Annotated in this window: 104 protein-coding genes, 1 pseudogene and 1 riboswitch (2 of these 106 cut by a window edge); of the genes and pseudogenes, 20 read left to right on the top strand and 85 right to left on the bottom strand. The window is 41.9% G+C overall.

Going from position 1 to position 115,343, the window contains the following annotated elements; translation table 11 throughout:
* The 15 genes from RHS_RS08680 to RHS_RS08745 form a co-directional block, all read right to left on the bottom strand.
* Positions 1 to 426, bottom strand: partial view of a cobyrinate a,c-diamide synthase gene (locus RHS_RS08680; protein WP_027296926.1) — the 5' portion only. 951 nt of this gene lie to the left of the window's left edge; the window shows 426 of its 1,377 coding nt (coding positions 1–426); it begins with the start codon at positions 424 to 426; its stop codon lies beyond the left edge, outside the window.
* Positions 427 to 509: 83 nt separating this feature from the next.
* Positions 510 to 2,537: a bifunctional cobalt-precorrin-7 (C(5))-methyltransferase/cobalt-precorrin-6B (C(15))-methyltransferase gene (locus RHS_RS08685; protein WP_047832961.1), complete on the bottom strand. Its 2,028-nt coding sequence runs from the start codon at positions 2,535 to 2,537 to the stop codon at positions 510 to 512.
* The gene (gene cobJ / locus RHS_RS08690; RefSeq protein WP_047832962.1) at positions 2,530 to 3,261 is read right to left on the bottom strand and encodes a precorrin-3B C(17)-methyltransferase; all 732 of its coding nucleotides are present in this window, start codon (positions 3,259 to 3,261) and stop codon (positions 2,530 to 2,532) included. Before cobJ ends, RHS_RS08685 begins: the two co-directional genes overlap by 8 nt.
* Positions 3,254 to 4,309: a cobalt-precorrin 5A hydrolase gene (locus RHS_RS08695; protein WP_047832963.1), complete on the bottom strand. Its 1,056-nt coding sequence runs from the start codon at positions 4,307 to 4,309 to the stop codon at positions 3,254 to 3,256. The genes cobJ and RHS_RS08695 overlap by 8 nt, the downstream gene beginning before the upstream one ends.
* Positions 4,306 to 5,070 (bottom strand): precorrin-4 C(11)-methyltransferase, encoded by a 765-nt coding sequence (gene cobM / locus RHS_RS08700; protein WP_027296922.1) that lies wholly within the window; start codon positions 5,068 to 5,070, stop codon positions 4,306 to 4,308. Before cobM ends, RHS_RS08695 begins: the two co-directional genes overlap by 4 nt.
* Before the next feature lies 1 nt (position 5,071).
* Positions 5,072 to 5,755 (bottom strand): precorrin-2 C(20)-methyltransferase, encoded by a 684-nt coding sequence (gene cobI, locus RHS_RS08705; protein WP_027296921.1) that lies wholly within the window; start codon positions 5,753 to 5,755, stop codon positions 5,072 to 5,074.
* Positions 5,756 to 5,817: 62 nt separating this feature from the next.
* Positions 5,818 to 6,336 carry a GNAT family N-acetyltransferase gene (locus RHS_RS08710; RefSeq protein ID WP_044296604.1) on the bottom strand — a complete coding sequence of 173 codons (519 nt, stop codon included), beginning with the start codon at positions 6,334 to 6,336 and terminating at the stop codon, positions 5,818 to 5,820.
* Between the two features lie 33 nt (positions 6,337 to 6,369).
* Positions 6,370 to 7,032, bottom strand: a complete 663-nt coding sequence (cbiD, locus tag RHS_RS30645; RefSeq protein ID WP_395021847.1) for a cobalt-precorrin-5B (C(1))-methyltransferase CbiD — start codon at positions 7,030 to 7,032, stop codon at positions 6,370 to 6,372.
* Complete coding sequence (locus RHS_RS30650) at positions 7,013 to 7,531, bottom strand: cobalt-precorrin-5B (C(1))-methyltransferase (RefSeq protein WP_395021849.1); 519 nt, start codon at positions 7,529 to 7,531, stop codon at positions 7,013 to 7,015. The genes cbiD and RHS_RS30650 overlap by 20 nt, the downstream gene beginning before the upstream one ends.
* Before the next feature lie 131 nt (positions 7,532 to 7,662).
* Positions 7,663 to 7,778: riboswitch (cobalamin riboswitch) on the bottom strand.
* Positions 7,779 to 7,956: 178 nt separating this feature from the next.
* Positions 7,957 to 8,472, bottom strand: a complete 516-nt coding sequence (locus RHS_RS08720; protein ID WP_027296918.1) for a EutP/PduV family microcompartment system protein — start codon at positions 8,470 to 8,472, stop codon at positions 7,957 to 7,959.
* Between the two features lie 87 nt (positions 8,473 to 8,559).
* A complete protein-coding gene (locus RHS_RS08725; RefSeq protein ID WP_044296606.1) occupies positions 8,560 to 8,940 on the bottom strand; it encodes a BMC domain-containing protein in 381 nt (126 codons plus the stop codon).
* Between the two features lie 114 nt (positions 8,941 to 9,054).
* Complete coding sequence (locus RHS_RS08730; protein WP_027296916.1) at positions 9,055 to 9,414, bottom strand: DUF1667 domain-containing protein; 360 nt, start codon at positions 9,412 to 9,414, stop codon at positions 9,055 to 9,057.
* 3 nt (positions 9,415 to 9,417) lie between these two features.
* On the bottom strand, positions 9,418 to 10,674 hold the full coding sequence (locus RHS_RS08735; RefSeq protein WP_047832964.1) for an NAD(P)/FAD-dependent oxidoreductase: 1,257 nt from the start codon (positions 10,672 to 10,674) through the stop codon (positions 9,418 to 9,420).
* 1 nt (position 10,675) lies between these two features.
* Complete coding sequence (locus RHS_RS08740; RefSeq protein WP_047832965.1) at positions 10,676 to 12,109, bottom strand: NAD(P)/FAD-dependent oxidoreductase; 1,434 nt, start codon at positions 12,107 to 12,109, stop codon at positions 10,676 to 10,678.
* A gap of 187 nt (positions 12,110 to 12,296) precedes the next feature.
* Positions 12,297 to 13,469, bottom strand: coding sequence for an alanyl-tRNA editing protein (locus RHS_RS08745; protein ID WP_027296913.1), 1,173 nt, complete (start codon positions 13,467 to 13,469; stop codon positions 12,297 to 12,299).
* 199 nt (positions 13,470 to 13,668) lie between these two features.
* Between RHS_RS08745 and RHS_RS08750 the strand changes: the two genes are divergently transcribed.
* Together RHS_RS08750 and RHS_RS08755 are read left to right on the top strand one after the other, a co-directional pair.
* Positions 13,669 to 14,061 carry a BlaI/MecI/CopY family transcriptional regulator gene (locus RHS_RS08750; RefSeq protein WP_027296912.1) on the top strand — a complete coding sequence of 131 codons (393 nt, stop codon included), beginning with the start codon at positions 13,669 to 13,671 and terminating at the stop codon, positions 14,059 to 14,061.
* Complete coding sequence (locus RHS_RS08755) at positions 14,054 to 15,853, top strand: BlaR1 family beta-lactam sensor/signal transducer (protein WP_047832966.1); 1,800 nt, start codon at positions 14,054 to 14,056, stop codon at positions 15,851 to 15,853. The genes RHS_RS08750 and RHS_RS08755 overlap by 8 nt, the downstream gene beginning before the upstream one ends.
* A 108-nt stretch (positions 15,854 to 15,961) precedes the next feature.
* On the opposite strand, the gene RHS_RS08760 is transcribed toward RHS_RS08755, so the two are convergent.
* From RHS_RS08760 to RHS_RS08780, 5 genes are all read right to left on the bottom strand, one after another.
* On the bottom strand, positions 15,962 to 16,795 hold the full coding sequence (locus RHS_RS08760) for a DNA-formamidopyrimidine glycosylase family protein (protein WP_027296910.1): 834 nt from the start codon (positions 16,793 to 16,795) through the stop codon (positions 15,962 to 15,964).
* Positions 16,796 to 16,971: 176 nt separating this feature from the next.
* The gene (locus tag RHS_RS08765) at positions 16,972 to 17,589 is read right to left on the bottom strand and encodes an ABC transporter permease (protein ID WP_027296909.1); all 618 of its coding nucleotides are present in this window, start codon (positions 17,587 to 17,589) and stop codon (positions 16,972 to 16,974) included.
* On the bottom strand, positions 17,586 to 18,353 hold the full coding sequence (locus RHS_RS08770) for an ABC transporter ATP-binding protein (RefSeq protein WP_027296908.1): 768 nt from the start codon (positions 18,351 to 18,353) through the stop codon (positions 17,586 to 17,588). The genes RHS_RS08765 and RHS_RS08770 overlap by 4 nt, the downstream gene beginning before the upstream one ends.
* Positions 18,354 to 18,375: 22 nt before the next feature.
* The gene (locus tag RHS_RS08775) at positions 18,376 to 19,278 is read right to left on the bottom strand and encodes a glycine betaine ABC transporter substrate-binding protein (RefSeq protein WP_047832967.1); all 903 of its coding nucleotides are present in this window, start codon (positions 19,276 to 19,278) and stop codon (positions 18,376 to 18,378) included.
* A gap of 112 nt (positions 19,279 to 19,390) precedes the next feature.
* Positions 19,391 to 20,023: an ABC transporter permease subunit gene (locus RHS_RS08780; protein ID WP_047832968.1), complete on the bottom strand. Its 633-nt coding sequence runs from the start codon at positions 20,021 to 20,023 to the stop codon at positions 19,391 to 19,393.
* Positions 20,024 to 20,401: 378 nt separating this feature from the next.
* Between RHS_RS08780 and RHS_RS08785 the strand changes: the two genes are divergently transcribed.
* Both RHS_RS08785 and RHS_RS08790 read left to right on the top strand, forming a co-directional pair.
* Positions 20,402 to 20,887, top strand: a complete 486-nt coding sequence (locus RHS_RS08785; protein WP_047832969.1) for a GNAT family N-acetyltransferase — start codon at positions 20,402 to 20,404, stop codon at positions 20,885 to 20,887.
* 17 nt (positions 20,888 to 20,904) lie between these two features.
* The gene (locus tag RHS_RS08790; protein ID WP_027296904.1) at positions 20,905 to 21,582 is read left to right on the top strand and encodes a Crp/Fnr family transcriptional regulator; all 678 of its coding nucleotides are present in this window, start codon (positions 20,905 to 20,907) and stop codon (positions 21,580 to 21,582) included.
* 54 nt (positions 21,583 to 21,636) lie between these two features.
* Here RHS_RS08790 and RHS_RS08795 read toward each other — a convergent pair whose 3' ends face one another.
* The 3 genes from RHS_RS08795 to RHS_RS08805 form a co-directional block, all read right to left on the bottom strand.
* Entirely contained in the window at positions 21,637 to 22,068 is a 432-nt protein-coding gene (locus RHS_RS08795; protein WP_027296903.1) for a DUF6465 family protein, read from the bottom strand.
* A gap of 129 nt (positions 22,069 to 22,197) precedes the next feature.
* Positions 22,198 to 24,699 (bottom strand): CoA-disulfide reductase, encoded by a 2,502-nt coding sequence (locus RHS_RS08800; protein ID WP_047832970.1) that lies wholly within the window; start codon positions 24,697 to 24,699, stop codon positions 22,198 to 22,200.
* 170 nt (positions 24,700 to 24,869) lie between these two features.
* Positions 24,870 to 25,235, bottom strand: a complete 366-nt coding sequence (locus RHS_RS08805) for an ACT domain-containing protein (protein ID WP_047832971.1) — start codon at positions 25,233 to 25,235, stop codon at positions 24,870 to 24,872.
* A 173-nt stretch (positions 25,236 to 25,408) separates the two neighbouring features.
* Between RHS_RS08805 and RHS_RS08810 the strand changes: the two genes are divergently transcribed.
* Positions 25,409 to 26,830, top strand: a complete 1,422-nt coding sequence (locus RHS_RS08810; RefSeq protein WP_395021857.1) for a catalase — start codon at positions 25,409 to 25,411, stop codon at positions 26,828 to 26,830.
* Positions 26,831 to 26,858: 28 nt separating this feature from the next.
* Positions 26,859 to 27,206 carry a DUF4491 family protein gene (locus RHS_RS08815; protein ID WP_044289784.1) on the top strand — a complete coding sequence of 116 codons (348 nt, stop codon included), beginning with the start codon at positions 26,859 to 26,861 and terminating at the stop codon, positions 27,204 to 27,206.
* A 114-nt stretch (positions 27,207 to 27,320) separates the two neighbouring features.
* Here the strand turns inward: RHS_RS08815 and RHS_RS08820 are convergent, their stop codons facing one another.
* The gene (locus RHS_RS08820; RefSeq protein WP_047832972.1) at positions 27,321 to 28,721 is read right to left on the bottom strand and encodes a glucosidase; all 1,401 of its coding nucleotides are present in this window, start codon (positions 28,719 to 28,721) and stop codon (positions 27,321 to 27,323) included.
* 176 nt (positions 28,722 to 28,897) lie between these two features.
* Here RHS_RS08820 and RHS_RS08825 point away from each other — a divergent pair, with 176 nt between their 5' ends.
* Positions 28,898 to 29,806, top strand: a complete 909-nt coding sequence (locus RHS_RS08825) for an AraC family transcriptional regulator (RefSeq protein ID WP_047832973.1) — start codon at positions 28,898 to 28,900, stop codon at positions 29,804 to 29,806.
* Positions 29,807 to 29,845: 39 nt separating this feature from the next.
* On the opposite strand, the gene RHS_RS08830 is transcribed toward RHS_RS08825, so the two are convergent.
* From RHS_RS08830 to RHS_RS08845, 4 genes are read right to left on the bottom strand one after another with little or no spacing between them, the layout of a single operon-like run.
* Positions 29,846 to 31,912 carry a hypothetical protein gene (locus RHS_RS08830; protein WP_047832974.1) on the bottom strand — a complete coding sequence of 689 codons (2,067 nt, stop codon included), beginning with the start codon at positions 31,910 to 31,912 and terminating at the stop codon, positions 29,846 to 29,848.
* Positions 31,913 to 31,918: 6 nt separating this feature from the next.
* Positions 31,919 to 32,767: a carbohydrate ABC transporter permease gene (locus tag RHS_RS08835; protein ID WP_330373838.1), complete on the bottom strand. Its 849-nt coding sequence runs from the start codon at positions 32,765 to 32,767 to the stop codon at positions 31,919 to 31,921.
* Positions 32,768 to 32,788: 21 nt separating this feature from the next.
* Positions 32,789 to 33,697: a carbohydrate ABC transporter permease gene (locus tag RHS_RS08840; RefSeq protein WP_027296896.1), complete on the bottom strand. Its 909-nt coding sequence runs from the start codon at positions 33,695 to 33,697 to the stop codon at positions 32,789 to 32,791.
* Between the two features lie 36 nt (positions 33,698 to 33,733).
* The gene (locus RHS_RS08845) at positions 33,734 to 35,080 is read right to left on the bottom strand and encodes an ABC transporter substrate-binding protein (RefSeq protein WP_052430971.1); all 1,347 of its coding nucleotides are present in this window, start codon (positions 35,078 to 35,080) and stop codon (positions 33,734 to 33,736) included.
* Positions 35,081 to 35,406: 326 nt separating this feature from the next.
* On the opposite strand from RHS_RS08845, the gene RHS_RS08850 reads away from it, so the two are divergent.
* Complete coding sequence (locus RHS_RS08850; protein ID WP_044296622.1) at positions 35,407 to 36,033, top strand: class I SAM-dependent methyltransferase; 627 nt, start codon at positions 35,407 to 35,409, stop codon at positions 36,031 to 36,033.
* Between the two features lie 41 nt (positions 36,034 to 36,074).
* Here RHS_RS08850 and RHS_RS30655 read toward each other — a convergent pair whose 3' ends face one another.
* Both RHS_RS30655 and RHS_RS08855 read right to left on the bottom strand, forming a co-directional pair.
* Complete coding sequence (locus tag RHS_RS30655; protein ID WP_377139686.1) at positions 36,075 to 36,185, bottom strand: NUDIX domain-containing protein; 111 nt, start codon at positions 36,183 to 36,185, stop codon at positions 36,075 to 36,077.
* Positions 36,164 to 37,087, bottom strand: a complete 924-nt coding sequence (locus RHS_RS08855; protein WP_044296623.1) for a LysR family transcriptional regulator — start codon at positions 37,085 to 37,087, stop codon at positions 36,164 to 36,166. The genes RHS_RS30655 and RHS_RS08855 overlap by 22 nt, the downstream gene beginning before the upstream one ends.
* Positions 37,088 to 37,203: 116 nt before the next feature.
* Here RHS_RS08855 and RHS_RS08860 point away from each other — a divergent pair, with 116 nt between their 5' ends.
* A complete protein-coding gene (locus RHS_RS08860) occupies positions 37,204 to 38,226 on the top strand; it encodes a putative sulfate exporter family transporter (RefSeq protein WP_047832975.1) in 1,023 nt (340 codons plus the stop codon).
* Between the two features lie 120 nt (positions 38,227 to 38,346).
* Here RHS_RS08860 and RHS_RS08865 read toward each other — a convergent pair whose 3' ends face one another.
* The 4 genes from RHS_RS08865 to RHS_RS08880 form a co-directional block, all read right to left on the bottom strand.
* Entirely contained in the window at positions 38,347 to 39,150 is an 804-nt protein-coding gene (locus tag RHS_RS08865) for a GyrI-like domain-containing protein (RefSeq protein WP_047832976.1), read from the bottom strand.
* Between the two features lie 59 nt (positions 39,151 to 39,209).
* On the bottom strand, positions 39,210 to 39,878 hold the full coding sequence (locus RHS_RS08870; protein WP_027296891.1) for a TrkA family potassium uptake protein: 669 nt from the start codon (positions 39,876 to 39,878) through the stop codon (positions 39,210 to 39,212).
* A gap of 26 nt (positions 39,879 to 39,904) precedes the next feature.
* A complete protein-coding gene (locus tag RHS_RS08875; protein ID WP_027296890.1) occupies positions 39,905 to 41,197 on the bottom strand; it encodes a TrkH family potassium uptake protein in 1,293 nt (430 codons plus the stop codon).
* 262 nt (positions 41,198 to 41,459) lie between these two features.
* On the bottom strand, positions 41,460 to 42,845 hold the full coding sequence (locus RHS_RS08880) for a L,D-transpeptidase family protein (protein ID WP_044296626.1): 1,386 nt from the start codon (positions 42,843 to 42,845) through the stop codon (positions 41,460 to 41,462).
* Between the two features lie 259 nt (positions 42,846 to 43,104).
* Between RHS_RS08880 and RHS_RS08885 the strand changes: the two genes are divergently transcribed.
* Together RHS_RS08885 and RHS_RS08890 are read left to right on the top strand one after the other, a co-directional pair.
* Positions 43,105 to 44,211 carry an Ig-like domain-containing protein gene (locus RHS_RS08885; protein ID WP_047832977.1) on the top strand — a complete coding sequence of 369 codons (1,107 nt, stop codon included), beginning with the start codon at positions 43,105 to 43,107 and terminating at the stop codon, positions 44,209 to 44,211.
* An 88-nt stretch (positions 44,212 to 44,299) separates the two neighbouring features.
* Positions 44,300 to 46,456: a glycogen debranching protein gene (locus RHS_RS08890; protein WP_395021863.1), complete on the top strand. Its 2,157-nt coding sequence runs from the start codon at positions 44,300 to 44,302 to the stop codon at positions 46,454 to 46,456.
* Between the two features lie 120 nt (positions 46,457 to 46,576).
* On the opposite strand, the gene RHS_RS08895 is transcribed toward RHS_RS08890, so the two are convergent.
* From RHS_RS08895 to RHS_RS08950, 12 genes are all read right to left on the bottom strand, one after another.
* Complete coding sequence (locus tag RHS_RS08895) at positions 46,577 to 49,831, bottom strand: DEAD/DEAH box helicase (RefSeq protein WP_047832978.1); 3,255 nt, start codon at positions 49,829 to 49,831, stop codon at positions 46,577 to 46,579.
* 7 nt (positions 49,832 to 49,838) lie between these two features.
* Entirely contained in the window at positions 49,839 to 50,672 is an 834-nt protein-coding gene (locus RHS_RS08900) for a tyrosine-protein phosphatase (RefSeq protein WP_395021866.1), read from the bottom strand.
* Positions 50,673 to 50,690: 18 nt separating this feature from the next.
* Positions 50,691 to 52,202, bottom strand: a complete 1,512-nt coding sequence (locus RHS_RS08905; protein ID WP_027296885.1) for a 4Fe-4S dicluster domain-containing protein — start codon at positions 52,200 to 52,202, stop codon at positions 50,691 to 50,693.
* A gap of 144 nt (positions 52,203 to 52,346) precedes the next feature.
* The gene (locus RHS_RS08910; RefSeq protein ID WP_027296884.1) at positions 52,347 to 52,709 is read right to left on the bottom strand and encodes a metal-dependent transcriptional regulator; all 363 of its coding nucleotides are present in this window, start codon (positions 52,707 to 52,709) and stop codon (positions 52,347 to 52,349) included.
* Between the two features lie 82 nt (positions 52,710 to 52,791).
* Complete coding sequence (locus RHS_RS08915) at positions 52,792 to 53,229, bottom strand: transcriptional repressor (RefSeq protein ID WP_047832979.1); 438 nt, start codon at positions 53,227 to 53,229, stop codon at positions 52,792 to 52,794.
* A 171-nt stretch (positions 53,230 to 53,400) separates the two neighbouring features.
* Entirely contained in the window at positions 53,401 to 53,613 is a 213-nt protein-coding gene (locus RHS_RS08920) for a ferrous iron transport protein A (RefSeq protein WP_027296882.1), read from the bottom strand.
* Positions 53,614 to 53,869: 256 nt separating this feature from the next.
* Complete coding sequence (locus tag RHS_RS08925; RefSeq protein WP_047832980.1) at positions 53,870 to 54,865, bottom strand: aldose 1-epimerase family protein; 996 nt, start codon at positions 54,863 to 54,865, stop codon at positions 53,870 to 53,872.
* A 148-nt stretch (positions 54,866 to 55,013) separates the two neighbouring features.
* A complete protein-coding gene (locus RHS_RS08930; RefSeq protein WP_044296631.1) occupies positions 55,014 to 55,385 on the bottom strand; it encodes a heavy-metal-associated domain-containing protein in 372 nt (123 codons plus the stop codon).
* A 114-nt stretch (positions 55,386 to 55,499) separates the two neighbouring features.
* The gene (locus RHS_RS08935) at positions 55,500 to 55,682 is read right to left on the bottom strand and encodes a FeoB-associated Cys-rich membrane protein (RefSeq protein WP_044289774.1); all 183 of its coding nucleotides are present in this window, start codon (positions 55,680 to 55,682) and stop codon (positions 55,500 to 55,502) included.
* Between the two features lie 105 nt (positions 55,683 to 55,787).
* Positions 55,788 to 57,944 (bottom strand): ferrous iron transport protein B, encoded by a 2,157-nt coding sequence (gene feoB, locus RHS_RS08940; RefSeq protein ID WP_044296632.1) that lies wholly within the window; start codon positions 57,942 to 57,944, stop codon positions 55,788 to 55,790.
* 99 nt (positions 57,945 to 58,043) lie between these two features.
* Positions 58,044 to 58,265, bottom strand: coding sequence for a ferrous iron transport protein A (locus RHS_RS08945; RefSeq protein WP_027296880.1), 222 nt, complete (start codon positions 58,263 to 58,265; stop codon positions 58,044 to 58,046).
* Between the two features lie 15 nt (positions 58,266 to 58,280).
* On the bottom strand, positions 58,281 to 58,490 hold the full coding sequence (locus RHS_RS08950; protein WP_044289772.1) for a FeoA family protein: 210 nt from the start codon (positions 58,488 to 58,490) through the stop codon (positions 58,281 to 58,283).
* A gap of 274 nt (positions 58,491 to 58,764) precedes the next feature.
* Here RHS_RS08950 and RHS_RS08955 point away from each other — a divergent pair, with 274 nt between their 5' ends.
* On the top strand, positions 58,765 to 59,211 hold the full coding sequence (locus RHS_RS08955) for a GatB/YqeY domain-containing protein (protein ID WP_027296878.1): 447 nt from the start codon (positions 58,765 to 58,767) through the stop codon (positions 59,209 to 59,211).
* A 114-nt stretch (positions 59,212 to 59,325) separates the two neighbouring features.
* Here the strand turns inward: RHS_RS08955 and RHS_RS08960 are convergent, their stop codons facing one another.
* The 7 genes from RHS_RS08960 to RHS_RS08990 form a co-directional block, all read right to left on the bottom strand.
* Complete coding sequence (locus tag RHS_RS08960) at positions 59,326 to 62,469, bottom strand: glycoside hydrolase family 38 C-terminal domain-containing protein (protein ID WP_047832981.1); 3,144 nt, start codon at positions 62,467 to 62,469, stop codon at positions 59,326 to 59,328.
* Positions 62,470 to 62,582: 113 nt separating this feature from the next.
* Entirely contained in the window at positions 62,583 to 63,404 is an 822-nt protein-coding gene (locus RHS_RS08965) for a carbohydrate ABC transporter permease (RefSeq protein WP_027296876.1), read from the bottom strand.
* A 13-nt stretch (positions 63,405 to 63,417) separates the two neighbouring features.
* Entirely contained in the window at positions 63,418 to 64,305 is an 888-nt protein-coding gene (locus tag RHS_RS08970; RefSeq protein ID WP_027296875.1) for a carbohydrate ABC transporter permease, read from the bottom strand.
* A 110-nt stretch (positions 64,306 to 64,415) separates the two neighbouring features.
* Entirely contained in the window at positions 64,416 to 65,876 is a 1,461-nt protein-coding gene (locus tag RHS_RS08975; protein ID WP_047832982.1) for an extracellular solute-binding protein, read from the bottom strand.
* A gap of 228 nt (positions 65,877 to 66,104) precedes the next feature.
* Positions 66,105 to 67,355, bottom strand: a complete 1,251-nt coding sequence (locus RHS_RS08980) for an ABC transporter substrate-binding protein (protein WP_047832983.1) — start codon at positions 67,353 to 67,355, stop codon at positions 66,105 to 66,107.
* Positions 67,352 to 68,875, bottom strand: a complete 1,524-nt coding sequence (locus tag RHS_RS08985; RefSeq protein ID WP_047832984.1) for a response regulator — start codon at positions 68,873 to 68,875, stop codon at positions 67,352 to 67,354. Before RHS_RS08985 ends, RHS_RS08980 begins: the two co-directional genes overlap by 4 nt.
* A gap of 13 nt (positions 68,876 to 68,888) precedes the next feature.
* Positions 68,889 to 70,703: a sensor histidine kinase gene (locus tag RHS_RS08990; protein ID WP_027296871.1), complete on the bottom strand. Its 1,815-nt coding sequence runs from the start codon at positions 70,701 to 70,703 to the stop codon at positions 68,889 to 68,891.
* 304 nt (positions 70,704 to 71,007) lie between these two features.
* On the opposite strand from RHS_RS08990, the gene RHS_RS08995 reads away from it, so the two are divergent.
* A complete protein-coding gene (locus RHS_RS08995) occupies positions 71,008 to 72,795 on the top strand; it encodes a glycosyltransferase (RefSeq protein ID WP_395021872.1) in 1,788 nt (595 codons plus the stop codon).
* Between the two features lie 21 nt (positions 72,796 to 72,816).
* Here RHS_RS08995 and RHS_RS09000 read toward each other — a convergent pair.
* Together RHS_RS09000 and RHS_RS09005 are read right to left on the bottom strand one after the other, a co-directional pair.
* Positions 72,817 to 73,145: pseudogene (locus RHS_RS09000) on the bottom strand (MATE family efflux transporter); the annotation flags it as partial.
* A 37-nt stretch (positions 73,146 to 73,182) separates the two neighbouring features.
* Entirely contained in the window at positions 73,183 to 73,761 is a 579-nt protein-coding gene (locus RHS_RS09005) for an HD domain-containing protein (RefSeq protein ID WP_044296637.1), read from the bottom strand.
* Between the two features lie 200 nt (positions 73,762 to 73,961).
* Between RHS_RS09005 and RHS_RS09010 the strand changes: the two genes are divergently transcribed.
* Positions 73,962 to 75,785, top strand: coding sequence for a sensor histidine kinase (locus RHS_RS09010; RefSeq protein ID WP_044296638.1), 1,824 nt, complete (start codon positions 73,962 to 73,964; stop codon positions 75,783 to 75,785).
* Complete coding sequence (locus RHS_RS09015; RefSeq protein ID WP_044296639.1) at positions 75,742 to 77,274, top strand: response regulator; 1,533 nt, start codon at positions 75,742 to 75,744, stop codon at positions 77,272 to 77,274. The genes RHS_RS09010 and RHS_RS09015 overlap by 44 nt, the downstream gene beginning before the upstream one ends.
* On the opposite strand, the gene RHS_RS09020 is transcribed toward RHS_RS09015, so the two are convergent.
* From RHS_RS09020 to kduI, 4 genes are all read right to left on the bottom strand, one after another.
* Complete coding sequence (locus RHS_RS09020; RefSeq protein ID WP_027296866.1) at positions 77,269 to 78,054, bottom strand: carbohydrate-binding protein; 786 nt, start codon at positions 78,052 to 78,054, stop codon at positions 77,269 to 77,271. The two genes, RHS_RS09015 and RHS_RS09020, sit on opposite strands and share 6 nt — an antisense overlap.
* Positions 78,055 to 78,070: 16 nt before the next feature.
* The gene (locus RHS_RS09025; RefSeq protein WP_027296865.1) at positions 78,071 to 78,709 is read right to left on the bottom strand and encodes an RpiB/LacA/LacB family sugar-phosphate isomerase; all 639 of its coding nucleotides are present in this window, start codon (positions 78,707 to 78,709) and stop codon (positions 78,071 to 78,073) included.
* Positions 78,710 to 78,732: 23 nt separating this feature from the next.
* Entirely contained in the window at positions 78,733 to 79,536 is an 804-nt protein-coding gene (locus tag RHS_RS09030) for a gluconate 5-dehydrogenase (protein ID WP_047832986.1), read from the bottom strand.
* 76 nt (positions 79,537 to 79,612) lie between these two features.
* Entirely contained in the window at positions 79,613 to 80,473 is an 861-nt protein-coding gene (kduI, locus tag RHS_RS09035) for a 5-dehydro-4-deoxy-D-glucuronate isomerase (protein WP_047832987.1), read from the bottom strand.
* Between the two features lie 172 nt (positions 80,474 to 80,645).
* Here kduI and RHS_RS09040 point away from each other — a divergent pair, with 172 nt between their 5' ends.
* Positions 80,646 to 81,503 carry an AraC family transcriptional regulator gene (locus RHS_RS09040; RefSeq protein ID WP_027296862.1) on the top strand — a complete coding sequence of 286 codons (858 nt, stop codon included), beginning with the start codon at positions 80,646 to 80,648 and terminating at the stop codon, positions 81,501 to 81,503.
* Here RHS_RS09040 and RHS_RS09045 read toward each other — a convergent pair whose 3' ends face one another.
* The 13 genes from RHS_RS09045 to aspS form a co-directional block, all read right to left on the bottom strand.
* Entirely contained in the window at positions 81,504 to 81,935 is a 432-nt protein-coding gene (locus tag RHS_RS09045) for a flavodoxin (RefSeq protein ID WP_027296861.1), read from the bottom strand.
* Positions 81,936 to 81,981: 46 nt separating this feature from the next.
* Positions 81,982 to 82,569 carry a DUF3793 family protein gene (locus tag RHS_RS09050; RefSeq protein WP_044296641.1) on the bottom strand — a complete coding sequence of 196 codons (588 nt, stop codon included), beginning with the start codon at positions 82,567 to 82,569 and terminating at the stop codon, positions 81,982 to 81,984.
* Positions 82,554 to 82,844 (bottom strand): DUF2325 domain-containing protein, encoded by a 291-nt coding sequence (locus RHS_RS09055; protein WP_027296859.1) that lies wholly within the window; start codon positions 82,842 to 82,844, stop codon positions 82,554 to 82,556. The genes RHS_RS09050 and RHS_RS09055 overlap by 16 nt, the downstream gene beginning before the upstream one ends.
* 206 nt (positions 82,845 to 83,050) lie before the next feature.
* Positions 83,051 to 83,923: an amidohydrolase family protein gene (locus tag RHS_RS09060; RefSeq protein WP_047832988.1), complete on the bottom strand. Its 873-nt coding sequence runs from the start codon at positions 83,921 to 83,923 to the stop codon at positions 83,051 to 83,053.
* A gap of 15 nt (positions 83,924 to 83,938) precedes the next feature.
* Positions 83,939 to 84,667, bottom strand: coding sequence for a ThiF family adenylyltransferase (locus RHS_RS09065; protein WP_027296857.1), 729 nt, complete (start codon positions 84,665 to 84,667; stop codon positions 83,939 to 83,941).
* Positions 84,668 to 84,677: 10 nt separating this feature from the next.
* Complete coding sequence (locus tag RHS_RS09070; RefSeq protein ID WP_027296856.1) at positions 84,678 to 85,085, bottom strand: C-GCAxxG-C-C family protein; 408 nt, start codon at positions 85,083 to 85,085, stop codon at positions 84,678 to 84,680.
* Between the two features lie 18 nt (positions 85,086 to 85,103).
* A complete protein-coding gene (nrdD, locus tag RHS_RS09075; RefSeq protein ID WP_027296855.1) occupies positions 85,104 to 87,239 on the bottom strand; it encodes an anaerobic ribonucleoside-triphosphate reductase in 2,136 nt (711 codons plus the stop codon).
* 162 nt (positions 87,240 to 87,401) lie between these two features.
* Positions 87,402 to 89,843 carry a TIM-barrel domain-containing protein gene (locus tag RHS_RS09080; protein WP_047832989.1) on the bottom strand — a complete coding sequence of 814 codons (2,442 nt, stop codon included), beginning with the start codon at positions 89,841 to 89,843 and terminating at the stop codon, positions 87,402 to 87,404.
* Between the two features lie 289 nt (positions 89,844 to 90,132).
* Positions 90,133 to 91,494, bottom strand: coding sequence for an MATE family efflux transporter (locus tag RHS_RS09085; RefSeq protein ID WP_044296644.1), 1,362 nt, complete (start codon positions 91,492 to 91,494; stop codon positions 90,133 to 90,135).
* Positions 91,495 to 91,578: 84 nt separating this feature from the next.
* Positions 91,579 to 93,024 carry an Asp-tRNA(Asn)/Glu-tRNA(Gln) amidotransferase subunit GatB gene (gene gatB / locus RHS_RS09090; protein WP_047832990.1) on the bottom strand — a complete coding sequence of 482 codons (1,446 nt, stop codon included), beginning with the start codon at positions 93,022 to 93,024 and terminating at the stop codon, positions 91,579 to 91,581.
* On the bottom strand, positions 93,017 to 94,501 hold the full coding sequence (gatA, locus tag RHS_RS09095) for an Asp-tRNA(Asn)/Glu-tRNA(Gln) amidotransferase subunit GatA (protein ID WP_047832991.1): 1,485 nt from the start codon (positions 94,499 to 94,501) through the stop codon (positions 93,017 to 93,019). Before gatA ends, gatB begins: the two co-directional genes overlap by 8 nt.
* A 46-nt stretch (positions 94,502 to 94,547) precedes the next feature.
* Positions 94,548 to 94,841, bottom strand: a complete 294-nt coding sequence (gene gatC / locus RHS_RS09100; protein WP_047832992.1) for an Asp-tRNA(Asn)/Glu-tRNA(Gln) amidotransferase subunit GatC — start codon at positions 94,839 to 94,841, stop codon at positions 94,548 to 94,550.
* Between the two features lie 63 nt (positions 94,842 to 94,904).
* Entirely contained in the window at positions 94,905 to 96,236 is a 1,332-nt protein-coding gene (gene aspS, locus RHS_RS09105) for an aspartate--tRNA(Asn) ligase (protein ID WP_047833033.1), read from the bottom strand.
* A 763-nt stretch (positions 96,237 to 96,999) separates the two neighbouring features.
* On the opposite strand from aspS, the gene asnA reads away from it, so the two are divergent.
* A complete protein-coding gene (gene asnA, locus RHS_RS09110; RefSeq protein ID WP_027296848.1) occupies positions 97,000 to 98,010 on the top strand; it encodes an aspartate--ammonia ligase in 1,011 nt (336 codons plus the stop codon).
* Positions 98,011 to 98,109: 99 nt separating this feature from the next.
* On the opposite strand, the gene RHS_RS09115 is transcribed toward asnA, so the two are convergent.
* The 4 genes from RHS_RS09115 to RHS_RS09130 form a co-directional block, all read right to left on the bottom strand.
* Positions 98,110 to 99,555 carry an aminoacyl-histidine dipeptidase gene (locus RHS_RS09115; RefSeq protein WP_047832993.1) on the bottom strand — a complete coding sequence of 482 codons (1,446 nt, stop codon included), beginning with the start codon at positions 99,553 to 99,555 and terminating at the stop codon, positions 98,110 to 98,112.
* Positions 99,556 to 100,012: 457 nt separating this feature from the next.
* Positions 100,013 to 101,449: a M20/M25/M40 family metallo-hydrolase gene (locus RHS_RS09120; RefSeq protein WP_047832994.1), complete on the bottom strand. Its 1,437-nt coding sequence runs from the start codon at positions 101,447 to 101,449 to the stop codon at positions 100,013 to 100,015.
* Between the two features lie 50 nt (positions 101,450 to 101,499).
* Positions 101,500 to 102,180 carry a hypothetical protein gene (locus RHS_RS09125; protein ID WP_044289769.1) on the bottom strand — a complete coding sequence of 227 codons (681 nt, stop codon included), beginning with the start codon at positions 102,178 to 102,180 and terminating at the stop codon, positions 101,500 to 101,502.
* A gap of 12 nt (positions 102,181 to 102,192) precedes the next feature.
* On the bottom strand, positions 102,193 to 102,930 hold the full coding sequence (locus RHS_RS09130) for a DUF5058 family protein (protein ID WP_027296844.1): 738 nt from the start codon (positions 102,928 to 102,930) through the stop codon (positions 102,193 to 102,195).
* A gap of 401 nt (positions 102,931 to 103,331) precedes the next feature.
* Between RHS_RS09130 and RHS_RS09135 the strand changes: the two genes are divergently transcribed.
* Positions 103,332 to 103,985: a DsbA family protein gene (locus RHS_RS09135; RefSeq protein ID WP_047832995.1), complete on the top strand. Its 654-nt coding sequence runs from the start codon at positions 103,332 to 103,334 to the stop codon at positions 103,983 to 103,985.
* 107 nt (positions 103,986 to 104,092) lie between these two features.
* Here RHS_RS09135 and RHS_RS09140 read toward each other — a convergent pair whose 3' ends face one another.
* The 5 genes from RHS_RS09140 to RHS_RS09160 form a co-directional block, all read right to left on the bottom strand.
* On the bottom strand, positions 104,093 to 105,307 hold the full coding sequence (locus tag RHS_RS09140) for an LL-diaminopimelate aminotransferase (RefSeq protein ID WP_047832996.1): 1,215 nt from the start codon (positions 105,305 to 105,307) through the stop codon (positions 104,093 to 104,095).
* 99 nt (positions 105,308 to 105,406) lie between these two features.
* Positions 105,407 to 106,264 (bottom strand): diaminopimelate epimerase, encoded by an 858-nt coding sequence (dapF, locus tag RHS_RS09145; protein ID WP_047832997.1) that lies wholly within the window; start codon positions 106,262 to 106,264, stop codon positions 105,407 to 105,409.
* Between the two features lie 224 nt (positions 106,265 to 106,488).
* The gene (locus RHS_RS09150) at positions 106,489 to 107,361 is read right to left on the bottom strand and encodes a polysaccharide deacetylase family protein (protein ID WP_081820433.1); all 873 of its coding nucleotides are present in this window, start codon (positions 107,359 to 107,361) and stop codon (positions 106,489 to 106,491) included.
* 134 nt (positions 107,362 to 107,495) lie between these two features.
* Positions 107,496 to 108,239 (bottom strand): ABC transporter permease, encoded by a 744-nt coding sequence (locus RHS_RS09155; protein ID WP_047832998.1) that lies wholly within the window; start codon positions 108,237 to 108,239, stop codon positions 107,496 to 107,498.
* The gene (locus RHS_RS09160; RefSeq protein ID WP_047832999.1) at positions 108,236 to 108,958 is read right to left on the bottom strand and encodes an ABC transporter ATP-binding protein; all 723 of its coding nucleotides are present in this window, start codon (positions 108,956 to 108,958) and stop codon (positions 108,236 to 108,238) included. The genes RHS_RS09155 and RHS_RS09160 overlap by 4 nt, the downstream gene beginning before the upstream one ends.
* Positions 108,959 to 109,182: 224 nt before the next feature.
* On the opposite strand from RHS_RS09160, the gene RHS_RS09165 reads away from it, so the two are divergent.
* Positions 109,183 to 110,076 (top strand): RNA polymerase sigma factor, encoded by an 894-nt coding sequence (locus tag RHS_RS09165; RefSeq protein ID WP_081820432.1) that lies wholly within the window; start codon positions 109,183 to 109,185, stop codon positions 110,074 to 110,076.
* 267 nt (positions 110,077 to 110,343) lie between these two features.
* Here the strand turns inward: RHS_RS09165 and RHS_RS09170 are convergent, their stop codons facing one another.
* Positions 110,344 to 111,435 (bottom strand): serine hydrolase, encoded by a 1,092-nt coding sequence (locus tag RHS_RS09170; RefSeq protein ID WP_047833000.1) that lies wholly within the window; start codon positions 111,433 to 111,435, stop codon positions 110,344 to 110,346.
* 207 nt (positions 111,436 to 111,642) lie between these two features.
* Between RHS_RS09170 and RHS_RS09175 the strand changes: the two genes are divergently transcribed.
* Positions 111,643 to 112,407 (top strand): SDR family NAD(P)-dependent oxidoreductase, encoded by a 765-nt coding sequence (locus RHS_RS09175; RefSeq protein WP_047833001.1) that lies wholly within the window; start codon positions 111,643 to 111,645, stop codon positions 112,405 to 112,407.
* A gap of 147 nt (positions 112,408 to 112,554) precedes the next feature.
* On the opposite strand, the gene nadC is transcribed toward RHS_RS09175, so the two are convergent.
* The 3 genes in view from nadC to nadA are tightly spaced (at most 18 nt apart) and all read right to left on the bottom strand, a layout consistent with a single transcriptional unit that may run on beyond the window.
* Positions 112,555 to 113,406, bottom strand: a complete 852-nt coding sequence (gene nadC, locus RHS_RS09180) for a carboxylating nicotinate-nucleotide diphosphorylase (protein ID WP_047833002.1) — start codon at positions 113,404 to 113,406, stop codon at positions 112,555 to 112,557.
* Positions 113,403 to 114,587, bottom strand: coding sequence for an L-aspartate oxidase (locus RHS_RS09185; protein ID WP_047833003.1), 1,185 nt, complete (start codon positions 114,585 to 114,587; stop codon positions 113,403 to 113,405). Before RHS_RS09185 ends, nadC begins: the two co-directional genes overlap by 4 nt.
* 18 nt (positions 114,588 to 114,605) lie before the next feature.
* A protein-coding gene (gene nadA, locus RHS_RS09190; protein ID WP_047833004.1) for a quinolinate synthase NadA crosses the window boundary here: on the bottom strand, positions 114,606 to 115,343 show its 3' portion. Its footprint extends 171 nt past the window's final position; the window shows 738 of its 909 coding nt (coding positions 172–909); the start codon falls outside the window, past its right edge; its stop codon occupies positions 114,606 to 114,608.

The raw sequence follows: 115,343 nt of genomic DNA on the forward strand, positions 1-115,343 counted from the left end.
CGGTTTGTATTCCACAAATCCTTTTATCTGTGCAAGAACCGATATACTCATTCCGCGGCAATTTACAACCATTACCGATGGAGTATCCGTCGCCACTGCAAGTTCATAAGTACTGGCGGTCACAGAAGTTCCTCCCAGTCCGTCATAGAACCCCATTACTCCTTCCATCACAGAAATATCGGTATCTTTTGCTGTTCTGGTAAACAGATATCTGGTCACCTCCGGATTGGTAAAGAACAGATCCAGATTCGCAGATTTTGCTTTAATTACTTTGCTATGAAACATGGGATCTATATAATCAGGACCGCTTTTAAAGGAAGAAACTTCCATTCCCCGCTCACGCAGTGCCTGCAGAATGCCGCAGGTAATCAGAGTTTTTCCACTGCCGCTTGCACCTGCGGTGATTAAAATTCTCGGTTGATGCATATTGCCTCCTTTCGAAGCAGGCTCCAGCGCATTTGAAAATTCATTCCCTCTCTAGTGCCTCCGGCATAAATTACCGGAAGGCACTAGTGATTCCCTGTACAGGAAATAATATAAACCGGATTCTGCCCCATCATCATATGATAATGTCCTACTTCTTTTGATTTCCCTACTGACACTGCAGCAATATCCGTTTCTTTAACCGGAAGTTCTTTCAGGCAGTGCAGCGCTTCTGCCACCGTCTCCAGGGCAATGGCATTGATTACAATTCTTGCTGCAGGATTCTTAGCCAGAATCAATTCCATAATCTGTTTCAGATTTCCTGAGGAACCTCCAATAAACGCATGGGTCGGTGCTGGGAGATCTTCTAATGCCTCCGGTGCCAGCCCTTCTATCACTTTCAGATTTGGAACAGCAAATTTTTTCCTGTTTTCACCAATCAGATTTACTGCTTCTTTCTTCTTTTCAATCGCATAAACAAAGCCATTATATGACTGCAGCGCCATTTCAACAGAAACAGAACCTGTCCCTGCACCTACGTCATAGATCACGGAATCCTCTTTTAAACGAAGTTTTGATAATGAAATACTGCGCACTTCACTCTTTGTCATCGGCACCTTATCTCTTAAAAATGCTTCATCTTCGATACCATGAGTGACCACCATGGAAGCATCCTGATTTTCTATCAATACCACGGAAAGTTTTTCAAAGGATTCTTGTGCCATAGACTTCGCCGTACCACTTAGAATACGTTCATTGGAATAGGATAGGTTTTCTCCGGCATACACCATCACATCAGGGAACCCATAACTGCACAGGTTCCTGCACAGCTGATTTACACCATCCTGCTGCCCGATTAGTGCAAATACCTTTTTATAACGCTTCACTGCTGCAATTGCATTTGCCTCTCTGCCGTGAAGACTTATCAGATGAACATCCTCCCAGGCCGTATGCAGTTTACCGCAGAAATAGACAACGGAAGATATTCCGGAATAAACCTCCGTCCTGAAATCCTCAAATATATCCAGCATTTTTTTTGCCCCGCTGTAGAATCCAATATCGCCCGACAACAAGACTGCGATCTTTTTATATTCCGGATGCTGTTCCACAAAGTCTTTGATTTCATTATCCCTGTAGGCTGCAAAAACGGGTTTGCCAAGCTCTGCCACTGTATCCAGGATTCTCTTTGCCCCAATCAGAACATCTGCTTCCACACAGGCGCCAAATGCTTCTCTTGTCATATTTTCCGGCGTACCCATACCAATACCAATCAGAGATACCAGACGTTGTTCCTTCTTTTCTTTCTGATTTAATATACCGAATCTCCGGTTTAACAGTTCCAGTATTTCTCCCATGGAATATCCGGTTTCCTCTACCGGTCTGCCAATCAGAATAACTTGTGCTCCCGCTCGTCTGGCAGCCGTTATTTTTTCTTCAAATCCCCCTGATTTTCCGGAATCCTTTGTAACCAGATAAGAAGCTTTTATCTGCTTTAACATGGCAATATTTAATTCTTCTGAAAATGGACCCTGCATACAGATCAGGTTTTTACCCTGAAAACCTAACTTTGCACATGCTGCTGCAACTTCTGGTGTAGACAGCACCCTGGCAAAAATGCGGTTCTGGTAATCCGGGATTGCCGTATATTTTGCAAGTTCCTTACTTCCGGTTGTAACAAGCACATTCCCCTCTGTATTTTTCAGAAATTCCACTGCCTCATCTATGGAAGAAACGACAGTAATATCTTTATTCTCCCGGATATTGCTATTTCCTCTTAAAAGGCGTAAATACTCAGTGCCGCACTGTTTACAGGCATTTTGGATATTTTCGGAAACAGCTACTGCATAAGGATGGGTGGCATCGATTACCAGAGTAATCTGTTCCTCTTTCATCAAATCTTCCATCTGTCCTGTGGTTAACCGCCCGGTATGCACTTTCATTCCGGGAGCTGCTTCTTTATCTGCATCGGACATAACATTTGAAGAAATCAGCTGCCCGCCATACTCTGTGGCTGTACATACATGAATTTCCACCTTATCCACTGTCCCGGTGCACAAATACCCTGCAAGTTCACGGCCTTCTGTTGTCCCTGCAAATATAAGGATCTTATCCATGTCTGTATCCTCTCGGCGTAACCATTTTCCCATCTATTTCCTTTGTCTGGGAATTACCGATAAATACGGTGGTAAACATATCGACTTTTGTATCACGCAGTTCTTTTAAAGTCATTACCTGCATGGTTTCTCCTTCTCTGCCAATATTCATTACAATACCGCAGACTGTTTCCGCTGCCTTTGCCTGCATCATAAGATCACAGGCCTTTTGCAGATAATCATGACGTTTTTTACTGGACGGATTATACAAACAAATAACAAAATCGGCTTCCGAAGCAAGGATAAGCCTTTTTTCAATTTTTTCCCAGGGTGTTAAAAGATCACTTAAGCTGATTAATGCAAAATCGTGGATCAAAGGTGCGCCAAGTACAGCCGCTCCGCCGGTAGCAGCAGTGACACCCGGGATTACTTCTACCTCAATCTCAGGATACCCGGAACCGATCTCCAGCATCAGACCGGACATACCATATACGCCGGCATCTCCGCTGCAGATCATCGCTACATTTTTTCCTTTTTTTGCTTCCTCAAATGCGAGTACACAGCGATCCACCTCTTTGGTCATAGGTGTGGTCAGGAATTCTTTTCCTGCAAAATGTTCTTTAACCAGGTCTACATAAACAGTATATCCGATAATGGTATCGCAGCTGTTCAGTGCATTAGCCGCACGCATAGTCATTTGTTCATATTCTCCCGGTCCAATTCCAACTACATATATTTTATTCAAATTCAACACTCCATTCTCTTAGGGCAATGGCTGTTGTAATGCCATGTGCCGCTTTCTTTTTTTGTATTAATCTGCCGCCTAAACTGCCAAGTTGTGCACTTCTTTCGCAGACATTAGATACCCCTGTGATTTCTTTCACAAATTCGGATTCCGTAAAAACTCCTTCTGCCTTTAAAAGTTCATCTTTGCTGTAAGTAATAAAGGGGATATTATATTTTTCGCAGAAACCCAGGATCCCCGGTTCCTCAGCCTTCAGATCGATACTTGCAATCTGTTCAATTCCATGTATGGACACCCCTGCTTCGCTAAGGGAGTCAAGCACGGCTTTCTCAATCTCTGATTCATCCGTTCCTCTCCTGCAGCCGATTCCAATGGTTACAATTTGGGGTATCAGATGCAGGGTCTGTTTAAATGGCTGGTTTTCGGTATGCAGAGACACTGATATCCCATTGGTCCCTTCGAATACCTGCTCTTTGGTTACCGGAATGATTTCATCCGGTATCTGATCCAGCACCGGGAAATCACTGTAAAATCCCACTGGCTTTTCATCCAGCACATCTGCAGAAATTTCCTTTGCATATGTCATATTTTCAATATACAATCTGTTTTTCTTCGCAAATACATCTACGGCAAACCTGCCATTTACATCCGTAGCAGTTGTAATAACAGGAATAGCACCTGTCAGATTGGCAAGCACTCCCACCAGATCATTAGCACCGCCCAGATGCCCTGATAACAGAGAAATTGCAAAAATGCCTTTCTCATCCATGACAACTACGGCAGGGTCTTTTGTCTTATCCCTTACAAAAGGAGCAATGCTGCGAACTGCTATCCCCGACGCCCCAATAAAGCAAATGGCATCACAACTGGCAAACATCTCTCCCGTCCATTCCTGAAGCGGTTTTGTCAAAGGCATTAACTGATGCGCCCCGGCGTATTTTTTAATTGCAAACGCTTCACAGCAGTACCCCTGCATTGCCAAAGCTTCCGACAGATTGCGGCAGAGCCTGCTCCCCCGTTGGGTAAAGCTTATCATTGCTAATTTCATATTAACTCCGTGGCTTCCCGAAACTCTGTTGTAAATGCCGGGTTGTATAATTCTGATCGGTCATAATGGCTGTGGCTTACCACATCGCCAATGATCATAAGCGCTGTTTTCGTAATATTATTCTCTGCTGCCGTTTTCGCCAGTGTTCCCACTGTGCAGACAAATGCTTTTTCGTCTTCCCAGGTAGCTTTGTATACGATGGCAGCAGGTGTATCTGCGGTATATCCACCGGCAATCAAACGCTCTGACAATTTTTCCAGCATCCCTGTACTTAAGAAAACAACCATGGTTGCCTGATGTGCTGCAAAAGAGGCGATTTCTTCTTTTTCCGGTACCGGTGTACGGCCTGCCATTCTGGTAATAATAACGCTTTGTGATACATTTGGCAGCGTATATTCCAGATTTAGTGCAGATGCCGCACCGCTGAAGGAACTCACTCCGGGACAGTAATCATACTGGATCTTCTTTTCATCCAGGACATCCATCTGCTCACGAATTGCTCCATACAGACACGGATCACCCGTATGCAGCCTTACCGTAGTAAGACCTTTTTCCTCAGACTCAAAGAAAACGTCCAATACCTCTTCCAAAGTCATCTTCGCACTGTTATAAACTGTACAGTCCTCCTTTTTATAATCCAGAAGCTGCGGATTCACAAGAGAACCTGCATAAATGATAACATCTGCCTCTTCCAATAATTTCTTCCCGCGGACTGTAATTAAATCTGCCGCTCCCGAACCTGCTCCTACAAAATGTACCATTTTAGTTCTCCTTTACAATAATTAATGAGTAATATCCGGCATCTTCCGGTATTTCTTCCACCGTTCGGTAGATCTTTTCATTTTCCATGCCGCAGTTTTCTATCATAACTGCACTTTCATTTCTATTTCGCAGTTCTTCTTTTACCCTTGCCATCTTTTTACCTGCTTTCATCAGTACCTTCGTACCGGGAAGCTGTAAAGCATCTTCAATCTGATAAGATGCCGGTATGACGTGCAACGGCTCTGCCTTTTCTACCAGCCCCATATTTAAGCGGGCGGCAACTGCACAAAACGAAGTAATACCGCTCACGATCTCTACTTCATATCCACGGTCCTGAATTCTTTTATGTATATATAAATAAGTGGAATACACCGTTGGATCACCCAGCGTTAAAAAGGCAACATTTTTTCCTTCTTTCAGATATTTTTCAACCTGGTCTGCACCTTCGTTATGACTGGCTTCCAGCTTTTCATGATCTTTTGTCATAGGCATATGTACGGCTATAATCTCTTTTTCATCCAGTTCCTTCACAGCCTGCTTTGTGATCTGATATGCTACACTTTCTTCTTTCACTTTTCCCGGCACTGCAATCACATCACTCTCCTGAATGATGCGGACTGCTTTTAATGTCAGTAATTCCGGATCTCCCGGTCCGATTCCCAAACCAAATAATTTTCCTGTCATTTTGTCATCCTTTGCCACATGCATACCGCCGCTCTGTGGCTTCCTTTCTCCTACATAATTTTTTATGTCTGATCTCTTTTTACTGAAAATATATAATGTGGCATATCTATGCCGTAATAATGCTTAACAAACTGTCCTTTTTGTGTCATTCCATTTCTTCTGGCGACATTTTGGGAAGAAATATTTGTATCACGTATGATCGAATATACTTCTTTCACCCCTAATACTTCAAATGCATATTTTTTACATGCAGCGGCTGCTTCCGATGCATAACCCTGATGCCAGTAAGCCTTTTGAAACAGATACCCCACTTCATGAACCTCCACGCCATCTATATCCTGCATGGTAATGCCGCACTGCCCAATCATTTCATTACTTTCTTTTAAGATAACGGCCCACAAACCAAACCCATACTGCCGATATCTCATGATCTGACGATCCAGCCATTCATGCGCTTCCTGATCCTCAAAGGCATGTTCATAAGCGCGCATAACTTCCTGATCTTTTAACATTTTGCAAAGAGCCGGAAAATCTTCCTGTTCCATCTCCCGCAAATATAATCTCTCTGTCTCCAATATCATTTTACTGCGGCTTCCTTTCTATTTAAAATTTACTTAACTTCCTTCTTTCATCTCAAAATGGCCCATTAATTCCGGTACACTGCCCGTTATACCCAGGGTTCCGTATTCATTGGAAAAAAGAATAACGCCTGTTTTCAGACTTCCATAAGAACGGTTATTTAAATAAAAATCAATCTTTTCCAGTACATGACTCATAGTCTCTTCCATGCAGCCATAGTCCTTTAATATGCCTAATGCTTCTTCCGTTGTAATCGTCCGCAGAATTTTCTGAACTGCTTCTATTGGCGCACCCGCCCGGACAGCATTGGCTGCCATAATCTCAGCCCTGGAATCTGCACACCTGGAGTGGGTGTTCATAATTCCGCCTGCGACTTTTATAAATTTTCCAACATGTGCTATGAACAATATGCCTTTCATTCCAAGCTCTACCGCCATATCAATTGTATCACCCACATAATTGCTGCATTTCATGGAATTGGTAAGATCAATATTCAGGTGGTCTTTGGAAAAAGCTTCTCCATAATTCCCGGGAGTAATCACCAGATATTTTGCTCCATTTGCTTTCTTCATCTCCATTTCAAGACGGATACTGGCAATTAACGCCGCTTCACTCATCGGTACTACAATGCCGCTGGTACCTAAAACCGAAATGCCTCCTTCTATGCCAAGCCTTGGATTAAATGTTTTTTTTTGCAATTTCTTCCCCTTCCGGTATGGATATTTCCACTGCAATTCCCCCCGGATAATCCTGTTCTTCGCAGATTTCGGTGACGGCTTCCCGGATCATCTGGCGGGGCACTCTGTTAATGGCTGCTGCACCTACCGGCTGCTCCAGGCCTTTCTTCGTAACCCTTCCAACTCCTTTGCCACCATCAATAGTGACCCCTTTCTCTGCTGTTTTCCATACTTTTGCATAGACAAGAGCTCCTGTTGTAGCGTCCGGATCATCGCCTCCATCCTTACGCACTGCACAGGTAACCTCACCATCTCCCCGGTTAATCTCTTCCAGCGTTAAATGGAGCAAAATACCTTTTGGCGTCATTAAATCAACTTTAGCCACATCTTTTTTCATCAAAAGCATCATAACTGCCGCCTTTGCTGCTGCTGCTGCACAGGAGCCGGTGGTATATCCATATTTCAGCTTTTTATTATTTTTAATAATATAATAATCCTGTAATCCATTATCCTGATCCATAAATGATCCTTTCCATTTTGTTACAAATAAGAAGCCAGAAAATGATTGTACAACAAAAAATCCGTTGTCAAATACACTATCAGACAACGGTTTCCATACAAAAAATATACTCCCCGGTTGCCGCAGGGAAATACAATACAAACAACATAAGCAGGTATCTGACTATACAGTAACGGACTTGTGCGGGACTTTCACCCGTCTTCCCTATTATCCTGCCGGGGCAGGAACTTATATTGACTCTATTTTTCTACAAATTATTATATTATTTACGGTGGATTCTGTCAACTGAAACTGTAGGATTTACCGGGCAATTGTTTTCTCAATATAAAAAGCCTGACATTCACCCAATCCCAAAGTACATTTCACAAATGCACCTCAAAAAAGGTATGTAAACACCAAGCTTTCATTCCCTATATACCATATCACTATTCATTTTCTTCTTCATCTGCGAATTTTGTTGAAAGAACTTTCCTGGGCTTTTCCGCCTCATCTTTATCCCATGGCAGGACATCTCCGGGATCTCTTAAATAATCCAGAATCTGCCAGATTCCTTCTCCGGTATAAGAACTTACACGAAACACCGTCTCACATCCGGAAAGTCTGAGCCAGCGTTCGGCACGGTCAGGATCACCGGTCGGGGAATCAATCTGTGTTACAATTCCAATTACCGGCCTGGTCGAACACGCAGTGACACAGGGAGGAAACAAAGAATATGGTTCATCTGCATTAATTAAAAGTCCCACCACGTCTGCTTCATAGGCATAAAGTGCCAGGGCACGTCCCAGGCGGTTTGTCTCTGCGTACTCTCCGGGCGTGTCTATGACAACATCAAAGTGATTTATGTATTGTGTTTTATGGTAATGGATGGTATCACCTTTGAGTGCCTGACGAAGCGTCGTCTTACCACACTCGCTTCTTCCCATTAATATAATTTTTTTCATATTTATTCCCCTGAATAGTGCAATCTGGCTTGTGCCATTCCCAAATCAGCAGTGTGAAAACGATTTACTTTCACCTGCAAAGTTCCATCAAGTTCTGGTAATTTCACAAATCGTAAATTTTAACTTTTCTTCCAGATATTTATTAATTGCCTGCATTGCAGCTTCTACTTCCGAAATTCTGCCGGTGAAAATTAGTGTTCCGCTGAATCTGTCAATAAATCCAAGATCAATATTGGCTGTCTTCACTGCCATGTCCCCAGCTATAACTGAAATCTCTGCCGGGCTCATACTTAAAATTCCAATTGCTGCACGCTGATAATCCAGCTGTGGGTCTAATCCCAGCTTGCGGTAAACAATCGGATCCGGGCTGGCGATCACGTGTGCCAGTGTTACCTGTTTGCCAGGTACCAATTCCTGTACGATACGCATTTTATGCTCACCAGGTGTATTAAAACCATCTAAATTCATCCTGTACCCCTTCTTTGCTATTTATTTTCGCACCATTTAATATCTTAATAATACAACAAAATCCCACATAATACAAGACAATTTTAAAGTTTTTCCTTTTGTTTTTAATTGTTTTTAGAATACATTTTTTGTTGCTACGATATCTGTCTGCGTACCTGCCACATTACTCAAAATCACGTCTCCAATATGCACAGGAGCCTGAACTTCGATGCCCTTAAGCGCCTTCATGCAGCTGAAAATTTTATCTTTGCTGATATCTGTTTTTGTTTTCACGGATACCCTGGCAATGCTGCCTCCCTTTACTGCTACCGTTGAAGTTACAATTCTGGTGGGATGGGTGCATTCTTTCCTGCCATATGCCTCGCCCCTCCTGCATGAATTTCCCTCCACCTGCTGCACCTGATTTCCTTCCAGTGTTACCGTCAGAGCGCATCCCAGCGGACAGCCAATACAGGTTAATTCTCTTTTTTCCATGCTCTATGCCTCCTCTATCTTCACTGTAATACACTGCAGGGCAGGAAATCTGTCTAAATCAGACTTTTTCAGCTTTAGTTCTTCCATCTCTCCCGGTACCATTATTTTTTTCTTTCTGTGAAGTATCCGTTCCTCATCAAAATACATGCTGATATAATTATTTTGATACACATTACCCACACGAAATCGCAAAATTATTTCTTCCTCCATATTAACCGGATGTATGAATCCGGGAACAGTATAGCGCACACCCTGTGTTCCGGTTACTTCTATCCCCTTATCTTCCTGCAGTCCTCCGGCAATATACTTAGCCGCAGCCTTTCCGGCACAGGCAGCCTCCTGTGATACAAAATCCACCAGATCATGTACATGCAGGACATTTCCGCATGCAAATATTCCACTAACACTTGTCTGCATGCTTTCATCCACCTGCGGTCCGTTTGTCGCCGGAACCATATCAAGCCCCAGATTTACAGACAGTTCATTCTCCGGTATTAATCCTACCGACAATAACAGCGTATCACAGGACAGATATTCTTCGGTCCCTGCAATGGGCTTTTTGTTATCTCCCACCTTTGCTGTTGTTACCCCTCTCAGACGGTCTTTCCCATGAATTTTTACGACCGTAGTGCTCAGACGAAGGGGAATCCCAAAATCATCCAGGCACTGTACAATGTTACGTTTCAAACCTCCGGAATAAGGCATTAGTTCTGCCACGAGTTTCACCTTAGCCCCTTCAAGGGTCATTCTTCTTGCCATAATCAGACCAATATCACCGGAACCCAGAATAACTACTTCTTTTCCGGGCATCCGCCCTTCTATATTGACCAGCCGCTGGGCAGTTCCCGCTGAAAAAATTCCCGCCGGACGAAATCCCGGGATATTTAAGGCACCTCTTGGACGCTCCCTGCATCCCATTGCCAAAACGACCGCTTTCGCGCGTAACTGAAGGATACCGTCTTTCGGATTGACGGCTGTCACCTCTTTATCCTCAGAGATGCTAAGCACCATGGTTTCCAATTTATACGAAATATTATAATCCGCTGCTTTTTCGATGTATCTGGCTGCATATTCCGGTCCAGTCAATTCTTCCTGAAAAGTGTGCAGTCCAAAACCATTATGGATACATTGATTCAGAATTCCACCAAGCTCATTTTCCCGCTCCAGAATTAAAATATGCTCTATTCCATTTTCTTTTGCTGCTATTGCCGCCGCCAGTCCGGCAGGACCTCCGCCAACTACAATGATATCATATTCCATTTTACTCCTCCCTTTTGCTGTCAGCAATTACATTGGAACCTCTCCCGGACTTGCATATCTCTTCCTGAGGTATATCAAGCTCCCTTGACAGAATTTCCAATACTCTGGGAGAACAAAATCCCGCCTGGCATCTTCCCATACCTGCTCTTGTCCGGCGTTTGACTCCGTCTAAGGTTTTCGCTCCCAGCGGCCTGCGTACCGCATCCAGAATTTCTCCTTCTGTGATGGTTTCACAACGGCAGACCACTCTTCCGTAAGCTGGGTTTTCTGCAATCAGAACATTAGCCGCTTCTGCTTCCATATCCCTTAGGAAATGTATCCCTTTTCTTTTAGCCTGAAAGTCTGTCTTTTTAACTGCTTTCATTTTTTTTGCTGCTATTTCTGCAACCATAACACCAATGGCCGGCGCACTGGTAAGCCCTGGTGAATCTATTCCTGCAGCATTGATAAACCCGGGTGCATCCTCTGCCTCTCCAATGACAAAATCCCTTCCCTTTTCATGTGCCCGCAGTCCGGCAAAAGATGTAATCACCTGACGGACAGGCACTTTTTCGGAACTTTTTAACGCTTTGTCAATTACCTGGGCAATACCTTCTGCCGTTGTAGCGGTATCTTCCCGATCGGTAATATTTTCTGCTGTAGGTCCTATCATTAAATTTCCATGTACGGTAGGTGTGATTAAAACACCTTTTCCCAAATTTGTGGGAAGTTGAAACACCGTAGTATTTACAAAATTTCCTGCCTTCTTATCCAACAGGCAATACTCCCCTTTTCTCGGTACAATCGAAAGCTTTCTGCTGCTCACCATATTGTTGAACACATCTGCATTTACACCGGCAGCATTAATAACTACCTTTCCCTCAAAATCTCCTTTACTTGTTGCCACCCTATACCCGGCATCGGATTTTTCAATGCTCCTCACCTCGGTATCAAAGTAAAATGCAGTTCCATTTACAAATGCATTTTCAGCCATGGCAGCCGTCAGTTCAAACGGGCAGATAATCCCGCCTGAAGGCGCATATAATAATGCCTGTACCTCATCTGATATATTTGGCTCGATTTCTTTCATTTCCGTTCCTGTTATAATGCGAAGCCCTTTTACCCCATTTTGCTCGCCTTGTGCCTTAAGCAGCTCAAGCCTGCCCGTTTCACTTTTTGAGAAACACAGCACAACAGAACCATTTCTTTTAAATGGAATATCCAATTCTCTGGCTGTATCCTCCATCATCTCATTACCCAGAACATTTAACCTGGCTTTTAGCGTGCCCGGTTTGGCATCATGTCCCGCATGGACAATTCCACTGTTTGCTTTTGATGTTCCACAGCAAACATCCGGTTCTTTTTCTAACACACAGATATCAAGCTGATATCTGGATAACTCTCTGGCAATGGACGAGCCGATTACCCCTGCCCCGATTATAATTACATCCATCATGCTTATACCCTCTGCGTATTACAGGCCCCCTGCAATACCGCCACTATTAAAATAAGTTGAAAGAATGATTATGTGGCTTCCTTTCTATTTTTTTCTTTCAGCCCTGTCTCCATACTCTTCGCTGCCCCGCTTCGTCCTCTAAATAATTATGCAGTAAAAGAAAAGACTTCTCCTGTCTGTCAGACGTCTAAAAATCTGACAACGCTCTTCGAATCACTTCTAATATCTGCTCTTTCGTTCCATTTACAGACCCCTGAACCATCACAGGCTTTCCGCCGCCTTTCCCTTCCAAATCGCGGTTCATCTGTGCGGAGATTTTCCTTACATCCAGTTTCTCACTGCCCAGTACATAGCGGTATCCATTCTGGTCATTGCCAACAAAGCATCCGCAGATCCCATCTGTTTTAGCAGAGGCAAGATTTACATATTTCCGCATCATATTGTTGTCCAGATCTTCTTCAAACAAAAGCATCCCTGCCTTCTCTTCCTCCCCGGCTGGTGCTCTGTCTACTTTATCTTCTATGTATTTACCCTGAAAATAAATCAGCCTGTCTTTTAAAAGCTGCAGTTCTTCTTTCTGCCGTACTACTGCCTCTGCTGCCAGTTCCGGTTTTGCAGACAGGAATACGGATATTTGATTTATATTCCGCTCTTTGGTCCGATAGTCGTTTAAAGCACGGAATCCACATAGCATACTGACTCTGGTCCCGCCTTTGTATTTTTGCGCGTCCACAATTTTAATGATGCCAATCTCGCCTGTATATTTCACATGAGGTGCGCAGCAGGCGCATACATCCACACCGGGAATCGTTACAATCCGAACCTGTCCTTCAATCTCAATTTTACTGCGGTATTCCATCTTTATAAGATCCGCTTTCACCGGGTAGGATATCTCCACTTTTCTGTTAGATGAAGCAATTTCATTCGCCTGAAATTCTATTTCTGATAATTCGTCCTCATTTAATCCCCCGTCAAAATCCATTGTTACAACTTCGCTTCCAAGATGAAATCCCACATTGTTATATCCAAAGCGCCTGCACACAATACCGGAAATAATATGTTCCCCTGTATGCTGCTGCATCTTGGAAAAACGCTCCTTAAAGTCAATCTCACCCGATACACGGGTTCCAGGACTGATGGGTTGATTTATGATGTGATATACGATTCCATCTCTTTCCCAGGTATCCGATACTGCAATCCCATTCAGGAAACCACGGTCTCCGCTTTGTCCGCCGCCTTCCGGGAAAAATGCCGTTTTATCTAATTCCACCTTATAATTATCATCAAAACGTTCACAAGCTAAAACATCCGCTTCAAATGTTTGCATATAGCTGTCTTCATAAAATAATTTTTCTGTCATCTTCCTATTCTCCTGCCTGCATAATCATGTCTCAAGTATAACGCAATTGAATTTCTTTTGCCAGTATGATTGTATGAAAACATTATAAATCTGCACGGGATTTATTGTCATTATAAAATAGCTTGATTTATTTGACATTACCCGATAATCCGACTATACTATTTATATTACAACTGTAGTATCTAAGGAGGATCCATGAATGAAAAAATTACCGCAAATATCCGAAGCTGAATATGAAGTGATGAAAATTGTTTGGAAATATGCACCGATCAGCACAAATGAAGTGACGGATAAACTGACTAAGACTACTACCTGGAGTCCTAAAACAATTCAGACTTTATTAAAGCGGCTGGTTCAAAAAGAAGCTTTGACCTATGAAAAAGAAAGCCGCGTTTTTGTTTATACACCATTAGTTCAGGAGGATGAATATCTGGATCATGAAAATGATTCTTTCCTGAAACGGTTTTATAATGGGAATTTAACTTCGATGATGACAAACTTCCTGGAAAAAGATAATTTATCCGATGCGGAAATCCGGGATTTGCAAAATCTGCTTTCGAAAAAATCCCAGAATGGAGGTATTCATGATTGATGCTCTTGTCATCCGTTTCTTAATTATCAGCGCAGCCATCTCGGTTTTTGTATCCGTAATCCTGCTGGTTAAGAAATTATGCAAAAAACATCTGTCCCTGCGGGTACAGTACAATATCTGGTTTTTACTGCTTATTATGCTGGCTTTGCCTTTTCTCCCTGTCAAATCAGACGGGTTCAGCGGCCTCTGGCATTGGTTCCTGCAGTTGGGTTCTTCCGGAAGCACAGCTGGAAATACAGCTATAAATGCCGGTACCGCTGCCACTGCTTCAACTGCTGCTAACTGGATGCAGGATTTTACGGTGTCGGTAAAGCATGAGACTCCTGCCATGCTGAATTACCTGCTTTGTCTTATCTGGGGAACAGGCATTTTAATCATGGCTATATTGACACTGCGCTCCCAGCTCAGGATCAGGCAGGTCATCAAATCCGCTCTTCCGGTACAGAACCCGCAGGTCAAGATTATTTATAACGAATGCAGAGGTACCATTGGAATCTCTAAAAATATTCGTCTGTACAGCAGTGCTTTTATCCAATCACCAATTTCAGTCGGATTATTAAAACCTTGTATTGTAATCCCGATCCATATGATAACCGGATCTCAGGATAAGGATATCCGTTTTATTCTGTTACACGAATTACAGCATTACAAGCACCGTGATGTTACCGTAAATTATCTGATGTGCCTAGCCCGGATTATATACTGGTTTCATCCTCTGGTCTGGCTGGCACTTAAGGAAATGCGTAATGACAGGGAAGTTGCATGCGACGCTGCGGTTCTACGAACAATTGATGAAAACAGTTACGCTGACTATGGGTATACTTTGCTAAACTTTGCCGAAAAGCTGTCTCACTCTTCTTTTTCTTCCGCAGCCGGAATGGGTGGCACCAAAAAGCAGATAAAAAAGCGTATCATTCATATTGCATCTTTTCATCCCGAAAGTAAGTGGTTAAAATTAAAAAGCTGCCTAATATTTACCATGGCTCTTTCTATTGTAATAGGAAGTGCACCACTGTTGGCGTTGGGTGCATCTGCCGGCAATGCATATCATTTTAACAACACAAATGTTGAATATGAAGATCTTGGCTCCTATTTCCAGGGATATGACGGCAGTTTCGTACTATATGACCAAAATGCAGACTATTGGAGTATATATAACAAAGATGCAAGTTCTAAAAGAGTATCCCCTGATTCTACTTACAAAATATACAGCGCTTTATTTGGATTGGAATCCGGCAGCATTAATCCTGAAGATTCCTCTATCGCCTGGGATCAGACTGAATATCCTTTTGAATCATGGAATCAAAACCACGACCTGGACTCTGCTATGTCAAACTCCGTCAATTGGTACTTCCAGGCTGTCGATCAAAAAACGGGTTTGCCGGCACTGCAAAACTATATTCACGAAGTCGGTTATGGAAACCAGGATCTCTCCGGAGGTATTTCCCGTTATTGGATGGAATCTTCCCTAAAAATTTCTCCAATAGAACAAGTGGAACAATTATCCGCAATGTACCGTAATGATTTGCAATTTAAAGCCAATAATATACAGGCTGTAAAAAATGCCCTTCATATATCCGACTCCTTTGGAACCTCTTTATACGGAAAAACAGGAACCGGGGATGTGGAAGGCAAAAATGTAAATGGATGGTTTATCGGTTTTCTTGAAAAAGACGGCAATACCTTCTTCTTTGCCACAAATATCCAGGGAGCGGATTTTGCTAATGGTAGTATGGCAAGCAAAATCTCACTGGAGATCCTGCAGGCTAAGAACCTTTATATTGGGAAATAATTTTAAAAACAGGTCTGTCCCGATGTTATCAGGACAGACCTGTTTCCTCTTTTGGCAGCTTAAATTTTTCGGTAAGTTTATCTTGAGCTTCTTCTTTTGTGTCTTCTGCTACCTTCCATCCAACGGCTGACACTTTGGGCAAAAATATATATTTCCTCCCAGATATGCCTGTCTGGAAATCCAGCCGCCGCACTTTGGACATGGCTCTTCCAGTGTCTTCTTTGAGAGATAAGTCTGATAACCGCCGTAAATTCCAAAAAGATTCTTTTCCGTATCCCTGCCTCCCTTTTCTTTCATTTCCAACAAAGTCTTCTTCAGACTTTTAAAAAGAATATCCCGTTTTGTTTCATCGATATTTTCAATTTTTACCTTTGGATGAATTCCTGCATGAAAAAGAATATCCTGCAATACTCCGTTCCCCAAACCGGGGATGCGCTGTTCAGTTGCCAGGAATGCTTTCACGCTTATATTTTGCTTTACACTTTCATATAAGGTTTCAAAATATGCCCGGTTAAATTCTTCCATATAGGGAGTCGGTTTTTCTTTTGCCACCAGATAATAGGGATTATCATTCTGACCTTCCAGGAATACATGGATACCTCCATACATCTGCACTGTAGTGACCAGCGCTGTACCATCTGTAAATTCAGAATAGAACTGATGCTTCACAGGCGGTTTCTCCCCCTCTTTTAAATAGCGGATATTTGCTCCGTCTGTAAACAGCAGTCTGGCATCACCAAGTGCTATTTCCACCTGCCCCGCCAGCGCATAAGCTTCTCCCACCTGCCTGCCGGAAAGCAGGCTGTCATATTTCTGGGGATCTCCAAAATAAAAGGTGAATTTATGTGGTGATTGATTTGCAGTAACGCTTTTTATTGTTTTTCCTTTTATGGTTCTGTTTAGCTGATCTGCCATTACCTGGCTTTCCGGTAATTCCAACATTGGTCGCACACCATCCTTTCTAAAATGCATATTTGCATTTATTATAAAGCATCCAATGATAAATAGCTACCATTTCATTGCTGTTTTAGCGCTACAGCGAACAGTTTCATGCAAATATGAATCCATACACGGTCATTATCACTGCCCATTTTAAGCGTTACACCCAGCACTTTCCTTTATCTTTTTGCCATGTGTTTCTCCAGCCTGCTTAATCCTGCATTTACAATAATTGCCAGCCCTGCCGACAGAATACTTCCCCATAAAATCTTGTTTACATTCAAGGTCCGCAGTCCGTCAAGCAGAATACTGCCCAGTCCTCCTGCATTGATCGTTGCTGCGATCGTAGCGATTCCAATGGTTGAAACAACAGCGAGATGTATCCCCGTAAACAAGGGCCGCAGGGACAGCGGTATCCGAACCTTAACCAGAATCTGCATCCGGCTCATTCCCATTCCTGTTGCAGCTTCTATCACGGATGCATCCACCTGATTCAGCCCATCTATAAAATTGCGCAGCAGCAGATACTGATTATACATGACCAGTACTATAATTGCAGTATTCCTGCCCAGTCCCGTTACCGGTATTAAAATTGCAAACAGGGCAAGGCTTGGTATGGAATAAATCATAGAAAAAAATCCGATTAAGATTTTTGATATCCACTGGAAATACATCGATAATATTGTTAACACTGATGCCAGTATCACAGATAAAAGCAGCGTGATTATAACGATTTCAATATGTTCTGCCAATGCCTTTAATAACTTATCATGGTATTTTACCAGATATGTGATCATGTAAATGCCTCCCAGAATTGTTCCTGTTTACGTGTTGAATCGATCAGGGATTTTACAAATTCATCTGATGGATTCCTGACGATATTCTCTGGCTTATCAAACTGTCTGATCTTTCCTTCGTTCATAATAATTACCCGGCTGCCAAGTTTAAATGCCTCATTAATGTCATGTGTTACAAAGAGAAACGTCTTTTTGGATTCCCTGTGAATTTTTTGCAGTTCCTCCTGAAGATTCATACGGTTAATGGCGTCGATGGCTCCAAAAGGTTCATCCATCAGCATGATCCTTGGATCTGCGCACAGGGCTCTTGCAAGTCCTGCTCTTTGCTGCTGTCCACCCGAGAGCTGAGAAGGGTATCTTTTACCATATTCCGAATAAGACAATCCCACCATTTCCAGCAATTCCTGAACCCTTTCATTTATCTTTTCCTCCGGCCATTTCAGAAGCCTTGGAACCGTGGCAATATTTTCCCCAATGTTCATGTGTGGGAAAAGGCCAACCTGCTGGATGACATAACCGATCTCTCTTCTAAGAAGAACCGGATCTTTGGAGCTGATATCCTCTCCAAAGATTTTGACAGAACCTTTATCCGGTTCATAAAGACGGTTGACCATCTTTAATAAAGTCGTTTTCCCACAACCGGAAGAGCCCAATATCGTTATGAACTCACCCTGTCCGATTTCACAGCTTACATCATTCACTGCAAAATATCCGGTATTGTCAAATTTTTTACTTACATTTATAAATTCGATTGCTTTCTTCACTCAAATGCCTCCGCTGACTGCATTATTTTATACTGTCGTAATATTCCTTTGCCACTTCTTCATATTCCCGTTTTTCCACATCTGCTTCCGCATTTAATTTTGTAACGGTCTTCGTATCCAGAGTAGCACTGATCTTATTTAAGATGTCCGCTATTTCCGGATAAGTGTTCAACACCGTTTCCCGTACAACCGGAGCTAAGTTATATGGAGGCCAGAGCTTCTTATCATCTTCCAGAAGGGTAAATTCATCTTTTACCAGCTGGCCTTCTGTTGTATATGCCGGTGCTGCATCTGCCTCATCATTTTCCAGTACAGAATACTTCAGTCCTCCGTCATACACTTTTGATGATTTCCAATCAAATGGCCCATAGAGCTTTTCCAGGCCCAGCATCCCGTCTTCTCTCTGATCAAATTCACCCTGGGATGCAAAACGAAGCTCCGATGCAATTTTCTGGAGATCTGATATGGTTTTAATTCCATATTTTTCTGCTATATCTGTTCGGATAACCAGACCCTGTCCGTCATTTGCCTGGGAATAATCCAGCCAAATCAATTTATATTGCTTTTCGTATTCTTCTTTAACCGTGTCATACACCTGCTGTGCATCTGTCATAGGATCCATTTTTAAGATAGAGATCAAACCGGTACCTGTATATTCCGGATACAAATCAATTTCTCCATTCATTATAGATGTATGAACAACAGAACCCGCTATATCCATGACTCTCTCTACCGAAAAACCGGCATCTTCTAATGCCAGGGCATAAACTTCAGCTACGATCAGGTTCTCCGTAAGATCTTTTGACCCCACTTTAATGCTCTTTTCCTCACTTTTACTATTGCCACAGCCGGCAATCCCAACCATAAGGGATGCAGCTATAAAAATTGCTAATGCTTTCTTCAAAACTTTATTACCTTTTTTCATTTTCATTCTCCTTGACTATTCTGTTTCTGTATTGTTATTCTGTTTCTGTATTGTTATTTTGTTTCTGTATTGTTATTTTGTTATCGTATTCAATCTGGTGATATCCACCCTTTTAGCGGTATCTGACAATCCACTTTTCTGCTGCTGACACCAGAAAACCGGAAAAAAGGGATAACAGTGCTACCGAAATTCCACCAATCAATAATAAATCAGTCCTGTTTAATCCAAGACCGGTAAAAATAATTGTCCCCAATCCGCCACCGCCAATATATGCAGCCAGTGTTGCACTGGCAATAATTTCTACTAATGCTGTCTTTGTTCCAATCAGGATATACGGCAGTGCAAGAGGTATCCGTACTTTTTTAAAAATCTGCTTGTCTGTCATGCCAAGACCCCTGGCTGTTTCCAGCATAAATTCGGGTGTGCTTTCAAATCCTGCATTGGTATTCATAAGTATAGGCGGAATTGCCAGTATTACCAGCGCCGTCATAGCAGGACTCATTCCGGTTCCCATAATGGGGATTAATAATATTAAAACGGCAAAGCTTGGTACTATACGGAGCACATTAAAAAACGCGGTAATCCACTTGCGAAATCTCTTCGTATGTGCACAATATATGCCTGCAGGTATGCCCACTGCCAGCGCGATTGACAGTGAAAGCAGGCTGATTAATACATGTTCCCCTACTGCCGTCAGATAAGTATCCATGTTATTTGTAAAATAATCTATGATTTGCTGCCACATAACAGGTGTCCCTTCTTTTTAGTCTTCAGTGCAATTTACAAACATGCTCTTAAGCATGTCTCCATTTTACCGCAGATTTCTGCATACGGCAATGACAAGAATCCCATTTATTTTCAAAAAAAGATCAATATTTACATAAAATACCGAAATCTGTGGTATGCTATATGACATTTTATTATTCATTATTTGCAATAACTTCACAAAATATTAAATTATACCCTATGTAAAGTGTTGTAGTTTTACTGGAATATAATTTATTATCTAAACTCCGGCTTGTTCTTTTGTATTTCTTAGGATAGAATAAAAGTATAATATTACAGGTTCTATTCACAATCTGCTTAATAGATTTTTAATTTTATTACAGGAAGGATTTTAAAAATGGAAATAAGAAAAAGTACACCCGGTGATTTAGATACATTACTGCAGTTATATGCAGATGCCAGAGACTTTATGGCGAAAAACGGCAACCCCTCCCAATGGGGAAATAACTATCCATCCATTGAACTTGTCAGTTCAGACATTGCAGATGGCAGCAGTTATGTGTGCATAGAAAACGGCAAAATCGCGGGAACCTTTTATTTTAAAGTAGGAGAAGATCTTTCTTACCGGGAAATCTTTGACGGCCGCTGGTTAAACGAGAAGCCTTATGGCGTTATTCACCGCATTACATCCGCTGCAGGCACAAAAGGAGTCGCTTCTTTTTGCTTTCAGTGGTGTTTTCAGCAGTGCGGCAACCTTAAAATTGATACCCACGACGATAATCTTCCCATGCAGAAAGCTTTAAAGAAAAACGGTTTTGTCCGCTGCGGGATCATTTTTCTGGAGGACGGCTCAAAACGTATTGCTTTCCAGCGTGAGATTTAGATTGTAAAGGAGTTAATATGGAACATTTGGAACAGAATTTCATGCTTTTAGAAAAATACCTGCCCTTTTGGAATCATTTAAGCACACCACAGAAGACAACTCTTGCTCAAAATGTATTCTCTGCCAGCTATTCCAGAGACAGCCATATACACCTTGGAGAAAATGACTGTATCGGCATGCTCATCATTAAAAGCGGTGAAATGAGAACTTATTTACTTTCGGAAACCGGAAAAGAAGTGACACTATACCGGCTGGGTGCAGGTGAAGTCTGTATCTTATCCGCTTCCTGCGTTCTTCATACCATTACCTTTGATGTATATATTGACGCTGCCAGGGACTGTGAAATACTCCAGATTAACTCTTCTGCTGTCTCCAGGCTTATGGAAGAAAATATACATGTGGAAGCCTACGCATATAAACTGGCAACCGAACGTTTCTCTGATGTTATGTGGGCGATGCAGCAGATCTTATTTATGAGTTTTGACAAGCGTCTGGCAATCTTCCTGCTGGACGAATGCAGCCGTACAAAGTCAGATATAATCAAAATGACTCACGAGCAAATTGCAAAATATACAGGAAGTGCCAGAGAAGTCGTTTCCCGTATGCTAAAGTACTTTTCCTCAGAAGGATTTGTGGAATTATCAAGAGGCGGTATCCGGCTGCTGGATAAGAAAAGATTAAAAGAACTTCTGTAATTCATCTAAAAACAGGTGGACCCAAAACATTTACGTTTTGGGTCCACCTGTTTTTTACAGTGCGAATGATGCACTCAGTTCTTCATTAATTGTATAATATACCATTTTTTCTTCCGGCTTAACATATACATCCATTGTCTTCAAATCCGCAATACGATTGCCGGCATCCTTCCAGATCTTTTTCACCTGGGCAATGATATCCTGTTCATTATATTCTGCATCACGAAACTGCACGTAAAAATTCGTTTTCTTCGATGCCCGTTTTTTAGCTGCCGTGCCCGTTGTCATAGAATCAGTTTCTGCTGTTTTCTGAACAGATATTACACTTTCTTCATTTTGAACCACTTCAGCCTGCGCTGTTTGCACTGATGCTGCCTCTGGAATTACTTCTTTTGTAACTTCTTTCGCATCTTCTCTTGTTTCATTTTCAATGACATTAGCTGTCATCATCTTATTTTTCTTCTTTAAATGTCTTTTTTTAGCCATATGTTCCTCCTGTTGAATTTCCGACAGTTATTATAGTATTATTTTCGGAAAATGTCAAAATTTTTTAAAATTGCAGGAGAAACATGGAACATCTTGATTACTTTAAAAGGTTATCTCTCCACATAATGCCTATATAAACAAATTCACATTAGCCTCTTCCGCGTCCCCAAGATACGACGCCACACCTGCCATTTCCACACCGTCTATCAGCTCTTCTCTGGTTATTCCCATAACATCCATTGACATGGTGCATGCCACCAGTTTAATCCCGCTTGCCATGGCATGCTGCATTAATTCTTCCAGTGATTCTACATTTTTATCCTTCATTACTTTCTTCATCATTTTCGTTCCCATACCAGCCATATTCATCCTGGACAGTTTTAATCTCCTGGTTCCTCTTGGCATCATAGCACCGAACATTTTTTCAATGAATGGTTTCCTGACAGACTGTTTTTCTGTTTTACGCAGTGCATTCAATCCCCAGAAGGTAAAGAACATGGTCACCGGCCTGCCCATTGCTGCTGCTCCATTTGCAATGATAAAGGAAGCCAGCACTTTATCCAGATCTCCGCTGAATACAATTAAAGTCTTACCCTGTGGAAGGCTTACAGCATCTGCCTGGGAAACTCCCTGGCACACATTGGTTCCTTTTTTGATATAGACAAGGTTCTCTCTGTCTTTCCGCTCTGAATTAACAAATGTATTTCCTGTTCTTTTACACCATGCTTCAATGTCTCTGACAAATCCCATATCCGTTGCAGAAACCTGCAGGATCTGATTCTCTTCCATTTCTCCCAGGGTTTCATTTACTTTCATAATAGGCCCCGGACACTGAAGCCCGCAGCAATCCAGAATTTTCATTTCTTTTTGTGCTGGAACGGATTCTGCTTTTACCTGCGCTGCTTTTATATCATCCTTTACCATTTCTTCTGAATCCTCCTCGTCTTCCCTGTCCTCATAATGCATTGATTTATAGAAACCAGTACCTCCGGACAATACCTTTACGTTTTCAAATCCATTTTGCATCAGTATCCTGGCTCCGTTGTAAGACCTGACTCCTACGGCACAGTATACGATGATCATCCGGGTTTTCTCCAATTCTCCCATTCTTCCCCGAAGTTCTCCAAGCGGAATATGATAAGACCCGGGAATCTGATATACCAGACGTTCCATCTCCTCGGTGACATCCAGGATTGTAAAAGCCGTATTTTCTTCCCCCGGCTCCTGAAGTTCATCCATTTCATCCCATCCGATAAAGGAAACCATGTGATCCAGTACATTGTGGGCTGTAAATCCCAGCATATTAACCGGATCTTTTGCTGAGGAATAAGGCGGAGCATAAGAAAGTTCCAACTCTTCCAGATCATATATGGTTCCATTTAAACGCATGGTGACTGCTAATGTATCGATTCTTTTATCTACACCGTCCTGACCCACAATCTGCGCCCCTAAAATTTTACCTTCCATGTCAAACAGCATTTTTAATGTAAGAGGGACTGCACCGGGATAATAACCGGCATGGGACTTCTGGTTAATCAAGACCGTCTCATAATCTTCGCCCTTTACCCTGCCCATTTTCTTCAGGGTCTTTTCATTTACTCCCACTGCTGCAGCAGTCAGGTCAAAGACCTGTGCAACGGAGGTTCCCTGGGAACCATGATATTTCTTTTTATCCCCGGCTATATTATCAGCACATATCCTTGCCTGCTTATTTGCAGGTCCTGCAAGAGGAACCATTGCAGGATTCTTTAATACGAAATTTTCAACCTGAATCACATCTCCTACCGCATAGATATCCGGATTTGAGGTTCTTAAGTATTCATCTACCACAATGCCGCCCCGTTCATTTAACTGAAGCCCGGCTTCCTTAGCCAGGATACTGTTTGGGCGTACTCCAATGGATAAAATTACAAGATCTGCCGTTACTACTTTCCCGCTTCCCAAGGTAATCTGTGTTGTACCTAACCGGTCTTCAAAGCTGGAAACCCCATCACCCAATATCACTTCCACACCGTTCATCTGCATGTTTTCATGGAGCAGATGCGCCATTTCTTTGTCAATTGGCGCCATCACCTGATCCTGCATCTCGATAATAGTTACCTCAATTCCTGCCCGGTGCAAGTTTTCAGCCATCTCAAGACCGATGAATCCTCCGCCGATGACTGCTGCTCTTTGGGGATGTTTTTCCTCTGCAAATGCCTTTATTTTATCGGTATCCGGTACGGTCCACAGTGTATAGATTCCTTCTCCGTCAATCCCTTTAATCGGCGGCTTTAGCGGGGATGACCCTGTTGCTATAACCAGATTATCATATACTTCTTCATAAGTTTCATTTGTCTCAAGATTCTGTACCGTAACACATTTGCGATCCGGTTGTATTTTTATAACTTCGCTGTAAATACGGACATCTATATTGAATTTCTTTTTCATTCCCTGGGGTGTCTGTAAAAGCAGTGCATCGCGGCTTTTGATTACATCTCCGATATAATAAGGTAGACCGCAGTTTGCATAAGAAATATAGCCCCCTTTTTCAAATACAACTATTTCCATTGATTCGTCGCGTCTTCTAAGGCGTGCCGCAGTGGTGGCTCCACCTGCAACCCCGCCAATAATCACTGTTTTTTTACCCATATTATCATTACCTCTATTCTGATCATTTTTGACTCCGGCAAAAACTGGTTTCCATCGGTTTCGCCGCAAGATCATTATCTTAATATCATTATAATGGTTCTAATTCTCATTTACCGTGACCAAGTCACAAAACAAAAAAATGGAAGATTTTTATCTCTTCCATTTCCTGCTTATCGTATCCCGTATCCATTTGTTTTTAAAGTCGCAACTGTTTTTATCCAATTTTCTTCTTTTACAAAAACGTAGTCTGTATTAAAGGTGGATATTACAAAAATCCCCACTTCATGTTCCGCCAGCAGTTTCGATAGCTTGGCAATAACTCCAATCATGGAGAAATCCAGCACCCCTTCTATCCGAAATCCCCTCCATCCGTCTTCCCGCTCTAAAAATTGGTCCGGAACCATATTTTCCGGGCAGACCAGGGACAATTCTTCGTCCGTTTTCCCTGTAAATACAAATTCTTCGTCATATGGGATCTTTGCCCCTGCCTTAAGCTTGCACACACTAAATTTTGGTTCTAATAATCTTATATACATATTATTTTATCCTTCCTGAAATCAAATATTCCAATTATATGCATTTATTTTACAATGCTGCTTCATTCTTTACAAGACTTTCATAAAAAAATGAATGCCTTTTCAATGTCCAAGCTGCATTTTATATAAATTACCATATAATAAAAAAGCGATATTTAAAAAGGAGACTTCCCATGCCACATCACTATCAATACGGTTCTCAGCCTAACCGATGCAATATGGGTCAGAACCGATGCACCCAGGATTCCCATTCCCCTTCCCAAAAATGCCGGAATCATAACATGGTTGAACACGCTCAGACAGTTGGTCCAGGCGGCCCCGTACTTTTACAGGACACCATTTTGCATGAAACTCTTGAGACCTTTGTCCATGAAAAAATCATAGAAAGAGCTGTACATACGAAAGGCTATGGAGCATTTGGATACTTTACGGCCTATCAGTCTATGCGCCCTTATACCAAAGCATCCTTTTTACAGAAACCAGGTCAGGTAACCTACACCTTTTCACGGTTTTCTTTTGCCGTGAGTACAAAAGGAACCCCGGACACCGCCCGGAATGTAAGGGGATTTTCCACCAAATTCTATACAGACTGCGGCGTTTTTGATCTTCTCTGCAACCATATTCCTGTTTTCTTAGTAAGAGATGCCATGAAGTTCCCGGCTGCCATCAAATCCCTGTCACCATCACCGGTAAACAACATTCCAAATGCACAGGCATTTTGGAATTTCGTGGCGGAAACTCCGGAATCGACTCATTTTGTAACCCTTCTGTATTCAGATCTGGGGACGCTGGCAAGTTTTCGTTGTATGCGTACATACGGCGTCAATACTTACGTCTGGGAGAATGAAAAAGGAGTTCGGCGTTATGTAAAATACCATTGGATACCATCCTGTCAGGAATGTACTTTAACCCGGGAAGAAGCAGCAAAACTGGCTGGCGAAAATCCCAATATTGCCGGGGAGGAATTATACAATACCCTGGCCGGGGGTGAAACCTACCAGTATGAACTCTGCGTTCAGTTCATGAATGTGGACGAAGCCTGCAGCCTCACATTTGATCCTTTAGATGACACAAAAGTCTGGAATCAGGAACAATTTCCTCTTACAAGGATAGGATGCCTCACCTTAGACCGCAATGTGGATAATTATCAGCAGCAGGTAGAAAAAGCTGCCTTTTCCCCTTCTAACCTGATTGATGGAATCCAGCTTTCTGCAGATAAGATGCTGCAGGGACGTTCCTTTATCTACTGGGATGCACAGCGAAGAAGAATTGGTCCGGATTTCAGGGATGTTCCGGTCAATCATGAAGAAAAATGGACACCAGGACAATTGGTTTCCAGCGGCACCGGGGAATGTATCTCCGGCTCCATTGAACGCTCTGAAATTCTAAAAGAAGACAATTTCACCCAGGCTGGGGAACGTTATCTTTCTCTTTGTCAGGAAGCACGTGACCATCTGGTTGACAACATTGCTTCCGAATTGTATACCACTTCTGAAAATATCCAGAAATGCGTGCTCAGCTACCTGTTCGCAGCGAATCAGGAATATGGAACCCGAGTTCAGGAATGTATGTGCTGGTATCAAAGACAGCATTAATTCTCATAATAAGAAAGGAAACAAACTTATGTATTTTGAAGGTTTACTGATTGGTTTATTTGCATTTTTGACCATTGGCGTGTTTCATCCCATCGTCATCAAAGGAGAATACTACTTCTCCAGTAAAATCTGGCCACTCTTCCTGCTTGCCGGAGTTCTTTGCTTAGTCCTTACCGTTAATATTGAAAACACCATGTTCTCTTCCCTGTTCAGTATCTTAAGCTTCACCTGTTTTTGGAGCATCGTAGAATTAAAAGAACAGGAAGAGCGGGTTGCCAAAGGCTGGTTTCCAAAGAATCCAGACCGCCCGGAAAAATTAAAATTAAAATTTAAAATGAAAAAGCCCTGTAAGAAGTCTTCCAAAAGTGTTTCATAATAACTAATTCCCTATTTCCCCATGAAAATACCTCCTAAGTAGATTTTGGTTATTACCTTGTCTGCTTAAGAGGTATCATATCAGATAATGGGACCGCCTTTCTTAATTATTCTGTTATTTCCACCCACCTGGAAGATAACCCATCGTTGCAGCAATCATATCATTGGCTAAAGAGCGAATATCATCTTCACTGCAGTTTTTACCTGTAAATGCCGGATCATTGAGAAATGCTTTTACAACAGCTTCTTTACTGCAGTTCATGGCTGCCTCCATGATATATTCATGATTTTCAATATGCGGCATAATCAGGGTTTTTACGGAATCCGGTATCCCGCCTGCTACAACCGGGCGGATGGCATCCCGTTCAAACACTGCATTTGTTTCTACCACTGCACCCAGCGGAAGATTGGGAATCTGTCCAAAGCTGTTTGGAATATTCACATTACTGATAACCCGTTCAAGCCCGCATAATGCTTTTATCAAAAGAATCCCTTCTTCTCCGGTAGGCCTTAATTCCACTTCTTCTTCCTGTGTCAGCAGTTTTTTACTTTTGTCCAGACGATTTTTCAGGTCTTCTTTTCTCCACTCAACTGTTGTCAGTCCGAATTTCCATTCTTCTACTGAATCTGGATCTTTCAGGTACTCATTTCCCGGCATAAACTCTGCCAGATGACGGTCTCCTGCTGCTGCAATCAGACCATACCTTCGAAACAGGTCAAACTTCACACGGTGTGAGCATGCAAAACATACATTTGCCCAATTGGTATCTCTTTCCTCATACCCTTCTTCAAAGTGCTTCTCTATATAATCCCGATACACCGGGAACAAGTCCATTCCTTTATAAGATGCATAGTCAAACCACGTAAAATGGTTAATACCCAGAACATTCACCTGTATATCTCTGCGGTTGACCTCTTCCAATCCATAAGTATCTTCTAAAATGCCTTTTAATACTTTCTGGGTGCCAAATACTTCATGACAGCATCCAAAAGCCTTTATCCCGGGGAAGACCTTGTACAGGGTTTTTACACACAGAGACATTGGATTGGTATAGTTTATTACCCAGGCATTTGGCGCATGGTCACGGATTGCTTTTGCGATTTCAACAAACATGGGAATCGTCCGCAGTGCACGGATCATTCCTCCCGGACCTGCCGTATCACCTACTGACTGGTAAATTCCAAGTCTTTCGGGCAAATGCACATCTGCTGCCATTTCTTCAAAAGTCCCCGGTAAAATGGAAATCACAATAAAATCTGCACCTGACAGTGCTGCCTGCAGGCTGTCATAAGTTTTATATTCCCATTTTCCCACCGCTTCGCTGCGTTCACTTACATGATTTCCAATGACTTCATTTGCTTTTGCAGCCTCTTTGTCGATATCATATAAGCGGATGGTACCACTCATGCGGGGTTCCATAGCCAGATCCGTCATAAATGTCCATGCCCATCCTCTGGAACCTCCCCCGATATAAGTTATTTGTACATCTGATGCTTTGTCGTGATTATACTTCATGCGATTACCTGCTTTCTTTAAATTAATTACTGTTTTCAATGCGTACCCGATACCTGCAGCTTTATGAACTACTGGACATTACGACAAAATATAATATAATGTTTTATATATTCTATATCTAGTACATCCGGACAGTAACGATAGAGTACTAGATTATTCATACAAAGGAGACAAATATGCGCAAAGTCCTGTATAGTGAAAGTATCGACGGTATTATGATTGACCGGGTCGTACGAGATTACGAATTTACCATGCCATCCAAACACACCCATGATGAATATGAGATCTATTATCTGGTGGCAGGTGAGCGCTACTATTTTATAGAAAAACAAACTTACCACATTAAAAAGGGAAGCCTGGTCTTCATAAACCGCAACCAGATCCACAAGACCGGTCAGTACGGCGACTCCTACCATGAACGTATTGTGATCGAATTTCTGGATGAGCCTTTTTCTACATTTCTTGCTTCTACAGGGGAACTTTCTCTGGCTGAGTTTTTCCGAAAAAACCAGGGGGTACTGCAGCTGGATGTTCCCCGGCAGAAATATGTCCTATCCCTCCTGGATGGAATCGCAGACGAAATGTATACCTGTGATCCCGGATACCGGATGATGACGATGACAAAGCTTGCCAGACTTTTGTTCTTTGCCATGCGCCATTGGTCAAACAGTGTTTCATCTGCTCCAACCACTGCACTTTCCACTTCAGCTACTCATCAGAAGGTGTCGGAAGTGGCCTCCTTTATTACCGCAAATTATGATTCCGCCTGTTCACTTGCCCATATAGCCGATCATTTTTATATGAGCAAAAGCTATTTAAGCAGAATTTTCAAGGAAATAACCGGCTATACGGTCAATGAATATATCAATGTAAACCGCATACAGCAGGCGCGGATTCTGCTCGCGGAAACGGATTTAAGTATCACGGAGATTGCAGAACGGCTGGGCTATGAAAGCATCACCTATTTTGAAAAGATCTTTCGTAAGCATACCGAAACTTCACCCCTGAAATACCGGAAGCAATTCAATAAAAGCATTGCACTGACCCGTCCAAAATCCTTTGGTGCGGAAATTATGGAATCCTGATACAATTTATTCCATGATTTCCCTGTTAGAACAAAAAAATTAATACGGAAAAGGATGTATATTTTCGTATTCCACTTCCCACATTCCATTCTCTGGAAATCCGGGCAATGTTTTCCTGCATCCTGCATAACCGGCAGTCATCATAGCCGCAGCCAGCAGAAGGGAACCATTTCCCGGCAGATACAGAGGAAGATCCGTCCGTCCCGCCTGATAGTTGTTTCCGCTAATTACATATGAATTCTTGGGAGAGTCTTTCAGCAGAATATCAATTGCAGTTTCCGGATCGTTCAGCCTTATGGCAGTCATTGCCATCATAGCAAAGTCCCAGCCCCACATTGTGGTAAAGTCCCAGCAGTCAAAGACTTTCTTTAAAGTTGCTTTCATCCGGTTCTTAAGAATACGGTCTCCGGGAATCAGACCATATGCTCCGGTCATGGACGGATGGTCACGCCCCCACTCTTCAAAGGTGGCAGGACAGGTCTCACATGCCAGATAAGCCCCCGCTTTCACTGATGACGGTGCCATATGTTCTGCAGTATAGATCCAGTTTTCCGACTCTTTTCCCAGACGTTCTGCCCACCTGGCAGCAATATGCAGGGTAAAATGCCAGTATTCTAATTCAAAGGTGGGATTTTTCGTTGTCCGGGGATCATGTTCCTCCTGGGCAGGAATCAGCGGTGACGGCAGGTCATAATATCCGGTCATCTCGTTCCAAATGGTAAAGTCACACATAAAGTCTGCTGTTTCTTTCACCACCTCCCAGTACTCCTCCAGCAGTTTCTGCCCGCCGCCATTTTGATAAACCAGTTCCAGCATATAGATAATATGGGGCTGCTGCCAGATCAGCAGCACTGCTATAAAAGAAGGACTGTCTACCCCATCATAAGCTACCATCTTCGGCCACCTTGCCCCCCGGTAACCATTCCCAGCTGCATTCTCTTTTGCTATCTGAAGATGCTTCCGGTACCAGTCCAGGCTCTTTTCTAAACGATCTCCCTGATTCCAAAGCGGTAACCAGGCGCAATGCCAGGGGTACATTTCCAGATGGAACTTTCCGTACCAGCTGTTGCAGGTCAGCCCCGTTTCCTGGGGAGGCATGGACCCACAGGATTGCAGCTTCAGCAGATATTGGGAAAGAATGATCCTGCGCTCCAGTTCAAGGGCTCTCTTATCCTTTGACCGGTGGAGATCGATCATTCCACAGATATCCCAGAACTTCTTCCATTCCCTGCGGCTGCTGCTTTTCACCTGTTCATAATCCGGTATCTGCACCTGTTTACCAGCCGAAAATCCTATGGTAAAAGTCAGTATCCTGCCATAATTTCTAAGGTTTATGCAATGACTGTTATCCGTTGCCAGTGCAGACTCACTCTCCCTGTTTAACATCACATGATACTGATCTCTGTCCAGTATCCGGTGAATATGTACCATTCCTTTTAAATCCGTACAATCCCCATCCGCTCTCCTGGTTTGATGCCACTGCCCATGTTCCCAGTCGGATGCCGTAATATCACTGCTGCCATAAGGAAACATGATCCCCACGGTGAGCTCCCCTGTCTTCAATGCTTCTGAATCCACTTGAATTCCAAGTACATCCCATTCTCCGGCACAGATAGTCTTCACCTCTGCCGGGTATCCACAGATGGTAAATCTGCTTGTTATAATTCCTTCATACAAGGACAACGTCTGATCCACATTTGTAATATCCGATGAAGGTATCTCTTCCCCATTCCACAGAAAAGTCAGCCTGCATAAATTAAGTCGATGGGGATTTTCACGCAGCCAATGATAGATTTCTTCATTTCCCGGCTGACAGTCAGATGCATAGCTGACTATCCTGTCTCCATTTTTGTATTTTGTTTTTACTACCTGGGAGGGCTTAAAATAAATGTCTCTGTTTTCTCCTGCCGGTGCGGTATGCCATCCCCATTGGCTCATAGTGCAAAGTGGTACATGGGCTTCCTTTTGCTCCCCGTAAAAAGTCTGCAGCCCGGTTACATCCACGGTAAACGCAAATTCTCCGTTTCCCACCGTTAACGGTGACTCTATACTGGCACAAACAAGATGGGGATTGTGCCTGCTCAGCAGCAACTGTCTGTCAATCATAGCATTCTATCCTTTCAATCCGCTGGTACTGATTCCTTCCACCAGATATTTGTTAAAAACCAGGAAAATGAAAAATACAGGAATCAGGGAACAGGTGGACATTGCGAACATCGCACCGTAATCCGTTGTAGAGGAAGCATCTGCAAACTGTTTAATTGCGATGGATGCCGTATACATCTTAGGTTTATTCAGATAAATCATAGGTGCCATAAAGTCATCCCATTTCCAGTAAAACTGAATGATTACCGTTGTTACAATAGATGGCTTTAGCAGCGGGAAAATGATCCTGGTAAAAATGGAATATTTGCTGCATCCGTCTATGGTTGCTGCTTCATCCAGTTCTCTTGGAATCCCTTTTGCAAACTGCATCATCTGATAGATGAAGAATGCCTGTCCGAAGAAATGGGGCAGAATCAGAGGCAAAAAAGTTCCCACCCAGCCAAGCCTGTTGTATATAATATACTGCGGCACCAGAATAATCTGAGCAGGCAGCATCATGGTACAAATCATGGCAGTAAACCAGATCTTGCTTCCCTTGAATTTGATTCTGGCAAATGCATAAGCGACACATGCCGAACTAAATACGGTCGCCGCCGTAGAGATACCAGCTACAATAAACGAATTTGCAAAAAATCTCCCAAAAGATATTCCTCCAAACCCGGACCATCCATTTGTAAAATTCTCAAATCTCCAGTTAGGGGGCAAAAGTTTCAGCCCGCCATTTAAAATTTCCATGTTATTCTTAAAAGCACCACTGATCATCCAGAGTACCGGATAAATCATAATCAGCCCAAATCCGCATACAAACAGATGGTAGAAGAAAGTGCCAAAGCGATGTTTTGTTTTCATTCCCATGTCAGCTTATCCTCCTTCATCCTATTGGTCTGATTCCGAGAATACCCAGAATTTTGACGATTTAAATATCACAAGTGTAACGACACTGATCAGAACCAGCATAATCCAGGACATAGCGCTGGCATAACCCATATTGGAATACTGGAACGCATGTTTATATACATATAACGCGTAGAAATTCGTTGCATCGTTTGGTCCGCCCTGGGTAATTACAAATGCCTGGGTAAAAGACATAAATGCTGATATTGTCTGCATTACCAGATTATATAAAATAATAGGGGACAGACATGGCAGGGTGATCTTGAAGAACCGCTGAAATTTATTTGCTCCGTCAATATCTGCCGCTTCGTAATAACTTCCGGGAATTTCCTTTAGCCCTGCTGCAAAAATAATCATAGAGGAACCAAACTGCCATGCAGCCATAGCAATAAGAATTCCCATTGCCGCATTTGGATCTCCAAGCCAGGAAATCTTCTTCATGCCTATTCCGGTGAGAATAGCATTGGCAAGGCCTCTGGTAGAGAAGATTGTCTTCCATACCAGGGCTACTGCAATACTGCCGCCGATCAATGAGGGAACATAATATAAAGATCGGTAAAAAGTAACGCCTTTTCTCTTCTTTGTCAACAGATATGCAACCAGAAGGGCAAATGCCAATTTTACGGGAACGGAAATCACAACGTAAATAACGGTCACTTTCATCGAATTCATAAATCGCTCGTCCGTCAGCAGACTTAAATAATTCTGCATACCAATAAAAGAAGCATCCTGCCCTAATTTGTAATCTGTTACCGAATAGTACATGGATACTAATATTGGAATCAGGGTAAATCCCAGGAATCCAACGATAAATGGCAGTGAAAACAGATAACCTGCCGTATTATTGTTATGTATAAACTTCTGAAATTTACTGCTTTGTTTCTTTTCCATATCCATTCTCCTTTTCTTCCATGGATGTCAGCAATTTTAATTAAATTTGCTTTGGGCAAATTCTACTAATTTCTGTGCCGCTTCCTCCGGTGTTAATTCTCCATACTGCACTTTTTCTACTAACAGCTTATCCTGGTCTTCAATTTCTGTCTTGGGTTCCGGACTGATTACATTACTGTCCTCCAAAGGGAATTTACCAATTTTATCAACAAAGTCATAAATCACCTTATTTGCGTCATCCGCCTGCGCTTTTACTTCCTCTCTTACCTTAGACATGATAGGAACACCGCGCTCTCCGTTTAACACTTTATTTGCTTCTAAATCATTTACAAAGTAATTTACAAATTTTGCTGCTTCTTCTTTCTGTTTGGAGTTTTTTGAAATAGAAAGCATCTGTGAGGATTGAACAATCATACCGTAAGCGCCGTCTTTTGTAATACGGGGAACCGGTGCAATCTTGATTTCTCTTCCCGCAGCATTGATAATGGAATTGATCTGGTTGGACGCAACCCAGGTCATACCTGCATCTCCCGTAACCAGATAATCATTTTCAATATCCTTTATTTCTTTAATTGCTCCTGCATCGGGATATGATCCTGCATCGGTCAGTTCTTTTATCATAGAGAGATAATCTGCCATCGGCTTTGCGTCTGACCAGGCAAGCCCATTTCCTTCTTTATTGAAGAAATTGGCATCTTTTTCTGTCTGAGACACTCTCTGGGTCACCCCGGCAATAAAGTTATCCATTTTGGAAGTACCAAAAATCCCCAGCTTTTCTGTGATTGTAAGACAGTCCTGCTTCCACTCCTCCCAGGTCCAGTCATCGGATGGTTCTGTCAATCCGGCCTCTTCAAAAACAGCAGGATCATATGCGATTCCATATGTATTTGTTCCAATAGAGATACCTACCTGATCCCCGTTATTATTCTGGGTTGTTTTCAAAAATGACTCCGTGGTATCCTTTACATCAATTGTCCCATTATCGATATAACTGCCAAGCATCTCTATGTTATTTTCGTATTTGGGGAAATTGCCTCCCAGCTGGAAAATATCCCATACATCATCAGCAGCCACTAAAGTATCCAGCTTTGTAAAATAGCTGTCAAAATCATAGAATTCCGCTTCAATTTTTACATTTGGATTCTGTTCCTCATACATCTCAATTACCTTATTGGTGGCATCATGTCGGCTTTGTGATCCCCACCATGCCATACGTAAGGTAATCTGGTCTCCGGAAGCTTCCCCGGAACCCGCCTGTGTTTCTTCCCGGGTGCCATCTTTTGACACCTCCGTACTTTTGCTGTCCGAACTGCCGCCGCACCCCGTCAAACCAGCAACCATAGTCCCCGCCAATAACCATGCTAAAGCTCTTTTCATTTTCATAATTAACCTCTCCATTTCTTCTTATTTTCTTTCGTTTGTCCTGATATGTTGACATTCTATACGAAACTTCCTTTTAAGTCAATATACATATAAAAAGTGCATAAATAAAATTGATTTTCCATCATTTTCAAACTATATTTACTTTTTTGTTTGTGCAAATTGGACAAAACAAACCCTGAAATTTCTGGCATTTTTTTTGATTGACCAAGAGTTGACACACTCCCCTGCCCGCTTTATAATGGATTGTACGAACTTTTACACAAGAGAGTATTTGAAAAATGCATGAAACGTATTGGAATAATACTCCGGAAAAGGAGCCATCGAATATGATAAAAAATCTCACAAAAAATGCCCGCCGCCCGGAAGGGACATGGGGCAGTCTGATGATTCATAAAATGAATTTAGGACATGCCCGCCTGACAAAATGGGCACTTTACCAGCTGGATCCAGAGCCGGACTGCAAAGCGCTGGATATTGGATGCGGAGGCGGAAAAGCAGTACGTCGCCTTTTGAAGTTAATTCCTCAGGGAAAAGTCTACGGTGTAGACTACTCTCCTCTTTGTATCGAACGTGCACTAAAAGAAAACAGCCATTTTATTGCAAATGGAAGGGCAGATATTTTAAAAGCCAGTGTCTCCAACCTGCCATTTCGGGATCATGTTTTCGACCTGGTAACCGCTATTGAAACCATTTATTTCTGGCCGGACATTCATTCTGACTTAAAAGAAGTACTCCGGGTTTTAAAGCCCGGCGGCAGATTGGCAATTATATGTGAAATGGTACAGTCTGTAGACGATGATCCTGACAAATATTCGGAAGTGACAAAGCTTTTGAAAATGCATATTCCTTCTGCACTTGGTTTGAAAAAAGCGATGCTGGAAGCTGGTTTTTCAAAAATTCGCGTCCGTAAACATCCCAAACATGGGTGGTTATGTGTCATTGGAGAAAAATAATCAGCACTTGCCAAACTTTTAACTTTTCAACAATTCCCTCTTTAAAACAACTGGTCAAAACGTTCACGGCACCCCGGTGCAAAGGAAATATGACCGGTTTCTTCTTTTACTTCCCGGATGGCACACCCCTCTATGGATTCATGAGGCTCCACGTGCCCTCCCCAAGGAGTAAACCCACACCAGTCATACAATACCGGTAAAATTCCAGGTATTCCTTTTCAAAAATACTATCTTTTAGATATACAAAGTTAAATTCACGTGCCGCCTGGAAGTTTTGTATCGTTACCTTTTTTAATTTTCCTTCTCTGATTTCTCTTCTCACCACAGATTCGTAGGCAAATGTCAATCCCAGCTTTTCCTGTACCAGATGTTTGATGACTGCAAAATTCCCCATTTCACTCAGCTTTTCAAACTGCCCGATGCTCAGATTGTGTTCAGCCAGTATATCCTCCAGAATCCATCTCGTTCCCGAACCTTTTTCCCTTATAATCAGCGGATACTTCGTGATATCATCCATCAGCATTTCTTCCTGTATGGGAAAATCAGCGGCACACACTGCAATAAACTTTTCGTTTGCCAGAAGCACGTGACTGTAGGCATTCTTGTCAAACCGTCCTTCTACAACTGCAAAATCTATTTCACCTCCATCCAGTTTTTTCAGCAGTGCCGCTGTATTTTCAACCAGCATGGACAATCTGTTTTGGGGATACTCTTTTAGATACGCGGCTAAAATAGGCGGCATCAGATACTCCCCAATACTCAGGGTAGCTCCAAACCTGAAATACCTGGCGGCTGCAACAGGCTGCTGCATTAACTCATGAATTTTCCGGCTGTTCGCCTCCATTGTCAGTGCCGACCAATAGAATATCTGTCCTTTTGGCGTAAGTGTAAGTTCTCTTGCTTCATGGTCAAAAAAATTCATCCCGTATTCCCGTTCCAGATATTGAATATGCTGGGTAACTGCCGGCTGGGTGATATGCAGGGAATGTGCCGTCTTTGTATAATTTTTTAATCTGCATAATTCAAGAAAAGTTTTTATTCTAAAATCTAACATACGTCTCCTTAATATAAATATATATTATAGTTTTATAAAATTTAATAATTTTATTTTATAACCAAATGATGGTAAAATCAACAGGAATTGAAAAATAGTATAAAGGAGTGAATGTTTTGAAAAAATTTGCGGAACCACTGAAAAATTTGATTCCAGGATTCATCGTCTGCCTGATTATCTCATGTATCGCTCAGATAATCAGTTCATTTGTACCTGCTGTGGGCTCTGCCCTGTTTGCCATCGGCATCGGCATTCTTTGCGGCAATACCTTTTTAAACAGGAAATCCCTGAATAAAGGATGTAAATTCTCTGAATCTATGCTTTTGGAGTATTCCATTGTACTCACCGGGCTGACACTTCATCTGTCCGATATCCTTGGTGTAGGTATCTCCGGCATAATTTTTATTGCACTGCAAATGTCCCTTACCATTACCGGGACCTACCTCATCGGCAAACGGCTGGGCTTTCGCAAAAAATTCTGTCTGTTGATGTGCGCCGGAAATGCAGTCTGCGGTTCCTCCGCCATTGGAACAATTTCTCCGGTGATTGACGCAGATGCCAAAGATAAAGGGATTTCCATTACGATTGTAAATATTACCGGCACTTTTCTGATGGTAATTCTTCCGGTCATCACAGGCATTTTATACCATAATGAGACAATTCATGCTTCCGGTATGATTGGCGGAGTGCTGCAATCCATTGGCCAGGTTATTGCATCCGCTAAATTTATCAATGATGACGTGGTACAGATGGCAACCATATTTAAGATTATCAGAATTGTATTCCTGGTTGTGGTGGCGTTGGTTTTTTCCAAAATGAACACTGCTGATGGGGAAAAGCTCTTTATAAAGAAACCCTGGAAGAGCACGCAAAGTACAAGAATTTCCTGCGGGATTCCCTGGTTTATCATTGGATTTTTCATTTTCAGTATTATAAGCAGTATAGGCATAGTACCCCTTCCGATGATAAAAGCTGCAAAATTGATAAGCGGACAGTTTGAAATCATAGCCCTGGCAGCTATTGGTATGCGGGTGAAATTCCAGGATCTTTTGGATGAAGGCCCAAAATCAATGCTGTATGGGGGACTGGTTGGCACCATGCAGACTGTATTGGCAATTGTCCTGCTCTTCCTGCTTTAAGTGCGCTATACTTTTTAAAGCAAATATACTCCATTTCATAAAAATACCGCACCCGGGCGGCTGCTTTCGCAATCCCCTGATGCGGTAACGGGCTTTCATTTTTCCGGAAATCCCGGATTTCTATTCCGAATATTCCACCGGAATGATGATCTCTGTGACATATTTATTCGGATTTCCCTTAAAGATCATTCCAGGTCCCTTATGATACACTTCTCTGGAAGGCGTACTACAAGTATAACCCTTCTCCCTGGCATAGTCGAGCAATGCCTTGTATGCTCTGTGAAGTCCTTCATAACTCCCTGTGTGTATGGTACAGATTGCCTTATTTACAGCCGGCAGCTGTTTGGATCTGATATTCTTTCCCTCTGTCAGACCTTTTGCAGGCACACAGATCTCAATATCTGCTTCTTCTTTAAAATCATCGTCATGGTAACAGCAAAATGGTTCGCCGGCTCCTTTTCCCTTGATTTCCCTGTAAATCTCAGCCATATACTTGCCCATATCCTGATACCTTCCCTTAAATCTTATCGATGCCGCTGTGACAGCAGGGAAACTTTTGATCTCAATTTTATATTCCATAGATTCCACCTCCGCGTCTTTGGGTTTCAAATAGCGGTCCATCCGGCGGATAAGTTCCTTTTCTTTTTGAATCTGCCTGCGGATCATATCCTGCTTTTCTTCCAGATAATAGGATATATCTTCTGTACTTCTGCAATTTTCCATAATATCCTTCACTTCCGCAATACCAAAACTCAAATTTCGCAGAAACTGAATCAGTTCTGCTTTCTTAAAATCTACCTCACTGTAATAACGGTAACCGTTTTCGGCTCTGTGGGATGGTTTTAAGATACCCGCTTCGTCATAATAACGAAGCGCTTTCACCGTTAACCGGGTGATTTTAGAAAATTCACTTATCTTATACATGTTCCGCCTCCCTGTTACACTCATTGTAAACCTTCCTGCGCGGTGGAATGTCAATCCTTTTAATTCAATGAATCTTCAAATTTCTGTACATTATCTTTTTTCCCTACTACAACAATAATGTCTCCCTCCGAAAAACGGTAATTGGGGTTTATCTCAATGTCTGTTTTATTCTCTCTCTCAATTGCAATGATATTCAGCCCATATTTCTGGCGAAGATCTGCTTCAAGGATACTTTTGTCCACCAGGGAGCCGGATAATTTAATTTCTGTAATTTCCACATTATTATTTAAAGAAATGTAATCTAAAACACTGTTTGCCAGGAGCCTGTTTGCCAGACGCACAGCCATATCACTTTCCGGATATACTACCTGTGCCCCTATTTTTTCAAGGACAGCTCCCTGATCCGGGCTGATCGCCTTTGCAATGACTCTGGGTACTCCCAGGCTTACCACATTCAGGGTCGTCAGAATACTGGTATCAATTTTCTCACCTATGCAGACTACCACCGTATCACAATTTTGTATTCCGATTTCTTCCAGAACTTCTTTGGTAAGCGTCTCCGCCACAAAGGCATTTTCCGTAAATTGTCTCAGCTCTTTTACTTTACTTTCCGTATTATCAATTACGATAACCTCTTCTCCTGCCTCTGCAAGTGTTTTGGCAAGTGCCGTCCCAAATCTTCCAAGCCCAATAATACCATAGGAATATGTTTCTCTATTTTTTCTCATAATGTTAACCTTTCTGTTTTATATTGCTAACCTATAATAATTGTTTCTTCTGTATAACTTACATTCGAAGTTGCCTTAAATGCCCATAAAGATGCAATGGTCAGCGGTCCAAGCCTCCCGATAAACATGGTAATAATCAGTACCACTTTACTTGCCACACAAAGATCCGGTGTAATTCCCGTAGACAATCCCACTGTACCAAATGCAGACGTCACTTCAAAAAACAACTGAATAAAAGAACAGTCCGGCTCTAAAATACATAGTGCAAATGTACCGGTACATACTACAAGCAGCGCCAGGAACGTAATGATAAAAGCCTTTGTGATTACCTCTGTGGGAATCTTACGGCGAAATGCTGCACTGTGCTGATTCGTAGCCGAGCTTTTGGTAGCCTGCATCAATGCAAAAAAAGTACTGGTTTTAATACCGCCTCCGGTAGATCCCGGTGAAGCTCCGATAAACATTAAAATAGTCAGAACAAACAACCCGGCATTTGTAAAGCTGCCGATTGGATATGTACTAAATCCTGCTGTACGTGCGGAAACACTCTGGAAAAATGCTCCCAGCCAGGTGATATCTTCTGTCAGCTTCAATAGAATCGTACCAATAGCCAGCAGGAAAATACTCATGGTAATAACTACTTTAGAATGAAGCCTTAGTTTCTTAAAAGAACGTGTCTTAATTATATCTAAAATAACCAGAAATCCCAAACCGCCAAAAATAATCAGCCCGCAGGTAGTCAGGTTTAAAAGTACGTTATTCTGATATGGTATCAGGTTTTGTAATCCTCCCAGAATATCAAATCCGGAGTTATTAAATGCTGCCACCGAATGGAATAAACTGATGCCAAGTGCATCAAGGGGTGGAAAATCCTGCACAAATACAATAAAACTTAAAATTACTCCGGCTCCTTCAAAACACAGGGTCATAAGTAACACAGCCTTAACCAGACGCACAACACCTTTAAAACTGTTCAGGTTCATGGCTTCTTTTACTAAAAGCCTCCCCTTAATTCCCACACGTTTTCCGGCTGCAAGAATAAAAGTAACACCGACAGCCGTAACTCCTAAACCGCCTATCTGAATCAGAAGTGCCACCACCGTTCTTCCAAACACTGTAAAATGCTCTGCCGTGTCAATGGCAATTAAGCCCGTTACACAGACTGCGCTGGTGGATGTAAATAAGGCATTGATAAAACTTACTTCAGCCCCATCATTTACCGATATGGGCAGCATCAAAATCAAAGCACCTGCAAAAATAACCAATGCAAATCCCAACGCAATCAACCTTCCCGGTGACTGCTTTTTAAAAAATTTCATTTCGTTCCTCCTGTGATTTCATTATGCAAATACCGAACTCAAAAAACTTAAAATGCACAAAAAGACATAATCTACGTAAAAATCAGATTATGCCTCTTTCCATTATTTTCTAAGGTTTTTGCCCTAAACGTCCCCTGCATATATCACAAATGCCATCATTATCTTCTGAACTGTCCATATTGCAAAAATCCTTTCTCTAACTTATCAGTAAATTTATTTGACTCTATTATATTTAACTGTATAGAAAACGTCAAGGTATTTTTTAATATACAATAACCGGTGTTCCAATCTCTACTGCTTCATAAATTTTTTCTGCATTATCATAGGGCGTGTTCACACATCCATGAGAACCATCTGTCTTATAGATCTCTCCGCCAAATGCAGGACGGTTCAGGTCATGGATACCCACGTCCCCATTGAATGGCAGCCAGTAATCTACGGGTGATGCATAACCTTCTCCCTTTAGAATCGCGTTACGCTTCTTGGCATCTATTGCCCAGCATCCACCCTTCGGCGTATCCCATCCTTTGGAAGAGTTTCCGGTTACAATCGGAGTGTCTACAATCAGGTCTCCGTCTTTATAACACCACATCCGCTGTTCTTCAATGCTTACCTCTACGTAAGTATCACCAATATCATTTGTGGACCGGTCCATAGCGGTATAGACATATTCCGGTTCCAGAGTCTCCACCTTGCCTGCTTTTAAAGCCTCTAATAAAATCTCGGTTGTAGCATCCACATCCGTCGCCCAGCCATAGTCTCCGCCCTCCAAAGTGATCGTATCTCCTTTTGAGGTCTTAAATTCCCTGCTGAGTCCGAACGTATCCGTTTCCGCCGCCATTTTATTGACCCACTGCCTTACTTTATCTTCATCAATGGAGTATTCTCCATTATCCCCTTCAACCAGCCATTCTCTGATCTGACCTCTGTCTGCTACCATCTTACGGTCAACAAAATCGAAAGTAATCTCTGCCTGGGTTAAGCGGTTGAGTTCTTCCACCTGATTAACCATTTTTTCATTGTTGCTGTAGACTTCAGGATTCTTGTAAAGTCCTGCTTCTTCAAAAGATAGTTCTGTTTTATGTTTGTCTACCGCATCAATAATTGCCTGTTTCACCTGCTCCTGATCCATGGTATTTCCCGCCACTTCCGGGACGATCTCAAAGCCGGTGGCCGTCTCTTCTATGTAAGCATCTTTCGGTTCCACGATATTTCCATCCTTAAAACACTTTAAATTCTTAACCAGTGAAGACACCAGCTCTTTATCATAGGAAGTATTAACCGATGTTTCGTAATTCTCTTGTTTTCCCATATGTAAAAACCATAAAAATGGCTCCTGGGCTTTTAAGAGCTTCTCTACTTCCTGTTCTTCATCTGTGTACTGAAAACCCAGCTGTTCCGCCGTAATCACTTCTTCAAAGTTATCACGTCCTTTTAAAGTAAGATTGTATACAAGGATACTCTCCTGTATCTTATCCTCTACCTGGGCAACGGTTGCATTACTGCAATCCAGACCGTTTATAACCGTGCCGCCGTAGAAATGCTTCGTAAAATAAACTGCAATTCCCAGGTAAACACCAATTATAATCACGAAAAATCCAATTACTACCCCTAAAATTATTTTTTTCTTCTTAGTATTTCCCTTCATTTTTTCACCCCTTATGTCGTACTTTTTCAGCTCACGATACACTGATTTTCTTTAGCCTGAACATGTTTGATAACTGCCTGCTGCATGATCGTTACATGACAGGCTCTCATACAGTATATCATACCAGATTAATATATAAAAGTCATGTATGAAAACTTAAGCAAAAGTTCATATTATAGATGTTGCTAATGCTTTTTTCCTTGTGTATAATGGGTTACATCTATGAATAAAATATTAACAGCAAGTGAAGGATTGAATCATGCATAAGAAATTCCAAAAATTGTGTCTCGTTTTGCTGGTACTTACCACATTCTTTTCCCTTAATATGAATGTCTCTGCAGGCAGGTTTTCCAAAGTTCCTCCTGTCTCTATCAAATTAAAGCGTCCTGCTCTTTCCGTAAAAGAAGGCCAGACAGTAAAATGTATTGCACATGTGGTACCACAGAATGCCACCAGAAAAAAGATAAAATACCGCTCTCTTAATATGAAAGTAGCTAAAATATCTTCCAAAGGACTGATTACCGGTATAAAACCTGGCAAAGCAGTCATCGTCTGCTCCGTAAAAGGAGCTGCATCAGTGAAAACAAGATGTACGGTAATTGTGTCCCCTAAAAAATCAGAAATTACCTTTGAAAAATATGTACAGAACCTCTTTGCAGGTGAGTCAAATAAGATCACTCCTTATAAAAACGGGAAAATAATGGCAGCTGACCGGGTAACATTTGTTTCCAGCGCCCCCGCAACAGTGTCGGTTGACAGCGCCGGCAATATAAAAGCTTTGCAGTCCGGAACAGCTGTTATAACAGCTTCATCTGTGAAAAATCCGTCATCAGCCTCCTGTACCATACGTGTAAGTAATCGATCTGCACAGGGAAAAAGCTCAACTGTCTTTGTTGGAGCTTCCAGGACAAAAGGTAAAGAACAGATCCTGGATGACCATACGAAAAACATTCAATTTATTACAAAAAGCGGTGCAAGGCTTCCGTGGTTTCAAAACACCGCATTTGTAGAATTAAAAAAGTTCCTGGATAAAGATCCCGGACGAACTGCCGTCATCTGTATGGGGGTCAACGATATGCAGGATATTGAAGGATACATTGCCCTCTGTCGGGAGCTTATGAATCAGTATCCACAAACCAGAATTTATATTACTACTATTACACCTGTGGACAGCACCTTCACTTATCATACAGATGCTCAGATCCGGACTTTTAACCGTAAATTAAAAGCGGCTTTTGGCACCAGTGTAATCAATACCTACCGCTATCTGAATAAAACCGGCTTCGAGACTATAGACGGTATTCACTATGAACGGTCTACCTGCGCCAAAGAACTGGACTATATTCTGGATGCTATCGGTAAATAGGCATCAGCCGCAGCCAATGCGGCATCTTTTTAACTACTTAATAATGCAGTATCGCAGGCGGAACCTGCGATATGCAGGGGGTATAATAATGAAAAAATCCACAGTAATTTCAACAAAAGAGTATTCCACAAAAGTACTGCCTTCTATGATGAGCAACCATCTCCTTCCGTTAGATACAGTAGAAGGATACAAGGTTCGTCCAGGATTTTATGAAATTAACGGCGTCACTGCTATACCGGGTGGAATCAGTTTTACCGTTCATTCCCATAATGCCGTCTCCTGCGAACTGCTGCTCTACCATCCCGGACAATGCTCACCCTATGCCGTCCTGAAATACCCCGATACTTATAAGATCGGGCATGTCTTTTCTATGATTGTATTTGGTCTGAATATGGCGGATTTCGAGTATGCCTTTCGTCTGGATGGCCCTTACCAGCCGGAAAAAGGGTTCATTTTCGATAAGACAAAGCCGCTGCTGGATCCCTATGCCAGAGCTGTAACCGGACAAAGTGTGTGGGGTGTGCAATCCTCATGTGATGTCCAGTACCGGGCACGGGTCGTAAAAAACAACTTTGACTGGGGCAACTTCAGTCAGCCCCTGATTACAATGGAAGATCTGGTCATCTACGAGCTTCATATCCGGGGATTTACAAAACATATCTCCTCAGGAGTTCAGCATCCGGGAACTTTTGACGGATTAAAGGAAAAAATTCCATATTTAAAAAGGCTGGGAATAAATGCGGTTGAACTGATGCCGATTTTCGAATTCGATGAAATGAGCGACCGCAGGGAAGTGAACGGAAAAGAACTTCTAAACTACTGGGGCTATAATACCGTGGGCTTTTTTTCTCCCAATACCAGCTACGCCTCCCATAACGAAGCGAACCAGGAAGGACTGGAGCTTAAAAATCTGATAAAGTCTCTCAATGAAAACGGCATAGAAGTAATTTTAGATGTAGTTTTTAATCATACGGCAGAAGGAAATGAAGCCGGACCGTATTTTTCTTTTAAAGGATTTGACAACAATATCTATTATATGCTGACGCCGGACGGAAAATATTATAACTTCAGCGGATGCGGCAACACCTTAAACTGCAATCACCCCATCGTCCAGCAGATGATACTGGAATGTCTCCGCTACTGGGTCACCAATTACCGGGTTGACGGATTTCGCTTTGACCTTGCTGCCATCCTGGGCCGTAACGAAGACGGTTCTCCAATGAGCAAACCTCCGCTGCTGCAAAGTCTTGCATTTGATCCGATACTTGGCAATGTAAAACTGATTGCGGAAGCCTGGGATGCAGGTGGTCTCTATCAGGTGGGTACCTTCCCGTCCTGGCACCGCTGGGCGGAATGGAACGGAAAATACCGGGATGATCTTCGGAGCTTTTTAAAAGGGGATTACTGGCTTGCTCCTGAAGCCGTTAAACGCATTATCGGCTCTCCGGACCTCTATGACCCCAAACAGCGGGGCTATAATGCATCTGTTAATTTTCTGACCTGCCACGACGGTTTCACCTTATATGATCTCTATTCTTATAATGAGAAGCACAATGAAGCAAACGGATGGAATAATACGGATGGAACCAATGATAACCGCAGCTGGAACTGCGGCGCAGAAGGTGATACCACAGATCCGCAAGTCTTAAAATTACGTCACCGGATGATCAAAAATGCCTGTGCCGTACTGATGTGCAGCCGTGGCACCCCTATGTTCCTGGCTGGAGATGAATTTTGCAATACTCAGTTTGGGAACAATAATCCCTATTGTCAGGATAATGAAATTTCCTGGCTGGATTGGACTCTGCTGGAAAAAAACCAGGATATGTTTGACTTTTTTTCCTATATGATAACATTTCGCCGCAGCCACCCTGCGATTAGATGCAGCCTCGCACCCAGTTTCTGTAATCTGGAAGCCATCAGTATTCACCAGTTAAATCCCTATGAAAGCCATGTTACTTCCGAATCAAAAATGATCGGTATTTTGTTTTCCGGACGGCTTCCCGATGAGTCAGGGGATGATATTGTGTATCTGGCTGTCAATGTTTACTGGGAACCACTGACTATCACACTTCCTTCATTGCAGGAGCCGCTGAAATGGCGGCTTGCAGTCAATACTGCCGAAGAAGATCCGCTGAGAACATGCATCCAATCCTCTGATATGGCAGTCATGGAAGATCATGCTTTCCGGCTGGAACCACGTTCTGTTGCCGTGTTTACTGCCGCCCAAGTGAATCATCATTAAACTTTCAGGTAGAATAAATATAATGATTTCATATTACGCAATTATTATTTTCAGCCATGCAAAGAGTCAGCAGATAACCACCACCCCGGCGTATCTGCTGACTCTTTGTATTATAAAACCTTAAACAGTTTCCAATATACCCATAAAATCTTCTTTTGATAAATTAGATACGGACACGCCATCTTCCGAAATAATCTGATCTGACAGATTCTTTTTCGCTTCCTGAAGCAGAAGTATTTTTTCTTCAATGGTATTTTTTGCTATTAGTTTGTAGACACTCACCGTATTCTTCTGTCCAATCCTGTGTGCTCTGTCAGTTGCCTGATTCTGCGCCGCTACATTCCACCAGGGATCAAAATGAATTACAATACTTGCACCGGTGAGATTGAGTCCCGTTCCTCCCGCCTTCAAAGATATCAGGAATACCGGTACATCATTTTCATTAAATTCCGCTACCAATTGCGCCCTCCTGGATTTTGCAGTTGCTCCGGTAAGTTTGTAATTTCTGATTTTTGCCTTTTCCAGCTCTTTCTCCAGAAGCACAAAGAGACTTGTAAACTGTGAAAATACCAGTATTTTGTGACCGCCTTCTACTGCATTTTTTATCAATTCCATGCAGGTATCCAGTTTTGCCGCTCCCCCCTTATAATCCTCATACACCAGTGACGGTGCACAACAGACCTGGCGAAGTCTGGTAAGCTGTGCCAGAAGCTGTATTTTGCCAGTTTGGAATTCTTCTTTGCTGGTTTGATTAAGGGTTTCCAAAAGCTTGTTTACATTGGCGCGGTAGAGCTCATTCTGCTCTCCTTCCAATTTGGAATAAATAACATTTTCTTCTTTTTCCGGAAGGTCTTTTAATACCTCAGACTTAAGCCGCCGCAGAATAAAGGGCTTAATCATTTTCTGCAGACGCCTGGTCACAATCTCATCCTTTGCCTGGACGATTGGTGTTTCATACTCTGTTTTGAATTTTTCATAGCTGTTCAGCAATCCCGGCATCAGATAATCAAAAATACTCCACAACTCACTCAACCGGTTTTCTATGGGGGTTCCGGTGAGTGCAAATTTCACTTCCGCCTGGATGAATTTAACAGCCTTTGATGCCTGGGTTGTGTGATTTTTAATATTTTGTGCTTCGTCAATTACCTGGGCAAAAAAATGTTTGCCCTCATATTCTTCGATATCACGCTTTAAAAGATCATAGGAAGTTACGATAACATCAAAATCCTTATATCCTCTTAGCAGATCTCTTCGTTCTGCCATGCCCCCGGCCAAAACTAATACATTCAGATCCGGTGCAAATTTCTCTATCTCACTTTCCCAGTTATAAACAAGAGAGGCCGGACATACAATCAGGGTGGGCTCTTTTTTCTCATTGTCTTCTTTCTTCTTCAAGAGAAAACCTATAATCTGAAGCGTCTTTCCAAGCCCCATATCATCAGCTAATATCCCGCCAAATCCCATAGCATCCAGTGTACACAGCCATCGAAATCCCGTCTTCTGGTAATTTCTCATAACCTTCTTCAAAGAAACCGGTACTTCATAATCACTGTCTTCCACATCCTTCATATTACGGATCATAGACTTAAATGATGCATCCCGATGAACCTCCGTACCTTCACTTTTCAGAACCTGATCCAGATAAAACGCCCGATATTTTGGTATCTCAATAGATCCGCCGGAAATCTCTCCGGCTTTTAAGTTCAGTCCGTCAGCCAGCTCAGATATAACTGCCAGTCCATTATCCTCAAGTTCTATGAAATCACCATTTTTTAATCGGTGGTATTTTTTTCTCTGACGGTAACTCTGAAGCATCCCCTTCAGGTCTTCTTTCGAAAGATTCCCCGCGTCTACCTGAAGATCCAGCAATCCGCCTTTTACCGAAATTCCCACTGTAATCTTGGAGGCCCCGGTAACCTTAAGCTTCTGAAAAGCTTCCGAAATATAGACTTCTCCCGCTTTTTCTATCTGGTAAATACCGGTAGTCAGAAGATGGTAAACCATATCCTCATTTTCTTCATCAATCCAAAAACGGTTATCTGTACTGATCCCTTCAAAATAAGATTCAACCGTTTTTACCGCCATCGCTTCTTTTTGAATATCCCGAAAAGCATTACTGAAATCATAATGTTCCGTAAGATCATAGACCTTTTCACCATATTCCGCTTCCATTTTTGCGGTAATAAACCCCTGGTCATAGTCAATATAAATTTTAATAAGTGCTTCATGGGGAATATATTTATCCAGATCCCCATCCACTTTAAGCTGTGTATATTTTTTTAGAACCGGCAGTAAAGAACTGCAAAAAGAACTCATATCCTTTTCTTCCACATCCAGAACCACTTCTTTATTGATCTTGCCTATTCTGCAGACAGACCCCATCTCCCGCGTGAAATCGGCATCGCACTCGTATACGGTTCTGCCGCTTCGCAGATACAGCTTCCCATTTCCCAGAAACGCTTCCTCTTCCGGAACCACAAGGGAAAATCCTCCGCCTTCGCCCAACCGTTCCAATCCAAAATACAGCGTGGGATTTTCCTTTACCACAAATAACTCCTTATCTCTGGTCAGATAATCATCCAGATTACAGGACTTATCCACCATCATGTGTAAAAAAGCCCCCCTTGCTTCATCCGATATTTTAAAATATCGCATACTGGGCATATAATAAGTGCTGTTGTGGTAGTAACGGTACTCACCTATATACTTTTTCAGATAGGAAATGATCTCCTGCGCCTGTTTTGTAAAAGCACCCATTTCATGGATAAAGCCTAACTTTTTCCCATAATCCACCTTTTCATTCCGGTCTATCGCCTCCAGAAATGAATGGATATCCTTTACAACATATTTATTTTCTGCACCGACACGAAACCCCAGTGACCAACCGGAATAGTCCCGTATCAGGGTTGGCTCAAGATCTATATTACCCGTAACATCCGGCTGCAGAAACTGTGCTTTCTTCTGCATGGTATATTCAAAGATAAGCTTGGATAATTCCGGCGCCGTATGAACTTTTTTAGACTTTAACTGCTGAATTTTGAATTTTTCAAAATCATACAGTGCCTTAGACTTGGTGGATGAGGCATACTTTAGTGCAAGGGCCACACAATGTTTGCACATACCTGGATATTTAAAAAATGCAGGACATTCACATTCATACTCCAGGAAATCTTCTGATTCCACATCATAATCAAACCAGACATGGTAATCTGTACCGGAACTTCCTTCCACATCCCCGCTGGCATGAAAAATACCGGAAGATTCATCCATATCGGAATGTACGCCGTAGACCATCCCATTTTCATTCAGCGAAACACCTTTGATATAAGATTTATTATAACAGTTATCTTTTATAGTTTTAATATCAATCTTCATCTATCCATTACCTGTATATTTCAGGCAGTTCAGTAAACCGCTCTGTCCATTGTTCTCTTTTCTCAGAAGTGAGTCCCAGCTGTTCTTCTAAAAATTTATCGGCTGATCCCCAGTTTTCGTCCATAGCCTGAAATACTGTTTCCAGGTATTCCCTGCAGACACCATTTATCTCAGCTGCTGCTTTTAAAAGCTCCGGACTATTATGGACTTTTGCCACAGCCGCTATCAAATGCTCTGTCTCTTCCTTCAGAAACTGGTTTGTCCGCAAATAATCCTCCATAATCGTATCTCTTGGCACTCCGAGGGCAAGAAGAACCAATGCCGCTCCGACTCCGGCTCTGTCTTTACCCACGCTGCAATGCCACAGTACAGCACCTTCCTCATGGCTGGATACTGTATCAAAAAATTTATGGTACTGAGCTATGGAATATTCATTCGTTACCAGATCCCGGTAGGTCTTCTTCATAAATTCACCGGCTGCTTTGCTGCTCTTCAGAATGTAATCACTGGCTTTTAGAATCATATCTTCCAGCCCGTTCACATTCTCCCTTGTAATTCCTGCTGCCGACTCATCGATAATAGGAATCTGTACATAACGCACACCGGGAAGCTTTGGATCCGGCTTCTGGTCAGCTTCCATATGGGAACGAAAATCAATATCCGTTTTCACTTCATATTCCCTGATCAGAATCTCCTGATCCTTCTTCGTTAAATTCCACAGTGCTCCGCTACGTATAAGTCTATGGGTTTTAATCACCCTGCCGTCTTCCGTCAAATACCCGCCAAGGTCTCTTGCATTGGGTACACCTTCTAACACAATCCGCTGTCCGTTTACCATCATCCCCTGCCTCCTTTACTGCTATTCCTCTTCCAGTTTTTCCAGATACTCTTTATAATCGCTTGACAACACCCCCTGGTGAGGTGCATTCTTTTTATTGATATTAACTGCAGCGGAAGACTTAATGATTGGCTGCAATGTTCCGGCTCCTGCTACGCATCCTCCCGGACATGCCATTCCTTCCAACAGATACCCGTTGTACTTTCCTGCTTTTGCCATCATCAGCATTTTTTTGCAGTCCCGCAGGCCTTCTGCGCTCACTACTTTGACTTCCCGGTTAGGCTCTAACTCTTTTATACAGTTCACAACAGCATTCGCCACACCTCCGCTGACTGCAAATCCTCTTCCGTCACCGCTGGATTCGGACAGTTTACTTTCATTGGTAATCGCATCAAAATCCACATCCCGGGCTTCAAACATACCCATCAATTCTTCAAAAGTCAATACAAAATCAATATCACTTCGGATAGATTTACGGCTTGCTTCCAGCTTTTTCGCAGCACAAGGACCTACAAATACGACCTTGCAGCCCGGATGTTTCTTTTTGATTAAACGGCCAGTTAAAACCATAGGGGTTAATGCCATTGAAATGTATGGTGCCAGATCAGGATAGAGTTTTTTCGCCATTACAGACCATGCCGGACAACAGGATGTTGCCATAAATGGCTGTTTCTCCGGAACTTCTTCAAGGAAATCTTTGGCTTCTTCGATGGTACACAGATCCGCTCCGATTGCAACTTCCACTACATCTTCAAATCCCAGCTGTTTAAATGCATCACGCAGTTTTTCCGGCGTCAGTTTTGGACCGAACTGCCCAACAAATGCCGGTGCAATCGCAGCATATACGGGAACATCACTTTTAATTGCCTGTATGGTCTGGAAGATCTGGCCTTTATCTGCTATCGCACCAAACGGACAGTTTACCAGGCACATACCGCAGGAAACACATTTATCATAATCAATATCTGCCCGTCCAAGTTCATCAGAACCAATCGCATCCATCCCGCATACTCTTGCACAGGGGCGTTCTATTTTCATAATGGCATTATAAGGGCATACCTTAATGCACTTGCCGCATTTAATGCATTTATCCTGGTCAATAATGGATCTGCCCTCTTTTATGGAAACCGCATCTTTGGGACACACTTCCACACACGGATGAGCAAGGCACCCCTGACAGGCATCTGTTACACGGATTACATTATCCGGACAGGAATGACAGGCAAACTTTATTATATTTACAAGGGGCGGATCGTAATACTTTTCTGCAATGGCACTTTCTTCAATTCCATCTGATATAGGTGCATGTTCTGTCATCTTACGAAGCGGCAGGCCTATGGATAGGCGAAGCCTCTCTCCTACAATAGCCCTTTCCAAAAACACACTTTCCCGGTAAGAAGCAACTTCACCCGGAATAATTTGAAACGGAACTTCTTCTATCCTGGAATAATCCCCGCCTTCATACGAAAGTCTTGCAACTTCAGTAAATACTCGTCTTCTAATATCGTTAACGGATGTATAAATCCCTCGCATCTTCATTGCGTATCCTCCATTCATTTTATTATTTATAGTAAAAAACGCAAAAAAGGTCAGACATTATTTCGCTCTGACCTCCTTGCCGCTCTATTATATTAACATATTTTTATCCTCGTGACAAGTTGAAACCTGCTTTCATGGTCAACTCTTACTCAGATACTCTTTTATTCCCTGAAACACTTCCTGACTTATGATATGCTCCATTTTACATGCATCCTTTTCCGCAATTTCCTCTGATACATCTGCAGCCTTCATCAGAAACTCCGTCAGAAGTTTATGTCGCTCATATATTGATTTCGCAAGTTTAGAACCTTCCGATGTCAGTTCTAACTCTCCGCCGCTTTCTACTGTTATGTATCCGTTTTCCTTTAAAATTCCTACTGCCCTGCTGACACTGGGCTTACTAAATTCTAATTCTCTTGCAATGTCGATTGAACGAACCGTACCGTTCTTTTCTTTCAGCATTAATATCGTCTCTAAATAATTCTCTCCGGACTCGTACATCAAGTTTCACCTCCAATAGTTATTACCTTATAATATATACGATTTGGAGGCTTTCGTCCAGCAATTTTCTTATATTCTGTCTTTATTGCACTAAAACCGCCTCTATTTTATCTTCTGCTAAAAATCCTTTTTTCTTTAATCCTGTTTCCAGCACCTCTGCCCATTGTTCCCTGGACAAACGGATGGTAGCATTACTTTTTAATAAAATCGTACATCCATTATTAATACCTGCCTCCTGATCATAGGATAGTCGGTACATATTCCTTCTGTCTATTGCTCCTATTTCCTCTAAAGTTTTCACCATCCGGTATACCGTGGCGATCCCAATAGAAGAATCCTTGCCATGCGCCTGATAATATATTTCCTTACAGCAGGTACATTCTTCATCCAGTATAATATCAATGATTAATTTTCTCTGCTTCGTGATTCGAAGCCCTTTGCTGCGTAATTCATTTATGATTAGTTCTTTTTTGTTGATCAGCTTTTGAATCGGCTGACTGTCATATTCTTTTGATTTCAACTAGATCACTCCTGTCTTTCTTTTACTTTAAAAGGTAAATGTTATCTATGCCAGCTGTTTTTCAGTTAGTTGCAACTAACCACTGCTGTAAAAATTAGCAGAATATGACATCTATTCTGCTAATTTACCATTGTTTACATAGATTCTGTATGGAAGCCGCATGGTCACAGACTATTCCACCATAATCTTCTGAGCAAGGCTGCGGTTTAATGCTATACGGGTTCCCCTTATAATTAAGGTCATTCCGCTGGCGTTCTCCCCCAGAACCTCGACTTCCTGTCCCTTGACAAATCCAAGCGATTCCAGATGGCGCTTCATTTCTTCAGAACCATAATAAGATTTTACAATTCTTCTATCACCGGACGCTGCTAACGCTAATGGCATAATACCGCTCCTTTCCAACTCTAAAGTATGTAATGGTCAATCATTTTTATATAGTTATCTTATGCTAACTTTCAGAAAAAGTCAAGTCTTTACTGATAATAAATATTATTTTGTTAGTTTTAGCTAACTCCATGAAATTGATCAACAAAATTTTTGGTGATATCTTTATACAGAAAACCCTGCCGGTCAAACAAAAAAAGAGACACATGACTGCACCTCTCTTTTGTCTGAAAATTGTTTGGTTCAAAAAATTTAATTACAGCTCTATAATTTCAAATTTTAGATCAACAGCTTTTTTCTCTCCGCTTTTCAACGTCATCAGCGTATTGTTCTTTTTTTCCCAGGACTGGCCGTTAACTCGGCAGTTACAAGGTTCCAGTCCCAGAGCATAGTCCCCGGAAGCGGCTGATTTCCACTGGGTCAGGTTGGGGAGCTGGTTTTTGTTAAAATGAACTTTTAGCCCCAGCCCCAGATCTTTGTTGATGACAGCTGCATATGTATCACCTTTTTCATCTGCCTGAACCTGGTGAAAAAATACTTCTTCCGGTTTTCCATCTTCCGGTTCTTCCATTTCTCTCCAGTTCAGACTGGTCTGGCTGTCTTCTCCTCTTAGAACCGTTTGATCAGTCGGTATATCAATCACAGTTCCCTTATCCAGCAACGGATAACCTGCATTACAATGGTAAAGCAGCATAAACGGTACCTCTTCATATGACTGATTCTCAAATTCATCATGTATATGAATCACATTGGAACCCAAAACAGTTTCAATTGTTCTTCTCAATACGACATTTTCACCAAAAAGCTGTGCCTGACGCATTTCTCCCGATATCCTGATATGATACTCCGTATCCGCCCAGTAAGCATCTGCGCAGACATGCTCTGCAGGTGTTGAACGAAGGCTTCCATGCATTGGCAGCGGCGGATTCGCCTCTGGCTCCGGTGTTCCTACATTATCAGTTCCACAGGTAAAGAAAAGGCCGCCCATTATACTGCGCTGCGCTTCAAAACCACTGGAATCATAATGCTGACGGTTCTGTAAACCCGGCTTACTTAAAAAGTTCAGTGTTCTTCCTTTGTAAGACAGTTCCACAATATCCAGGCATTTATCCTGGGCAGCCGTAAACTGAATATTACCGGACTTCACCTGAAATGCCTTCATGCCACAGGCACGCCCCTCTTTGAATTCTATATTCCGTACATATGCCATTTGCTGTATACTGCCCATTTTTTTTAATTCCGTTTTCTGCATATTCCCTCCTGCGCCTTATCTCCTAAGACTCCTTGATTTTTGCTAAATTAGTTTTTGTAAATTAGTTTTACTAATTCAATTGTATCGGCTTTTCAGGAATTTTCAATTGCTATTTTTACTAAAATTTTCAACTCTTCTATGTGCGTTTTTACGGATTTATTTTCTTTACCCGATAACCTGCACTTTCAATTGCTTTTATAAGCGGTTCATCCGCAATCTCCCGACTCATCGAAACAATTGCTCTTTTCTCTTTCAGATGTACCACCGCTGCCGCACCATCAATCTGGTTGATTGCATCCTCCACTCTCTCTTTACAATTTTGGCAGTGCATTCCATCCACGTATATAACCTTTTCTCCGCATTTAGGCTCTGTAAGTTTCTTCTTCTTTCTTTTGGAACCATCCGAAGAACCTCCGCCGCAGCAGCTCCCCTCCCCTTTCATATGTTTGATGGTGGGACGGATAGCCAAAAATACACCTGCCGCAATAATCAGGATTATAATAAGATTTGCCGGATTCATGAAATTTTCTCCTCTCTTCCATTTTCAGATATGTACAGGAAATGCGGGTGCAGATGCATGGAACCAGAGCAGCTTCCTGCTTTAATCCCATACCTCCGCCCCGCAATCCAGTGTTTAACCTATCTTTTTATGCTGAGGTTTACAACTCTTGCAACTCCCGCCGCATCCGGAACAGCCGGCACACATACCACCTTTTTCTTTTTGCTTGATGATATAGCGCACATCCAGGATTACGACAAGCAGAATCGCAATTGATATACTAACGGTTGCTGCATTCGCAGTGATCCAACTTAACATAAAACCTCCTTCTTTCTACATTCATAAAGTTCGTACAACATTGCAGCGTTTACAATGTTGTACCGGATAAACAGTTACGTGCAAGTTCGAATTTATACCATGCTGTTACGCTCTCGCCATCTTGCCGGATGCCTGTTTGTGTTTGTTCGGATTGTAAGCCGGACGGAACAGCATAAACAGGAAAATAATCAATATAATTGCTGCAACTGCAGTTCCTACTGTAAATCCACCGCCTGTGAAGGCCGTACCAAACTGAAAGATCATTAAAGTCACTGCATAAGCAAATATGTTCTGATATATGATAGCAAATGCGGTCCATTTTTTACTTCTGAATTCTTTTGCCATTGTGCTGATAGCTGCAAGGCACGGAGAATCCAACAGGTTAAATACCAGGAAGGAGAATGCAGCAATGGCACTTGGGAAGAATGTCATAACAGTCTGCCATAATGTGGCATCTGTTTCTGCCGCATCTGACATTCCGGCAATAACGCCCATGGTGCTTACAATACCTTCTTTGGCAACGAAACCGGAAAGGGAAGATGCCACTGCCTTCCAGTTGCCAAATCCGAGAGGTGCAAAGATCGGTGCAATAAATCCGCCGATAATAGCCAGTAAGCTGTCATTCTCGGATGCTGCCATTCCAAATTGTCCATTGGCAAAACCGAAAGTTCCAAGGAACCACATTACCATACAGCAGAGGAACAGAATCGTTCCGGCCTTCTTCAGGAAGCTCCATACACGTTCCCAAACATGAAGCAGCACTGTTTTCACATCCGGAATATGATACTGGGGTAATTCAATAACAAACGGAGATACTTCTCCGGCGAATAATTTTGTTTTCTTTAACATAATACAGGAAATTACAACAGCAAAGATTCCAATGAAGTACATCAGCGGAGCCATCCACCATGCACCGCCCATAATGGCACCTGCAATTAAGGCAATAACCGGCAGTTTTGCTCCACAGGGAATAAATGTGGTAGTCATAATAGTCATTTTACGGTTTTCTTCATTTTCAATCGTCTTTGTTGCCATTATTCCAGGAACGCCGCATCCGGAACCGATCAAAAGCGGAATAAAGCTCTTACCGGAAAGTCCGAATCTGCGGAATACCCGGTCCATGATAAATGCAACACGCGCCATGTAACCGCAATCTTCTAATACAGAAAGGAACAGGAATAAAATTGCCATCTGCGGTGCAAATCCAATGGGGGCTGCAAGGCCGCCGATAATACCGTCTACTACCAGAGATATCAGCCATTCTGCAGCGCCTATATTTTCAAGACCTGCCTGTACAGCCGGCTGAATCCAGGCCCCAAATAAAGTATCATTTGTAAAATCTGTTACCACTGCACCAATTGTAGTTACGGAAACATAATAAACCAAAAACATAATTGCTGCGAAGATTGGCAGTGCCAGCCAGCGGTTTGTAACTATTCTATCAATTTTATCTGAAGTTGTCATCCCTTTTTGTTTTTTCTTCAGACAATTATGAATCACTTTTTCTATGTACTCATATCTTTCATTGGTAATAATACTTTCTGTATCATCATCCATCTCGTTTTCAGCCACTTCCACAACATTTTTGATAACTTTACTGCTGTCTGCAGAAAGAGAAAGTTTTTCTATGACTTTTGGATCTTTTTCAAACATTTTAATACTGTACCAGCGAACCTGTTCTGAAGGTAGATCTGAAGGAAGCTGATCTTCAATATCTGTAAGATAACTCTCTACCTTATCGGAAAATTTATGCTGGGAAGTCATTGTTTTTTGTTTAGCCGCCAGAGCAACTGCTCTGTTTGACACCTCAGCTAATCCAATGCCTTTTAGTGCTGAGGTCTCCAGGACTTCACATCCCAATGCTTCTGAGAGCTTTCCGACATTAATTTTATCACCATTTTTATTAGCAAGATCAATCATATTAAGTGCTATAATCACCGGAATACCAAGCTCCAGGATTTGTGTAGTTAAATAAAGATTTCTTTCCAGGTTCGTAGCGTCCACAAGATTGATCACTACATCCGGTTTTTCATCCAGCATATAGTCCCTGCTTACTACTTCTTCCAGGGTATATGGAGATAAGGAATAAATTCCGGGTAAATCTGTGATAATCACATCTTTATGCCCTTTTAATTTACCTTCCTTTTTCTCAACAGTAACTCCGGGCCAGTTGCCAACATATTGATTGGAGCCGGTCAGGCTGTTAAACATCGTTGTTTTACCGCAGTTTGGATTACCTGCAAGTGCAATACGAATTGCCATCTTCTCTTTTTCCTCCTTTATAGTTAGTTTCACCTAACTCTGTTTCAAAAATAATAGAGTTCATGGAACTCCATATTTATAACAACTCTCTATACCACCTTATTCAACCTCAATAATTTCAGCATCCTGTTTTCTAAGGGACAGCTCATATCCACGTACAGTCACTTCCACAGGATCTCCGAGAGGGGCTACTTTTCGAACAAAAACCTTACAGCCTTTCGTAATACCCATATCCATAATGCGGCGCTTCAATGCACCTTCGCCATTTAACTTCCTTACCGTAACTGTGTTTCCACAAGCTACATCTCTTAATGTTGCCATTACATTCTCCTCCTCTTAAATCATGATTTTTTTTGCCATATCCTGATTAATTGCAACCCTGGAATCTTTGATATTCACAATCACATTTCCCTGAATCGCAGATACAACCGTAACAGCCGCTCCTGTTACAAAACCAAGATTCTCCAGAAATCTTCTGGTGTCTTCTTTTCCGCCAACTTTTTTAATAACGTTCATTTCTCCGGTACTCGCCATTGTTAAAGGCATCACTTCTCACCACCTCATCCGTAAGAATTATAATATTCCTTGCTATTTTTCTTTCAGTTAGCTTTCGCTAATCTTCTTTTCAATGGTTAGTATATACTAACTTTCAGAATAAATCAATAGTTTTTTTTGAAAAAATGAAAAAAATTATCAAAACCTATATTTACCAGTTTTGGGAATGCCTTCAAAAGATTTCTCCTTGACTTTTATTTTCACGCTTCCTATAATAAAAGGTATATCAAAAATATATTTATTAAATTATTTACAGGAGGTCACAATGAGTAAAATAGATGAAGTAAGAAGCGCTATGGTTGCCGCTATGAAAGCCGGAGAAAAAGAACGAAAAGATTCACTTTCCATGCTGTTGTCCGCTTTAAAAAATAAGGCCATCGACAAAAGAGAAGATCTGACAGAGCAGGAAGAAAATGAAGTGGTATTAAAAGAGATTAAGCAGACAAAAGAAACCTTGGAACTAACGCCTGCCGACCGTACTGATATTGTAGAAGAATGCAAGAAACGGATCGCTGTATATGAAGAATTTGCGCCACATATGATGGACGAAGACGAGATTAAGTCTGTTATTTCAGAGGTGCTGAAAAGCCTTGGCATCGATGCTCCAACCGGTAAGGACAAAGGCCGGATTATGAAAGAACTGATGCCGAAGGTTAAAGGTGTGGCTGATGGCAAACTTGTGAATCAGATATTGGGAAGTTTGATGCAGTAATTTTACCGATCATATCCGGGGATGTGGCATGCTGTATGCCGCACCCCTTCTTTATTGTATTCTAACAGATTTCACTAAGCGTCCTTAACCTGTTCCCTGTAAAGCTAGATCATGTCAGAAAATAACTTTAAATGTCTTGATTTCATAAGGTTTCATATCAAATTCTATTTTATTGCCAACAACAGCTGTTTCCACTTCATTCACTTCCATCATATTACATTCCCATGCGGATACAATATCTTTTGCAAAGGTCAGGGATGCGTGGGTTCTGCGGTTGAAGCATTCGTACAGACGCACAATTAGAGCGTCTCCCTCTTCTGCTTTTTTCACAACCTCTACAACAACGTTATCCTGATCGGAAGATACATGTGAGTAGATATCTTTTAATTCTCCGCCTTCATTCTCTTTTACTACTGCTGTAAGAGGATTATTGAGCTGGTAAGCCTGTTTTACGGTGCCTGCGCTTCTCCAGTCGCCTTCGTGAGGATAGAAGGAGTAAGTAAATTCATGGAACTCCTTGTCCGCTTCCGGATTTGGATAACATGCAGATTTCAGCATTGACATTCCAATTACACCATCATGTACACTGCAGCCGTATTTACAGTCATTGAGCATACTAACACCATAATTGTCTTCGGATACATCCAGCCATTTGTGTACACAGACTTCAAATTTAGCATAATCCCAGGATGTGTTATAGTGTGTCTGGCGTTTCACATTACCATACTGGATATCAAATGTAGCTTCGCTGGTATGAACATCTACCGGGAATAAAGTCTTCATGAAAATCTGGTGTTCCTTCCAGTCGATTTCATTTTTGATGTCAATCCTTGGAATATCCTGATAGATGCAGATAGACTGGGTAATTGTGGAATCCAGGTATTTTCTTTGTACCTTAATACAAGCCCTTACCGGTCCGTTTTCTGTGATTTCTATTTTTTCTACCTGATCTACTTCCCAGGATTTTTCAACATAGTAATTATTTACATCCCAGGCATCGTAATTATGAGGCCTGTCTTCGTAAGTCATGATCACATTGGCTGCTTTTCCCGGCTGCAGCACTTCGCGCTTTGCTTTTTTGTCATAAATGGATGCAAACTGTCCTTTTTCATTTAATGTAATAGCAAAGAAGTCATTTTCCAGATGTGTGGAAGTAACCTGCATTGTGCCGCTTTCCTCTGACTCTTCTTCTTTCAGATAAAATGTCTTGTAACCTTTTGACGGAACACCGTCTGCCTTAAAAATAATTTCTCCGGTATGTGCTGTCTGGGATGGAATCAGACGCTCTCTGTCGTATACGACAGCATTTGTCATCCCCTGCGGACTCGGAAAGCTGACGATCTCATCTGCTGTCATACTGTTGGGATTATATACTACAATGGAATGCTTTGGAGCTTGCACTTTGTCTGTAATATTTTTTAATGCATTGGTTACCAGATCTTTGTTTATGGCAAATATACTTTCGTATTCTGCCTTAGAATCATCATATACTTCTTTGATGGAGGATCCAGGAAGAATATCATGGAACTGATTTCGTAAGATTACTTCCCATGCTTCGTGAAGCTTATGGTCAGGATAGGCATTTCCTGTCAGATCCTGATCCATCATTCCGTATAGTTCTGCATTTTCATATGCGAATTCTGCTTTTCGGTTATATTTCTTATTACGTGCCATGGAAGTATAAGTTCCCCTATGGTATTCCAGGTATAATTCCCCAACCCAGGATGGCAGATATTTATGATCCTTCACATTCTTTTCCAGAACTTCAAAGTAATTCTTGGCTGTACTCATAACTGTTTTCGGACAACCCGGTATTCCTTTTTCTAATCTTCTATGGTTTTCCAGCATTTTTGCAGTAGGACCGCCGCCGCCATCACCATAGCCGAAGGAATTTAAGATTTCTTCGTTTAGATATTTCTGGCTGTAACGTGCCCATCCGCCTTTGATCTGGGACGGATTAATATCTCCGTTATAGGTGGTAAAATGCTCCGTTTCGAATCCGCCTTCCACTGCGCCTTTTTTATAATCCCTGGTTGATACAAAATGAGTCAAAACCCTGCTGCCGTCAATTCCTTCCCATTCGAAGGTATCATAGGGCATTTTGTTAAATTCATTCCAGCTGATCTTCGTTGTCATAAAATATGGCAGCCCGCATTTTCTCATAATCTGGGGCAGCGCTGCCGAATATCCGAATACATCCGGAAGCCAGAGAATTGAATTATCTGCTCCAAACTCTTCCTGGAAGAACTTCTGTCCATACATAAACTGACGGACCAGTGCCTCGCCGGATGCAATATTACAATCCGCCTCTACAAACATGCCGCCTTCCGGTTCCCATCTGCCTTCTTTTACTCTTTCTTTGATCTGTTCATATACCTCTGGGGCATTCTTTTTTACATATTTATAAAGCTGGGGCTGGCTGGACATAAAAATGTATTCCGGATACTGTTTCATCAGATCCAGTACCGTTGAAAAACTTCTGACCGCCTTATCTTCTGTCACTGCCAGTGACCAGAGCCATGCCACATCAATATGGGTATGGCCTATACAATAAACAACTGCATCACTGCTTCCACACTCTTTTTCATAGAATTCTTTTGTAATGTATTCCTGTGCTTTTTCCAGTGAATCGTAATATTCTTTGGAATATTCTTTTCTTAAGTCAAGCAGATTCAAAGACTCGTTTAACCTTGTAATAATTGTTATGTATGCTTTGTCATCCGAGTTTAGCAGCCTTGCAACATTTAACGGCACAGAAATATCATAAAAATATTTTTCTGTCTTCCGGTCTAATGTTTTTAACTTTGAATCCAGCTTCAGGCTGAAATTCTGATCCCCCGTAAATGCAGATAAGACGATACGATAGCTTTCGCCTGCAGCAGCATGTTCTGTCAGAACCGTTTCCCTGTGGTTCACATCCATTCCCTGCTTCATTTCTCCATTCACATAAACAGAGAACTGTGGATTCGTTGCATCCCACTCGCTCTCTTTTCCGGTGATTAGTTCATAAACTACACACTTGCCATGCAAGCTATCGGGTATCGTTACGGTTGTCTCAAACCAGTAATACTCCCGGTGTCCGCCCCAAATCTGTTCCCTGGAAAATTCCTGCCATGCACTGGTGTCCAAACCTATAATGTCAGTAAAACGTTCCGTGGTCTGAATCATTTTGTAATTCTGGATATTAACTGATTCCGGATAGATTAATTCATGTAAGTCTTCGATCAGTTTTCCTATCCTTTCCTTAATTAAAACCATGAGTTACCTCCTCTTTATGGCAGATATTAAGATATCTGCATTATTATAACTACATCACGTGCCTTATCAGAGTCTACTTCAAGCAGGCTCTGATGTATGGCACATGTATAATATCATCCTTTTGCTGCCCCTGCCATAGTAAATCCTTTTGACATATATTTTTGAGACAGGATATAAAGTAAAATTGAGGGTAAAGCATATACTGCGGAGTATGCTGCAAGCTGTCCGTACTGAACCATTCCATTATTTCCAAAGAACTGATATAAGAGAATTGATGCAGGCTGCTTAGCAGGTGTACTCAATAAGATATAGGGAATAAAGAAGTTCCCCCAGCTTCCTGAGAACGTATATATAAATACAACACAAATTCCCGGGAACATAAGCGGCGCCACTACTTTTCGAATTGACTGCCAGGTAGTTGCTCCATCTACCCATGCGGCTTCTTCCAGCTCTACCGGAACGCCATCCATAAAATTTTTCATCAGCCAGATTCCATAGGGCAGTGATGAAGCACTCAGGAATAGAATAACACCCCAGATGCTATCTAGCAAGCCTATTGATAAAAACATTTTGTATACAGGAACAATAACTGCCGTCATCGGAAGTGCGGTCATAAAAAGGATCACGTACATGAACCCTTTGCGGTAACTTAAGCGGTATCTTGAAAGAGCATAAGCGCCAAGCCCGGATACAATTACTACGATGGTTGCCTGGATAAAGGAGATGAAAAGCCCGATACCAAAACCTTTTAAATTCGTTTTGTTCGAAAGTACTGATTTGTAATTCTCTAATGTCCACTGCGTAGGTGCCTTAATTGCCTCACTTGCGTTCGTATCTAAGGAGGCGATAACAACCCAGAGAAGTGGAAGTATGAATACCAATGCAATACAGCTCAGGATTGCATAATGGATTCCCTTTGTTGTTTTTTCATGCATATAATTTCCCTCCTTAATCGTCTGATTTCAATATTCTTGCATAGATGATACTGCAGACAATACCAACTACTAAGATTAACATACCAATTGCTGTTCCGGCACCCATCTGTCCGCTGGTAAATGCCTGTCTGTACATATAGATTGGAAGTGTACTGGTTGAATTACCCGGTCCTCCGCCAGTCATAATGTAGATCAATCCAAATACGCCCAGTGTTGATAAGGTATTTAACATGGTATTGGTTGCAATGGTATCTTTGATACAGGGTACGATAATCCGAAGCAGTGTCTGCCTGCGGTTTGCTCCGTCCACTTTTGCAGCCTCTTCGATATCTCCGGATACATTATCCAGTGCAGACTGAAAGTTCATCATAGAGAATGCAGTTCCATGCCATATGTTTGCAGCTACAACGGCAGCCATTGGATGCTGGTACAGCCAGGCGATGGGCTCAATCTGTATTGCACCCATAATCATGTTGAGTGTACCGGATTCCTGGAAGAAAGAGGAACAGCATAATGCTACAACAATCTCAGGCATAACCCAGCCTGCCAGGATGCAGGGACCTACGATACTACGAAAGGTCTTTGCTTTATTTTTCATCAAATAGGCAATCGTAAATCCTAATACGGACTGCCCAATTAAACTTCCAACTAAGAAAATCAAAGTATTTTTAATGGCGATTAAGGTATTTGGATCTGTAAGCATTTTTATGTAATTTTCCAGTCCCACTATTTGAAAATTCGCCGCATTTGAACCACTAAGTGCTAAATTTGTAAAAGAGTAATAAACAGTTAATACAATCGGAATAATAAAGAACGCGATTAACAGTACAATTGCCGGCAATAACAAAATGGATTTCTTGGCTTCATCCATTACCATTGCCTTTCTATTTGGTCTAGCCATCAGCACAGCCCCCTTTTCTTTCTTCGTGAAATGAGCGTCTCTTTCACCTTTCAATAAGACCGGGCGGGTTTCAATCTATTCTGATTAACCCCGCCCGTTGCATTTAATTACTATTTTTCAACAGTATTGTCATCCCCAACAGCACGCTTTACTTCTGTTCCATACTGTGCAATTGCATCTTCCGGGCTCGTGCCGGATACTACTGCTTCTACCATGGACTGGATACTTGTGGAAACGGTGGAGTACTGATCGTTCTGAGGTCTGAATTCAGCTGTAGCAAGGAAATCTGTTGAGATCTGTTTAAATGGTTTTGCAGAATAATCTGCATCTTTTGCTACATCAGTTCTGGTTGCAATGTTACCCTGTGCGATAACTGCTTTTGTATAAATAGACGGATCCATTAAATGTTTGATAAATTCAAAGGTAATATCTTTTGCATCTGAATTTTCAGGAATGGATAATGCCCAGCCGCCTGCTAAGGTAATTGTTCCCGGTTCCTGACCTGTGCTGGTTGGCATTGGAGCAAATCCCATTACGTCTTTTGCTTCCGGCCATGGTGAAGCGCCTGTATCTTCCCAGTTTCCTGTGATCCAGCTTCCATCCAAGGAGATTGCCAGTTTACCCTGCGGCAGGTATTCTCTTGCGGAGGTATTGGAAGCCTGCCCATTTAATACTTTCGATAAGGATGGGCCGTATCCGTTTGAGTAAATGTCATTTAAGAAGTTAAGGGAGTCTAACATACCCTGGCTCTTTACGATCCATTTTCCGCTGTCATCGATTAATCTTTCGCCTGTTCCATAAAGGAGCATTTCATATGTCTGCATGGAAGTTGCTTCACCGGTAGCTACACCTGAGTTACACCAGAAAGGAACAACATCCGGCACTTTCTCTTTGATTGTCTTGCATGCATCTAAAACATCCTGCCAGGACTTTGGTGCCCAATCTTCCGGCAGTCCTGCTTGTTTGAAGATATCTTTATTATACCAAAGTCCTCTTGTATCTGTACAATATGGAATACCATATGGTTTGCCATCCTTAGAAACACCATTCTTCATGGATTCATAGTATGTACCATCGTTCCATTCCGCATAATCTTTTGCATAATCTGATAAATCAGTAAGATAACCTGCACTTACGTCATTTGGAAGCTGGAAAGTATCTTCACAAACTAAATCCGGACAAGTACTTGGATCCTGAAGCTGTAATGCTATTTTAGCGAAATAATCGCCTTCGCTTGCGACAATCGGAGAAATATTTAGTTTCACGGAATCTTTTTTATCCCAGCTGTCATATCCATCCTGAATCCACTGCCAAAGAGCACTTTTCTCACCTTGTCCGTCATCCCGGAAAGTAAAGGTAATTGTCTTAGCATCTCCGCTTGCAGCTGTGTCACCGGCTGCCTTAGTCTCATCGCCTGCAGCTGTTTCAGAACCTGCTGCTGTCTCAGCTTTCGTCTCCTTGGAAGTACCTGCTGTCGTGGAATCCGTTCCACCACCTGAACCACCGCAGGCTGTCAATCCTAATACCATTGCGGATGCCATCATAACGCTCACCAATTTTTTTCTTTTCATACTTCATCGCTCCTTTTTTTTACTTTTTCATGTCCCATTGCTTTTCTTAAGCTGTCTATATATTATCATCCCAATTTCGTTTTGAAAATTCCACATTTTTGAAAAAGGGGTACATTTTTAATCTTCGTCTATACTTTTTTGCTCATTTTTTGTCAAAAAAATGTTGTGAAGGCATTTTTCTTTATACACTTTCACAACATTTTTGCATATTATCATTTGTAAATTATCCTATTTATCAATAATAGCTACACGAACTTTATCCTGCATGGCGTCACCAATTTCCTGTACACTTACATTCCGTTCATGCAATATTTCATAAATCCCATTTGCCACGGCTGCGGATATGTCAAACCAGGAATCATATGCGCCTTTTGTGACTCCATTTTTCATATAATCCGATACAAGTTCTTTGCCAGGACCTATTTTTTTCTGTTCATATACCCCTTCAACCAGAACCGGAACGGAATCCATTTCTTTCGTAAGAAAATTGGCAACATCCAGCTCCCTGATATAGTCCAGAAATTTTTTTGCTTCTTCTACATCGGCAGATTTTGTAATTCCGATATTCTTCCCATGAAGTAAATACGCTTCCTTTTTCCCCGAGGGCATCCCGGCAACCCCCACTTCGAATCCCAGGCGGCTTGTTCTCAGTACGGAAGCCATGCTGGCATTTCCTGCCATCATTGCGATATGCCCTTTTGCAAATTCGTGTGCCAGATCTGACTGACTCCAGTTTATGGTATCCGGTGAAATCTGTTTTCTGTTTTTTAGCTGCAGCAGAAACTGAAACACCTGATTCCCTGCACTTCCATTAACTTCCCGAAGGGAGCCGCCACAGGAGTATAACACCTGCATGAAAAATGATGTCACTTCCTCCGGCTGCTTTGCCGCAAATCCAAATCCATAGTTTCCAAGCCCTTTGATATGATCACATACGTTTAATAACTCATCCCAGGTTTTTGGCACTGCCTGACTCTCTTTTTTCATCAGGTCTTTATTGTAAAACAATACATAGGGATCATTCGTAAATGGTACCCCATAGTATTTCCCGTCGCTGATGGCATTGGTCCAGAGATTCTGCTGGTATCTTAATTTTACATTACCTTCCACATAAGAAGTCAGATCCTCTAATATGCCCATATCAATTAAAGAAGGCATCATTGTATTTTCACAGATGATCAGGTCTGTATTGGTTCCCTCATCCGTTCTCATACAGATTTCTTTCTGATAATTTTCCTGGGAAATGAACTGGATTTCCACTTGCTTATTCCCTCTGATCCGGGAATAGTTCTGTGCTGTTTCTTCCAGCGCCTGTTTATGAACACTGCCTTCGTCAGGTGCCAGAATCCGGATAATCTGCTCTGTGCCCTCTTCCCCTTTTACCCCTTTATTATTTTTGGAAGAAAACCCAATATAAGTAATAACCAGCATAACGAGGACACATGCCGCCGCACCGCCCAATAGCCATCTTAGCTTCATTGGCTGTTCATCTCCTTTTTATAATCGGAAGGCGTAACACCACAAATTTTCTTAAATACTTTCACAAAATATTTCTGATCATGAAAGCCCACCGCTTCTGACACCTCTCCTATCTTACATTTTCCAAGGCTTAACAGCCTTTTCGCCATACTGATACGGAAGTTCTGTAAAAATGCCACAAAATTCACATTCATTTCCCGGTAGAATATCTTACTTAAATACTCCGGGGTTACACCGCACATCGCCGCCGTTTCCGATAAGGTGATATCCCTGGCATAATTTTCACGGATAAATGTTATCACATTCAGAATCATTCCGTTTTCCGTAGGCCCGGACAAGTCATCTTCATTTAAAGACAGTGTCTTCATAACTTTGTCAAACTGATGTTCCAGCTCTTCCCTGGAATTACTTTTAGCCATATTTCCTACAATATACTGAATCCCATTGTCTTTTTCCAGATTCTCCTTCAGCTCATTCACAACCCGAAGCAGACCTGCGGTAAACCGAACCGTAAACTCCCTGATACATTCCGGGTGCCCCTTGCTTTGGATCACGCCTTTCTTAAACTGTTCGCCCAGTTCCTGTATGCGCTCTGCTTTACCACTGCGCACCTCCCTGCACACGGCACGTTCCAGAGAATCCGGATATTCTATATTTTCATATTGAAATCCTGCCAGCAGTTCTTCATCCAAAATTGTACCGGAAGGAAAGGAAAACGCATGGCGCATCAATTCCTTTAAATCCTGAACCTTCTCATCCAGCCCGGTCACACCATATATGGTGGTATAACTGCAAAAACATTCCGATATTTTCCCTATTTTCTCCAGTACCCGCATTTGAAAAATCCGTTTTAAACTGCGGTTTCGCTCGGTATCCAGTACTATGACAAGAAATCCTACATCCTGGGACAAAAATATCACATAGTAATTTTCCATACACATGGCATCCAGCACAGAATTAGTCTCTTCCATCATTTCTGTAGTACTTTCTCTTGCCACACTGCTTCCTTTCACCAGAAAAAGAGAAATCTGCACTTTTTTATTTACCTGTAAAGACTCTTCTATTACCGGCAGAATTTTGTGTTTTTCATCCTCTGTGCCGGTCAGATAACTCCATAAAAGCTGGCTGGTTGAAACCCGTTCTATCTTCGTTTTTTCTATTTTATTTTCTACTCTTTTCAGTATTTTTAAAAATTCTTCAATATCAAGCGGTTTTAAAATATATTCTGTCACATTTAATTTCAGGGCTTTCCGTGCATACTCAAACTCTGAATAGCCGGTCAGAAGTAATGACTGAAACTCCTCTCCTTCATCATGAAGTGTCTGAAGCATCGTAAGCCCGTCCATAACCGGCATCCGGATATCCGTTACGACCAGATCCGGTTTCAGAGATCTGATATTTTCCAAACCCTCCTTCCCATTTACCGCCGTATAGATTATTTCATGCTCCGTATACCGATTGATAATCCCGATTAAACCTTCTCTTGTATTAGGTTCATCTTCCACAACTATAATACGCATACTCTCATCCTCCCTACTCATATGGAATTGTAATCGTTACCGATGTGCCGTTTTCACTGGAAACAACATGAAAATGTCCCGATTCTCCATAATAGAGTTTCACTCTGGTAATTACATTACGGACTCCTATGCTGGATTCAATCCTCTCTTTGCGATAATCAAAGTGATTAAAGAATTCTGCAAGTTCCGGTTCCATGCCTTTTCCATTGTCTTCTACTACAATTTCTATATTCGTATCATCAATCCTGTGAATCCTAAGATTGATCTCATCAAATCCCGTGTTGCCCGGGAATCCATGAACTATCGTATTTTCAATCAGCGGCTGTATTAAAAGCTTATGTATTTTACAATTCAGAACTTCTTCTTCCACATGAAGAATGCACTGAAAAGAATAATCAAAACGCTGCTGCTGTAAATAAACATATTTCTTCAGATATTCCAGCTCATTGCTCAGTTCCACGATCTCATTGCTCTTATGGACGCTGTAACGCAGTATCACTGCAAGACTTGTAAGCATACGGCTGATGGTAAACTCTTCGTGGGCAATCGCCATCCAATTGATGGTATCCAGCGTGTTATATAAGAAATGCGGATTGATCTGTGCCTCCAGTGATTTTATCTCCGCATTCTTTTCCCGGACAATCGCTTCCTTCTCCATCGCATTGGATTTCTTGATTTTCTGGATCATGTGATTAAAATGCTCGGAGATCTGGGCAAATTCATCATTTCCCTCCATCTCTATCCGGACATCATAATCCCCTTTATATGCCTTATTCATCCCATGGAGTATTTTTTTTACTGATTTATCCGTCATATCCGAAAAGGAAATGGCTATCAGCATACACAGAATTCCTACCAAAAGTCCGATTAAAATAATCAAAACGGATATATACCACACATTGGATAAGGTGTAATTCAAATCCTGCACATTGACAATATAGAATTCACCGTCCCGGATACTTTTAAAATTGACTTCCAGTTTCTTTTTGGATTCATATTTAATTTTCTGAATATACTCTTTTGACGCCTGACCGATATTGTCCTCATCCTTTTCATCCTCAAAAATATTAGCTCCCACATAAGCCTTTTCCGGATAAGAAATAATATCGCCGTTTTTATTCACTACAAAAGTAACATTTGACTCCGTATGATTTCCCTGGGCATACACCTCTCCGAAAGCTGCCTCATCCACGCAGATAATGATACTTCCAATCGGTCCTTCTCCATAACTGTTAAAATCCGTAAGCTGATGGGCAATATACAGATAGTTCTTTTCCCCATATTCCGAATCCATTTTATGATAGCTTTTCGAATAAATCGTGTGCTTTTCCTCCATGGATTCCTGAAACAGCGGACTATACCTCATTTTATCTCCTTCGAAACAGAAGTTCTCATTTCCGGAAGCCGTTACGCTGTCATAAAACACGGTATCCCCATATAATCCAACAATCGCAATTCCCAAAATATCCGGATTTACATATGAAATATTCTGCAGACGGTTTACCAGCTCATGCTTTGCAGCATAAAATTCTCCGGAATCCCATGTATTAATGGGTTTAAGATAGGTAACATAATCACTGTCCGTATAAATATTCATAATTAACTTATCATAAGTTTCCAGAAAATTTTCCACACTGTTTGCCGACTGTTCCAGATTTGCCAGTATAAGTTCACCCGTCTGCGCCTTAATGGTAGACGTACTGATTTTGTAAGAAATGAACTGTATACATAAAATTGGAATAATGGAAACTACCAAAAGAACAATGAGAATTTTCTTGGCAATCCCCTGTGATCCAAACCATTTTACCGCTTTGTGTAAGATCTTCACTTAACCTCCCCATTTCCTGTTATGAATGTTCATGGTCTTATGGGGAATATTTTACCATAAGTCTGTACCATTTGTACATAAAATATAGTGATACATTGGGATCGTGTAAAAAGGTCTGCATACTTTCCCAAAATCCAAGTAATACTATAAGGTAAATGACTGCAATAAATCAATAAAACCAAACGAGGTGTATTCATAAATGGGATTCTTATATTTCCTTGCTGCCGTTGGCGGCTCTTTTCTAATTTCCTATCTAGTTAAACGAAACAGATGCAGCTCCAGAATATTGGTTTGGTGGAATTTTATGATTACTTTTATCTATATTATCTGGAGAGTGACCGTAATTCCAACTGCAAGTATTATGGAATTGTGTTTAGGAGTGCTGCTGCTTGGCGGGGAGCTTCTGGGAATTGCCCAGTTTCTCATATCCCAGCTGCTATTAAGCAGGAAATATAAACTTAAGAAAAAGTCACTTGACGACTTTGGCGGCCATATCCCCACAGTTGATATCTTTATCTGTACTTACAATGAAGGGGAAGATCTGGTGGAAACTACGGTTTTAGCAGCCCTTAATCTGGACTATCCCAGGGATAATCTTAATATCTACATCTGCGATGACGGACAGCGCAGGTATATGAAAAGACTGGCTGCCCGCTGCGGCGTCAACTATATGACCCGGGGATCCAATGAAGGCGCTAAAGCAGGAAACCTGAATAATGCTCTTCTGCACTCTTCCGGAGAATTATTTGCGGTCCTGGATGCGGATATGATTTGCTCTAAAAACTTTCTGAAACATACGGTAGGTTATTTTTCCGATGCCGAAACAGCTTTTGTACAGACACCACAAGTCTATTACAACAAAGACATGTATCAGCGTAATCTGGGAAGAGAAATTCCCAATGAACAGGATTTTTTTATGCGTGAAATCCAGGAGTCACGTGCTGCCGTAGGTGCAGTCCTCCACGTAGGCACAAATGCTGTTTTTCGAAGGGATAGTATTATGGACATTGGTATGTATCCCACTAATACGATCACTGAAGATATGGCTGTAGGCATGCTTTTACAGGCTGCCGGTTACCAGTCTGTCTTTATTAATGAGGTGCTGGTACTGGGACTCACAGCCTCCACTTATACTGATCTTGTGATCCAGAGAGACCGGTGGTGCAGGGGAAATATCCAGACTTCCAGAGAATACCACCCTCTGCGCATGAAGGGTCTGAGCAACTGGCAGAAGCTGGCTTATCTGGGTGGAGACATTTACTGGTATACCGGATTCTCCAAATTGATCTTTACCTTTTGCCCGATATGGTTTCTTCTGACGACCAAACTGGCAATGCAGGCGGACCTTGCAGGAATCCTGACTTTCTTCCTGCCGTTTTTTATTGGTCAGATGACGTCTTTCTACGCTATGATATCCAATACCAGAAGTCTGAAGTGGGCTCATTATTATGAAATAGCAATGGCACCACACATGTGTCTCTCTGTTTTACGGGAATTCTTCAGTGCAAGTTTAAACTTTGCCGTTACACCCAAAGAAATGAGAGATGACCGTTCCCATTTTCAGGCACAGGTAATCCTGCCTCATATGGTAATTGCGGCAATTACCCTGTTTTCCTGGATTACAGGAGGTCTATTTCTCCACCTGGGGTATATAACGCTTATTCCTTTCGTCGTTAATCTGGTATGGAGTATCTATAACTTTATGGGCATTGTAATCTGTATCCGGGTTGCATATCACATCGGAAATACTCCCCGCAGTAATTACTCCACGGTAAAAAGCGGACATAAAATAACGGTTGAAACAGAAACAGAGAGCTATCCTGGAGAGGTAATGAGTTTTTTAGAATCAGGAATGTATATCCATGTACAGGCTCCTCTATATTTCACAAAAGTCAGAATACGGATGCAGTATCAGGACCTGGATGTCTATCTGGACGGTACGCTGAAAATGTCCGGCAGTCAGGGACTTTTTAAATATGACTGGCTGAATCTGAATCAAAAAAGAGCGATTGTAGGTGTATATGTAGAGCATTTGCAGCCAAGTTTTAATGTTGAAAAAACGATGATATATCTGGATTCCGCTTCATGCTAAAATTTTTGAGTAACAGATTTATTAAATTGCGGGGTTAGTTGCGCAGCTCTTTGACAGCTTTTTCAACTCATGAACTGCAAATACAGCAACGATCAATGCGGAAATAATATCCGCCATCGGGCCTGCAATTAATATGCCATCCAATCCTAAAAACAGAGGCATAATCAGGATAAACGGGATCAGGAGAATTAACTGCCGCAGCATGGACAATACAGAGACGCCTTCATGGGCTGCCCGGTGGATTGAAAATAACTGGTGGAAACGACCTGAAAACCGGCTGTAAAAATTCCAAGCATATAAATCCTGGTGCATTTTACTGCAAAATCCGTAAAGTTTGCATCTGATGTTCCAATAAAGCCCCGCTGCCGGGGCAACCAGGAAAGAAATTTATTTTATTTCTTCACAAACTTCTTTTTCACAATTACGCATTGCCAGAATTGTCATTTCAAATAACTTATCCAGATCCCAGCCCAGCTGTTCTGCTCCTGTTCTAATAATATCCCTGGAACAGCCTGCAGCAAATTTCTTATCCTTAAATTTCTTTTTCAGGCTGGATACTTCCATATCCATAACACTCTTAGACGGACGCATGCGCGCTGCCGCACCAATCAGTCCTGTCAGTTCATCGGCAGCAAACAGTACCTTTTCCATCTCATGTACTGGTTTTACATCCACCACAATTCCATAACCATGGCTGCAAATTGCATGAATCAGCTCTTCCTCTGCCTCAATCTCCTTTAATAAATCCGGTGCTTTTATACAATGTTCTTCCGGATATTTTTCAAAATCAATATCATGCAGCAAACCTGCCATTCCCCAAAAATCTGCCTCGTCTCCATACCCCAGTTCTTTGGCATACCATCTCATTACTCCTTCTACCGTGAGCGCGTGAACCATATGAAATGGTTCCTGATTATATTTTTTTAATAATTCCAGTGCTTCTTCCCGGGTTACCTTTGTCTGCATCTGTTTTCCCTCCTTATACAATAAAAGAATATTTAGTTGTAATTATAAGCGTATTTTAAAAAAAGTCAATAATATGTCCGGATTGTCCACCCATCAGTACCGTTTTCTCTCTTTCCATCCTTGTCTCTATGTGTTATATTAACAAAGAGCAGATTATATTTACATATTTACTATACAATTTACACAGTGAGGACACCCTTATGAAGGCCAACTTATTTTCTTCTATTAAAACCAAGATTTTTTTATCCTATGGGTCAATTATTTTATTACTGACTCTATTTACCAGCTTTCTGTATTATTTTGTTTCTTACAATACTTTTGTGAAAAACTATACGGCAACCTCCAGGCAAAGTACAAAAATTATATCCCATCAGATTGAGCAGACTTTTGACAATATAAATGTCCTCCAAAAGAAGATGCTGGAATCTGATGTAGTGCGGGAATATGTTTTTGAAAATGCTGCCCGGCGCAAACTGGCATTTGACCGGGCATTTCAGAATACCATTTACACAATATGCGGTTATGATTTTGAATTTTTCCACATGAATATCCTGAATCTGGAAGATAATCATCTGATTACATTTGGCCAGCGTTATGACTATCAGCCTTATGAACTTACTTCCAGCATAAAACAAGATTTAATACAGCCTACCATTGACTTAAATGGGGCAAAAAATATAATGCCTACCGACAGCGGTACCATTTATAAGATTGACAAGGATGTCCACACCATTTCCATGCTCCGCTGCTTTGGACGTTATGCATTGACTATCCCAAAGGCCGTCATAGAAATACAGATTAATTACTATACACTGGACCGGGTAATTTCTGACACCATTTATTCTTTTAACCGTCATGCGGAAACAGTTCTGATATTTGATAAAAACAAAAAGTTAATCTATCCCTATGACCTGGATCAGAAGCTGCTTAACCATTATATTTCACTGGATTTCAAAAATGAAACCAGCTTTATAAATCCAAATACGAAAGAACGTGAGATTGTTACTACGCATACTTCTGATTTCACGGGATTCACTACACTTTTGATTACTCCCGATTCTTATATCCTCACCAATCAGCATTTTTACCGTAACATTGGTATCCTGATTGCAGCCGTGTCACTTTTACTGCTGACGACAATATCTTACCGGGTAGCCCAGAGTATTACCAGACCCATCATACGCTTAAAAGACAGCATCTCCCATCTGGAACTGGACTCCATTTCAGAAGAATCCGCTTATGTGCCCGACAGCAACTTAAATGAACTGGAACTGTTAAGCGATGCATATAACCGGATGCAGGTCCGTTTAAAAGAATCCCTGGACGATATTGTAAAATCCAAGACTTTATCTGTCCACGCTCAGATTATGGCACTGCAGGCACAGATGGATTCACATTTTCTATACAACTCCCTGACTATTATCTCCATTATGGCGGAAGAGCACGATGATATGCAGGTCGCTGATATGTGTATCAAGCTAACTCAGATGCTGCGTTATATAACCGAAGATTATTCCAAAAACACGACCTTTGAACAGGAATTAAAACATACGCGCAATTACACTGACCTGATGTCTATCCGGTTTGGTGACAAAATTTCCTTTGATTATCACATTGAACCGGGGCTCTGCTTTCTGCCTATCCCCCGCCTGATTATTCAGCCATTGGTAGAAAACAGTGTAAAATATTCCAGAGAGGACGGAAAAACACTGCAGATAGAGATTCATTCCTGGCTGGAAGAAAATTACTGGTATACCGAAATCAGGGATAACGGGAACGGATTTACGGATGAGGCAATCAACCAGGTAAATCAGAAAATCGAAAGCCTGAACAAAGAAGAAAATTATCCCGAACTGACAATAAACGGGATGGGTATCGCCAATATATATCTGCGGCTAAAGCTGTTTTACAGCAATCTGTTTGTATTTGAGATCAAAAATACAGACCAGGGAGCTTTCATTAAAATAGGAGGGAATATAAATGAGTACGAATGCGACAATAACCGTAATTGTAACGGAAGATGAACCGATCATTCTGAATAATATAGTCAAAAAAGTGGAAAATTCTTCTGAATCTGTTTCTGTAATCGGCAAGGCACAAAGCGGAAATGAAACATTGGCACTACTGGCAGTGTCACAGCCGGATATTTTAATTACTGATATTGAAATGCCGGGAATTAACGGTCTGGAATTAATCTGCCAGGTGCGGGAGCGCTATCCCGGAATCCATATTGTGATTTTAAGTGGTTACAGCAATTTTGAATATGCCAGAACGGCAATAAAATACAATGTGGAGGATTACATATTAAAACCGGTGTCACAGGAAGACTTAAAAGAGCTTCTGACCCGCCTGGCTCAAAAAATACAGCTGGAAAGACACTCTAAAGAACGCAATATTCTTTCAATGACCTTAAAGGGTGATGAAGAAAGTGCCTGCTGGCCTTATTATTTTCATGAAGGCCGTTTTATACTGGCACTAATCAGTCTTGGCAGCAAGCCTTCCCAGTTTACTTCACCTCAGATCAGCCGGGATTACCAGATCCTTTGGGAAGATTTTGATATCCCTGGATTTTTAAAAGGCAGGCAGAAGCTGGAGCATGCCTGGCTGATCGATGAAACTTACAGCCTCCAGAAATTCGTCATTATTTATACAACAAATGCTTCCTTTACACCAGAACACTTTGCCCTGGCTCTTTACCGCTATATGGCTTCTGCTGTATCTGATGTTCCGTTTCACATAGAAGTATGCCCTACCCTGATTCCATGCAGCGAGATCTGGAATACGGCAAAGCTGATCCGCCATTTCTATGAAACTACAGTTCCCTCTTTTTCCAGGGGCTACTGCTGCATCAGTGATACGCTGCCGGATTTTTCGCAGGTACAGAACCTGCAAAAGAATTTAAGTGCATACCTGCATCAGATTAGCACTTCGACACAGCTTTTAAAATATACAAAAGACGGCATTTTTGAATACCACAAACTTCACGCTCCTGCTGCATACACAGATTCCTTTTTGTATGAAATTTATCATGCGCTTCCATCCTTATTTCACGTAGAAGAAAATATATGCCGGAATTATATGTCACAGATACTATGCAGGTTCTATACATACAAAGACCCGGAGGCTCTCTGTGCAGACGTCTCTTCATCGCTAATGGAAATCATCCGGCAACATACCCCGGGGATGAATGCAGACTCCCTTTATGAGAATCTGAAAAAATATATTGAAGATAATTTCAACTGTAAGATTTCACTAAATGACCTGTCCGAACGCTTTGGCTATACTTCTTCTTATATTAACCGTATATACAAAAAAAACAGCGGCATTTCGCCGCTGCAGTATATGACTAATCTTCGCATGGAACATGCAAAGCAGCTTTTAAAAAAAGACATCGATGCAGATATTAAATCCATAGCTGCCGCCGCAGGCTATGAGGACGCCAGGTATTTCAGCCGGGTTTTCAAAAATGAGACCGGCAAGACGCCTTCTGCTTATGCGGGCAGGCTATTATAGAAGGTCTGTACCGTATACTTCCATCTGGGTCAGCGCCGGAAATGGCGATGGCTCTTTTGATTTTATTAACTGGCTGATTTCAACCCAGTTAATCTGTTTTTTCTCGAAAGCTTTTATATGGGGCAAAGCGCTTTTTTTCATGTCTAATTCCAGAGTACTTCCATCTGAGAAAGTGAGGACTGCTTTTTTCCACCAGTTATCATGGGGGAAGTCCGCTCTGGTGTAAAGCACCACCTGATCAACCTCTACAGTACGTCCAAAATCAATTCTCATAACCGCATCATCCTGTCTGTTGATTCCCCAGGACTCATAGGGCCATTCCCCATGACTGCTGTTTACCGTCACTCCATCAATTGCGTTTCTGGCTGCAAAAACAGCCTCCCCTCTGGTCTCCACGTTAGCCGTGGCATGAGGATAACAATTGGTATCCCCATGCTGGTCATTAATATTATATGCCAGATTGCGATAAGCTTTAACCTCATAATCTTTTGCAGTTCTGGCTGTAATCAGGTGCTTTGTTCCGTAAAATGCTTTTGGTGAATAGCTGATTCTTTTTTCCCCGAACGGAATAGTGAATGCCACATTTCCCGTCACGTACACCAGGGACTTGCCGAGAGCATCATCCACCTGCAGCCACAGATATCCCTGTTCACAATCCACTTCCAGGATAATACGGTCGCCTTCCCTGTACTCTCTTGCGCACACCAGGTTCACTTCCTCTTCTCCCCGGCTGACTGCTATTGTTTTATCATCCCTGTCCAATACTTTAATACTTAGCATATTGCTGCTCCTTTTGTTATGCCAGAATTGTCTTTACACAATCTGCGATTTTATCACACTTGCAGTTTGCAAAGAAATATTCCTGGAATTTATCTCCGCTTAAAGCGCCTTTTACTAACTCCTGATCCAGATTCTTAAGAATGTCTGTCATACCGGTATGAGTGACCTTTTTAACTTCGTCCAGGATTTTTTTATTCCGCTGTTCCGGTACCGCACGCTCTCTTGGGTAGCCCTGTCCGCTTTCCCCTTCGAATAATTTTTCAAAAATATACTGGAGATTTAATTCCGCCCCCCAGCCAAAACCTTTTGCAAATGGCAGCGCAATGGCATTACCGTCATTGATCTGTGCAAACATATATGCATCGGAAACATCCACGATATGTCCGCAAAGTACGCCTGGAAATGCATTGCATGCCAGCATTGCGCCTTCTCCCGTTCCACAGCCTGTAATTACATAATCTGCTGCTCCTGAATTTAACAAAACTGCTGCAAGAATACCATTCTGCACGTATGTCAGCTGATGTGGATCCTTGTCACTGTACATCCCATAATTATAAACTTCATGTCCCATAGGCTCTGTAACTTTTTTTAAGGTATCGCAAATCATGGCATTTTTTGCTGCCTGGCTGTTTTCATTGATTAATGCTATTTTCATCTGAGTTTACTCCTTATCTATTCTTATTTCGGCTGTTTTCCTATGTATGCTAAAATTCCGCCGTCAACATACAGTACATGCCCATTTACAAAATTTGATGCATCCGATGCTAAAAATACTGCCGGTCCCATTAAGTCTTCCGGGGTTCCCCAACGTGCCTGAGGTGTCTTGGAAATAATAAACTGGTCAAAAGGATGTCTGCTGCCGTCTTCGGAAAGTTCGCGAAGCGGTGCGGTCTGAGGTGTTGCAATATAACCTGGTCCTATGCCGTTACACTGAATATTATATTCACCGTATTCAGAGGCAATATTTTTAGTAAGCATCTTCAGTCCGCCTTTTGCTGCTGCATAAGCAGAGACAGTTTCCCGCCCCAGTTCACTCATCATAGAACAAATATTGATAATTTTTCCATGACCTTTTTTGATCATAGCAGGGATCACAGCTTTTGACATAATAAATGGTGCATTCAAGTCAATATCGATAACCTGTCTGAATTCATCCACACTCATATCACACATTGGAACCCGCTTAATGATGCCAGCGTTATTCACCAGAATATCAACGGTTCCCAGTTCTTCTTCTATGTCTGCTACCATCTGCTGTACCTGCTTTTCATCTGTAACATCGCAGATATAGCCATGTGCGTCAATTCCTTTTTCTTTATAATCAGCAAGAGCTTTATCCATATGCTCCTGTCCTCTGCAGTTAAATGCAATTTTTGCCCCTGCCTGAGCAAAAGCCTCTGCCATTGCAAATCCGATTCCGTATGCCGCTCCTGTTACCAGCGCCACTTTACCTTCTAATGAAAATGTATTTAAAATATTCATTTGATTCTCCTCTATTCTAATGGGAAACGCTTCCCACGTTCTCTGCTAAATATACTGCACGAAACAGGTCTCCACGTTACCGGATATCTCTGTTGGCCACGCCGTCCATATCATCAAAGTCCTGATTTTCTCCAACCATTCCCCAGATAAAGGTATAGGCTCTGGAACCACATCCGGAATGAATGGACCAGCTTGGAGAAATAACTGCTTCTTCACTGCGCATTACGATATGTCTTGTCTCCGTTGGCTCTCCCATGTAATGCATTACAAATGCATCTTCCGGCATATCAAAATACAGATACACTTCCATACGTCTGTCATGGGTATGGCAGGGCATGGTATTCCACACACTGCCCGGTTCCAGTTTTGTCATTCCCATTACCAACTGGCAGCTTTCTACCTGCCCTGGCAGAATATACTTACAGATCGTGCGGTGGTTTGCCTCTTCAAGAGACCCCAGCTCCACTTTATTTTCATTTTTTACAATTACAACACCTTCACTGGCTTCTCCCTCAGGCTTAATATGTACTGTGGGATATGCAGTGTGTGCCGGTGCACTGTTAAAATAAAACTTAGCCGGTACGTCTGCATCGTCACTCTCAAAAGTGATATCCTTTGCACCCATACCGATATACATTCCTTCTTTTTCCATGATATGAAATACTTTGCCGTCTACCGTTATCTTTCCCGGCGCTCCAATGTTAATCACACCCATTTCTCTTCGCTGTAAAAAATAATCGGCTCTTAATTCCTCTCCCGCTGTGAGCATAACCGGTTGCACGGGAACTGCCGCTCCTGTAATAATACGGTCAATATGGCTGTATACCATTTTCATTTTTCCGGGAACAAATAAATCCTGAATTAAAAATTCCTCTCTTAAACGGTCTGTTGTATAATGTTTTACATCTCTTGGGGATGCTGCTGTTCTAAGTTCCATGTCAACTATCCTTTCTTTTTACCTTACCGGAATTATAAATTTCTCTTATGAAACAATCATAACATATCATTATTACTCTTTCCTGTTGTTTTTTGATCTAAATATTGCAAATTTTGAACTTTTCCTGTATAGTAAGGAAAAAGAGGTAATCTATTTTAAGGGAGGTTTTGAAATGAAAGAATACAGTTCCTGCAAAGCAGCCATTGAATCCTGTCTGGAGAGGCAGTATTTCTCCATAGCCCATCTATATAACGAAGAAAAACCGATGAAGATGCATATTCATAACTGTTATGAGATCTATTTCTCAGTTTCCGGAGGCAAACAGTTTTTAATCGATAACCGTTTCTACTCCATTCAGCCGGGAGATATTTTTTTCATTAACCAATACGAAAGCCATCATCTGACCCAGATTGATTCTGAGGTCCACGAACGGGTTGTCCTTTCCATTTATCCGGATTTTCTAAAAAGGCTCTCCTCTGACCAGACCGATTTAAATCATTGTTTTTCCTGCCGCAATCCGGGTACGGATCATAAACTCAGCCTGAACGAAGAAGAACAAAAACGATTTTTATATTTTATCCATAAAATCTGCCAGACAGATGGTTTTGGCTCTGATCTGACCGAACGCTGTGCTTTTATTGAACTGATGGTATTTTTGAACAAGGTATTTTACAAGAACCAGAGAAAAGAATTATCCGACGAGACGCCTACCTATCATCAGCAGGTAGACCAGATTTTAACCTACATTAACCAGAATATAAAAAACCCTCTCACAATTGATGAATTGTCAGAGCAGTTTTTTTTAAGTCCTTCTTATATCTGCCGCATTTTTAAATCGGCAACGGGAACTACCATAAATAAATATATTACGGCGAAGCGGATCACCATTGCCAAGGCTCTGCTGACTGACGGCTGTACCGTCAGTGAGGCTTGTGAGCAATGTGGTTTTAACGATTACAGTAATTTTTTAAAATCATTTACAAAAGCAGTGGGCATATCACCAAAAAAATATGCCCAGTTTTCAACCTGATTACAATTTTGCAAGCTTTTCACCTAACTTGCGGCAGTCTTCTAATACCTGGTCATCCGGCTCTTCACAGCACATCAGCCCTTTGCCCTCAACCAGCTTTCCGCCTTTTTCGGTAACACGTTCTTCCCAGTCACGCATCCACTGGCCGTCGCCCCATCCGTAAGAACCAAAGAGAGCAACCTGTTTACCGGACAAATTGCTCTCCAGTTCTTCCATAAAAGGCTCCATGCTTCCTTCTTCCAGCACTTCATCCCCCATTGCCGGGCAGCCCATTGCAAATATGCTGTCATCCTTCAGATCATCTGCCTTAATTGTATCCACATCCAGAAGATCCGCTTTTGCTTCTCCCTTTTCAACACCTTCTGCAATCGCCTGCGCCATTGCCTGTGTATTGCCTGTTCCGCTCCAATATACCACTTTAATTGTCTTCATTATATTCTCCTTCTTTCTGTCTGCATTTTCCAAACACGTATCTGTGCTAGCATACCACCTGTCGTATACTTTTATGCTTCATAAATTCGCTTGCAGCATGATCCCGCACCTCATCGTAAGTCCGAAATACCTGTGCTGCCTGCATTGGATTATGGTAAACTTTCCAATAACCGGACAATAAGCTGTTCTTTCCGCCATTTTGAATAAATGCCTTTACATCTTCAATGGGATATTGCAGGAAGATACCAAGCTCATGCGGAAAATCCCCGGTCCTGCGCATAAATAATTCATATCTGCTGCGCAGTCTTTTTAAAATTTCCGGCATACCCATATCTGCATATCCGTAGCTTTGTACAAAATCCCAGGCTTTTTTATCTTCTAAAATTGAGTTTAGCCTGTCTTCGCGGTATAGAAAGATTACCTCGTTTTTACTTCCTGTATATAAAATCTTACAGGAAATGTCAGTATCCTTTAATATGTTAAAAAGATGCAGCCACATTCCTTTTGGAAGCGTAATCAGATTAGATGCTTTAACACCCTTTAAAACCGGTGCACATTGAAATACCACCTGAAAACAAAGCTGCTCCCATGCACTGCTGCTGGATAAATAGTCAAGAATTAATTCTGCTGGCATGTAAACCCTCCTAATATTTCCTTCAATGCACTGGCACTGCTGGAATGAGAACGCTCCACAGCGATATTGTTTCTGTTTGCTTCCTGTATGGCACAATGTACCATCTTATGCGAAACAGTCGATGTGAAGAGGATAATCAGATCCGGCTTTCCAATCTTGCTTTTTAAATCAGCTGCCATCTTTGCAAATACCTTTGCTTTAAAATTATGGGCTTTACAAATTTCTTTATACTGACAGACCATTCTTTCATTTCCACCAATTATTACAACACTCATTGTGAACCTCCTCATATTTGTATTTTTGGGGTTAGTCGTTGCTAACTACAGGTATCATAATCTATTTTACATAAATATACAATACCCCTTATTGAGAAAAATCCGCATTAGAGCTTTACTGATAGGATTTCTCAATTTTCACTTTTTATGTATGGTTACTTTTTAAAAAGCAGCTTTCCGGATCCATTATCCGGAAAACTGCTTTTTTAAAAATGAAATCTATTTCTGATTTGACTTTCTCCTGTGTACAGCCGGCGATCTACTTCCTGTGTCTCATAATCAGACAGAATTTCTCTAAACGCCTGATACTCATCATAGATTCCGGCTCCATGAGATACCATATAAGCACCTGCGTCACTGCCAAGCGCCAGAAAAGCTCCCTTTAAAAATGCAGACTTCACATTTTGCGCTGACAGATCATAGATTTTCTTTACAGTGACATCTTCATACCTTTTGCATTCCAGTAGATTTCTAATGGTTACTAAGGTAGGCACCCACACGGATTTATTTTCCAAAAGGGCATCGATACATTCCCCATCAATAAAATTCCCATGCTCCACACTGTCCGCCCCGCACTCTACGGAATCCAGAAATGCCTGTCTGCCATTTACATGTACCATGACTGCAAAGCCTTCTTCATGAGCAATATGTATCATTTCCCGTATTTCATGCCGTTTCAGGCAGGAGCCGGTAATCACACCGAACTCCTTGAAATCCACGATTCCGGAAACCATTATTTTAATAAAATCCCCGCCTGATGCCTTTACCTCCTGCACCAGCCCCCGGTATTCTGTCATGGTATCAAATCCCCTGCCTACAATGCCGCCATAATATCCATTCTTATGAATCGCAAAAACAGGAGTCCGGTAATCCACCCCGTATTCACCGGAGATTTCTTTTGCGTAGCGGGACACACCCAGAGCATCTCCGCCGTCCCGGATAAACGTTACATCCCGTCTTACATATTCCTGAAAATAACTGCGAACAAGCTCCTTACATACGCACTTGCTGTGACAATTTACTGCTTCTTTATAATTATACCCATTCATCAGCATATGGGCATGACATTCACCAAACATATCTATATCCTTCTATCACTTGGATGAAATTGTCTTAGAGGGGTTAACCAGATCTTTTACGACTTCCCCTGCCAGGATCAACCCTGCCACTGAAGGTACGAAGGCAATACTCCCAGGAATCGCCCTGCGATTGCCTTCTGCAATGGTTTGCGCAGGTTTACTGGCTTCTTCTCTGGAATACACCACTTTTAAAGACTTAACGCCTCTTGCCTTTAATTCCTTGCGCATCACCTTTGCAAGGGGGCATACACTTGTTTTATATATATCCGCTACTTCAAAACGTGCCGGGTCCAGTTTGTTGCCTGCACCCATGCAGCTTATGATTGGCGTGCCTGCCGCCTGCGCCTGCATTACCAGCTGTATTTTTCCGGTTACGGTATCAATTGCATCTATGATATAGTCATATAAGGTAAAATCAAAGCTGTCAGCATTTTCCGGCAGGTAAAAGCAGCGATGTACATTCACCCGGATTTCAGGATTAATATCCGCAATCCGCTCTTTCATCACATCTACTTTATTCATACCGATAGTACTGTGCAGTGCGATAATCTGACGGTTTAGATTGGATTCACACACCTGGTCATTGTCGATAATGTCCAGGGTACCCACGCCGCTTCTGGCAAGTGCTTCAATAGCAAATCCACCCACTCCGCCCACTCCAAATACTGCTACCCGGCTGTTTAAAAGACGGTCTGCCCCTTCTTTTCCAAGAAGCAGTTCTGTTCTGACTAATTGTTCCGACATCTGCTCTCTCCTATAGTCCTAACACTTTTTCTGCAATTCTGGCTGCATCTTCGATACAGCCGTCACAGGAACGCAGAACCTTTTTCGTTTCCAGGCCTTTTAGATCCTTACAGACTACAGAACCATTTTTAGCTTCAAATTCTTTTACGATTGCTTTGGAAAAGCCATAGGTTTTTCCCTTGGTAGTGGGATTGGACATGTCACCCCCGCTGTTTTTCATTCCAGCCAGCATAACCGCTGCGGATACGGCTCCGCAGGTACATTCCATACCACCCATACCGGCTCCGAATCCTTCTCCTGCCATAAACAGTAATTTTTCGTCTGTATCTACTGCATCTGCAAATGCACAAACAACTGCCTGACAGCAATTCATCCCTTTTTTATGGTTTTCTAAAGCTTTTTCTACTCTGTTTGACATCCTTGTTCCTCCTGCTTTTTACATACTCTTTCTTTCTGCAATTTCCGCCATCTTAGCTTCATTCAGCCTGGTATCACCATGTACACGGCTGTAGGACAGATAGCCATTCATTCTGTCTATTTTCGTCAGATTAGTACTTCCGCAGATAGGACAGATATCCATTTCTAACTCCTGATGGCCGCAGTCATCACAATATGCCAGAGATAAATTGACACCCTCGTAATATCCCAGATCCATTGCTCTTCTGATCAGGCTTTTAATAGCATCCCTGTTGTAATCAATCGGATAACGGACATACTGTATTTTACCGCCATTGCATAGCTCCCAGAACCGTCCTTCCAGATCCTGCTTTTCAATCGGTGTCAGGTCCTCTGTTACGTGACAATGGAAACTGTTGCTTACATAAGGGCGGTCAGATACATTTTCCACAATCCCAAACTGTTTGCGGAACTGCTCTACCTGAAGTCCGCAGAGGCTCTCAGCAGGAGTACCGTAGATTGCATACAGATAACCGTCTGCTTCTTTAAATTCCGTAACTTTTTTATTAATATACTCTAAGACTTCCAATGCAAATGCACCGTCTTCGGCGATGGATTTTCCATTGTAAAGCTGCTGAAGTTCGTTTAATGCCGTAATGCCAAAGGATGCGGTCATCGGTTTTAAAATCTTCTTGATCTTATCTGTTGGCTTTAAGCTTCCCCCATAAAATCCGCCTTCACAATAACCCAGCGGGTTCGTAGAAGCTTTCATTTCTCCCAGATACTCATAGGTCCGGATATGAAGGCTTCGGATCATTTCCAGATAATAATTCAGAACCTCATAGAAATCCCTGCTTTCTGCTCTTGATTTTGCAAGAATCATAGGCAAATGGAGGCTGACTGCACCTACATTAAAACGTCCCGTAAATACAGGTTTGTCCTGTTCCGAAGCCGGATACATCCCGCCTTTTTCATACCAGGGGCTTAAAAATGCCCTGCACCCCATAGGGCTGATAACTCTGCCATACTGTTTGTACATACTGGATATATAACCTTTTCCGGTCATGGAAAGCCAGTCGGGATACATTGTTTTAGCAGAACATTCAATTCCAGATTCGAATACTTCTTCACAGACTTTCCCTGGACCGTGAAGATTTTCATCATAGAGGAAAACAATTTTCGGGAATAATACCGGTTTTTTGTTTCCAGGTTTTCCCTGTCCTTCTTTGTGTACGTTAAGCAGCGATATATTGCACATTTGTTCAAAACGCCCCTCGCCAAGTCCCATGGTAACAGTAACAAACGGATAGTCTCCACGTGAAGATCCCACTGTGTTCAGCTTATATTCTATTCCCTGCCATCCCTGGTCAAAATCACGCTTTACCTTGTCTGCAGCATAAACTTCTGCTTTTTCCTCATATCCCTGCCAAGACGGATCTGCGTAACTTAAAAACTCTTTTTTATATTTCTCATAGCTTTTATTTGCATAAGGGCCCAGCACTTTATCTACTTCCGGAACGGTAAATCCGCCATACTGCTGCGCAGCGGTACTCAGAATAATATCGCCCATAACATCGAATGCAGTATCCAGGGTCTTTGGCTCATTATACCAAACGTTTCCCATTTCAAACCCATCTTTTAACACCGTTGCCACATCAAACAGACAGCAGTTCATGGTGTCTAACCTTGCTGACTGATCGTGGATATAGATGTATCCGTCCTTGCATGCCTGCAATTCACTTCTTGTCATAAAAAATTTGCGGTATAAATTTTTGTTCAATTCATTAAAGATCAGACTTCTCTTGGTAGCCACCAATGCGCTGTCCGTATTGGCATTGCTCTTATCACCGATATAACGGATTGACTGGCTCTTGGTATAGACATCATCCATCATATGTATGAAGTCCAGTTTGTAATTACGGTAATCCCGGTAGCTTTTGGCAACACTTGGGTTCACCTGTTCCAGTGCTCCTTCAACTATATTGTGCATTTCCTGGATAGTAATTCCATCCCTGTTCATTTTATTGGCACGCTCTTTTGCAAATTTACAGATAAACTGAATCTCTTCATCATCAAAATTATACAAGATACGTTCTGCAGATTTATTGACAGCTGCTATAATCTTATTTACATTAAATTCTTCCTGTGTACCATCTTTTTTAATTACAAACATAATGATTCCCCTTTACTATATATGGTATTCTAATATTGTTTTCATCATTCGCATCACAAGATGTTGATCTTAAACAGTATATACTAAATTACCATGATAGTAAAGGGGAAAAATATAGTTTCTCAGGATAAACTTAAACCCCAATTAAAATCTATCCCTTCCCCTTTAAAGAGACACATTTACCTCTTCGCCAGTATAAAGGACCTTCTTATGTTCCCCGCAGCAAATAATTTCGAATTCACGCTGCTCCTGCATACCCGGAAAAGAACCTTCCCGTTCTGATATGCACAGTGTTTTCTCTGCGTCACAGTAAGTAAATTGGATTCTGGAATATTCTCCTGTTTCATAACCATAATCGTCTCCCGCATCTTCATAAAGCCGGAAACTTCCATCTGCACCAGGATAAATTTTGATTGCCACCGGCTTTTGCAATTCCTGCTGGGCATATTGCAGTTCTTCCTGCGCAAGGGGAAGAATACTGCCTGCTTTAACATATACCGGAATCCTGTCCATAGTAATATCTGCCTCGATTTCCTGTCCGCCTTCTGTCTTTCTCTCTGTCCACAGGTCATACCAGCTGCAGCCTTTTGGAAGATATACCTTCTGTTTCTTTTCTTCCTGAAGCAAAACACTGCCAACTCCGTAGAACACCGGTTTTATAACAGGGCAGATTAACAGATTCGGGCCAAACATATATTCATCTGCCCTGTTTCTTACCTTATCATCATCAGCAAAATCAAACATCAGACTTCTCATAATTGTGCTGTTATCCAGATAGACATTTCCGGCAAGTGAATAGATATACGGCATCAGACGGTAACGCAGGCGAATAAATTTTTCAATTGCATCATAAAACTCACTGCCTTTCTCCCCGAAATTCCAGATTTCTCTTGGAGTATCCGTCCCGTGAGAGCGATGCATGGGAAGGAAGGTGCCAAACTGGAACCATCTGGTATAGAGCTCACAATAGCCTTTATCAGCTACCCCTTCATTATATCCTCCCTTCCAGAACCACAATGGATTAGGATTATCGCTGTTATTGCATCCCCGGTTCCACCATGCCGTTCCTACAACAAAGAATCCGCCGATATCCAATGTCCAATAGGGCATTCCGCTCATTGCCATATTAAGTCCCTCGGCAATCTGCTGACGCAATACCTCCCAGGTTGCCGAAATATCTCCGGACCAGAGAACAACACCATATTTCTGCTGGGATGCATAGCCTGAACGGGTCAGGTTCAATACTCGTTTGTCCGGTTTTTCTTCTCTCTGGTTTTCAAAAATCCCTTTTGCATGCATCAGGGCAAATGCATTTGTTTTGGTGGCATCCAGATATTTCTTATGTTCCTTTCCTACCAGATCATAGCGCTCCCATGGCTCACGCTTTACTTCCCCACTCCAGTCCGGTCCGCTGAAAGGCTCGGTAGAATCACACCACCAGGAATCAAAACCACTGGAAAACAATTCTTCACTTGCCTGTTTCCAGTAGAGCTTTCTGGCATTTTCATCAAATGCATCATAAGTGGAATAATCTCCCAGAATGTACCCGGCATCTGCGAACTCCTGATGGTTTACTCCTCCTTCAGCCATGTTCGGCCAAACGGAAACCATCGTATGAATATTCATCTCATGCAGTTTCCGGTTAACTTCCTTCATATTAGAGTAACGGGACGGGTCCAGTTTCTTTTCCCCCCAGAGCCCGGGAACCCAGGTATTCCAATCCTGTACAATGCAGTCCAGCGGGATTCCCCTTCTGCGGTATTCTTCTGCGACTTCCAGAATTTCCTGGTCTGTATGGTATGCTTCCTTAGACTGCACATACCCAAATGCCCATTTTGGCAGCATTGCAGCCTTTCCCGTCAGATAACGGTATCCATCTATCATGCCATCCATTGTTTTTCCGGCGATAAAGTAATAATCCAGCTGATCCACCGTATCCATAAAGAGATAAGAACCGTTAATATCATCCTGAAATGTCATAATAGAACAACAATCTGACATAACGCCGTATCCGTTACTGGATACGAACATTGGCATAGGGATTCTCATATTATGCTGGTAGAGGTACTGATTCTGCCCTCTGTGATTGTAAATCCCCTCTTCTCCCTGTCCCAAACCGTAAATAGCCTCTTCCTCTTCCCAATGGAATCCCAGTTTTGCACGATATGCCACCCGGTCTTTGACCTGTTTCAGATTCTCTATAAAACTCCGCTCGCCATCTACTGTTTTTACTCTTTTTACAACCGGTTTCTCTCCCTGGGTCGTATATCGGATTACATCCGTCTGAGTTAGCTGCTTTAATGTCTCCGCCACATAAACTCTGCCTGTCTGTGTATCTTCCCAAATACAGGTGCCGGTTTCTTTCTGCCATCTTGCCCTTAATTTTGTGGTATATACTACGATGTCCGTTTCACTTTCTAAAAATTCCGGTTTTACCGACTTCTGATATACCACAGGTTCTATCAGCAGTGACTGATTTTCCACATTTTCCTTCTTTGTATACACTACGCGGATAATATCTTCTCTGATTCCATAAAATCCATAGTTTCCCTGATCTGTTTTAATTATAATTCCATCTGTATTTTTTATAATTTCCGATACTTTCATAGACCCTCCTGCAACACTTTGTATTTTTCTTTATAATTATAGTATATAGAAGAAAGTCTATTTTGTATAGTAGATAAACAATATCAGTCATGGACTTTCTGCGCTTAAATTTGGACGGATTTGACCACTATAAAAAGAAGCATCTACACGCATAATACTGATGCATTTGCATGTAAGTGCTTCTTTCATTATATAATTCTATTTTTAAGCCTGATACCCCGCCGCGAGCGGAGGAACTGTATCTTGCAGCACCACGCCCGGCTCTTTAATGGCGAATATAAATCAGCCTCTACCGCGTGACATTTTTTACCCACTTGTAGGTTCGATACCTCCAGGTCGTCGCCGGAAGCTTTACGATCTCGTCACTTAACAGTATAATATATACTACAATAACCGGTGCCTTAAATACAAATGCTGCAATCGCGCCTAAGAAGATGGCAAATCCCCAAAGAGTAGCCAAATCCAGAATCAGCCCGAATTTGGTATCGCCGCCTGCACGGAAAACCCCTACAACCATGGTTGTATTATATGCCTGCGCTATTACAAAGTAAGACATGACAAACATCATCGCCCTTAAATATCCCTGTGCCTGTTCGCTCAAAGTCAGATTGGCTCTTACAATCGGGGATATGGTTAAAATAACGCCGGCGCCAACCAGCCCCAAAGCCAATGACAGCTTTACAAAACGTTTACCATAAAGTTTGGCAAGATCTTCCCTGCCCTCTCCAATTACCTTACCTATCATAATAGCCGTAGCATTGGAAAGTCCGAAAGTTACTACCATTGCCAGCTGTTTTACCACCTGTGCAACCGAATTAGCCGCAACTGCCGGGCTTCCCAGATGTCCGATTACCGCTGTCAGCATAGAGACGCCCAGTCCCCAGAACATTTCATTGAGGATTACAGGCACTGCATAAACCAGGAAATCTTTCATTAAAAGCTTATCTTTCACAAAGAAATCCTTAATTCGGAAACGTACGGTATGGTTCATCTTCCTGGAATAGAACATTACAATCACAAACTCCGTTATCCTTGCAATTAAAGTGGCAAGTGCCGCACCCTTTATTCCCATTGCAGGAAATCCCAGCAATCCAAAAATGAAAACGGCATTAAGAGCCACATTGACCAGCAGCGAAACCATGTAGACAATCGTAGAAATAATAACCCGCTCGATACTACGCATAATATTCAGATAAACCAGTGTTGTGGCTGCAAATAAATAAGAAAATACGGTAATTCTTAAATATTCCACACCCCCCTGGATTACATCCGGCTCTGAAGTAAAAATGTGCATAATCTGATACGGAAACACCAATACCACAATCATAAACCCTGCCGCTACACAAAGTGCAATGCGCATGGAAATACCCAGAATCTTTTCGATAGACCGGATATCCTTTTTTCCCCAGTACTGAGCTGTCAGAACTGCAGCCCCTGAAGTCAGTCCAAAAAATATCAGGGTCATAATAAAATATACCTGGCCTGCCAGAGAAGATGCTGAAAGTGCAGTCTCTCCGACCTTTCCAAGCATGATAACGTCGGCAGAGGTTACACCGACATTAATCAAATTCTGTAATGCCATAGGCAAAACCAGTGTGGCAACTAATTTGTAAAACTGTTTTTTTTCTTCTTTACTGTTAATTTGATACATAGCCCCTCCCTCGCATTTGTTCATTCATTAAATTACGCGTGTATAAGCTATTATATCAGTGTTCTGACAAATTACAAGTTTTTTTTAAAGTGGATTTTCACTTAATATTTCCTTTAAAATTTTGTTCACCGTCCCGGGATCTGCCTTTCCTTTCATTGCTTTCATCGTCTGCCCTACCAGAAATCCAATTGCTTTTTCTTTTCCATTTTTATAATCAGTAACTGACTGCGGATTTGCGGCTACGATATCGGTAATGGCACTTCTCAATGCTCCTTCATCATTCACTGTCTTTAATCCATGTGCTTCTACATATTGCACCGGATCAGCATCTTCTTCGAATACATGCTCAAACACCTCTTTGGCAACACTGCTGTTAATCGTTCCGGCATCTGCAAGCTCTACCAGCTTTGCCAGATTTTCCGGCGAGAAGGTGAGATCTTCCGGCTCCCTGTTCTTTTCTTTCAGAAGTCTCAGCGTCTCCACCATGAGCCAGTTGGATACCTTCTTTGGCTTATTGCAGATTGCGGTAGCCGCTTCAAAGAGATCTGCCAGTTTTTTTGATGAAGTTAAAATGCCCGCATCATAATCCGGAATATCAAATTCTTTTTTATAACGAAGCAGTTTTTCCGTACGAAGTTCCGGCTGGGCTTCTTTTATTTTTTGTATCCACTCATCACTGATCACAATAGGCATAAGATCGGGATCCGGAAAGTAGCGGTAATCCCGGGCATCTTCTTTTGACCGCATTGGATAGGAATATTCTTTATTGTCATCCCATCTTCTGGTTTCCTGAATGACTTTTTTTCCTTCCTCTAACAATTCAATCTGCCGGGCACGTTCACCCTCAACCGCCCGTGCAATCGCTTTAAATGAATTCAGGTTTTTCATCTCTGTACGCGTACCAAGTTTTGCTGTCCCTGCCTCTCTTACAGACAGATTGACATCCGCTCTCATGGAACCCTCCTGCAGCTTGCAATCCGACGCTCCAAGGTATTGGATAATCAGGCGCAGCTTTTCCAGATAAGCAATTACTTCTTCTGCACTTCGCATATCCGGTTCCGAAACAATTTCTATCAATGGCACCCCGCTTCTGTTATAATCCACCAGTGAACAGTCTTCCCATTCGTCGTGAATCAGTTTTCCGGCATCCTCTTCCATATGGATTTCATGAATCCCAATGGTTTTCTTTCCGTTTTCTGTCTCTATTTCAATTCCACCATCATAACAGATTGGCAGATACAACTGAGAGATCTGATAGTTTTGCGGATTGTCCGGATAAAAATAATTTTTGCGGTCAAATTTACAATGCTGGTGGATCTTACAGTTTGCAGCAAGCCCTACCGCCAGTGCGTACTCCACAACCTGTTTGTTAAGAACCGGCAGACTTCCAGGCATCCCAGCGCAGACCGGGCAGGTATGGGTATTGGGTGCACCGCCAAATGTGGTCTGGCAGGAACAGAAAATTTTCGTTTTCGTAGCTAATTCTACATGAACTTCCAGTCCGATTACTGTTTCATATTGTTTATTCATGAACACTTTCCTCCCCTTTTCCAGCTATAAGAGGCGCTTCATACGTTCTGCTCTGCTCAAAACTGTAGGCAGCCCGAATGATTTTCTTCTCCTCAAAACAATCGCCGATAAACTGAACTCCAATGGGCAATCCTTTTTTATCTTTGCCGCAGGGTACTGAAATGCCCGGAAGTCCCGCCAGGTTTACTGAAATTGTATAAATATCACCCAGATACATCTTCAGAGGATCAGAGAGGCTTTCCCCAAGCTTAGGTGCGGCAGAAGGAGCAGTAGGTCCCAGGATAACGTCAAATTTCTGAAATGCCTGATCAAATGCCTGTTTGATTAAAGCCTTCGTACGAAGTGCCTTCAGATAATAAGCATCATAATATCCGGAACTTAATACAAAGGATCCCAGCATGATACGCCGTTTTACTTCTGCCCCAAAGCCCTGGGAACGACTTTTCTTATACATATTATGCAGACCCTGATATTCCTCGGCACGATACCCGTATTTCACACCATCAAATCTGGAGAGGTTTGAGCTTGCCTCTGCCGAAGCAATAACATAATAGGCCGGAATCGCATACTCTGCCAGACTTAAGTCAAATTCCTCCACCACTGCACCTTTTTCCTGAAGCACTTTTGCTGCTCCAAGAACAGCTTCCTTTACCTGGACGTCCAGTCCTTCTCCAAAATAATCTCTTGGAATTCCAATCCGCATTCCTTTTACATCATCTTTTAATGCTGTCGTAAAGTCATAACTTTCTCTCAAAATGGAAGTACTGTCCTTTCTGTCATAGGAAGAAATGGTTTCCAGAATTGCTGCACAGTCAGAAACATCCTTTGCCACCGGACCGATTTGATCCAGGGATGATCCATAGGCAATCAAACCATATCTGGAGACCGTTCCATAAGTGGGCTTCAAGCCCGTAACCCCACAATACGAACTGGGCTGGCGGATAGATCCTCCGGTATCAGAACCTAGTGCGAAAAAGCATTCTTCGGCAGATACGGCTGCACAGGATCCGCCTGAAGATCCCCCCGGAACATGCCCGGTATTCCAGGGATTTCTGGTAACGCCAAATGCTGAAGTCTCTGTGGTACTCCCCATGGCGAATTCATCCATATTTGTTTTTCCTAAAATAATCACTCCTGCTTCTGCCATGTTCGAAATGACCTGTGCGGAGTATCCCGGCACAAAATTATGCAGAATCTTAGAACTGCAGGTCGTGGGGATTCCCTGGGTACATATATTATCCTTTACGGCTGCCGGTACTCCCGCCAGAGGTGATGTCAGCCTTCCCTCACTGATCTCTCTTTGTACCTCTTCTGCTCTTTTTAACGCACCTTCTTTATCCACGGTAACAAATGCATGCACCTTATCTTCTACTTCACCGATTTGCGCCAGGGATGCACAAACGGCTTCTTTTACGGATATTTCCTTTTGCTTTATCTTCTTAGCCAGTTCCAGTGCCGTCAGACTTTTTAAACTCATCATCTGAATCTCCTCTCTTTATGAACTATCACAATATGCAGCCTGTCTAATCTACTGTTTTCGGTACTTTAAACATACTGTCTTTCTGTTCCGGAGCATTTGCCAGTATCATTTCTCTTTCGTCCCCGTTATCTACCTGATCCTCACGGAAAACGTTATGGTTGGAAAATAAATGGGACATCGGTTCTACATTGTCCGTATCCAGTTCATTCAATTCATCTATATAATCCAGCATACTGTTCATATCTTTTTTAGCCTGCTCTTTTTCTTCGTCAGACAGCTCAAGCTTTGCCAGAATTCCAACGTATTCGATTGTTTCATCATTGATCTCATTTGCCATAATCCTTTTCCTGCTTTCTATTCAATTATATTATTATTGCGTAATGCTGTACTAAAGTGTGTCTTAAGGCTCAAGTCTTGATAAATCCCTTGGAAATAAAGTTGTTTCCCTCACATTTTCCTCATCCAAAAGCTTCATCGTAAGTCTTTCAAGCCCGATCCCAAGTCCCCCATGTGGCGGCATACCGTGTTTGAAGGTATCCAGATATTGTTCTAAACCTTCCGCAGACATCCCTTTTGCTGCAATTTTCTCCATCAGCATCTGGTATTCATGGATACGCTGACCCCCTGTTGTAATTTCCATTCCTTTGAACAATAAGTCAAAGCTTAAAGTAAACTTCGCATCCGCCGGATCGTCCATCGCATAAAAAGGACGCTTTTTAGAAGGATAATGGGTTACAAATACAAAGTCTGCATCAAACTCTTCTTTGAAATATCTCCCGATCAAAATCTCCTCTTCCGGCTCCAGGTCAAAGGGATTCTTGATCTTTCGATCATATTTTTCAGAAACCAGCCTTTTTGCCTCATCAAATCGAACTGCCGGAATCTTATCCACATTTGGAAGCACTACCCCCAGAATTTTCAGTTCCCTGTCATAATCCTTTTCCAAAAGCCTCATGGTATACTGTAAAAATCCTGTTTCCATTCCCATAATATCCTGGAAACTGTCGATATAGCCCATTTCAAAATCCAGACTGGTATACTCATTCAGATGGCGTTTCGTGTTATGCTTTTCGGCACGGAACACAGGCGCTGTCTCGAAGACCCGGTCAAACACCCCCACCAGCATCTGTTTATACAGCTGTGGGCTTTGTGCCAGAACTGCCGGCCGGTGGAAATAATCCAGTTTAAAAATATTGGAACCGCCCTCTGCACCTTTTGCCCCGATCTTCGGCGTTCTGATTTCGGTAAATCCTTCTTCATAGAGAAAATCCCGGAATCCTCTGACAATCCCCTCCTGAATTTTAAATTTAGCCCGTTCCCGTACATTTCGAAGAGAAATCGGACGCATATTCAGTTTTGCTTCCAGAGAAGCATTCATTTTCCATTTTGATATAGCCAGCGGAAGTGCTTCTGCAGGTTCGCTTAAAATCCGGAAGCTGATGATTCTGATCTCAAATCCCCACGGAGCCCGTTCTTCTGACCGGACCACTCCGGCAACTTCAATTGTTTCTGCTTCCCTCAAATCCTTAAGCCTCCCTGCCGACACTCCTTCTTCAAAAACACATTGCAGCAAGCCTTCTCTTTTTCGCAATACCACAAATGCAACCTCTCCCATATCGCGAATGGAATGAATGGCACCATTTACCTTCACCTCTTTGCCAATATAATCCTCCGATGACAATTTGCTGATCTCCAGCACTTCTTTTTTCATGACTCCACTTAAGAATTCCATCATGTTCCCCTTTCTTTCCATAAACGTTATACTGTCGAATAAACATTTATTCCCGCGGTGCTGCAAATTTGATGCCTTCTTGCTTGTAGCGGGGTATTTGACTGAAAAACTGCCGCAAGGGGTCAAGAAACACAGACTCAGCCTGTAATTCCCATTCGCACCTTTACGACAGTTTTTTTAATTGTTATTCGACGTCAGTTGTAGTTCGAAAGCTTTCCCGGAACTGTTATCCTTTGCAGCCACGCAAAAAGTCCCGGAATACTTTCGTATTCCGGGACGGGATTATCATAATTCCCGCGGTACCACCCGCGTTACAGATACAGCAATTGCAATACCTGTCTCTCTCATACACTTAACGCGTGCTACGTACTGACCTACTGTGATAAGCTGTAAAATACTACTTATCCTTCAACCAGTCTGCTCCAGAGTGTTCCCTATTTGTTCTTTCCCTTAAACAGCGCTCTCAGTCGGTGACGCCGTATTCCTGTCAAGTTTCAGTAACAAGAGTCTCTTTCAATGCATTTGCTTTATTAATGACAGATTCTATCACAGATTATTTAGGATTGCAAGGGGTTTTTAAAAAATATTTTATTTATCGTCTTTTATCAACAACCTCCAAAATCTATTTACAAACACCCACGTTTTATGATAACATGAAACCATTGTTTTAACATCTGTCAACAGTTCATCCTTCTTTTGTCTGGCGGCATACCAGTCCGTCTTCGGAAGAAACACAATATTATCTTTAAAGGAGATGTCACAAATGGAACAATTAATGATACCAGAAGGTTACAAATCCCAGTTGAACCTGCACGATACACAGATCGGGATCAAAACAGTTAAAGATTTCTTTCAGCAGTCTCTTGCACAGCGCCTGAATCTGCTGCGTGTGTCCGCACCTCTTTTTGTTACTCCGGATTCCGGTCTGAATGATAATTTAAACGGTGTAGAGCGTCCGGTCAGCTTTGGCATTAAAGAACAGGGCGATGCCCCAGCTGAAATTGTACACTCTCTCGCTAAATGGAAACGATATGCATTGAAAAAATACGGTTTTTCTCATGGAGAAGGCCTGTATACGGATATGAGTGCTATCCGTCGTGATGAAGATACCGATAACATCCATTCCATCTATGTTGATCAATGGGATTGGGAGAAAATCATTACAAAAGAAGAACGAAATGAGGAGACTCTGAAAGAAGTTGTGCGCACTGTTTATAAGTCTCTTAAAAAAACAGAGAAATATATGGCAATTCAGTATGATTACATCGAAGAAATCCTCCCAAAAGAAATTTTCTTCATTACTTCCCAGGAATTAGAGGATATGTATCCGGACTGTGTTCCAAAGGAACGTGAATACAATATTGCTAAATTAAAAGGTGCCGTATTTATTATGCAGATCGGCGGTATTCTTGCTTCCGGTGAAAAACATGACGGCCGAGCACCGGATTATGACGACTGGTCCTTAAACGGTGATATCATTGTCTACTATCCGGTACTTGATATTGCTCTTGAACTGTCTTCCATGGGTATCCGCGTGGACGAAGATGCTTTACAAAAACAGCTGGAAATTGCCGGCTGCCCGGATCGTGCAGAAATGCCTTTCCAAAAAGCAATTATGAATCAGGAACTTCCATACACAATCGGCGGCGGTATCGGGCAGTCCCGCATCTGTATGTTCTATCTCAGAAAAGCACATATCGGTGAAGTGCAGGCTTCCCTGTGGCCTGAAAGCGTAATGCAGAAAGCCCGGGATAATGACATAGACCTGCTGTAATATTCCGGTTTTCCATACGGCAGGCAAATGCAAAAAAGGAACGTCAGCAAGAGGGTATCACTACTCCCCTGCTGACGTTCCTTTTCTATCTTTACTCTATTATTTTCTCTTTAAAACTTCCACCAGATACTCCCAGACTCTCCTGGTAGAGGAGATGCTGAGTTTCTCATCCGTAGTATGAACATGTACCATATCCGGTCCAATGGACACACAATCCAGACCTTCGATTTTACCGGATAAAAGTCCGCATTCCAGCCCGGCATGAATCGCCTGCGGAATCATATCTTTGCCATACATATCTTGATAAACGGAAAGCATCTTATCTCTTAAAGGAGATTCTAATTTATATTCCCATGCAGGGTAGTCTCCCTCCTGTGAATAAGATCCACCCGCCATTGCACAGAGCCCGGTTATCCTGTCAATCAGATAATCTTTAGATGTCTGCACGGAACTTCTGACTGCTCCTGCTGCTTTAAATTCATTTTCTTCCAGCTTCATAACACCCAGATTCACTGAAGTTTCTACCAGACCTTTAATTGATGCACTCATAGCCTGTACACCATTTGGAACTGCAATCAGATATGTGGCTATCCGGTCAAATGCATCTTTGGTAAGGCAGTCCTTTACCGCGGATTCCTTCTTCTCCATCTTCACTTTCGCATCCGGATCTTTTACAGCCAGTTCATGCTGCATTGCCCCTTCAAATTTTTCAACTGCTGCTTCAAAGTTCGCTGCATCTGCTTCACTTATCAATACTACTGCTTTCGCTGCTTTAGGAATTGCATTATCCTTTTCTCCGCCTTCCAGAGAAACCAGGGAAACCGGCACTTCTTTCGCTGTCTGATATAAGAGTCTTCCCATCAGACAGTTTGCATTTCCTCTTTCTTTATGAATCTCAATTCCGGAATGCCCTCCAAGAAGTCCGGTCATCGAAATTTCATAAGTGATTCCTTCCCGCTTTTCTCTTGCAACAGGTATGGTGCATCTTAAACTGCAGCCGCCTGCACAACTGGTAAGCAGAAAACCTTCCTCTTCAGAATCAATATTGATCAGCTGCTTTCCTTTCAGCATAGATAAATCAATACCCTTTGCACCATCCAGGCCAACTTCCTCATCCACGGTGAGTATAGCCTCTAATCTGGGGTGCTCTAACGAATCAGAATCCATCAGTGCCAGCGCAAATGCAACTGCAATTCCATCATCACCACCAAGAGACGTATTCTTAGCATAAATAAAATCTCCATCTATGCCTAATGATAAACCGTCTTTTTCCATATCAATATCACTGTCTGGTGTTTTTACGGCAACCATATCCATATGTCCCTGAATAATTACTGGTTTTTCCTGCTCATAACCTTTCGCAGCTTCCTTAATAATGATTACATTCTTAAGTTCATCCTGGTAATATTCCAGGTTTCTATCTTTTGCAAATTTTACAAGGTATGCGCTGATTTGCTCCACATTTCCTGATCCATGAGGGATACTGCAGATCTCCTCAAAAAATTTAAAAACTGAATTTGGTTCCAGATTACTTAATACACCCATTGTTCTGCTCCTTTTTCTCTATATATTTTTTATGTTATCCACTTGTAAATTGAATTTATAGATTGGCTTTATTAGAAAAATCAAAAACGTAACGCCAATAATATGATTATAACTTTTTAATGAGAGATTTTCAAGAATAAATATCTTCCACGTTTGGTTTCATTTAGTTGACACACCATTTGTCCTGTCATTTATACACAGTAATAAATTGCATAAAAATCATTGACATTTTGATCAAACTATTTATAGACTCATACAAAGTAACTATGTATCCATAGGATACACAAACCCCCACGGAATGGTGCTCCGCGGGGGTTTTTTGTTTAGCTGTCTTTCTTGTCTTTACTTAGCCACCTGCAAATATAATAAGCGGCTATACTTACAATTATTGAAATCACAAATGTAACTGTCAGCAAGTATTACTATTCACAACTACTTTGTAATCGCCTTATACCGTTTAAGATTTCTGAATAATTGCCTTATAAAAGTCAACGCCTTTTGGCAGAACATTCATACTAATGTTTTCATTCAGCCCATGAATACTTTCATATTGCTGTTTGGTAATGGACAGGGGTGCAAACCGAATACAATCGGCACAGATATCTTTATAATATTTTGCATCTGTACCACCTGTCATAATATATGGGCTGACGCCGATACCCGGGAACAGTTCGTGTATGGTCTGTTCTACTTTTGCAAACTGTTCTCCTTTATAGTTTACTACCGGGCAGGGGTAGTCTTTATAGATGACACTGGTCTCCAGATTATATGCTTTTGCCTTCTCTGAAATTAATGCGATACTCTCATCTGTTGGCTGATGAGGAATAAAGCGAAGATTAGCTGTTACATATGCTTCCTGAGGAAGAACATTTAAGCCCTCGGAACCTTTTCCGGTAGTAAATGCTATCGTTGTCTGGAGCATTGCCGCGCCTGCCGGGCTGATCATGGGCATGACTTTTTTTAATACCGGCTTGAATAGCCAGAGATTTGCAAATATCACTTTCATTCCAAAGCTCATATTAGGGGTCAGCCTGCGAAACATTTCAAGTACTGTCTGGCTAAATTCCACACGGAACGGATGATGTTTTTCCACATCATTAATAAATGCCGCAAGTCTCGCCCACGGTGAATTTTTGCCGGGTGCACTTGCGTGCCCTCCGGTTCCTTTCGCCGTAAACTTAACATCCCCGTATCCTTTTTCTAAAACACCTACCATTGCGTAAGTGCCCTTCACTCCGGGTATGGGCTCTGACATGATCATTCCGCCTTCATCGATCAGAAGTCCAAGTTTTACTCCTTTTTCTTTTAAGTATTTCACAGTTAACGGGGCACCTTCTCCGCTGAATTCTTCTGTACAGCTGCTGGCAAGATATACATCACATTGAGGCTTGTATCCCTCTTTGAGCAATTCCTCTACTGCTGTTAACAGACAAAACAGGCTGCCTTTTGTGTCTACCGTCCCTCTGCCCCATATATTTTCACCTACAATTTCACCGCTAAAAGGAGGATGTTCCCATGTTCCGTTTGCCTCCACTACGTCCTGATGGCTCATCAGTAAAATTGGATCCCCTTTACCTTTTCCACTCCATTTAAATAACAGGCTTCCGTTAAAAACATGTTTTTCACAGTCTTTATGAATATTCGGAAATAACTCTTCCAATACTTTATGAAAATCATAAAATTTTGTTTTATCATCCTCAAATCTGCTGGACACCGTTTCACATTGAATCATTCTGGATAACCGCTCTCCATATTGTCTGGAACGTTTTGGATCTCCTTTTTCGATTGTTGCGTTCAAAGCTTCCGTAGGTTTCATCATACATGCCCTGATTAAGACGATTGCTGCCAGCAAAACAATAATCAGCACAATTGCTAATACGATCCATTTCAACATTATTAAATCCTTCTTTCCTTTTTCGTTCTTTGTTTTTTGTTCTTTCCGGTTTACAACATATTTTTACGATAAAGCAAATATCCGATGCCAAGTGCCATACCGCCTGCAGGAATTAACAGAAGACTGGTCTGGGGAATCGCAGCCGGAACAATTACGCACAACAGTGTCATTGTAAGCAGAGGTATAAATGCGATTTTCAAGCTCTTAATAAAATACTTCAAACCAAGTGCGCCGAACAATGCCGGAACTACCGTGTCAAATGCAGGTGTCAGCACCGGATTCTGCAATACCGGAGTTAACGGTACCAGTAAAAGTACACCTATAAATATAACCAGCATGGTCACCAATGCACTCACAGAAATACTGATAGTAGAAATAATTTCGTTTTCCACTGTCCCAACTTCTGTCTTTGCAATATCCCTGCTGTTCATGGCGCAGGGAATTTTCAAATTCGTAACATTTCCCGTAAGGAATGTCAGATAACTGCCGCCGGTTCCAAGCATGGGAGCATATACCAGAAATTCCACGATAGCTACAGGAATGTAAATAATCCCAACCTTAATGATGCCTTTTAAAAATCCGGACATATCCGGCATTACCCCATAGAGCAGACCCATTAAAAGGGGTGCTCCTATCAGTAAAACGATTGCCACTCCCAGCGTAATTCTGCCTAACATATGCAATTGCTGATTAAATTTTTGTAAATATACTTCTTTTGCATTCTGATCCATAACTCTGCCTCCTTATGCCAATTTCATTAATACAGCTGCAATCATGCCCACCAGCATACTGGTAGCCACACTGAAATTATCCAGCCATGCCATTTGTTTCTTCTGGGTAAAATACTCAAATATTGCCATTACCACAGCAGATATTCCGGCCACTGCTAACGGCAGATAATTCCCTGAGGATGTAAAAGTTCCCACATAGGATCCTATGTATGCACTGCATAGCCCAATAAACATCGCTATTGTGGCATATGCCCCAAATCCAGGCTTACCGGTCTTTTTCTGTGTCGTAGTTTTTTGTACCTTTCCCAGATATTTCTTCAGTCCAAAGATACAGCAGATTACTCCACCCAGAATTCCCACCGTCATAACCAGTGCGATGGTGCTAAAAGCCTGCACCGACATCTCGCTTACTTTAAGTCCTGTAAGACCGATACTGGTGGCTGAAATCTCCGCAACGTTCAATTCATACTGCAGGGCACCGATTACGGATAGCCTAAGCCAGGAAAACGGAACTCCCAGTGTTCCGCTAAGTGCAATTACACCTAATAATATGCTGATACTTGGCAGTACGGTAAACGTGGCACTGGATGTAATTGCTCTTTTTAATACTTTTTTATCCATACCTATGGCAATGCCTGCACGGTAGCTTTTTACCAAAAATACCACACACATTACTACGATAAACAAAAGTACCCCGCCTACGATCAAATAGAACGGTAATGCATTAACTTGTGACAAATACTCTCCCATAAATAAATCTCCTCTCTTTTTTCGGGTTTATACAGAAAACTTAATACCATTTTACTTCATATTCAGTAAAAAAGGAAGTAAAATTGCTTGTTTGAATAGTTCCTATTTCCCCGAATATTGCTTGTTCTATTCCTTGAGTTATACTATAATACCAGAGTGAACAATTTCTTGAATTTGGGTTTAAGTGATTATGGGACGCTTTGTAGATAGTACGATGTACTGAAAAATGGGAGTGGAAACTTGTATGAACTCCGTCAGCTGGCTACAGAACTGGTTTTCTCAGCAGGATGTTGACCCCTGGCTGTGTCCGGCGGTTCGTTTTTGGAGGCAGCAGAGTGTAATTAATTGCAAATAACTGAAAATGTTTTAAATTCTGAAACAGAAAATCGAAAGGAAAAAAAATGAGTCTGAAAATTAAAGTATTTTTTGATTTTGTATGCCCATTCTGTTACCTGGAATTTTTTTCTCTGAAACAGGCTGCAAATGGACTGGATGTAACATTTGAAAGGATTCCTCATGAACTGCGCCGTCCGCCATCTCCAATGGCTGACCCCATGCATGATGAAGCCCGCTTAAAAAGATTTGATGAAGTTTTGCTCCCGGCGGCCAGGGAACTTGGGTTGACAATGCAGCTTCCCAGACTTTCTCCGCATCCTTATTCTACGAATACGTTTTTAGGTCTGCTTTACTGCGAAGATCATGGTGTTGGACAGGAATATACGGAAAAAGTATTTACAACCTTTTATGAAGATGAAAAAGATATCGGCGACCTGAATGTATTAGGTGCCATCGCAAAAGAGCTGGAACTAAACGAAAAAGAATTTCTGGAAGAGATCACTTCTAAATCGCAGCTTGCACGGCTCGATGAGCTCAATGCCCTATCAGAAGAATATGACATAACCAGTATTCCGGTAATTTATATAGGGGATACACGTCTGCCTGGTTACCATACACCGGAGGTATACGCACAGGCAATTGCAGATGCTTTATTACAGCAGGAAACTACATCTGTTTCCGGAATGAGCTGCGGTATAGACGGGCACTGCGGATTTTAAAAACAGCCCGGAATCCTTGATGTGGACCCATAAAAGCAGAAGCGTCTGATATTCATCAGTCTGCTTTGGAGATCCTATCAGGATTTCGGACTGTTTTTTAATTGTTATTACATTTTCTTAATTCTATCAATAGCAGCAACCGTATTTTCGTAACTGCCAAATGCAGTAAGACGAAAATATCCTTCACCGCTTGGTCCAAATCCGGAACCCGGTGTTCCAACCACATTTGCCTTTTCAAGCAGATAATCAAAGAATTCCCAGGAAGTCATACCCTTAGGAGTCTGCAGCCAGATATATGGTGCATTTACACCGCCGGATACGGTATAACCGGCATCCTTCAGGCCATCAAAGATTACTTTTGCATTGTTCATATAATAGGATACCTGTTGCTTTAACTGCTCCTTCCCCTGAGGCGTATACACAGCTTCTCCGGCTTTTTGAATAATATAAGGTGCACCGTTATATTTTGTGCCGTGGCGCCTTGCCCATAGTGAATGAAGGGATACATCTCCGGCTTTTAATTCTTTTGGAATAACCGTGAATCCAAGTCGTGTCCCGGTAAATCCCGCATTTTTCGAAAAGCTGCGAAGTTCAATTGCGCAGGTTCTGGCTCCAACACATTCGTAAATGGAATGTGGTACATTTTCTTCAGATATATATGCTTCATAAGCCGCATCGTAGATAATTACGGCGCCTTCTTTATTGGCATAATCTACCCAGACCTGTAATTGATCCTTTGTAATCGTAGAACCCGTTGGATTATTTGGGAAACAAAGATAGATAATATCCGGTCTCTCCTTTGGAAGTTCGGGTGCGAAATTATTTTCAGCTGTACATGGCATATAGATTACATCACTCCATGTCTCGGTTCCGGCATTATACGTTCCGGTTCTTCCCGCCATTACATTTGTGTCCACATAAACCGGATAGACCGGGTCACATACAGCAATTTTATTATCAACACTAAATATTTCCTGAATATTACCTGAATCACACTTTGCACCGTCAGAGATGAAGATTTCATCGGCTGCAATGCTGCATCCTCTGTCTTCATAATCATTTCTGGCAATGGCACTTCTTAAAAATTCATATCCAAGATCCGGAGCATAGCCGTGAAACGTTCTTGCATCGGACATTTCATCCACTGCATCATGCAGGGCTGTAATGATCGCCGGCGCCAGTGGCTGAGTAACATCTCCAATTCCAAGTCGTATAATATTTTTATCCGGATTTGCTTCTGTAAATGCAGCAACTTTTTTGCCTATCGTCGAAAACAAATAACTTCCCGGTAATTTTAAATAATTATCATTGATTTTAAACATAGCGGCCTCCTCGCTTATAACATGCTTGTTTCGTGCTTGTTTCGTGTTTATCTTATACCTATGCTTCGTCTATTTTTCCAGAGCATGTTTGAAAATTGCTTACTGACAGCTGTGCGACTCATCCGGCAAAGTTATCTCGCCGTCGAATACTACGGTAGCAGAACCAGTCATATATACACGGTCTGCTTTTCGGTCCCACTCAATCTTTAAGTCTCCGCCTAACAGTTTTACGGTTACCTCATCCTCTGTATAACCATTTAAAATAGATGCCACTGCTACGGCACAGGCACCCGTACCACAGGCAAGCGTTTCTCCCGAACCTCTTTCCCATACACGCATTTCGGCGGTATGTCTGTCTATAATCCGAACAAATTCCGTATTTACACGATCCGGAAAACAGGGATGATTTTCAAAGCCCGGACCGATTTCTTCTATCTTCAGTCCCTGCACATCGTCTACATAGACAATCGTATGTGGATTTCCCATAGAAACCGCTGTCATATGATACGTTTTTCCATCTACGGTAACGGGCTCGTCCACTACTTTATCCTTCTGGGAAATAACAGGTATTTTACCGGATTCCAGTATTGGCGCACCCATGTCTACTTTTACATAAGCCACCTTACCCTGTTCTACCGTAAGATGCAGATATTTAATTCCGCTTTTTGTTTCTATACTGATCTCTGTCTGATCGGTCAAACCATAATCATACACATATTTCGCCACACACCGGATTCCATTTCCGCACATTGCACCCTGGGAGCCGTCTGCGTTATACATGTCCATCATAAAGTCTGCCCTCTTAGAAGGTTTGATTAATATTAACCCGTCTGAGCCAATTCCAAAGTGTCTGTCACTAACAAATACCGCTGTCCTTCCCGGGTCTGCAACTTGTTCCTCAAAGCAGTTTACATACACATAATCATTGCCGATTCCGTGCATCTTTGTAAATTTCATCATATCCCTCCTCGCTTAAATATGGTATTTACGGTGATAAGTATAGCATGATATATTTGAAACCTCAATATTTTTATTCCATTTTAATCTCCCTGCTGCCATTTATGGCACCTGAAAAGTATGCAGATTCAGCTATATGACAATACCTGTGACAGTCATGATTTAACCGGCAGCAAGCCGGACAGCCTCAATACATCTGAGACTGTCCGGCTTACGGTTTCTGATCACTGCCCGCTGCTGGTCTGGGTTTTGGAATTGTTCTGAATATCATCACTGATCTGCTTTCCTGCCTGATCCATATGGTATTTATCCTGATAAATCAACTGGGATATCGGTACGATCTCGTATCCCTTATCCTGAAGACCGGTAATGACGGTATCCAGAGCCTGTGCTGTATATTTTGCGCCATTATGCATAAGAATAATAGCACCCTTATCCAATGCTTTATTCTGGGTGACAGTCTGGATGATATTTTCCACACCGTAATCTTTCCAATCTAAGCTGTCCACGCTCCATTGTATCGGGAAATAACCACAGGCATAAGCATCTTTTATAACATGATTATCGTAGTCTCCATACGGCGGACGAAACAGATTCATTTCAATTCCGGTCAGAGCTTTCACCTTGTCATGTACCTTCATAATTTCCTGTTTGCACTGTTCATCACTCAGCTGGCTCATATTTTTGTGGTTTTCACTGTGATTTCCAAGATCATGGCCCGCTGCTGCAATTCGTTTTACGTCATCCGGGAAAGCCTCAACCCATCCACCGGTCATGAAAAATGTAACATGTACGTTATGTTTTGCCAGAATATCCAGTATCTCCTGTGTATCTTCATTTCCCCAGGCCGCATCAAAAGACAGTGCCACCTGGTTCTTCTGGGTATCTACACAGTAAATCGGAAGTTCCCTGTTTCCTACCGTACTGCTCCCTGCCGTCTGAAGGGTAATTCCCCCAAAGCTGTAAATTCCCCCCATTACCAGAACAGCGCACAAGAGCAGAATGCCGATTCCTCTGTATTGATGGAATTTAGTCTCTTTATCCGGGCCCGGCTCTGATTCTCTGACAACATTCTGGTTTGATTGTTTCTCACTCATATGCCACTCCTAAATATCGGTTCTGGTTATAGTATATGAGACACAATTTAAGAATATAATGAGAATTTCGACATACAAGCTATCTGTTTTTGCCAGTTTGAATTTTCGTGGATAGTCATCTACTCATAAATAGACTATTCCCATCGGAATTTCTTTATGGAAATGATAATTCCTGCCGCCGCTACCGTTATCATTATAATACTGGGAACTAAAATTTCTGTTTTCCCGGTCCCCATTGAGAACCCTTTCAGTAATTTAATCCCCTGGGTCAAAGGTAGAATGTTTGCCGCTTTCTGCAATGCCTGGGGCAGTATCTCATAAGGAATTGTAGCTCCTGAGAGAAATAGCATAGGGAAATAAATCAGTGTACATACCAGATTTGCCACCTTAAGGGTCCGGCAAAGACTGGCCAGCATCATTCCCAGGGCATACATGGAAATCAGAACCAGAATATAGGCAAATAGAAAACCTATCTTTGACCCCCTCATCCGATATCCGAACACAAACTTCATCACCAGTAAAATAGCCGTGGCTGAAACAAGTGAATTAAGGAAATTAATAGCTACCTGTACCATTAAAAGCAGCATCGGGCTGACCGGTGTGACAAAAAAATGTTTCAATATCTTCTTGTCACGGTAATCCGAAAGCCCAAGCGGAATTCCCATAAATGCAGTTGCGCAGATTCCTACCGTAATAAGTGCCGGAAAGGATGCCTCCAGGAAAGTATACGCAGCCCCTTCATAAGCAGGCTTATCCCCACAGATAAAACCAATTAGTATCGCAATTCCAACCGGCATAAAGATACCAAAGAAGATTCCGTCTATTCCCCTGACTGCAATCTTCCCCTCAATTTTCAACAGTGTTAAAAATCGTTTCATTTAACTACCTCCTCTCCCATATACCAAAGATAAGCATCCTCCAGTGAATCACAAGGACTTTTTTCAATCACGGTTTTCACAGGACCGCACTCCACTTTTTTTCCTTCTTTTATGATGCAGATATTGTCGCAAAGCGCTTCTACCTCATCCATGTAGTGGGAAGTCAGAAATATCGTCACTCCCACTTTCTTCAGTTTCACCAGCTGATTCCAGACTTCTCTTCTTGCCAGGGTATCCAATCCGGTTGTCAGTTCATCTAAAAAGATCACATCCGGCTTGGGGAGCAGAGCTAATAAAACTGACAGCTTCTGTTTTTCCCCTCCGGACAACGTGGATACATACTGGGCTTTGCATTTTGAAAGTCCAAACTGTTCCAGAAGTTCATGATAATTACCAGGATTCTTATATAACACTGCATTCTCCTCACATAGCTCACCAACCTTAATCTTATCCTGATATGAGGTATGCTGCAGCTGTACACCCACCCGTTCGAATAATACTTTCCGCTTCTTTACCGGATCCATTCCCAAAATATGAACCTCACCTTTTGAATAAGATTTCAGTCCCAGCATACAATCTATGGTGGTACTTTTCCCTGCTCCATTGTGTCCCAGCAATCCGAAGACCTCACCTTTGCCTACTGAAAATGAAAGATCTTTCACAGCAGTTTTTCCTCCAAAGTGTTTCTCTAAATGCCTTACTTCAATTACATTTCCCATCGTTTCTCCTTTCTGTTGCACCACTTTTCCCTATTGCAAATACTATACTTTTACAATAGTTTTCCTGTTGCAAAGGTAAGGATATATGCTCCTGTAAGGGGAGAGTCAAGTCTTATTTACAACTGAACCGTAACCGTTTTTCTACTTTCGTACAGCCTTTGTCTGTGCTATACTATTGCTATCAGACAGTTACCTGTCCCAAATAAACTACAACGGAGAAAACTATGGAAAACACAACCAAAAATTTGTATCATGATAATTCTGATACAGACTACACCAATGATGAGTGGAACGAATTCGTTGATCTGGCTGTATCCGGTGACAGATCCGCTATGGAAACCCTCCTTGTTTCTATACAGGATTTAATCTTTAATCTGTCTCTGAGAATGCTTGGAACAATACCGGATGCTGAAGATGCCGTTCAGGAAATTACCATCCGGATCATGACCCACTTAGAGACTTTTCGCAAAGAAAGCTCCTTTACCACCTGGGCTTTTCGCATTGCTGTAAACCATTTAAAAAATTACAAAAAAAGTATGTTTGCAAAGAGACCTCTCAGCTTTGAATTCTATGGATATGATATTAAAAACGGTGCAGCAAACGATATCCCTGACCCGGCTCAAAATGTTGAGCAGCCATTGTTAGAGCAGGAACTAAAATTATCCTGTACCAATGTCATGCTGCAGTGCCTGGATCCGGACAGCCGCTGCATATTCATTCTGGGAACCATGTTTAAAGCGGACAGCAAAATAGCAGGCGAAATACTGAATATCACCCCTGAGGCATATCGCCAGAGACTCTCCCGCATCCGGAAAAAGATGGCTGCATTTCTGGATGAGTATTGTGAACTTGGGAAACAGGGCTTTTGCCGCTGCCGCAAACGTATCCCTTACGCAATGGAAACCCACCGTCTGAATCCGCAAAACCTGGAATACTCATCACTGGAAGTTCTCCCTGAAGAACTCCTGATCAGCTGTAAAAATGCAATGGAACAAATAGACGATCTCTCTCTTGCATTTTCCAGCATGCCCCAATACCGGACACCGGAAAATGCGAGAACATTTTTTATGAATCTGCTAAAGACGGATTGTTATGCAAAAATAGAAAAGGTGAACTAATATACAATTACTTTTTTTCGAATAAATAAATTTCCTGGAGATTAGATGTGAATACACTTTATAAAATAAGAAATGCTGAAAGAAACAATTTGAAATCAATCTTCCAACAGAAACCATGATAAATCTGCTGAAAAAAAGTTTCTTCAAATGCCGCGTACTGCAAAACAGAACATCCGCCCAATCTTATACGATCCCAAGAGAAGATCTGCTGGTTATGATTCACACCAATGTGATTACTTATATTGTACAGAAGCTTTAGTTGCTATTTCATGCATGATAATAATTATGATAAATTTCCGTTTGCATAGCTCTGTGCATTTTCCACACATCACAATTTTGATTCGATAGTATACTTAGAGTAAGATCTGCTTTCGGGTAATAGGAAAACATCGCCGATACACCTTCATTGATTCCTTCTTTATAAATGCAGAAAATATCATCCTTAATTTCAAGAAACTCGAAAGCATACCCCATTCTAACTCTTGCATCTGCCACTTCATTCCACTGGGACTTTCTTGTGAAATCACAGTGGGGTTCCAACAACATTTTTGAAAATTCATGGGACATAAGGGTATTTGCTTTGATACTTCTTATAAATCGGTCCAGGTCTTCTACTGTTGTATATGCCCCGCTGTCAGCAGCTCCAATGGGCGGATAGCTGTAAATATTTTTTTTAAATCCACTCCATATCTCATCACCTGATTCTGTTTTCCGAAACACATCCCCATAACCTTCCGCTGTGTTTTCACATATTTCATCCATTGCACAGAACCTTGTATTCTTCATCCCTGCTTTCTCAAAAATGTTCTTCTCTACATATTCCCTATAATTCATATGGGTAATATTCTCAATTGCAAGACCTAACAAAATGAATGCACAATTATTGTATCTTACATTTGTACCTGCTTTGAAAAAGGGGTCTTTAAAAGCAAAATTCTTAAGGAAATCACGGCAATTGCGGATAGCGTAATTGGGACTTTCTATAAATAACAGGGAATAATCTTCTCCTGCCTCCTCATCTGCATCGTCTGCGATTCCCGAAGTATGGTTTAACAGATGTTCAATGCGGACATCTTCAGGGATTTTAGTTCCTGTCAGATCTACGAGATCGCGAATCCTGCTGTCTAACATCAGGAATCCCTTATCAGCCAGCTGCAGAATTGCTGCAGCTGTAAATGTCTTCGTCACAGATGCCGTATCAAATCTGGTATCTAATCTGTTCTTTATTTTATAAGCCTGATTGGCACACCCATATGCAGCGGAAAATAATACTTCATCTGAGGATTTCAGCATACAGGCCCCACTAAAGTGGTATTTTTCTGCATATTCATCGGTAAGTTTTTGAAATATTTCTTTCATGAGTAATCCCCTTCTTTTTATTAGTAAGTTACAGTATTTCATTATACTTGAAATTCTACCTGCCTTCTATTGTTTTTTACAAAATAGGATACAATAACTTATATTGTTGGGAAATGTCTACCTTTTATCCATTGACATATGGGAAGTTTCGCGCTATGATATAATTAATAACAATAATTATTACTATTTTTAGAAAGGGAATTTTATATGAAACGTTTAGAAAATAAAACCGCTATCATTACAGGCGGTAATTCAGGAATTGGGGAAGCTGCGGCACTGCTTTTTGCTGCTGAAGGAGCAAATGTTGTAATCACTGCCCGAAGGAAAGAGCAATTAGACGCTGTAGCAGAAAAAATCAGACAGGCAGGAGGTTCTGTACTTTCTATTCCCAGCGATATCTCGAACCCGGAAAGTTTCCTTGCCTTAGTCCGGGAAACTCTGGATAAATTCGGTAATATCGACATTCTTGTCAATAATGCTGGCGTCTTAGATTCTGGTCTGCTTCCGGTAGACCGGGTTCAGGATGATGAGCTGGACCGTGTCATCAATATTAATGCCAAAGGTACCATCCAATGCATTCGAACTGTATTAAATGTTATGTTGAAACATAAATCCGGTTCTATTGTGAATGTCGCTTCCATTGCAGGCGTTAATGGCGGAGGCGGTGCTGCCTATGTTGCTTCAAAAGCTGCTATCCTGGGCATCACCAGACATACTGCTCTTCGGTGTGCATCAGAAGGTATCCGATGCAATGCTCTTTGTCCCGGGTCTGTAGCCACACCTATGGGTGCCAGTGCCGCAAATTCCACCTTAGACATGGATATGCTCGGCGCTATGGCAAAACATACAGATATGAAGCTTCCTGTCTGCCAGCCACAGGACGTAGCGAATGCAATTCTTTTTCTAGCCAGCGACGAGTCAAGGGCTATTACCGGACAGGAAATTGTAATCGATTTCGGCACCAGCCTCTAAATTTATCAGATATACGTTTTACCTTATGGACTACTAGAGTGTATCGTAATGATTGATCAATAAATTTTTAAACAGATGCTGACAAAACCTCAGGGAACATAGTAGATATGCTTCCTGCGGTTTTCTTATTAAACAGTATTTATCTTATTAAACAGCATGAAGATTTTTTAATGACACATCCAGAATAGGAGCTGAATGGGTCAGGGCGCCGCTTGATACATAGTCAACACCAACATCAATGATGTTTTTAATATTTTCTTTGGTGACATTTCCGGAACATTCGGTTTCTGCTCGGCCGTCTACCATTTCCACTGCTCTTTTCATGGTTTCCGGAGTCATGTTATCCAGCATAATAATGTCAGCACCTGCTTCTAGCGCTTCTTTTAACATCTCCAGATTTTCCACTTCCACTTCGATCTTTCTTACAAACGGTGCGTATTCTTTTGCCATTTGAATTGCTTCTTTTACTCCGCCTGCTGCTCCGATATGATTATCTTTGATCAGGATTCCATCCGAGAGATTATAACGATGATTATATCCTCCGCCTACCTTTACCGCATATTTTTCAAAAATACGCATATTTGGAGTTGTCTTGCGGGTATCCAGTAATTTTGTCTTACTGCCCTTTAGCAGATCTGCAACATTTCTTGTATACGTTGCAATTCCACTCATGCGCTGTAAATAATTTAAAGCTGTTCTCTCCCCTGATAGCAACACCCGGATATCTCCGGTAACGACTGCTAAAAGGTCCCCATTTTTAACCTTGTCACCATCTTTAAAAAACTTTTCTACCGTAACCTTATCATCTAATAACTCAAATACTCTGGTGAACACATCCAGACCTGCAATTACTCCATCCTGTTTACAGATAAGATCTGCTCTCCCTGGTTTACTCTCACGCATAACAGCATTTGTGGTGATATCTTCGCTGGTAATATCTTCACGCAATGCCTGCATGATAAGATTGTCTACATTTAATTTGGTTGTAATCTGATTCATGATATCATTTTCTCCTTTGATCGATTGCTCAATATATCCTTTGCAGCACGTTTTGCGAAAACAAGGCTTTCTAAAAGTGAATTACTGGCAAGGCGGTTCTTCCCGTGGACTCCGTTACAGCTGGTTTCTCCTACGGCATATAAATGCTCCATTGAAGTACGGCTATCCAGATCCACATCAATTCCTCCCATAAAATAATGCTGTGCCGGTACAACCGGTATACATTCTTTTGTAACATCAAAGCCTTCATCCAGACAGTGCTGGTAAATATTTGGAAAACGCCTGGTAACATCTATTCCCTGTATGGTCTGCATTGATAACATTACATAAGGGGTATCATCCTTTTCCATCTGCTTATAGATTTCCTTTGTAAGCAAATCTCTGGGCAGCAGTTCATTAACAAAACGCTCCCCTGCTTTATTATACAATACTGCCCCCTCACCCCGGACAGATTCTGAGATTAAAAATCTTCTGCCCGGTTTGGTAGAATACAGTGTTGTAGGGTGAATCTGTATGTAATCTAAATTCTTAAGACGAATATCATGCTTCCCTGCAATGGTAAGTGCATCTCCCGTTAGATGGGGATAATTTGTTGAATGCTGATAGCGTCCCCCGATTCCTCCGCAGGCAAGTACAATATCATGTGCCATAACCGTGGTCTCCTGCCCGTTTTCCAATTTTATTATAACACCATAACAATCATTATTGTGACTTAAAATATCTGTCATGGCTGTATGTTCCATTATGGTAATGTTCTCTTTATCCAGAACCTGTTTTAACAGCTTTCCTGTTATTTCTTTTCCGGTTACATCTTCATGGTACAAAATCCTTGGAGTGGAATGGGCACCTTCGCGGGTATAGCGAAGCTCTCCCTCTTCTGATTCAAATTCCACGCCATACCGCAGTAAATCAGATATGATTTCCCTGGAAGAACGGATCATGACTTCTACCGATTCTTTGGTATTTTCATAATGCCCAGCTTTCATGGTGTCTTCAAAATAACTCTCAAAATCATTTTCATTTTTCAGAACACAGATTCCGCCCTGTGCCAAAAAAGAATCGCTCTCTTCTAATCCGGCCTTTGTAATCATCAGAATCTCCAGATATTCCGGCAGATTCAATGCATTAAATAATCCGGCTACTCCGGTTCCAATAATGATTACATCATAATTTTTTTTCATAATACTCCATCTTCTTCCTTACTTCGCAAGCTCCAGCATCTTCTTCAATGGTGCATGCGCCTGGTTTATAAATGTTTCTTCTAACTCAATTAAAGGGGCTCCGGTTTCCATTGCCTGGATCATATTATCTAATGTTATTTTTTTCATATCCGGGCAGCACTGTGTTTCATTTACAAGATAAAACTTCTTTTCCGGATTCCTGTGCTGCAGTTCATATAACACACCCTTTTCTGTTACAATGATAAATTCTGACGCATCATCTTTGGAAGCGTATTCGATAATACCGGATGTACTTCCTGCATAATCAGCCATCGCGGTAACCAAAGCCTGACACTCAGGATGAACCAGAATTTTTGCTTTTGGGTGGGCTGCTTTTGCTTCCTTGATTTCCTCTTCGGTGATTCTTGCATGAACCGGACAATAACCATCGTTTAATATTATATTCTTATCGGGCACCTGAGAGGCTACATAAGTTCCAAGATGCTGATCCGGTATAAAGAAAATATTCTTATTTGGCAATGCTCTGACAATTTTTAATGCATTGGATGAAGTTACACATACATCGGAATGAACCTTAAGTTCCGCCGTAGAATTCACATAACAGACAACTGCCACATCCTCGTATTTTCTGCGGATTTCTTCTATTTTACGGGCATCAGCCATATGTGCCATGGGACAGTCAGCCTGCATATCCGGCATTAAAACTTTTTTATCCGGATTTAAAATCTTTGCGCTCTCTCCCATAAAGCGGACACC

Source organism: Robinsoniella sp. RHS, from assembly GCF_001029355.1.
GTDB classification, from domain to species: domain Bacteria; phylum Bacillota; class Clostridia; order Lachnospirales; family Lachnospiraceae; genus Robinsoniella; species Robinsoniella peoriensis.

Coding starts and splice junctions, on each gene's coding strand:
- RHS_RS08685 (WP_047832961.1), bottom strand. CDS start 2,537: ATGGATAAGATCCTTATATTTGCAGGGACAACAGAAGGCCGTGAACTT.
- RHS_RS08695 (WP_047832963.1), bottom strand. CDS start 4,309: ATGAAATTAGCAATGATAAGCTTTACCCAACGGGGGAGCAGGCTCTGC.
- cobM (WP_027296922.1), bottom strand. CDS start 5,070: ATGGTACATTTTGTAGGAGCAGGTTCGGGAGCGGCAGATTTAATTACA.
- cobI (WP_027296921.1), bottom strand. CDS start 5,755: ATGACAGGAAAATTATTTGGTTTGGGAATCGGACCGGGAGATCCGGAA.
- RHS_RS08710 (WP_044296604.1), bottom strand. CDS start 6,336: ATGATATTGGAGACAGAGAGATTATATTTGCGGGAGATGGAACAGGAA.
- RHS_RS30650 (WP_395021849.1), bottom strand. CDS start 7,531: ATGGATCAGGATAATGGATTACAGGATTATTATATTATTAAAAATAAT.
- RHS_RS08720 (WP_027296918.1), bottom strand. CDS start 8,472: ATGAAAAAAATTATATTAATGGGAAGAAGCGAGTGTGGTAAGACGACG.
- RHS_RS08725 (WP_044296606.1), bottom strand. CDS start 8,940: ATGAATTTAGATGGTTTTAATACACCTGGTGAGCATAAAATGCGTATC.
- RHS_RS08730 (WP_027296916.1), bottom strand. CDS start 9,414: ATGGAAAAAAGAGAATTAACCTGTATTGGCTGTCCGCTGGGATGCGCT.
- RHS_RS08735 (WP_047832964.1), bottom strand. CDS start 10,674: ATGGAATATGATATCATTGTAGTTGGCGGAGGTCCTGCCGGACTGGCG.
- RHS_RS08740 (WP_047832965.1), bottom strand. CDS start 12,109: ATGATGGATGTAATTATAATCGGGGCAGGGGTAATCGGCTCGTCCATT.
- RHS_RS08745 (WP_027296913.1), bottom strand. CDS start 13,469: ATGACAGAAAAATTATTTTATGAAGACAGCTATATGCAAACATTTGAA.
- RHS_RS08750 (WP_027296912.1), top strand. CDS start 13,669: ATGAAAAAATTACCGCAAATATCCGAAGCTGAATATGAAGTGATGAAA.
- RHS_RS08755 (WP_047832966.1), top strand. CDS start 14,054: ATGATTGATGCTCTTGTCATCCGTTTCTTAATTATCAGCGCAGCCATC.
- RHS_RS08760 (WP_027296910.1), bottom strand. CDS start 16,795: ATGTTGGAATTACCGGAAAGCCAGGTAATGGCAGATCAGCTAAACAGA.
- RHS_RS08765 (WP_027296909.1), bottom strand. CDS start 17,589: ATGATCACATATCTGGTAAAATACCATGATAAGTTATTAAAGGCATTG.
- RHS_RS08775 (WP_047832967.1), bottom strand. CDS start 19,278: ATGAAAAAAGGTAATAAAGTTTTGAAGAAAGCATTAGCAATTTTTATA.
- RHS_RS08780 (WP_047832968.1), bottom strand. CDS start 20,023: ATGTGGCAGCAAATCATAGATTATTTTACAAATAACATGGATACTTAT.
- RHS_RS08785 (WP_047832969.1), top strand. CDS start 20,402: ATGGAAATAAGAAAAAGTACACCCGGTGATTTAGATACATTACTGCAG.
- RHS_RS08790 (WP_027296904.1), top strand. CDS start 20,905: ATGGAACATTTGGAACAGAATTTCATGCTTTTAGAAAAATACCTGCCC.
- RHS_RS08795 (WP_027296903.1), bottom strand. CDS start 22,068: ATGGCTAAAAAAAGACATTTAAAGAAGAAAAATAAGATGATGACAGCT.
- RHS_RS08800 (WP_047832970.1), bottom strand. CDS start 24,699: ATGGGTAAAAAAACAGTGATTATTGGCGGGGTTGCAGGTGGAGCCACC.
- RHS_RS08805 (WP_047832971.1), bottom strand. CDS start 25,235: ATGTATATAAGATTATTAGAACCAAAATTTAGTGTGTGCAAGCTTAAG.
- RHS_RS08810 (WP_395021857.1), top strand. CDS start 25,409: ATGCCACATCACTATCAATACGGTTCTCAGCCTAACCGATGCAATATG.
- RHS_RS08815 (WP_044289784.1), top strand. CDS start 26,859: ATGTATTTTGAAGGTTTACTGATTGGTTTATTTGCATTTTTGACCATT.
- RHS_RS08820 (WP_047832972.1), bottom strand. CDS start 28,721: ATGAAGTATAATCACGACAAAGCATCAGATGTACAAATAACTTATATC.
- RHS_RS08825 (WP_047832973.1), top strand. CDS start 28,898: ATGCGCAAAGTCCTGTATAGTGAAAGTATCGACGGTATTATGATTGAC.
- RHS_RS08830 (WP_047832974.1), bottom strand. CDS start 31,912: ATGATTGACAGACAGTTGCTGCTGAGCAGGCACAATCCCCATCTTGTT.
- RHS_RS08835 (WP_330373838.1), bottom strand. CDS start 32,767: ATGGGAATGAAAACAAAACATCGCTTTGGCACTTTCTTCTACCATCTG.
- RHS_RS08840 (WP_027296896.1), bottom strand. CDS start 33,697: ATGGAAAAGAAACAAAGCAGTAAATTTCAGAAGTTTATACATAACAAT.
- RHS_RS08845 (WP_052430971.1), bottom strand. CDS start 35,080: ATGAAAATGAAAAGAGCTTTAGCATGGTTATTGGCGGGGACTATGGTT.
- RHS_RS08850 (WP_044296622.1), top strand. CDS start 35,407: ATGATAAAAAATCTCACAAAAAATGCCCGCCGCCCGGAAGGGACATGG.
- RHS_RS08855 (WP_044296623.1), bottom strand. CDS start 37,087: ATGTTAGATTTTAGAATAAAAACTTTTCTTGAATTATGCAGATTAAAA.
- RHS_RS08865 (WP_047832976.1), bottom strand. CDS start 39,150: ATGTATAAGATAAGTGAATTTTCTAAAATCACCCGGTTAACGGTGAAA.
- RHS_RS08870 (WP_027296891.1), bottom strand. CDS start 39,878: ATGAGAAAAAATAGAGAAACATATTCCTATGGTATTATTGGGCTTGGA.
- RHS_RS08875 (WP_027296890.1), bottom strand. CDS start 41,197: ATGAAATTTTTTAAAAAGCAGTCACCGGGAAGGTTGATTGCGTTGGGA.
- RHS_RS08880 (WP_044296626.1), bottom strand. CDS start 42,845: ATGAAGGGAAATACTAAGAAGAAAAAAATAATTTTAGGGGTAGTAATT.
- RHS_RS08885 (WP_047832977.1), top strand. CDS start 43,105: ATGCATAAGAAATTCCAAAAATTGTGTCTCGTTTTGCTGGTACTTACC.
- RHS_RS08890 (WP_395021863.1), top strand. CDS start 44,300: ATGAAAAAATCCACAGTAATTTCAACAAAAGAGTATTCCACAAAAGTA.
- RHS_RS08895 (WP_047832978.1), bottom strand. CDS start 49,831: ATGAAGATTGATATTAAAACTATAAAAGATAACTGTTATAATAAATCT.
- RHS_RS08900 (WP_395021866.1), bottom strand. CDS start 50,672: ATGATGGTAAACGGACAGCGGATTGTGTTAGAAGGTGTACCCAATGCA.
- RHS_RS08905 (WP_027296885.1), bottom strand. CDS start 52,202: ATGCGAGGGATTTATACATCCGTTAACGATATTAGAAGACGAGTATTT.
- RHS_RS08910 (WP_027296884.1), bottom strand. CDS start 52,709: ATGTACGAGTCCGGAGAGAATTATTTAGAGACGATATTAATGCTGAAA.
- RHS_RS08920 (WP_027296882.1), bottom strand. CDS start 53,613: ATGCCATTAGCGTTAGCAGCGTCCGGTGATAGAAGAATTGTAAAATCT.
- RHS_RS08925 (WP_047832980.1), bottom strand. CDS start 54,865: ATGCAGAAAACGGAATTAAAAAAAATGGGCAGTATACAGCAAATGGCA.
- RHS_RS08930 (WP_044296631.1), bottom strand. CDS start 55,385: ATGAATCCGGCAAATCTTATTATAATCCTGATTATTGCGGCAGGTGTA.
- RHS_RS08935 (WP_044289774.1), bottom strand. CDS start 55,682: ATGTTAAGTTGGATCACTGCGAATGCAGCAACCGTTAGTATATCAATT.
- feoB (WP_044296632.1), bottom strand. CDS start 57,944: ATGGCAATTCGTATTGCACTTGCAGGTAATCCAAACTGCGGTAAAACA.
- RHS_RS08945 (WP_027296880.1), bottom strand. CDS start 58,265: ATGGCAACATTAAGAGATGTAGCTTGTGGAAACACAGTTACGGTAAGG.
- RHS_RS08950 (WP_044289772.1), bottom strand. CDS start 58,490: ATGCCTTTAACAATGGCGAGTACCGGAGAAATGAACGTTATTAAAAAA.
- RHS_RS08955 (WP_027296878.1), top strand. CDS start 58,765: ATGAGTAAAATAGATGAAGTAAGAAGCGCTATGGTTGCCGCTATGAAA.
- RHS_RS08960 (WP_047832981.1), bottom strand. CDS start 62,469: ATGGTTTTAATTAAGGAAAGGATAGGAAAACTGATCGAAGACTTACAT.
- RHS_RS08965 (WP_027296876.1), bottom strand. CDS start 63,404: ATGCATGAAAAAACAACAAAGGGAATCCATTATGCAATCCTGAGCTGT.
- RHS_RS08970 (WP_027296875.1), bottom strand. CDS start 64,305: ATGGCTAGACCAAATAGAAAGGCAATGGTAATGGATGAAGCCAAGAAA.
- RHS_RS08975 (WP_047832982.1), bottom strand. CDS start 65,876: ATGAAAAGAAAAAAATTGGTGAGCGTTATGATGGCATCCGCAATGGTA.
- RHS_RS08980 (WP_047832983.1), bottom strand. CDS start 67,355: ATGAAGCTAAGATGGCTATTGGGCGGTGCGGCGGCATGTGTCCTCGTT.
- RHS_RS08985 (WP_047832984.1), bottom strand. CDS start 68,875: ATGCGTATTATAGTTGTGGAAGATGAACCTAATACAAGAGAAGGTTTA.
- RHS_RS08995 (WP_395021872.1), top strand. CDS start 71,008: ATGATTACTTTTATCTATATTATCTGGAGAGTGACCGTAATTCCAACT.
- RHS_RS09005 (WP_044296637.1), bottom strand. CDS start 73,761: ATGCAGACAAAGGTAACCCGGGAAGAAGCACTGGAATTATTAAAAAAA.
- RHS_RS09010 (WP_044296638.1), top strand. CDS start 73,962: ATGAAGGCCAACTTATTTTCTTCTATTAAAACCAAGATTTTTTTATCC.
- RHS_RS09015 (WP_044296639.1), top strand. CDS start 75,742: ATGAGTACGAATGCGACAATAACCGTAATTGTAACGGAAGATGAACCG.
- RHS_RS09020 (WP_027296866.1), bottom strand. CDS start 78,054: ATGCTAAGTATTAAAGTATTGGACAGGGATGATAAAACAATAGCAGTC.
- RHS_RS09025 (WP_027296865.1), bottom strand. CDS start 78,709: ATGAAAATAGCATTAATCAATGAAAACAGCCAGGCAGCAAAAAATGCC.
- RHS_RS09030 (WP_047832986.1), bottom strand. CDS start 79,536: ATGAATATTTTAAATACATTTTCATTAGAAGGTAAAGTGGCGCTGGTA.
- kduI (WP_047832987.1), bottom strand. CDS start 80,473: ATGGAACTTAGAACAGCAGCATCCCCAAGAGATGTAAAACATTATACA.
- RHS_RS09040 (WP_027296862.1), top strand. CDS start 80,646: ATGAAAGAATACAGTTCCTGCAAAGCAGCCATTGAATCCTGTCTGGAG.
- RHS_RS09045 (WP_027296861.1), bottom strand. CDS start 81,935: ATGAAGACAATTAAAGTGGTATATTGGAGCGGAACAGGCAATACACAG.
- RHS_RS09050 (WP_044296641.1), bottom strand. CDS start 82,569: ATGCCAGCAGAATTAATTCTTGACTATTTATCCAGCAGCAGTGCATGG.
- RHS_RS09055 (WP_027296859.1), bottom strand. CDS start 82,844: ATGAGTGTTGTAATAATTGGTGGAAATGAAAGAATGGTCTGTCAGTAT.
- RHS_RS09060 (WP_047832988.1), bottom strand. CDS start 83,923: ATGTTTGGTGAATGTCATGCCCATATGCTGATGAATGGGTATAATTAT.
- RHS_RS09065 (WP_027296857.1), bottom strand. CDS start 84,667: ATGTCGGAACAATTAGTCAGAACAGAACTGCTTCTTGGAAAAGAAGGG.
- RHS_RS09070 (WP_027296856.1), bottom strand. CDS start 85,085: ATGTCAAACAGAGTAGAAAAAGCTTTAGAAAACCATAAAAAAGGGATG.
- RHS_RS09080 (WP_047832989.1), bottom strand. CDS start 89,843: ATGAAAGTATCGGAAATTATAAAAAATACAGATGGAATTATAATTAAA.
- RHS_RS09085 (WP_044296644.1), bottom strand. CDS start 91,494: ATGTATCAAATTAACAGTAAAGAAGAAAAAAAACAGTTTTACAAATTA.
- gatB (WP_047832990.1), bottom strand. CDS start 93,024: ATGAATAAACAATATGAAACAGTAATCGGACTGGAAGTTCATGTAGAA.
- gatA (WP_047832991.1), bottom strand. CDS start 94,501: ATGAGTTTAAAAAGTCTGACGGCACTGGAACTGGCTAAGAAGATAAAG.
- gatC (WP_047832992.1), bottom strand. CDS start 94,841: ATGGCAAATGAGATCAATGATGAAACAATCGAATACGTTGGAATTCTG.
- aspS (WP_047833033.1), bottom strand. CDS start 96,236: ATGGAATTCTTAAGTGGAGTCATGAAAAAAGAAGTGCTGGAGATCAGC.
- asnA (WP_027296848.1), top strand. CDS start 97,000: ATGGAACAATTAATGATACCAGAAGGTTACAAATCCCAGTTGAACCTG.
- RHS_RS09115 (WP_047832993.1), bottom strand. CDS start 99,555: ATGGGTGTATTAAGTAATCTGGAACCAAATTCAGTTTTTAAATTTTTT.
- RHS_RS09120 (WP_047832994.1), bottom strand. CDS start 101,449: ATGTTGAAATGGATCGTATTAGCAATTGTGCTGATTATTGTTTTGCTG.
- RHS_RS09125 (WP_044289769.1), bottom strand. CDS start 102,180: ATGGATCAGAATGCAAAAGAAGTATATTTACAAAAATTTAATCAGCAA.
- RHS_RS09130 (WP_027296844.1), bottom strand. CDS start 102,930: ATGGGAGAGTATTTGTCACAAGTTAATGCATTACCGTTCTATTTGATC.
- RHS_RS09135 (WP_047832995.1), top strand. CDS start 103,332: ATGAGTCTGAAAATTAAAGTATTTTTTGATTTTGTATGCCCATTCTGT.
- RHS_RS09140 (WP_047832996.1), bottom strand. CDS start 105,307: ATGTTTAAAATCAATGATAATTATTTAAAATTACCGGGAAGTTATTTG.
- dapF (WP_047832997.1), bottom strand. CDS start 106,264: ATGAAATTTACAAAGATGCACGGAATCGGCAATGATTATGTGTATGTA.
- RHS_RS09150 (WP_081820433.1), bottom strand. CDS start 107,361: ATGAGTGAGAAACAATCAAACCAGAATGTTGTCAGAGAATCAGAGCCG.
- RHS_RS09155 (WP_047832998.1), bottom strand. CDS start 108,239: ATGAAACGATTTTTAACACTGTTGAAAATTGAGGGGAAGATTGCAGTC.
- RHS_RS09160 (WP_047832999.1), bottom strand. CDS start 108,958: ATGGGAAATGTAATTGAAGTAAGGCATTTAGAGAAACACTTTGGAGGA.
- RHS_RS09165 (WP_081820432.1), top strand. CDS start 109,183: ATGGAAAACACAACCAAAAATTTGTATCATGATAATTCTGATACAGAC.
- RHS_RS09170 (WP_047833000.1), bottom strand. CDS start 111,435: ATGAAAGAAATATTTCAAAAACTTACCGATGAATATGCAGAAAAATAC.
- RHS_RS09175 (WP_047833001.1), top strand. CDS start 111,643: ATGAAACGTTTAGAAAATAAAACCGCTATCATTACAGGCGGTAATTCA.
- nadC (WP_047833002.1), bottom strand. CDS start 113,406: ATGAATCAGATTACAACCAAATTAAATGTAGACAATCTTATCATGCAG.
- RHS_RS09185 (WP_047833003.1), bottom strand. CDS start 114,587: ATGAAAAAAAATTATGATGTAATCATTATTGGAACCGGAGTAGCCGGA.